Source organism: Flavobacterium pectinovorum, assembly GCF_022802975.1.
GTDB classification, from domain to species: Bacteria; Bacteroidota; Bacteroidia; order Flavobacteriales; family Flavobacteriaceae; genus Flavobacterium; species Flavobacterium pectinovorum_B.
The window spans coordinates 1-115,343 of record NZ_JAFEVZ010000002.1 but is presented as its reverse complement, the minus strand read 5'-3'; the positions used below and the strand labels follow the sequence as shown (position 1 = coordinate 115,343).

68 protein-coding genes and 1 pseudogene (1 of these 69 running past the window's edge) are annotated in these 115,343 nt (G+C 36.9%); 15 read left to right on the top strand and 54 right to left on the bottom strand.

All coding sequences use genetic code 11. The features are described 5' to 3' along the window. From FLV_RS02995 to FLV_RS02960, 8 genes are all read right to left on the bottom strand, one after another. On the bottom strand, positions 1-201 hold the 5' portion of the coding sequence (locus FLV_RS02995) for a hypothetical protein (protein WP_243230641.1). It extends 183 nt beyond the left edge of the window; only the first 201 of its 384 coding nucleotides appear in the window; the start codon lies at positions 199-201; its stop codon lies off the left edge, out of view. A gap of 37 nt (positions 202-238) precedes the next feature. Next, positions 239-874, bottom strand: coding sequence for a hypothetical protein (locus FLV_RS02990; RefSeq protein ID WP_243230640.1), 636 nt, complete (start codon positions 872-874; stop codon positions 239-241). A gap of 154 nt (positions 875-1,028) precedes the next feature. Next, positions 1,029-1,562, bottom strand: coding sequence for a hypothetical protein (locus FLV_RS02985; protein ID WP_243230639.1), 534 nt, complete (start codon positions 1,560-1,562; stop codon positions 1,029-1,031). Between the two features lie 570 nt (positions 1,563-2,132). After that, positions 2,133-3,416, bottom strand: coding sequence for a bile acid:sodium symporter family protein (locus FLV_RS02980; protein WP_243230637.1), 1,284 nt, complete (start codon positions 3,414-3,416; stop codon positions 2,133-2,135). A gap of 148 nt (positions 3,417-3,564) precedes the next feature. Then, positions 3,565-4,227 (bottom strand): aspartate/glutamate racemase family protein, encoded by a 663-nt coding sequence (locus FLV_RS02975; protein ID WP_243230635.1) that lies wholly within the window; start codon positions 4,225-4,227, stop codon positions 3,565-3,567. Continuing rightward, entirely contained in the window at positions 4,224-5,603 is a 1,380-nt protein-coding gene (locus tag FLV_RS02970) for a four-carbon acid sugar kinase family protein (protein WP_243230633.1), read from the bottom strand. Before FLV_RS02970 ends, FLV_RS02975 begins: the two co-directional genes overlap by 4 nt. Beyond that, positions 5,603-6,844, bottom strand: coding sequence for a ribulose-bisphosphate carboxylase large subunit family protein (locus FLV_RS02965; RefSeq protein WP_243230632.1), 1,242 nt, complete (start codon positions 6,842-6,844; stop codon positions 5,603-5,605). The genes FLV_RS02970 and FLV_RS02965 overlap by 1 nt, the downstream gene beginning before the upstream one ends. 131 nt (positions 6,845-6,975) lie before the next feature. Further along, entirely contained in the window at positions 6,976-7,338 is a 363-nt protein-coding gene (locus FLV_RS02960; protein ID WP_243230631.1) for a DUF2200 domain-containing protein, read from the bottom strand. A 155-nt stretch (positions 7,339-7,493) separates the two neighbouring features. On the opposite strand from FLV_RS02960, the gene FLV_RS02955 reads away from it, so the two are divergent. Beyond that, positions 7,494-8,756 (top strand): MFS transporter, encoded by a 1,263-nt coding sequence (locus FLV_RS02955; protein ID WP_243230630.1) that lies wholly within the window; start codon positions 7,494-7,496, stop codon positions 8,754-8,756. A gap of 68 nt (positions 8,757-8,824) precedes the next feature. Here the strand turns inward: FLV_RS02955 and FLV_RS02950 are convergent, their stop codons facing one another. From FLV_RS02950 to FLV_RS02785, 34 genes are all read right to left on the bottom strand, one after another. Continuing rightward, positions 8,825-9,916, bottom strand: a complete 1,092-nt coding sequence (locus tag FLV_RS02950; protein ID WP_243230628.1) for a HigA family addiction module antitoxin — start codon at positions 9,914-9,916, stop codon at positions 8,825-8,827. 17 nt (positions 9,917-9,933) lie between these two features. Beyond that, positions 9,934-10,254 carry a type II toxin-antitoxin system RelE/ParE family toxin gene (locus FLV_RS02945; RefSeq protein WP_243230626.1) on the bottom strand — a complete coding sequence of 107 codons (321 nt, stop codon included), beginning with the start codon at positions 10,252-10,254 and terminating at the stop codon, positions 9,934-9,936. Between the two features lie 226 nt (positions 10,255-10,480). Beyond that, positions 10,481-12,850 (bottom strand): AAA family ATPase, encoded by a 2,370-nt coding sequence (locus FLV_RS02940; RefSeq protein WP_243230623.1) that lies wholly within the window; start codon positions 12,848-12,850, stop codon positions 10,481-10,483. A 186-nt stretch (positions 12,851-13,036) separates the two neighbouring features. Then, positions 13,037-15,472, bottom strand: a complete 2,436-nt coding sequence (locus FLV_RS02935; protein ID WP_243230621.1) for a sugar-binding domain-containing protein — start codon at positions 15,470-15,472, stop codon at positions 13,037-13,039. A 133-nt stretch (positions 15,473-15,605) separates the two neighbouring features. Continuing rightward, positions 15,606-19,100 carry a malectin domain-containing carbohydrate-binding protein gene (locus tag FLV_RS02930; RefSeq protein WP_243230620.1) on the bottom strand — a complete coding sequence of 1,165 codons (3,495 nt, stop codon included), beginning with the start codon at positions 19,098-19,100 and terminating at the stop codon, positions 15,606-15,608. Positions 19,101-19,567: 467 nt separating this feature from the next. Then, positions 19,568-22,294: a glycoside hydrolase family 20 zincin-like fold domain-containing protein gene (locus FLV_RS02925; protein ID WP_243230618.1), complete on the bottom strand. Its 2,727-nt coding sequence runs from the start codon at positions 22,292-22,294 to the stop codon at positions 19,568-19,570. Positions 22,295-22,418: 124 nt separating this feature from the next. Continuing rightward, positions 22,419-23,591: a glycoside hydrolase family 105 protein gene (locus tag FLV_RS02920; RefSeq protein ID WP_243230616.1), complete on the bottom strand. Its 1,173-nt coding sequence runs from the start codon at positions 23,589-23,591 to the stop codon at positions 22,419-22,421. Between the two features lie 109 nt (positions 23,592-23,700). Further along, positions 23,701-24,591 (bottom strand): sugar phosphate isomerase/epimerase family protein, encoded by an 891-nt coding sequence (locus FLV_RS02915; protein WP_243230614.1) that lies wholly within the window; start codon positions 24,589-24,591, stop codon positions 23,701-23,703. Positions 24,592-24,740: 149 nt separating this feature from the next. Then, positions 24,741-25,889 (bottom strand): sialidase family protein, encoded by a 1,149-nt coding sequence (locus FLV_RS02910; RefSeq protein ID WP_243230613.1) that lies wholly within the window; start codon positions 25,887-25,889, stop codon positions 24,741-24,743. Positions 25,890-26,035: 146 nt separating this feature from the next. Further along, positions 26,036-28,789 carry a glycoside hydrolase family 78 protein gene (locus FLV_RS02905; protein ID WP_243230612.1) on the bottom strand — a complete coding sequence of 918 codons (2,754 nt, stop codon included), beginning with the start codon at positions 28,787-28,789 and terminating at the stop codon, positions 26,036-26,038. Positions 28,790-28,909: 120 nt separating this feature from the next. Further along, a complete protein-coding gene (locus tag FLV_RS02900; protein ID WP_243230611.1) occupies positions 28,910-30,478 on the bottom strand; it encodes an MGH1-like glycoside hydrolase domain-containing protein in 1,569 nt (522 codons plus the stop codon). Between the two features lie 294 nt (positions 30,479-30,772). Then, entirely contained in the window at positions 30,773-33,244 is a 2,472-nt protein-coding gene (locus FLV_RS02895) for a glycosyl hydrolase family 95 catalytic domain-containing protein (RefSeq protein ID WP_243230610.1), read from the bottom strand. Positions 33,245-33,449: 205 nt separating this feature from the next. Continuing rightward, positions 33,450-34,874, bottom strand: a complete 1,425-nt coding sequence (locus FLV_RS02890; protein WP_243230609.1) for an acetylxylan esterase — start codon at positions 34,872-34,874, stop codon at positions 33,450-33,452. Between the two features lie 163 nt (positions 34,875-35,037). After that, positions 35,038-37,788 carry a glycoside hydrolase family 78 protein gene (locus FLV_RS02885; RefSeq protein WP_243230608.1) on the bottom strand — a complete coding sequence of 917 codons (2,751 nt, stop codon included), beginning with the start codon at positions 37,786-37,788 and terminating at the stop codon, positions 35,038-35,040. Positions 37,789-37,857: 69 nt separating this feature from the next. After that, complete coding sequence (locus FLV_RS02880) at positions 37,858-39,732, bottom strand: six-hairpin glycosidase (RefSeq protein WP_243230605.1); 1,875 nt, start codon at positions 39,730-39,732, stop codon at positions 37,858-37,860. A gap of 181 nt (positions 39,733-39,913) precedes the next feature. Further along, on the bottom strand, positions 39,914-40,831 hold the full coding sequence (locus tag FLV_RS02875; protein ID WP_243230603.1) for a glycoside hydrolase family 43 protein: 918 nt from the start codon (positions 40,829-40,831) through the stop codon (positions 39,914-39,916). A 201-nt stretch (positions 40,832-41,032) separates the two neighbouring features. Further along, positions 41,033-42,607 (bottom strand): glycoside hydrolase family 28 protein, encoded by a 1,575-nt coding sequence (locus FLV_RS02870; protein ID WP_243230601.1) that lies wholly within the window; start codon positions 42,605-42,607, stop codon positions 41,033-41,035. A gap of 162 nt (positions 42,608-42,769) precedes the next feature. Further along, positions 42,770-44,158, bottom strand: a complete 1,389-nt coding sequence (locus tag FLV_RS02865; RefSeq protein ID WP_243230599.1) for a glycoside hydrolase family 140 protein — start codon at positions 44,156-44,158, stop codon at positions 42,770-42,772. A gap of 177 nt (positions 44,159-44,335) precedes the next feature. After that, positions 44,336-47,485, bottom strand: coding sequence for a DUF6298 domain-containing protein (locus FLV_RS02860; protein ID WP_243230597.1), 3,150 nt, complete (start codon positions 47,483-47,485; stop codon positions 44,336-44,338). 189 nt (positions 47,486-47,674) lie between these two features. After that, positions 47,675-49,375: a polysaccharide lyase gene (locus FLV_RS02855; protein ID WP_243230595.1), complete on the bottom strand. Its 1,701-nt coding sequence runs from the start codon at positions 49,373-49,375 to the stop codon at positions 47,675-47,677. Positions 49,376-49,668: 293 nt separating this feature from the next. After that, positions 49,669-50,340 (bottom strand): DUF3826 domain-containing protein, encoded by a 672-nt coding sequence (locus tag FLV_RS02850; protein WP_243230592.1) that lies wholly within the window; start codon positions 50,338-50,340, stop codon positions 49,669-49,671. A 77-nt stretch (positions 50,341-50,417) separates the two neighbouring features. Then, a complete protein-coding gene (locus tag FLV_RS02845) occupies positions 50,418-52,127 on the bottom strand; it encodes a polysaccharide lyase family 1 protein (protein ID WP_243230589.1) in 1,710 nt (569 codons plus the stop codon). Positions 52,128-52,275: 148 nt separating this feature from the next. Beyond that, entirely contained in the window at positions 52,276-54,264 is a 1,989-nt protein-coding gene (locus tag FLV_RS02840; RefSeq protein ID WP_243230587.1) for a RagB/SusD family nutrient uptake outer membrane protein, read from the bottom strand. A gap of 17 nt (positions 54,265-54,281) precedes the next feature. Beyond that, a complete protein-coding gene (locus tag FLV_RS02835; RefSeq protein ID WP_243230585.1) occupies positions 54,282-57,641 on the bottom strand; it encodes a SusC/RagA family TonB-linked outer membrane protein in 3,360 nt (1,119 codons plus the stop codon). Between the two features lie 866 nt (positions 57,642-58,507). After that, positions 58,508-59,500 carry a pectinesterase family protein gene (locus FLV_RS02830; protein ID WP_243230582.1) on the bottom strand — a complete coding sequence of 331 codons (993 nt, stop codon included), beginning with the start codon at positions 59,498-59,500 and terminating at the stop codon, positions 58,508-58,510. 142 nt (positions 59,501-59,642) lie between these two features. Continuing rightward, on the bottom strand, positions 59,643-61,664 hold the full coding sequence (locus FLV_RS02825; protein WP_243230581.1) for a glycoside hydrolase family 127 protein: 2,022 nt from the start codon (positions 61,662-61,664) through the stop codon (positions 59,643-59,645). Positions 61,665-61,873: 209 nt separating this feature from the next. Further along, positions 61,874-64,324, bottom strand: coding sequence for a polysaccharide lyase family 1 protein (locus FLV_RS02820; protein ID WP_243230580.1), 2,451 nt, complete (start codon positions 64,322-64,324; stop codon positions 61,874-61,876). Positions 64,325-64,545: 221 nt separating this feature from the next. Further along, positions 64,546-66,849 carry a DUF5703 domain-containing protein gene (locus tag FLV_RS02815; protein ID WP_243230579.1) on the bottom strand — a complete coding sequence of 768 codons (2,304 nt, stop codon included), beginning with the start codon at positions 66,847-66,849 and terminating at the stop codon, positions 64,546-64,548. Between the two features lie 278 nt (positions 66,850-67,127). Next, on the bottom strand, positions 67,128-68,561 hold the full coding sequence (locus FLV_RS02810) for a sialate O-acetylesterase (RefSeq protein WP_243230577.1): 1,434 nt from the start codon (positions 68,559-68,561) through the stop codon (positions 67,128-67,130). Positions 68,562-69,076: 515 nt separating this feature from the next. Beyond that, positions 69,077-72,463 carry a glycosyl hydrolase gene (locus FLV_RS02805; protein ID WP_243230576.1) on the bottom strand — a complete coding sequence of 1,129 codons (3,387 nt, stop codon included), beginning with the start codon at positions 72,461-72,463 and terminating at the stop codon, positions 69,077-69,079. A gap of 291 nt (positions 72,464-72,754) precedes the next feature. After that, positions 72,755-76,087 (bottom strand): glycoside hydrolase family 2 TIM barrel-domain containing protein, encoded by a 3,333-nt coding sequence (locus FLV_RS02800; protein ID WP_243230575.1) that lies wholly within the window; start codon positions 76,085-76,087, stop codon positions 72,755-72,757. Between the two features lie 139 nt (positions 76,088-76,226). Beyond that, the gene (locus FLV_RS02795) at positions 76,227-77,357 is read right to left on the bottom strand and encodes a glycosylase (RefSeq protein WP_243230574.1); all 1,131 of its coding nucleotides are present in this window, start codon (positions 77,355-77,357) and stop codon (positions 76,227-76,229) included. A gap of 121 nt (positions 77,358-77,478) precedes the next feature. Continuing rightward, complete coding sequence (locus FLV_RS02790; protein ID WP_243230572.1) at positions 77,479-79,161, bottom strand: hypothetical protein; 1,683 nt, start codon at positions 79,159-79,161, stop codon at positions 77,479-77,481. 240 nt (positions 79,162-79,401) lie between these two features. After that, positions 79,402-81,585 carry an alpha-L-rhamnosidase C-terminal domain-containing protein gene (locus FLV_RS02785; RefSeq protein WP_243230570.1) on the bottom strand — a complete coding sequence of 728 codons (2,184 nt, stop codon included), beginning with the start codon at positions 81,583-81,585 and terminating at the stop codon, positions 79,402-79,404. A gap of 258 nt (positions 81,586-81,843) precedes the next feature. Between FLV_RS02785 and FLV_RS02780 the strand changes: the two genes are divergently transcribed. Next, a complete protein-coding gene (locus FLV_RS02780; protein WP_243230568.1) occupies positions 81,844-82,875 on the top strand; it encodes a hypothetical protein in 1,032 nt (343 codons plus the stop codon). A 35-nt stretch (positions 82,876-82,910) separates the two neighbouring features. Here FLV_RS02780 and FLV_RS02775 read toward each other — a convergent pair whose 3' ends face one another. Then, on the bottom strand, positions 82,911-83,705 hold the full coding sequence (locus tag FLV_RS02775; protein WP_243230566.1) for an AraC family transcriptional regulator: 795 nt from the start codon (positions 83,703-83,705) through the stop codon (positions 82,911-82,913). Positions 83,706-83,806: 101 nt separating this feature from the next. Between FLV_RS02775 and FLV_RS02770 the strand changes: the two genes are divergently transcribed. Continuing rightward, the gene (locus tag FLV_RS02770; RefSeq protein WP_243230565.1) at positions 83,807-85,015 is read left to right on the top strand and encodes an MFS transporter; all 1,209 of its coding nucleotides are present in this window, start codon (positions 83,807-83,809) and stop codon (positions 85,013-85,015) included. 335 nt (positions 85,016-85,350) lie between these two features. Beyond that, positions 85,351-86,721 (top strand): phosphatidylserine decarboxylase family protein, encoded by a 1,371-nt coding sequence (locus FLV_RS02765; RefSeq protein WP_243230564.1) that lies wholly within the window; start codon positions 85,351-85,353, stop codon positions 86,719-86,721. A 127-nt stretch (positions 86,722-86,848) separates the two neighbouring features. Here FLV_RS02765 and FLV_RS02760 read toward each other — a convergent pair whose 3' ends face one another. The 4 genes from FLV_RS02760 to FLV_RS02745 form a co-directional block, all read right to left on the bottom strand. Further along, positions 86,849-88,360: a right-handed parallel beta-helix repeat-containing protein gene (locus tag FLV_RS02760; protein ID WP_243230563.1), complete on the bottom strand. Its 1,512-nt coding sequence runs from the start codon at positions 88,358-88,360 to the stop codon at positions 86,849-86,851. Between the two features lie 152 nt (positions 88,361-88,512). Continuing rightward, on the bottom strand, positions 88,513-90,093 hold the full coding sequence (locus tag FLV_RS02755; RefSeq protein ID WP_243230562.1) for a sodium:solute symporter: 1,581 nt from the start codon (positions 90,091-90,093) through the stop codon (positions 88,513-88,515). Further along, complete coding sequence (locus FLV_RS02750) at positions 90,090-91,154, bottom strand: Gfo/Idh/MocA family protein (protein ID WP_243230561.1); 1,065 nt, start codon at positions 91,152-91,154, stop codon at positions 90,090-90,092. Before FLV_RS02750 ends, FLV_RS02755 begins: the two co-directional genes overlap by 4 nt. Positions 91,155-91,229: 75 nt before the next feature. Continuing rightward, on the bottom strand, positions 91,230-93,752 hold the full coding sequence (locus tag FLV_RS02745; protein WP_243230560.1) for an L-rhamnose mutarotase: 2,523 nt from the start codon (positions 93,750-93,752) through the stop codon (positions 91,230-91,232). A gap of 396 nt (positions 93,753-94,148) precedes the next feature. On the opposite strand from FLV_RS02745, the gene FLV_RS02740 reads away from it, so the two are divergent. Both FLV_RS02740 and pelA read left to right on the top strand, forming a co-directional pair. Further along, positions 94,149-95,837, top strand: a complete 1,689-nt coding sequence (locus FLV_RS02740) for a glycoside hydrolase family 28 protein (protein WP_243230559.1) — start codon at positions 94,149-94,151, stop codon at positions 95,835-95,837. Between the two features lie 70 nt (positions 95,838-95,907). After that, positions 95,908-97,110, top strand: a complete 1,203-nt coding sequence (gene pelA, locus FLV_RS02735; RefSeq protein WP_243230557.1) for a pectate lyase — start codon at positions 95,908-95,910, stop codon at positions 97,108-97,110. A 74-nt stretch (positions 97,111-97,184) separates the two neighbouring features. On the opposite strand, the gene FLV_RS02730 is transcribed toward pelA, so the two are convergent. The 6 genes from FLV_RS02730 to FLV_RS02705 all read right to left on the bottom strand — a co-directional run bounded on the left by FLV_RS02730 (position 97,185) and on the right by FLV_RS02705 (position 102,986). Then, positions 97,185-98,021 carry an amidohydrolase family protein gene (locus FLV_RS02730; protein WP_243230555.1) on the bottom strand — a complete coding sequence of 279 codons (837 nt, stop codon included), beginning with the start codon at positions 98,019-98,021 and terminating at the stop codon, positions 97,185-97,187. A gap of 5 nt (positions 98,022-98,026) precedes the next feature. Beyond that, positions 98,027-98,824 carry an SDR family oxidoreductase gene (locus tag FLV_RS02725; RefSeq protein ID WP_243230553.1) on the bottom strand — a complete coding sequence of 266 codons (798 nt, stop codon included), beginning with the start codon at positions 98,822-98,824 and terminating at the stop codon, positions 98,027-98,029. A 156-nt stretch (positions 98,825-98,980) separates the two neighbouring features. Next, positions 98,981-99,994, bottom strand: coding sequence for a zinc-binding alcohol dehydrogenase family protein (locus FLV_RS02720; RefSeq protein WP_243230551.1), 1,014 nt, complete (start codon positions 99,992-99,994; stop codon positions 98,981-98,983). A 51-nt stretch (positions 99,995-100,045) separates the two neighbouring features. Then, positions 100,046-100,900, bottom strand: a complete 855-nt coding sequence (locus tag FLV_RS02715) for a fumarylacetoacetate hydrolase family protein (RefSeq protein ID WP_243230550.1) — start codon at positions 100,898-100,900, stop codon at positions 100,046-100,048. Positions 100,901-101,015: 115 nt separating this feature from the next. Further along, positions 101,016-101,780: an SDR family NAD(P)-dependent oxidoreductase gene (locus FLV_RS02710; RefSeq protein ID WP_243230549.1), complete on the bottom strand. Its 765-nt coding sequence runs from the start codon at positions 101,778-101,780 to the stop codon at positions 101,016-101,018. 18 nt (positions 101,781-101,798) lie between these two features. Further along, positions 101,799-102,986 carry a glycoside hydrolase family 105 protein gene (locus FLV_RS02705; protein ID WP_243230548.1) on the bottom strand — a complete coding sequence of 396 codons (1,188 nt, stop codon included), beginning with the start codon at positions 102,984-102,986 and terminating at the stop codon, positions 101,799-101,801. 287 nt (positions 102,987-103,273) lie between these two features. On the opposite strand from FLV_RS02705, the gene FLV_RS02700 reads away from it, so the two are divergent. From FLV_RS02700 to FLV_RS02665, 8 genes are all read left to right on the top strand, one after another. Then, positions 103,274-104,413 carry an ABC transporter substrate-binding protein gene (locus FLV_RS02700; RefSeq protein ID WP_243230547.1) on the top strand — a complete coding sequence of 380 codons (1,140 nt, stop codon included), beginning with the start codon at positions 103,274-103,276 and terminating at the stop codon, positions 104,411-104,413. A gap of 4 nt (positions 104,414-104,417) precedes the next feature. Then, positions 104,418-105,560: a CaiB/BaiF CoA transferase family protein gene (locus FLV_RS02695; protein ID WP_243230546.1), complete on the top strand. Its 1,143-nt coding sequence runs from the start codon at positions 104,418-104,420 to the stop codon at positions 105,558-105,560. Between the two features lie 4 nt (positions 105,561-105,564). Continuing rightward, the gene (locus FLV_RS02690) at positions 105,565-106,704 is read left to right on the top strand and encodes a CaiB/BaiF CoA transferase family protein (RefSeq protein ID WP_243230544.1); all 1,140 of its coding nucleotides are present in this window, start codon (positions 105,565-105,567) and stop codon (positions 106,702-106,704) included. A gap of 111 nt (positions 106,705-106,815) precedes the next feature. Next, positions 106,816-108,039, top strand: a complete 1,224-nt coding sequence (locus tag FLV_RS02685; protein ID WP_243230541.1) for an extracellular solute-binding protein — start codon at positions 106,816-106,818, stop codon at positions 108,037-108,039. Between the two features lie 2 nt (positions 108,040-108,041). Continuing rightward, positions 108,042-109,106 (top strand): Gfo/Idh/MocA family protein, encoded by a 1,065-nt coding sequence (locus FLV_RS02680; protein WP_243230538.1) that lies wholly within the window; start codon positions 108,042-108,044, stop codon positions 109,104-109,106. Between the two features lie 193 nt (positions 109,107-109,299). Beyond that, positions 109,300-109,740: a MaoC/PaaZ C-terminal domain-containing protein gene (locus FLV_RS02675; RefSeq protein WP_243230537.1), complete on the top strand. Its 441-nt coding sequence runs from the start codon at positions 109,300-109,302 to the stop codon at positions 109,738-109,740. A gap of 117 nt (positions 109,741-109,857) precedes the next feature. After that, on the top strand, positions 109,858-111,162 hold the full coding sequence (gene fucP, locus FLV_RS02670) for an L-fucose:H+ symporter permease (RefSeq protein WP_243230536.1): 1,305 nt from the start codon (positions 109,858-109,860) through the stop codon (positions 111,160-111,162). A 91-nt stretch (positions 111,163-111,253) separates the two neighbouring features. Next, entirely contained in the window at positions 111,254-112,360 is a 1,107-nt protein-coding gene (locus FLV_RS02665; RefSeq protein WP_243230534.1) for a pectinesterase family protein, read from the top strand. 213 nt (positions 112,361-112,573) lie between these two features. Here FLV_RS02665 and FLV_RS02660 read toward each other — a convergent pair whose 3' ends face one another. Next, on the bottom strand, positions 112,574-114,661 hold the full coding sequence (locus FLV_RS02660; RefSeq protein ID WP_243230533.1) for an FN3 associated domain-containing protein: 2,088 nt from the start codon (positions 114,659-114,661) through the stop codon (positions 112,574-112,576). Positions 114,662-115,053: 392 nt separating this feature from the next. Here FLV_RS02660 and FLV_RS02655 point away from each other — a divergent pair. Beyond that, positions 115,054-115,343: pseudogene (locus FLV_RS02655) on the top strand (molecular chaperone HtpG); the annotation flags it as partial.

Below are 115,343 nucleotides of genomic sequence, written 5' to 3'. Positions count from 1 at the left end.
AACAGAATTCTGACTGTACTCAAATTTTTCTTTTTTGCCAGAATTGTTTCTAACCGTAAAATCTTTTGCATTAAAAAACAATTCAAATTTTTCGCCCTTGGCATCCGTAGCTTTCCATGAACCTCGATAGGTATCTGAACCACTGCATCCAACTAAAATTACTGCTAAAATCCCGAATAGGGCAATACTGATTTGTTTCATTTTTTATCTATTTAATTATGTTATACTTACGGACACCTTATGGTTCTTTTACAATTCTTCGAAAAGTAAAAAACAGCATAAGGATATAGGCAATAATTGACAAATAATATTTTTTGCCGATTTCTATTGTCTTTTGCCATATTGGTCCCCAAATATCTTCTTCAAAATCAGAATCAAAACCACCAGAACCACAAGTAATAATTCGCAAAGGCTCTGCATTTTTGTCAAATTTTACAGATTTTGGGGGCTTTGGATTTGTGAATAATATATCATTTTTATAACTAAAATAATTCCCTCCTTGTTCTATGTTTATAATATCCAAAACTCTAATATAAGTCCAGTATTGCGATTTTTGCCCAAAGTGAAATTTAATTCCACTAACCGAATCCTTTGATTTCACTAATACTTCGATGTTTTTTTGAGCTTCTTCTAATTTAATACTATCCGAAACAGTATTACCCGTTAAGGCAACAGTCGTAAATTTTTTAGTATTTAAAAAAGCTATATTATTTTTAAAGAATTCTGAATTTTCCTGTCCGTCCCAATTTTGAAAACTCATCGAATAGCTATTTCTAAATGGCTTACTGTTTTTGATATGAATTAAGCACAAAACAGGAAGCAGTATGATACTGATTAATCCTGCAGAGTAATATATTCTCTTTCGTTTCTTCATATTTTTAATTTGAAATTACAATAATATCTTACCGATTTCATCTCTTTTCAATCCTATCAACATCCTGTTTTTTTTATAAATTATCAGATTCGCTTTACTCATGAAACGTCAAAAGAAGAACTGGTAGCCAAAGAAGGTGCTTATTTTTTCATTTTTATCTCTCAATTAGATACGGATCTATACTTTTTATTCTGATTCCGGAAAAACAATCGTCCATGCATCCTTTAGGAACATAACCACAAGATGAAATCAATCCATTGTTTTTTGCTTCAAAATATACTGTTACATCTTTCCTTTTAATCAGCCATTCTTTTTCTGCTTTATTATAGATTTCATCTAATGTTAGTGCTGCCGCACCACTTTGATGGGTATTTATTTCATTTTCTCCTTCAGTCCATTCTAATGGTACATTATCAGGAATGCTTTCGGTATTTCCGGTATATTTAAAATACCTCTGAACTATTTTTCCGTTTGAAACTGTTATAGTTGTTTCCCAACCGTAGGCCAGAAAAACAGAACCACTCAATACAACATACTTATATGAGTTATTTGAAAATCCTTTGAAACCTAACCAGGTCGCCTTACTTTTTTCGAAATCACTTTGATAGTTTAATTCATCGTCTGATGAACAAGAAGATATTAAACTGCTTAATAATACTAATGCAATTAAGTAAAATTTGGTTTTCATAATTTTTTGATTTTATATTTCATCTATATAGATTGAAATCAAAGCATTTAGTTGCGTATCTATTAACAAACTTATCTTCTTAGAATCTATCTGCATCAATATATTTCTTTACGAATATAATATTCTTTTTATTACAAATTCTGAACGCTTAATTCAACCCAAATTTTCTATTGAAAACCAATTTGCATAAGGGATGGGAATGGCATCTCCCGATTTAGAAAAACAAGGCTTTTTTGCTGTAGTTTTTGTTAATCGGGAATATAATGTACAGCCTCCCAGTAGCTCAATGTCATTAAGTTAAGTAATTTTCAGTCGTCACTTCGAGTGATTTTTAATAATAATGCAATAGCTTTATGATTAAAAATTGTATCGAGAAGCTTTTTAATACTAAGGTTCTCGATACATTTTGTTTAAAAAAAAGCTATCGCATTTTTTAACAAAACACTCGAACTGACGATAATGTCCCTTAACTTAATGACATTACCCGAGTTATCGGGACAAGCTTATGCCCAAATTATAAAACTGAGTTTTATAAAAAAACTCCATCGGTGAAATGGAGTTGTGATTTTTCTAATGTGTACCAGGAGTAGTTTCATCTTCTGGATTACCTATTTTTCGCCAGTAATTAGCCAGCAAAGAACCCGAAACATTCATCCACGGGCTGAATACCGCTGAGGCCAGACCAACTGTTGCCAGCTTGCCCATCGCCCCTGCCAATCCGGAAGCCATTCCGCCGTTTTGAAGACCGACTTCGAAAGCAATAGTCTGACTGCTCTTTTTGTCTAGACCGCTTAATCTGCTGAGCCAATAGCCAAAAAAATAACCTGCTCCGTTGTGCAATACCGAAGCCAGGAAAAGCAAAAATCCAATCTGAATTAAATTATCTCTACCGGCAGCGGTAGTTACCAACGTAAAATAAATGATTCCGAACATCGAGAAATACGGCATGATTGCATCAATTTTTGGATATACCTTGTACAGCCAATGATACAATACACCTACGATAAAAGCTCCGCAGGTAAAATTGATGATTTCTAAGATGTGTGAAGCTGTCGTATCTTGGATAATTGCGAACGAATCTCCGAAGAAAACAACAACCGCCAGCCAAAGTATTGAAATCACAGTCAGAATATAGATTTTTCTTTTTGCTACACTTCCGTAAGTTTTTAAAATATCGTGAATCATGGCTGCTGCTAAAGGCACAAGGACAATTTTAATGATTTCCATCATCATATTGAAAAAATGTACCTCAACGAGCGTTCCTGCGAATATTTTCATCAAAAACGGCGTCATAATCGGTGCTGCCAGAGTTGACATTGCGGTTACGGTTACGGACAAAACCAGGTTTCCTTTGGCAATATAGGTCATCACATTCGAAGCCAGTCCGCTGCTGCAGGAACCTATCAGAATAATTCCGGCTGCGATTTCGGGTTCAAAAGCAAATGTTTTGGCAATTAAAAACCCCATAATCGGCATGATGGTAAAATGTCCCAATAAACCAATCAAAACTCCTTTGCCCGATTTTCGGATACCGGTAAAATCCTCGATACTCATCTGCGTCCCCATTCCGAACATTACCATCTGAATGATAATTAAAATGAGCCATTTGTTTCGCATATCGAAACTGCCTACGTGCAGGAAAAAATCAGGATAAATCAATCCGGCGCAGACTGCGGTAATAATCCAAAAGGTATATTGATAACCGCTCAATATTTTCACGTGTCCTGCTCCAATGGCAATACTCGAAAATCCAAAGATTAATCCCAATTTCCAAAGTATATCTATTTGCTGTAACCAGCCAAAACCGGCAACGATGAAAAATAGTGGGGCTGTCCAAAGAAAATATTTACGCATACTAAACATTATTAAAACATATTATTTTATTCAAAACTTTTCTTTAAACCATATAAGTTATATAAGTCAATATAAGTTGTTGCTTTTATACGTTTGGCTTAAATGAACTTATATAACTTATATGGTAAAAATTAATCTGTTATTGTTTTTAGAAATAAAGCTCGGCCAGTTTTTTCATGGCTATGGCGGGACTTGCTAAAATTGGAACTAATTTTTCTTCTGCACTTAAACCATCTACCACTCTTGCCATTGAAGCCTGTGCCAGAACAATTACATCTACTTCTTTCATTAATTCTTTCAGGGCTTTTGCTACCATTTCGTCATGTTTGGCTGCATCTCCACTCATTAACGCTTCAAAAGCGCCTTCGCATAATTTAGAAGTAATCGTTGCATTTTTACCTGCCAGTTCAGCTCTTCTTCGCACCAGATCGCTCGTTGGTTCAAGAGTCGTTGGCAAAGTGGCAATCACTCCAATTTTATTACTGATCTGTACGGCTTCATCCGCCATTGCCTGATCTACACGAATTACCGGAACGTTACTCAACGTCGCAGCGGTTTCAATCGCTACACCAATAGACGAGCACGTTACCAAAATTACATCGGCACCTGCAGATTCAGCAAGCTTAACATGACTTACTACTCTGGCAGCTGTGTTGGGCATTAATTTTCCTTTTTTGATTACGTCTTTGATCAGACTGTCATCGACTATATTGAAGGTTTCTGCTCCGTTTAAAAATTCATTGCTTAACTGCTGAAACAACGGAACCAATGTTGCCGATGTGTGTACAAAACCTAACGTTTTTGCGCTCATAATTTTTCTCCTTTTAATACTTTTATAAAATAATCGGCGGTACCTACTTGTCCGCCTTTAAAATTCATTTCTATTCCGTTTACCCATTCATTATCCGAAACTGCTTTGCAAAGCGGTGCTCCGGGAGCAATTGGCGCAATCATTTCCAATGCCAGAATATCCAGTTCTGATGCGGAATAACTTGAAGTATCACCGCCTGCAAAAAGGATTCTTTTTAGCGGAACGGCTTTTAGCACTTCATTTGTTATTTGTCCCAAAACGCTTCCGTAAACTGAACTGCATTGTTTCTGAATCTCATTTACTGAAAATCCTTTTGATTTAAAAAACAATTCTGTTTCGGCAATGCGCGGGTCGTTTGGACCTGTACTCGTGTGCAGAATTGTGCTTTTTCCCTGATTGAAATTGGCTATAATTTGAGAAACCGTTTCTTCTATAATTTGTTGCTGATACTGACTATCAACTGCTTTGCTTTCTAATGGAATTTCTAAAAATCCATTTTCTAATGCATATTCAATCTGGCTGGATGTTACAGGAGAACAGCTTCCCGATAAAACAAGTATAGGCGAAACTTCTCCTGCCGATTCAAATGCTGTTTCGTTTCCTATGACTTTTTTGTCTTTCCAGTCTAACCCCAACGCCATTTCGATTCCGGATGAACCTACTGAAAACAATGTTTTTTCAGTTGCCAATTGGTTAAAGACACTTCCGATAGTTTTCAGGTGATCTAAATTGAAACCGTCAAAAAACAGAATTTCTGCTTGATTATTTTCTACTACTTCCAGAACTTCTGATATGCCCTTTTCGATTGTCGTTAAATTGACAAGATTGATGGATTTCTCCGTTTGTTTTGCCAAATGCAAAGTCAAATCACCTTCTAAAGCGGGTGTAACGGGATGTTTGCTCATGGATGGATGACGATCGATACGGTAAATTTCACCGTTTCCGATAGTTCCCATTCGGGCAAAAAGATTTCCGAAAACACAAAATCGTCCCAAATGTGGTGCTGATGGTGAAACCAAAACTGTTTTTTGATTGAAAACTTCGCTTCCGATTTCGATTGCCTTCCCGATATTGCCAACGTGTGGTGCGGAATCAAAAGTGGAACAGACTTTATAATGAAAATGATTTGGGGCAAAACTTTTCAGATTTTCAAAGGCATTACAAAGTTCTGTTTCCATTTCTGAAGGCGACATCGATCTGCTTTTTCCTGCCAGACCAATGGCCTGAATTCCCGGAAAGCGATCTAAGTCTTTTTGATTCGGTTTTCGAAGAAAGAGAACTGTTTTCACTCCGGCCAATGTGAGAAATTCAAGAGCATCCGTAGAACCCGTGAAATCGTCGCCATAATAGGCCAAAAGCAATTTATCGCTCTTCATTATTTCGAAAATTTCTTTACCGATTCGGCAAATTCAGGATATTTCAAAGCAGTTTCTTCCACAGACAAACCGTCAACGGCTCCTGTCCAGGCTTGCTGTAATGCGTTTACTCCGGCTTTTGGTCCCATTGGATGTGCCAAAATTCCGCCACCTGCCATATACAACAAATCGGTGGTTTGAGTTCTTCGGTAGGTTTCTACGGCTTGCCCGCCCCATTGTCCCGAAGATACTACAGGCAATATTTCGTATCCGCCTAAAAAGGGTTTCAAACAGGATTTTATCGACGTCACCACCGAGTCATCCGATTCCCAAAATTTATTCTGGATTCCGTTAACGTGCAGCTGATCGACTCCTGCCAGACGCTGAATTTTTTGATAAGCCGGGAATTCAATTCCCAACAGCGGATGCCTGTTCAGCATTCCCCAGCCGTTTCTGTGACCGTGAATCACGAGTTCGCCCTGATCGCAGATTTTTTTTGTTCCCGACAAACCTACACTGTTGATGCTGATCATCGCACAGCTTCCTTCTTCCTTTTTAATCAAATCGTATTTTCGCTGCATTTCGTCAATTTCATCACTGATATTGAAGGCATACATTACTTTTTTACCTGTCTTTTGTTCGTTGTCACGAATGACTTTCATAATGGCTTTTACACGGTCATCAAAAAACGAATTCGCAGCTGATCCCATCAATTCATCATCTTTGATAAAATCGATTCCGGCATCAATCAGTGATTTGACCAAAGTAGCGGTTTCGTCAACGCTCATTCCGATGCTTGGTTTTATAATTGTACCAATCATTGGTCGGTCGCTCACTCCGCAGGATAATTTAGAGCCTTTGATTCCGAATTTTGGTCCTTTAAAATGAGTTGCGAAAGAATCCGGCACTTCAAAATCCATTAATTTTAAACCGGTAAATTGCGTGATTTCGTATAGATTTCCTTGTAAAGTGCTAATCAAAACCGGCAGATTATAGCCAAAGTTTTCTATCGACCAGCTTACTTTTACTCTTGCTTTCTGGTATTTTTTCCCTGGAATACTTCCTCCCGGAATGGATGGTTCGTCTGCCAAATCCAATAATTGAATATTCTCTACCCTTGCGGCAAAACGTTTTTTCAATTCTTCGGTTTCGCCCGGAACAGATACAAAGGTTCCTGATGACTGTTCACCCGCCAAAACTGCCGCTGCCTGTTCTACCTCATAAGGGGTTTCGATAAGATACTCCGCAAAAACTCTTTCCATTGTTCTTCATTTTTTTAAGAAATTCTAAATAAATGAATTTATAGGGAGTAAGTGTCCTGCTGTGTGCTGTATGGAAGAAGTTATTTTAACGAAATAAAAATTAATTTTCTTTTCTTTTGTGACAAAAAATATTAAACCCGTAAAATCTTTTCCATTTTTTTGCCTTTTGCCAGTTCATCTACCAATTTATCTAAGTAACGTACCTGACGCATCAACGGATTCTCGATTTCCTCAATGCGGTACCCGCAAATTACGCCCGTAATGAGCGAAGCATTAGGATTGAGACTGGCTTTTTCAAAAAAGTCTTTAAAGGTTGTTTTTTCATCAATCAGTTCTTGTAATTTCTTTTCGTCATATCCCGTCAGCCATTCTATTAACTGATGCAATTCAGCTATGGTTCTGCCTTTTTTCTCCACTTTAGCTACATAATGTGGATAAACCGACGCAAACGTCATTTGGGCTACACGTTCATTTTGTTTGTCGTTCGGTGTCATAGGCTTTTTAATTACGAATTAATCTGATTACCAATACGAATATAGGGTTTCCTTGTGAATGTTTATTTAGTAACATACTTTTTATACTGATGGAAAAACAATTCTTTGCTGTGCGTTTGAATTCGTATATTCGCCCATTATTTTGAAAAAGAAGAATGATTGCAAAATTGAATGAAAAAAAATCCTATCCATGGATTGTTGTTGGCTTGTTGTGGTTTGTCGCTTTATTGAATTATTTAGACCGACAAATGCTTTCCACTATGAAATCAGCAATGATGGATGACATTCCTGAATTGGCCAAAGCTGAGAATTTCGGTCTCTTAATGGCTATTTTCCTTTGGATATATGCACTTATGAGCCCAGTTTCCGGAATTATAGCGGATCGGTTTAACCGAAAAAGAATCATCATAGCAAGTCTTTTTATCTGGTCCGGGGTTACTATGGCGATGGGTTATGCCACAACTTTCAATCAGATTTATATTTTGCGTGGCATTATGGGTTTTAGTGAAGCTTTTTATATTCCGGCCGCATTATCATTAATTGCAGATTACCATCAGGAAAAAACACGCTCTTTTGCTATTGCCATTCATACCACCGGAATTTATTTAGGACAGGCGCTGGGTGGTTTTGGAGCCACTGTTTCTAAGCATTTCTCCTGGCATTTCAGCTTTCACTCCGTAGGTTTACTTGGTGTACTTTACAGTTTGGTACTAATCTTTTTTCTACAGGAAAAGAAAACGTATTTTTTTGATTCCACAAAAAAGTCATCTGTCAGCTACGAATTCAGGCAAATGTTCAAAGGATTGGGAATATTATTTGGCAATATTTCCTTTTGGGTTTTACTCTTTTATTTCGCTTCACCAAGTTTACCGGGCTGGGCGGCCAAAAACTGGTTACCGACCTTATTTACTGAAACCTTACATTTAGACATGTCGTTGGCGGGACCAATTGCAACGGTAACCATTTCGATGTCTTCCTTTTTTGGCGTTTTAATTGGTGGTGCCATTTCAGACCGATGGGTGATGAAACATCTTAAAGGAAGAATTTACACCAGTGCTATTGGATTGTTTCTTACCATTCCGGCATTATTTCTATTTGGCTACTGTTGTGATACTGTAGCTATTATTTTTGGTGCTATTCTTTTTGGCCTTGGATTCGGAATATACGACACCAACAATATGCCTATTCTTTGTCAGTTTGTTGCGCCTCGCTACCGTGCCACCGGATATGGAATTATGAATTTCGTAGGTATTTCGGCAGGTGCTGTTATCACCGAGTTTTTAGGAAAAGCTGCTGATAATGGAGGAATGAGACACGTTTTTGTACTGCTGTTATTTGTAGTGGTTACTGCTATCGTTTTACAACTTATTAGTCTGCATCCGAAAACTATAGATATGACGGAGGTGAATGAGGTTTAAAGGTTTTTTTGATTTGATAGTGTCAACGAGCGGAACGATTACGCTAGCTGAAGATTCATTAACTACTATTACTTCAACTTTTTATCAATTGAAGTATTCAAAGCATAATAACTCATTTCATAACAGGCTCGTCCTAAAATTATGGCTGGATGAATATTATATTTTTTAGAAATTTTCTCTATTTCATTATCATCAAGAGGAATATAATTCTGAACAATATCCTCCCAACATTTTTCAGAAATTAATTTTTTCTGAGCGAAATCATTAGCCTCAGTTTCATAATGATTAACTTCTTGATTAGTGAGATCTAAAAATTTTTGTTCTTTATTATTTTTTAAGTGCAATGCTATATGACCTATCTCGTGCATTATTGTGAAAGCAAAATTATCAATTCTACTATGTCTTAATGTAACTGCTATTGCCGGATTATTTTCTGACCAAAAAGAATATCCATCAACGGGAGTTTTTTCAAGTTTTTCTATAGTTGAAAATTTAACTCCATATTGATTTAATACTTTTTTTACTTTAAACAACGTATTGTCATTTTCGAAAAAAATATCATTTAAACTCTTGGTTAATGAATCAATATTATCAAAATTAAAAGTATTTATAGATTGATTTTTAGCTTCATATTCAGCTAGCGAATTCCAAGCAATCATATTCTTATCATCAATTTTTAATTTTTCAGATTTCTTGTAGAAAGCAAACTTTTTAGTTGCAAAAATATTTACCAAACCATCAATCGTAGTTATAGCGTATATTAATTTAATTTTATTGATATTTTCTTCAAGATTTTCAGTCAAATAACCTTGTTTCTTAAAATAATTAACCGGAACATACTCTTTAATTATATTCCATAATTCTATCAACTTTATTTTATTAATATTTTTTTCTTTAATCCTCGCACAATCAATCTCGTATTGTGATTGAAATTTCATCCAATAGTCGGCAGGTATCTCAAGTGTTTTTTCTAACAATATAGCTAAATCAGCAGTTATCGGTCTTTTTCCTTTGATGATTTCATTTAAAAATGAGGGTTTAACTCCCAATAATTCTGCTAAATCTTTTTGCTTTATATCATCTCTAACTTCTAATTCATCTTTTATTAATGTACCTGGATGAGTAGCTTCAAATGGGGTAATTTGGTTTATTGCTGTCATAATAATGTTAAGTTTTTTTATGAGTAATGATTACTCAAATCAATAATTGAACAAATTGTAATTGTATTATGTTCTTCACCTTCAACAGAACTAATAAATTCTATTCGATATTTTTTATCAACCCGAACAGATTCAATTCCTTTTTTATCTCCAATTAATTTTTCATAATTTAAACTTTTAATAGGATACAAATCCTCAATATTTTTAGCAACTCTTAATTTATCGATTGTTTGTTTGTATTTTTTGATTACATCTTTTTGAAACCTGTATTTTTTATTCTTGGCTTTACCTTCTTCATAAAGCTCTTTTAAGTAATCTTCGGTAAAAGTGATTTCCATAGGCTTCTGGTTTCATAGTGCAAAGATAGGAATGTTTTTAAAAAATTCACTTTTTTAGTGAATTTTTATCAAGTATTAAAAACAAGTATTTAATTGTCATAATATATTTAATGTAACTCTATAAAATTGAATTTACACAGCATACTAAATTTTTAAAAAGTTTAATTTTAAATGAATAGCTATGAATAGATAGATTTAATTTTAAACTAAAACTATAATTTGACATTTATTCTATTGTAACAGCTACACCTATGCTCAAAAGTAATGCTTCATACTGTTCATTATCCTTTTCTTTGATTTTATCTAATATGAATTTAGCTGTTTTTTTCATTTCAGGTATATCAATTGGCATCATACTTCTTTCAAAGAGACCTTCTAAATGTGACAATTCATTGTTAATTCTGTCTGTCATTGTTGACGCCTGTCTGTTCTCACCAAAAAATTTTGTAAGTTTTTCTATTTGATCATTAGCATTTGGGTATTTATAATAAAGAAATGCTTCTAAAAATTTACGAGTATTGTTTCCAAAATTGTAAAACAAATTATGTTGCTCTTCATTATCTGCGTCAGCAGTTGAACACATATAAATTTGATGAAATAGAAAATTAAACTCAGTTACATAATCCTTCAAATATCTTGGCATTATTCTAATTCTGCTTTTTTCTTTTTCTCTTGAAATTAAAAAATAACCGCATTGATTTTTATTTAAAGCATTCGGCAATCGCTTCAAATATTTTAAAAAATCAAGATTATGAGTAGAAATAAAAATTTGTTCAAACTCTTGTTTTGTAATTATTTCCGCATTGATAAGACTATAAATAAAAAAAATGTGATTGCTATCTAAACTTGAAATAGGGTCGTCAATCCAAATGATTGGTTTACTTCCTTTTGTTTCAACATCTTCAAGTTTCGCCATAAAATAACAAAATGCAATTAAGCTACATTCTCCTTCACTTAAATGATGGGCTTTTTGTCCGTTTCTTACTATTTCAAATCTTATCTTTTTGTCAGTTTCTTCTAACGCCTGCAAAGTAAGAAAATCGTGTCCGAAAAAGTTATTTAAATACTCATTTACTTTCGATGCCCCTTTTTCTTCATCTTTAATCAGACGTTCTTTTTCTTCAATCTGGATAATTTGTTGTTGAATTTTTTGATCTATTATTTGTTTTTTTCTCGCTTCGATATCATAAGTTCCTTTTAACATTTGAATTTTTGCCGTCACAGTGGTGTATTGAATTGTATCTACAAAATCACGAACTTCACGTAACCGCAATAACTTTTTTGCTTCGGTTTGTTCATTTCCTAATGAATTACTGTAGTCGTTGGCCTGAGTTCTGAAACTTTCAAATGTTATCCAACAATCTTCAAGTTGTTTACTGTTATCTATTATATCAACAAATATTTTAGAATTTAACAGGTCATTTTTCCGCTCTTGTAGACTTACTTTAATACGATTTAATTCGGATTTTATACTATCTATAGATTGTTGTCTTTGCAAAATCAAAGTATCTAAATTCGAATGAAACTTTGAATAGAAAGCATTTTTATTTATAGGCAATTGCGTATCAACATTCCGAATTGAATTTTCAATTCCAGAAATCAACATGTCTATTTCTTTTTCTAATTTTTCAGATTCTTCGTCAAAATGACTATCAAGTTCTATCCAACGTTCTTCTGAAATATCATTACCACAAAATGAACATATTTCAATTTTGTCTTTGTGTATTTGCCTTCCTTCTTTTACCCAACGATTAAGAATAGCATCTTTCAAAAGTTGTTCAATTTTATTAGAACTACTAATTGATTTTGTTACAAGTTCTTTTGCTTTCGCATTAAGTGTGTTTAAATCTAAACTGGGCTTTATAATCTCTGGAATATCTGCATTTGCTCTTTCATTAAGGAAATTAAGTTTTTGAGTCACTTCATCATCATTAAGTGGTTGAAATGAAGTCTCTAAAACAGTATTAACATCACTTTGGAGTTTGTTGATATTATAATTTTGATCTCCATATCTTTCAGATTTGTATTTAATTCCATTTGGATTATTAATTGCTTTAAAACTTAACTGTTGATTTAAACTACTATTTTCTGTTTGATATGCTTGAGACGCTATATTTGCGGTTGTCGAAGCATTTTTAAATTCAAGATAAAATCCACTTTCAATTCCATCTTCATTGCTTCCTAAATCATTTTTTAAGATTTGTATTTCTGCTTCAATGGTAGCATTACCTCCAATTATTGCAAATGGTGTAATGCTTTCATTAGAATTTACGATGAACCGAAGATTGTCTTTCACAAAATCTTCATTAAATACTCTGACTTTCTTTCCGTATGCAGTTAAATTACTCGGTGTACTATCTCCGAGGTCCTTAATGCTAACTTCAAATTGTGGGTTTTGGTATTTATCAGAAATATTACCTGTTTCCAATGCCCTAACTATTCGAGAAAGTGTTGTCTTCCCCGAATAATTACGTCCATAAAAAATGTTTATTGATTTAAATAAAACTACATTGTTTCTGTCATCACGTATAGCCGTGTCCCAATTAAAATTTTGAAAAACAGCTAGATTGTTTATGGATTTGAATTTTGTAATCATTATTCTATTTTATTAATTATATGAATTAGCAAAACGATTCCAATTTATTCAATTGGCCTAGCATTTTTATCATAAATGACATCAATATTTATTCCTGACAATATAGGAAAAATTATCACAAATCATAAAACAAAAAACTCCATTATCGCTAATGGAGTTTTGAATACAATTATTTCCTTAAAGTGGTTATTCAACTTTTACATCAATCGTTGCAGGTGCAATTCCGTTGGCTGTAGAAGCTTTTAACTGAATCTTTTCTTTCTTTCCGTTCGACTGGATGATGGCGATGCATTTTCCGTTATAAACTTTGCAGGAACTCGCTTTGAACGAATCCAAACCTGCCTGATAACCGTTGTCAACTCCAACTAATTTTCCTCCGCCTGTAACTTCAAAGTTAATCAGGTCATTGGCATTTGGTGATAGGTTTCCGTCTTTGTCCTGAATCGAAATGGTTACATAAACTAATTCGTAACCATCATTTTTAATGGCTGTTTTGTCGCTTTTTAAATCTATTTTGGAAGCCGGTCCAGCGGTGTGAATTTCTTTTTCCAAAACTACTTTTCCATCTTTTCTGGAAATGGCTTTTAAGGTTCCCTGTTCGAATTTTACACGCCAAAAAATATGCAGATCGTCGTTTTGTTTGGATTTTTTGCCTAATGATTTTCCGTTCAGGAACAATTCTACTTCATCGGCATTGTTGTAATACGCCCAAACATCGACTTCCTGGTCTTTTTGCCAGTTCCAGTGCGGAAAGATGTGCAAAACGGGTTTCTTTGCCCATTCGCTTTGGTACATATAATAGACATCTTTTGGAAGTCCGGCCAAATCGATGATTCCGAAATACGAACTGCGTGCCGGAAATGGATATGGATCGGGTTCACCTATATAATCAAGACCAGTCCAGACAAAAGTACCTGCAATGAAATCGGAATTTTTTATCGCTTTCCAGCTTTCTTCGTGCGTCGAACCCCAAAATGATTTTACATTATCGTAAGCCGAAACCGTCCAGTCTGCATTGCCATCAAATTTCTCTCCGTATTTAACGGGCCACGCTTTAACCACATCCGAAGGCTGGTCATAATGTCCGCGGGTTTCAAGAGCAGAAACAGTCTCAGAAGCAATTATTTTTTGCCCTTTGAAACGGGTTGGAAAGGTTGTGTAATCTTCATGCTTGTAATTGAATCCCAATAAATCCAAAGCACCTGATTGATAAATAAAATTTTTCTCCGGAACATTCTCTGTCAACGCACTTGTTATTGGACGAGTGGTATCCAGATTTTTTACGATTTGCGCCAATTCTCTGGTAATCGCAATTCCCGTGCTGTCGAATTGTTCACGGATTTCGTTTCCAATGCTCCACATCATCACCGACGGATTATTGCGGTCTCTCAAAATTAAATCTTCTAAATCTCTTTTGTACCAGGCATCCCATTCTTTGTGAGCATCATTCTTTACTTTTGGTTTTTTCCAAACATCAAATGCTTCGTCCTGGACAATGAAACCCATTTCATCACACAATTGCATCATCTCCAACGAATGCGGATTATGCGACATACGGATGGCATTGCAACCCATTTCTTTCAGTAAAGTCAGTTTTCTGCGGACGGCGTGAATGTTTTCTACAGACCCTAAAGCACCGTTGTCGTGATGCAGACAAACTCCATATATTTTGATTGGTTTTCCGTTTAAAGAGAATCCTTTTTCGGCATCAAAAGAGAAAAATCGAATTCCTAATGGTGTTTCATAAGTATCAACTAATTTTTTATTCTCGTAAATTTTGGTAAGCACCTTATACAAATACGGATTTTCGGTATCCCATAAATTTGGGTTTTTCACTTCCAAATTATGTGTTTTTTTAGAATTGGAATTGGCACCTATTTTTTCTGTTGACACCGCATTAGCTACTTCTTTATTTTTAGTATCTACAATGGAGGTGATGAATTTGAATTCTTTTTCAGTATTTGCTTTATTTTCTATGGTCGCCTCAAAATGTACCGATGCTTTTTCTTTGCTGATTTTGGGAGTGGTTACATACGTTCCCCAATGTGCTACGTGCAATTTTTCGACAGCCACCAAACGTACGTTTCTGTAAATTCCAGAACCGGTGTACCATCTGGAATTGGGCTGTGCATCGTTATCGACTTTTACGGCAATAATATTTTCTTGTTTTCCAAAATGCAAGTAAGGAGTCATTTCATAGGCAAAAGAAATGTACCCACTAGGTCGAATTCCCAACGAATGGCCGTTAATAAAAACTTCGCTGTTCTTGAAAACACCATCAAATTCTATCGAAATCGATTTGCTTTCCCAATCTTTTGACAAGACAAATGTTTTGCGATACCAGCCTTTTCCTGCCGGCAAAAATCCTTGCTTAGATCCTGTTGAAAAATCTTTATTGAATGCGCCTTCGATACTCCAATCGTGAGGCAGTTGTAAATTTTCCCAATCCGTAGTGCTGAAATCAACATTGGTTGCCTGTGGATGATCCCCTAATTTGAAATTCCAGTTTTTATTGAAATCTTCAATAATTCTGGCTTTTTTGGCTTGTGCGAAACCTGCTATTGAAAGCAGTATTGTTAAGGCTATTGCAATTTTTTGAAAAATGTTTTTATACATGTTCATAAACTTTATTTTTTTATTCTAATCTAAATTTTACACAAAGTTTGTCATTTTCGACGTAAGGAGAAATCACATCCAATATTCTACAACAGTGCGTGCTCACTTTATGTGATTGCTTCGTTCCTCGCAATGACGGTTATTGAAACTCGAAATTATCCAACATCAATCCTTTCAAATCATCAGATTCTATCGTGATTTTATAGGTTCCTGCGTTGATATATCCGCCGGAAGTTGTGTTTAAAACTTTCCATTTCTCGGTAGCAGATGGAAATTCAATAGAATCGTTTCGCATCATAATTCCGTAGGCATCTTCCATTTTGAATTTGACCTTCAACGGGGTTTCGTTTCGGTTCATAAATCGGAAACGCATCAGGTAAATTCCAGCAACTCCGGGTTTTACTTCAAACTGAATGCTGTTTTTTGTTTTTTCTTTGAATTCGATATAATCTGCTTTTTTGAAATTGCCTTTTTCGATTCCGGTTCCAGTGGTTTTGGCAGTTTCGGCTTCTAAAAGTACAACGGGTCTTGAATCGTCTTTTTCACCCATATCGTAGGTTGGAACAACTGCAATTGAATTTTCAAAAACTACTTTTTCTCCCTTTTTTACTTTTTTATGGAAAACTGAAAATTCAACTTTATCTGAATTTTTAACGGTTTCAGTCATTCTTTTGTAGCCTGAAATAGAATCTTTTGATGTACTAAAAAGATAAATTACTGAATCTTCTTTAGTTATAAATGAACCTGAAGGTTTTGCATTAGAAGATAATTGTAAATAATCAGCACCAAAAACTTCAGCAGGTAATTGCGTAAACACAACTTCCGAATCCAAATATTGTTTCGAATTAATATCCAGCCACGAACCAATTTTAGTTTCTGAATTAGATGTAGCGTTCTGAATATTTCTAGGCGAAGCCAAAGCTCCTTTTACCGACTTATCTTTGGTTGCAACAGCTATTGCTGAAATCATAGCCTGACTCGCTTTTACATTTGGGAAAGAAATCGTGATTTTACCATTTTTGCTTTTTACAACAAAGGTTTTCTTTAGCGCCGAATCGTGTCCCACTTCACTCCAAATATCCAAATCTTTCAAAACCACATTATCGTTGATAGCAATGTCAAACAAACGCCAGCCTTTGCAATCGAGTCCGCCACCGGTTCCGTACCAGGGTTCTGTGAAATATAATTCTACCAGATATTCTCCGTCAGGTGCTGGGAATTCGTAACGCAATTTGTCAATTCCGTATCTGAAACTCTGAAATAAACCCCAGTTTTTTGTACCCGAAATTGGGTCGAAAGTGCTTCGCTGGCTGGCATAAAAATCAGGTAATTGTTTGAAATTATCCGTCCACGACAAAGAACCCCAAGTGTTTTCTCCACTTTTATGAACGTCTGCCTGCCAAACATTTCCGTTAGAATCTTTGATTTCACTTCCTCCGGAATTGACTCTGTAAATATAATTGTAGCCTTTTTTAGGTTTTAATATTGTTTCGTTTTTCGTATCTAAAGTATTGAGATTCGGTGCTTTTGGCAAACCATTCAAAACGATATAATCTTTGGCAACTGCTTTTCCGTTTACATAACCAACGGCATACAAAACATTGTATTGAATGTTGACATTATTAAACTGAAAATGCTGTCCCAATCCCGGATTTTTTAGTTTTCCAAGTGATGCTTTATTGATGTCATTAAACAATTCCACCTCATCACAATTCGAATAGACATCGATTCCGTTTTTAATTCCCGGAGCATCCCAACGATTCGGCCAGGTGTGCGATACGATGTACACCATTGGGTTAGTTTTGTTCGAAACATAATTGGCACGGTACATATAATAGGCATCCAGAGGTTCGCCCCAAATGCTGAAAAGTCCTTTGTAATTGACTGGCCCAACCTTGTCTATATCCCTGAAACCTTCACCGTTTTGAGAACGTCCCGGATTTTCGTGCGAGGCAAAAAGCCAGTTGAACTGTCCTGCAATTTTATCTTTTACCGATTCGGCTTCACGGACTTTTATTTCCATTAATTGCGAGAAACGGTTTTCGCTTAAAATTCCTTTTTGGTCGAATTCGCCTTCGGTGTGGAGATCGTGTGAACGCCAGGCACCGTATTCGCCATTTAGCAATTGTTTACTCATTTCGACATCGTAATTAAACGGATCGCCACCATAGGTTCCTGACCAGTTTTGAACGACATTCCAATCGGTTCCTTCGCCTCCGTTGCAAGTGGTTACGATGCGTTGCGAAGCCGAAAGCGGATCCATTTCACGGATGATTTTAGTACATTCTTCGGCAAATGCTGCCGGAATGGTACTTTCGTTTTGCAGTCCCCACATCACAACCGAAGCATTGTTTCGGCGTTCTTTAATCCATTCTCGTAATAAGGTTTTAAAATTCTCTTTGAATTCGGGTGTATCATACCAGATATGTGCCGAAAACTGACTCCAGAATAGGATCCCGTTTTCATCCAGTTCTTTTTGATATTCTAAATTATGCGGTTGGTGTGCTTCGCGGAAAGCATTGAAACCGCCAGCTTTGATTTGCTCGATTCGGGAATGAATCTGATCATTTGAAAACGAATGGCTGTTCCCAATTAAATGTTCGTATTCGCAGGTTCCATTAATGAATAGAGGTTCGTCGTTTATGAAAAAACGATTGTCTTTACCGTCACGGCTCACGGGCCAGCTTACCCAACGGATTCCGTAAGGCGTTTTTAGCTCGTCTATTTTTTTTCCGTTTTCAAAAATGGTCGTTACCAATTGATATAAATACGGATTTGCTGGCGACCATAGTTTTGGGTTTGCAATTTCGGGAAGTGTTTGTGCTATTTGTTTTGTTTCTCCTGAAGTGTTTTTGATATCACTTTTTACGCTAACCACTTTCTTTCCGTTTTTATCAAAAAGGATGTTTTCGATAGTTAGGTTTCGGTTTGAAGTTCCGTAATTTTTGATTTCGGTCGTAATGTTCAGGATTGCTTTTTCTTTGGAAGTTGCTTTGTCATTCCAAATGTGAACGCCGAAAGGCTCTATTCGAACTTCATCGGTAACGACCAAAGTTACAGGTCTGAAAATCCCCATTGGCTGTGAGCCTTCTGAGAATCCCCACTCTCCTGAACAGCCTCCGCAAACCCAAGGCAAATCGGCAATAAATGATGGATGTGAGGCTTTAACTATTATGTCATTTGTTTTTTCGAAAGAAACGGCTTTTGTAATATCGACTGTAAAAGTGGTTCTTCCTCCTTTGTGTTCGCCTACTTTTTTGCCGTTTACCCAAACTGTAGCATAAGAACTCACTCCTTCGAAAAAGAGGAAAAGTCTTTTGGAATTGTCTTTTTTGTCTAATTGCAGTGTTTTGTGATACCAGGCAGTTCCGTGCAAATTGCCGTGTTTGGTTCTTAGAAAACCGTAATACTGATCCCAGTTGTGAGGTACATTTACTTTTTGCCATTGTGAATCTACTTTTGGATTTTGTACAAAAGTTTCTTCCTTTTCCGGAAGCTGATTCAACACAATAGTTTCCCAGGAGGCATTCAGCGAAACTTCTTTACGAAACTTCGCCGATTCCTTGCTACTTTGACTCCATACAAAGCAAGCACCTACAAAAAAACAAAAAATAAAAAAAACTATTTTCTTCATATTTCTTCAACCATATAAGTTATATAAGGTTATTTAAGTTGGATTCTTTTATGCTCCTTGTTTGTCATTTCGACGAAGGAGAAATCTCCATTAGTAACTCCGCAAAGAAATGTTGCCAATCTTTGTAGAGCATCTTGCGGAGACCCCTCGTTCCTCGGGATGACAAGATTGTGTTTATCATTCTTAACCTAAATCCTCTCCTTATGAGATTGCTTCGTTCCTCGCAATGACTCGTATTTGCGTGAGGGATAGCAGCGACATCCTTTTGGGGCGGGGTTCACCCCAAAAGATATAGCGGATAGCACGACCCGTAGTTTTTCACGGAGGGACACGCCCAAAATATAATCAAAATATTTTTTATTTCTCCCGCAGATTTGCTCCGCCTTTTCGCTATCGCTCGGGTGGCTGATTGAGCAGATTAAAAATAAAATCTGCAATATCTGTTAAATCTGCGGGAGATTTTTTCTTTAATAAAACAACCAGTCTACCGCACCTTTTTCGCCTGCATCGATGTAACCTACATCACGGGTTGTCATGGTTTGGTCGGCATCAATGAAGCCTAAAATCAGTACTCTTCCTTTGCCTAAATCGAGTTTGTTTTCACCCGGTTGAAAGGTGTAGGTGTGAATATTAATTCTTGGTAATTCCTTCAAATTCATCGCACTTGCCAAAATCACTTCGGCCTGTCCGTGTGCATTTCCGGCTGCATCTGTTTCCAGACTTGGCGGGAATAAAAATCTTTTCTGATCGGAATTAAAATAACCCACCACCAGTTTTACGGCTTTGGTGTTTTTGAATTTCAGGTGTGTTCCGTTTTCGTTTTGTGAGGCTTCATCGAATGTAATTCCTTTTAGGTTTTTCAGTTCAGGAGCTATTTTTGTCAGTTCCGAAATTGGCGTTCCGTACACTTTTGTTCCGTTTTTGACTGCGTAAGTTCCTTTGCTTTCACTTAATAAAGTTACTTCAGCTGTTTTCCACGGCTTACTTTCTTTGATTACAACTTTTCCATCTTTTGACGATTTTAGAAGTTCCAAATTTCGTTTGAAATTAGCTAATTCTCTTTCATAATGCGGCAATAATTCTGCCCAGGTTTTATTGTTTCCGTCATCGCCACCAATCGGAATTCGGCGTTGTGCGGTCTGCATGCTGTTGGCATACAAATAATGATCTTTGGTTAGATTCACCAATAATTCATAGTGTTTGATGCTTTCTTCAAGATGCGGAAGGGCTTTATCCAAATCCGCAATTTCGTTAGAATAGCTGTAACGCAATACCAAAATGGCCGCTTTTACTTTTTCCGAAAAGAAATCGGCGAAGGCTTTGTAAGCGTGCATATCGTTTTTCAGACGCAGGAATTCATCCTTGTCTTTCGTCACTTTTGACTCGGCTTTATCGATGGCTTCTACGGCTAATTTTCCGTGTTGCGTAATTTCGGCGATGATTTGTGTTGGCAATTCACCAACGTGCGGTTCTTTGTTCCATTCTTTTTTGGCGTATTCCAAAAGCAATTCTCCAACTGGTCCGCAAGATTCGTGGAATCCCGGATACACTCTCCATTTGGCTGGATTTACTAATTGACTTTCGAACATTCCTAACAATAAAGTTTGACGATTTCCTTCGGTAATTCCGAAACGTCTTAATGTTTTTGGGGCAATTTCTCCTGCTTCTTCGTAAGCTTTCAGAATATTATTGGCACCTTCGGCATCGGTTCCGAATTTATCTCCCAATTGCTTGTCCCAAAACTGAATTTCGGCTGTTCTGTCTCTGTTGCTTTCCCACGCATATCTCGCCCAGGCTTTGTACCAAATCCAGTCACGATCCATTTCCAGCAGTCGTTTATCGGTTTTATCAGCCGTGTAAGGCCAGTCCCAATACGATGCCTGCGGATATAAGTGAAGCGCATTGGCACCGTGTGCAGTGTGCATTGCCTGAACCGTTTTCTGAATAAAATCAGGAGATCCGTAACGGAAAGGCTCCAGATTTGCCAAAATATGTACGTTTGAAATATGAACTGAATTTAGCGAACTCAACTTTTTATGAATTTCTCCCCAAGGTCCGCGTGGCGTGTAAGTCGTCAGGGACTCGCCATTATATTTGTGCATCGTGTATAGATTTTTATACAACGGAAGCGATTTTTCCATTACCAGCGGTGCATCGGTGTCGTGAGCACGAAGGATGATTGGTGGTTCCTGTGTTTTTCCTAAAGCTTTCAGTCCGTCCTGAACTCCCGGAATAATTGTTTTGGTAAACCATTCAACGTCATCATCGATGGTGTTGATGGCTTCTCCCAAACAAACCAACAATCCTACGTTTGGATATTTTTCGATAAAAGCAGTGATTGATTTTTTGGTATAATCCGCAATTTCAGGCGTAATTGGGCGTGAACGATCTTGGGTTTTAATATTGTAATGCTCTGCAAAAGGTTTGGAAACAATGATATTATAAAACATCTGAATCACCCAGATTCCTCTTTTGTTGGCTTCTACGGTCAGGTAGTTATAAATTTCTTCGTTCTTTTTGAAATCTTCTTCGCTTACTTCCAAAGCAAACGGATAATCTTTTAGTTTTACCAATGAAGCAAACGGATGTCCGTTCCATAAATACAGGGAATTTAGTCGGTTGTCGACCATCATATCCAAGTATTTTGTCCATAGTTTTTTGTCGTAAAACCAAGGGAACGATTCGGGCGTGTATGGATATTCGTAAACGTCCCTGCCCGGAAGATAAACCGGTTTTTGCACTCCGATACAAGATCCTCTCAAAACCATTTCGGGACTGTCTTCTATATTAATTTCAGAAGGAATTTCACCTGAAGTTTTGATTCGGTCCGCCAATTCCAAAACTCCGTACAAAGCTCCGGTTGCATCGGCTCCTTCAATGTAAATAATATTTTTTTGTGTGCGGATTTGAAAGCCTTCTTTCTTGGTTAATTGGCTGTCGTCGATTTTGGCCGTTTTAGTATTTTGTTTCCAAAAATCGGTTCCTTTTTCGCCAATGACGATTACTTTGTCTTTTAATTTTTTAGGTGCTTTGTCAGCAAAAACTACTTTGAATCCTTTTGCTGCTGCGGTTTCGGATAATTTTTCAGCTCCATATTGTGCTCTTGGTGCTTTGGCATCACGAACGATGGTAATGTTTTGCGCCGATACAAAAGTGGAAATTAATCCCAAAAAGAGTAAACTTAAATATTTCATTGTTTTTTTATTTTTTGACCACAAATTGCGCACACGAGCGACAGCGAACTGACGAAGTAAATTTTCGCAAATTATAATCGTGATTTTTGCCACAGATTTTGACAGATTAAAAAAGTTAGATAAATTATTTTTCCAAAACTGATGCAGCCATTAATACCGCACAATATCCATGAGGTTGATTTTTAAACGTTGGCGATGGACAATCAACCGGGCGAACAGCTAAATATTCTTTGATGCTATCTTTAATACCCATTCCAGGACAAAAAGATTTAATTTGTGGTTTTCCATCAGTGTAAACTGCAATATATTTTTTGAAACCGTTCCAGCCATTTTCAACAATAATATTATAAGAAGCATCTAACCAGTTATTATTTAGTCCTTTTTTTAAGGCATAAAGTATCATTCCTGAACCACTTGTTTCTGTATAGTTTTCTGCTAGTTTGTTGTAACTTATCAATTGACACCACAGACCATCGGTAGTATTTTGAGTTTTTTTTATGCCAATGGCTAATTGTTGGTACAAATACAATAGCCTTTTGTAGTCTTTGTGAGTAGCAGGAAGTGCTTCTAACATATCTGCTAATGCCATCGAAAACCAACCTACATTTCTACTCCAAACAAAAGAAGCTGTTCCTGTAATAGAATTTGCCCAAATTTCTGTTTTTTTATAATCATAACCGTGATAAGGCAAATGTGTTTCAATATTAAACATTTTTGAGGCGGCTAAAAAAGTTTGAAACAATGCAATGTCAATACTTTCAGTATCGTTAAATAATATGCCATACTTTAAAAGAAATGGGTTCGCCATATAGACGCCATCTATAGTCATTACCTCATCATAATGCCCGTTATTTTTGTGCCAATACCCACCGTCTGGAGTTTTATGAAATAGAGATGGAGTCGTACTTGTTCCAACTAAATATTTTTTGAGTTGAGTAGCTGCAATTTTGTATTTTTCTTCTTTCGTGTATTCATACAAAGACAAACACAAAATACCCGGATGTATCGCATCAAGTTCAGGTTTCAGTTCTTTAATATTTCCTTTTTCATCAACAAACGAATCTACAAAATCTTTAACATATTTAAGATATGCTTGATTTTTGGTCTTTGAATATGTTTTTTCTATTCCGTACAGAACAATACTATTGGTATGATCCCAGCCTTTATTTGCAAAAACATCAATAGTAGGCTGATACCTTTTGATAATAGCATCCGAGAATTGAACCCCAAAATTGGAGTTTTGTGCCGATGCAAAAGTGGCATATAGTCCTAAAAAGAATAAACTTAGATATTTCATTGTGTTGTAATTTTTATTCTTAGCGAATGATAAAAATCTGCCAAATCTGCTTAAATTAATTTAAATCTGCGTGCTAATTTTTCACGCAGACTTGGCAGATTTTTTGATATTAATTCTGGAAAATGCGCTTTAAATAAGCTACGTTGGCTCCGTAATTGGCTTTCACGTTATGTACCTGCGTTACGTCGCGGGAACGTTCTACAATAAGCCAGCCACTCCATTTCATTTCGTCCAGCGTTTTTTTGATTTTTGGCATATCGACATTTTTATCGTTTTCAAGCCAGACAGTATCTGTGGTTGAAGCGTGAATTTGTGCCAGGTGTTTTTTGCCTAAAATCTTTAATTCGGTTGCGATGTCTCTTCCGTTATCGACTGCGTTTGCAAAATTAAAAGAACTTTTAATGTGTTTACAGCCAATTTCTTCTAATAGCTTTTTTTCTTCTGTAGCGTTTAGTGAAGTTTCAATGGCAATTACCCCACCAATTTTACCGACTTGTTTTCCTGCCCATTTTAATCTTTCGATGATGATCGGACGCAGTTCAGGATTTTTAGTCAAATCGCTTTCCGTACCCAATGGAAGATAAGCGACTTTCACCTTCATATTTTTCATGGTTGCCACACAATCGTTAATCATCAAGTTAATGGAATCTCTTTTGGCAAAGGATTGTGCATAAAACCCTGACATTGCGATTGAACTGATTCCAACACCTGTTTCTTTGGACTTATCCAGAAACTTTTGTCTTTCGATTGGATCGCCCAGTTTGCTGTCGAATGTTGGTCTTTTTCCCAAACCGCCCATATCGAGTTCGATTCCGTCTGCTTTTATTTCGCTAGCCAAACCAAAGGCTCCAAGTTTTTGTCTTTTTAAAATCATCCAGTCGCAAACAGCTACTTTGTATTTTTGCTTTTTGTTGGATTGTGCAGAAACTTCGCTGTTGAATGCTCCTGCCAAAACAAGGAGAATTACAATAATTAAGTTTTTTCTATTATTAAATTTCATTTTATTGAGTTTTTTTGCCAAAGATTAAGAATTTGAATTGATTAAAAAATCTGCCAGATCTGCTAAATCTGCGTGAAAAAATTAACTCTCGCAGATTTAGCAGATTATGGAGATTAAAATTCTTCTACTGATACTCTGTTGTAAATATTTTATTCCTCTTCCGCTTTCACAGCCTTCACTTCAACGCCTTCCTGTCCTGGCCAGATTCCGTTTTTGATTGGAAGTGCTATCAGTTTTCTAGGATCGATTTTTACATATTTCAGTTTTTCTCTTCTCCAGGTGTACACAATATGCACCATTCCGTCTGAACTCTGAATGATGGACGGATAGGAGTATTGGCTGATTTTTGAATCTTCCAAAACTAATGTCGCTTTCCAATTGATACCGTCATCAGAAATAGAAAGATTTAAAGGTGTTCTTGGCCCTTTGGCTTCTTTTCCCGGAGGCAGAACGTGGTTGTAAACTAATAAGTGTTTTCCGTTTTTCAATGTTACCGCATCAGTTCCGGAGTTGTTGTTTGGCAATCCGATTAGTTCTACATCCGACCAGGTTTTTCCGTTGTCTTTAGAAAACGTGCTAAAAATTGCTCTGTTTTTCGTTCTTCCAATTGCCTGAATGCTTCCGTCTTTATGAAACAAAATACTTGGCTGAATAGCATTTATTTTTTGTTTGCCTCTTGAAATTGTATCGCCCATCACCCAGGTTTTTCCGAAATCAGGAGTGGATTCCATACGCAGATGCCAGCCATTTCCTTCGGTACTTGAAGGAAGCAACAATGTTCCGTTACTTAATAAAACCGGTTTGTTTTTGATTGGTCCCAAGAAATCTTTACTTGGCATATCAATTTTATCAGACCAGGTTTTTCCACCATCAGAAGACGTTCTGTAAACGCCCCACCACTCAGATGGTTTTGGTCCTATTTTATAAAACAGCATTAAATCGCCTCCCGGAGTTTGGTACAAAACAGGATTCCAGGTTGGAAATCTTGTTCCGTCTTTCATCACACCATCAGCTACCTTAATGGGTTCACCCCATTTGTCGCTTCCTTTTGGTTTTATGGCCGAATAAATACAAACATCCGGATGTCTTTCGTGTGATCCTCCAAACCAGGCCGAAACTAAATCTCCATTGGTTGCTTCCACAATCGTTACGGAATGGCAGGACGGATAAGGCGCTTTTTCGTAAATGAATTCATCTACTAAAATTCCTTCTTTCCATGTCTTTTTTTCCAAAGCCGATTTACAGCTTCCCAAAAGCAGCAGTCCAAAAAAGGCAATCGTTATGTGTTTCAGTTTCATCAATTTATTCTTTAAATATTTATTATGTTTATTTTCAATGCATTATACAAAAATAAGCCTGCAAAAATTTATTAAGTGTAAAAATAACACTAAATAAATGATTTTGCAACCTGTACAGTCCTGAATTAGGAAAAATTTAGGTGTTTTTATTTTACATTCAAAACATAAGAACCAGATTCTAAAGTCAGGACTATGTTATTGTTTTCTGTTTTATAAGAAGATGAAAATTGAGCCAGTTTTTGCTTATTTACCGTTACTGATGAAGCATTCCCTGTTGGCAAATACACCACAGCCGATGAATTGGCCGGAATGGTAATTTTCCATTCTAAAGTGTTTTTGTTTTTCTTCCAGTCACTTTTAATCAAGCCATAAATTGATTCGTAAGATGCATTTACAAAAGTCAGCCCTGCATTGAAATCTGGTTTCATAATGATTTGTTTGAAACCCGGAGTTTCAGGATTGCTTTTGATACCCGCCATATTTTCGTAGTACCAAATCAGTAAATCACCCAAAAGCATCACGTGGTTTTGCGAATTCATTGATGGGTCTGCAGTGTTTCCGTTCCATAATTCCCAAATGGTTGTGGCACCGTTTTCGACCATAAAACCCCAACTCGGGTAGGTTTTGTTGGAAGCCAGTTTGAAAGCCAAATCTCCTCTTCCTAAGTTTGTCAGCGTTCGCATCAAAAATTGTGTTCCAATTACACCTGTGCTGATATGACCGTTTTTCGTTACCTCAACTTCGTGAACCATATTTTGGAAAACTTTGTCTATTAAATTTTCAGGAACCATCCCAAAAGCCAATGGCAACACATTTGCCGTAACGGTATTATTATCGTAGTAATTTTTGTCAGTATTTAAAAATTTGTCGTTGAATGCTTTTTTGATTCTTGTTGTCAAATCATCATAGTGAGCAATATCAGATTCTGCATTTGCGATTTTGGCAAACTTTTTCATAATGCCCAAAAGCTGATAATAAAATGCACTCGACAATAATTGTCCATCGGTTAAACGCGTAGGATCTTTGGAACGAATCAACTCTAATGATTCCGGCGGAACGCACCAATCACCGTATTTGTCCTTGTCCATTAAATCATTTTGAAGATAATTTTCTTCCATATACACCATCCATTTTTTCATCGACGGATATTGTTTTTTGATCACTTCTTTATCACCAAATTGTTGATACAACATATCACCCACCGTGATGTAGGTTCCCGGCCAGGTCACATTATCGCCGTAATAACGCCAAAAAGCCGGTGCCACATCTGGCAATCCTCCATCCTGTGTTTGGGAGTATTTAATATCATCAAGCCATTTGGCATACAAAGTCTGATTGTCGAATAAAAAACTTTCTCCATAAGCACCCGTCGTACGATCTCCCAACCAAGGCTGACGCTCGTTTCGCTGTGGACAGTCTATTGGCATTCCTTTGTAATTTCCGCTGATTCCCCACCAGGCATTTTTGAAAATCTGGTTCATCGTAGCATCCGAAGATTCGAAAGTTCCGGTGGTTTTGATATCGTCATACACCACTTTTCCAACGAAATTATCCAAAGTTGGTTTGGTTGGGAAACCTGAAATTTCGACAAATCGAAAACCGTGAAATATAAATCGTGGTTCCCAGATTTCTTCGCCTTCGCCCTTCAGTATATACACATCAGTTGTTTTCGCATCACGCAAATTGGCAATGTACAACGAACCATCAGCTTGCAAAGACTCGGCAAATTTCATTGTGATTTGGTCACCACTTTTTCCTTTTACTTTAAGTTGCAGCCAGCCCACCATATTCTGACCCATATCCAAAATATAAGTTCCTTTTGAAGTCGCTTTTATGGAAATTGGTTTTACCTCGCCCATAATTTTCATATTCGGCGACATTTGTGCTTCATAAAAACCGCCCGGTTCCTGAACGTATCTGGCATTTATCCAATTTTTATCGTCAAAATTGGTCGTTGCCCAGCCTTTCATTTCCTTTCGGGCATCATATTCTTCTCCGTCGTATTCGTTGTTGGACAAAATCGGTCCGTCAGTGGTTAGTTTCCAGGTGTCGTCAGTTCGGATGATGTCTTTGGTTCCATCGGTATATTCGACAAACAACTGCAAAGCCATTTTCGGGAAACCAAATGATTTTATTTTATACGGTTTGTAGTCCTGACGCATCGCAAAAAAACGTCCGTTTCCTAAAATGGTTCCCAGCATATTTTTGCCTTCTTTTAATTGCGAAGTCACATCAAAAACATTGTATTTTACGTTTTTGGTATAATCCGTCGGAACGGGTGCCAAAACCTGATCGCCAATTTTATTTCCGTTAATGTACAGCTCATACAAGCCCATTCCCATGATATACACCTTGGCACTTTTCACCTGTTTTTTTAGGTTGATTTCTTTTCGAAGATAACGTGCTGATAATCTCGAATACTGCGAAACACTGTCATCCTTCGACAATTTTTCATAGCCAATCCAACGAGTCGATTTCCAGTCGGCATAGGTTAAAATTCCGATGCTGAAATGAGCACTTTCTACCGATTTAATTTCGCCTTTATTCGTAAAAACAGTTACTTTCCAAAATGCATTTTGTCGGTCTCCCAGCTTTTTTCCATTGTAGATAATATTAACCGATTCATTGCTTGTTACTTTTCCGCTATCCCACAAATCAGCTTTGTTCCCATTCAGATTTTCTAAAGTCGAAGCAACCATAATTTGATAGGCCGTTTGTTTTACATCATTCACATCCGACTTTATCTGCCAGCTCAAACGGGGTTTGAGTACATCGATTCCTTCGGGATTGTTCAGCATTTCGCATTGCAGATTGGTTACACTGATCTTATTTTGGGCTTGCGCCAAAGAAAAACAGAGCGATGCAATGAGGATGAAGGTATATAGAAATGATTTTTTCATAAGTTGTAATTTTTATTTCACGCAGATTTCACAGATTTAGGCAGATTTTATTTGAGTAAGATTGAGATAAAAATCTGCGTTTATCTGCTTAAATCCGTTCAAATCTGCGTGCAATTCTTTTTATTCCGATACTAATTTCTCCAATTTTTCTGAAACAGCAATTTCCTTACCATTCTTAAAAATCCTAAACCCTTTTCCTTTATGATACTTCTCTCCTGTTTTATCCCAAAGAATCGTAATTATATTTCCGTGATAAAGTACATTATCCAAACAAAACCAATCCCATTTTTCCTGTGGAATCAATGGATTTACTTCAATCTTTTCATCCGCTCTCGGGCGTAAACCAACTAATCCCGTAATCATCAAATCGTTAAAAGTTGAGTGATTGTAATAACGGCTACGTTCTTTGTCTCCCATTAACCAATACCCAGTAGTTTCGTCAAGATATTCTCCAATGTATGGCTTTCCGCGGTAATATTGCGACTGCACATACAAATCCATTTGCTTGAAATAATCAGTTTTCGCAACGAAATTCTGATTGTAATTGTTCAGAACATTCGCCAAAGCTGTCAAAGTCTGTGAACTCGCAAAAGGCCAAATTGCACCGTCCCATTCGCAGGTTCCGGTTCCGTGGGTTCTGAAACGCAGACTTCTGCGCTCTGCCGTTGTCAATCCAAAAGGCGCTGAAAACCCTTTTTCATCCTTAATCTGTTCCCAGGCTTTTTCAAAACCTTTGTCTTTTTGTGGCAGATTAAAATACCACGGAATAAATCCTATCGCTTCTCTTACTTGTGCCAGCGTATCTTTTTCGGTAAACGTTTCAAAGAATTCACTTTTCGGATTCCATAATTTCGTTTCCACCAATTGTTGCAAAACATCGGCTTTGGCTTTAAATTTTGCCTCCACTTCTTTGTCGCCTTTCATCGATGCCATTTTCGAAATCGCCACCGCATTCCCATACATATAACTGTTAATCGTTGGTCTTGCATTTTGTACTTTTCGCCCGCCACTCAACGATTCTTCCATACCGTCCTTTACATCGTGTTGCCAAAACAAACCATCCTTGCGCTGACGGTCTTTTTCCCAAACCGCATAATCCGTAACCATATCCGGATACATATCCAATAAGAATTTTTCATCCTTATTCACCAAATACCGATTGTACAGTGCATCGGCCGTCCAACTGCTGAATTTATACAATTTGTTCATCGGTTTTCCCTCATTGCCACGGTACCAAATTTTGACATCCTGCTCAATGTACTGCGGATCATGCACCCAGCGAAATTCATTGATATGATGCCCCACTGCACACGCAATCAAATTGTATTTATCGGCATACGAACGATCCACTAAAAACTCCGTAATTCCGAAACCAAGTGGAGTTTTCTTGATGTGTTTTCGAGCCGTCCACCAACGATAATAATAAATCTCCTCAAAATTTTGCTGTGGACATTCAAACAACGGAACATTCTTTTCCATCCACGCCCACGCGCTGTCATTTGGAATCGCAAATTTCAGATTCTCGTCTTCCATCGTGTTGAAATAATCCACATAATGCTTAAAATTATCCGCTTTCAAAACCACAGAAGTTCCTTTCTTAGAATGCCCCGCAACCGATTTACAACCGCTGTTCAAAGCCGAAATCAGAATGACAATCGCCATTATTTTATATTTAAATTGGTGTAACATATTCTATTTATTTTAATTTTTTGGGCGTGACCCTTCGTGAAAAACTTCGGGTCGTGCTGTACGTTCCCGCTTTTTTTTGTTCGGCTGAAAAAGCCTCTCAAAAAAAGAGCTCCACTGCCATCACTCACGCGGTCTAATAATCACGTTTATTTAATTTCTACTCGTGCAAGGTTTTCATTCTGTTTTTTCTCACAGTTTTGTCATTTCGACGGAGGAGAAATCACATCCAATATTCCACAACAGTGAGTGCTCTACTTGTGTGATTTCTCCTTACGTCGAAATGACAAACAAGACTTAATTCGCAGAAAAACTATACGTCTGCCCAGCTTTCATCTCCACATCATATTCATTATACTTCGGCAATTTGACTTTAGGCAATTTTGCTTCTTTAGCAATAATTGGTTTCTTTACTTCCACATCATAAAATAATGGATTTGGGTTTTTCCCTTTTGCTTTTTTAAGTGTAATTCCTTTATCTGCTTTCAACGTGTTTTCCAATTTCAATCGACAGTTTCCTCCTAATTTTGAGTACACTTTCAAAGTCGAAATTTTATTGTTTTTCCAGGTCATATCGATTACAAATCCGCCTCGGGTTACCAAACCTTTGATGCTTCCGTCTTTCCAGACTGTTGGCAACGCAGGCAATAAATGAATCGCATCTTCCTGACTCTGCATCAGCATTTCGGCGATTCCGGCAGTACAGCCAAAGTTACCGTCAATCTGAAACGGCTGATGTGCATCCAGCATATTTGGATAGGTTCCACCGCCTTTTCTTTGGTCAGCGGTTACCAAATGCAATTGATCCTGAATCAGTTTGTAAGCGTGATTTCCGTCTAATAATCTGGCCCACAAATTCACTTTCCAGCCCATTGACCAGCCTGTTGATTCGTCTGTTCTGTAAATTAAGGATTGTTTGGCCCCTTCAAATAATTCCGGTGTTTTGATTGGCGAAATCTGATTACTCGGAAACAAGCCGTACAAATGGGAAACGTGTCGGTGATTGTCTTTTGGATTATCCCAATCGTCCTGCCATTCCTGTAACTGACTGTGTTTTCCGATTTTCATCGGAGGCATTTTTGCCAAAGCTTCACTTAACTTTTTTGTGTAATTTTCATCCGGTGCAACTAGTTTCGAAGCTTTAATCACATTCGAAAACAAATCAAAAACTAACTGATTGTCCATCGTTGTTCCGGAAGCAATAGTCGATTTTCCGGTTCCGCCAGCGTGTGTGTTTTCAGGCGAACTTGACGGCACCACAACCAAATAACCTGTGTTGGGATCGGAAATCATAAAATCCAAAAAGAAATCTGCTGCTCCTTTAATCACAGGATAAATTTCTTTTAAATAATTGATGTCGCCTGTGTATAAATAGCGTTCCCACAAATCCTGCGAAACCCAGGCACCGCCTGTCATCCACATTCCCGAAGTTGCAGAATCCACCGGAGCGGTTACGCGCCAGATATCGGTGTTGTGGTGCAAGACCCAGCCGTTCGCATTGTACATTGTTTTTGCTGTTACTGCTCCCGTCGCGCTCAATTCTTTTGCCATTTGGATAAAAGGCTCGTGCATTTCGGAAAGATTGGTTACTTCTGCCGGCCAATAATTCATCTCGGCATTTATATTGGTTGTGTATTTACTGTCCCAGGGCGGAGTTACCATATCATTCCAAATTCCCTGTAAATTAGCAGGCTGACCGCCCGGCTGTGAACTCGAAATCAATAAATAACGTCCAAACTGAAAATATAAACTCGTCAATTGCGGATCGAATTGATTTTTGAAATCACGGATTCTTTCGTTTGTTGGTTTTTTGATGGCATCGTTTGAACCTAAATCCAAAGCCACTCTGTTGAAGAATTTTTGATAATAGGCTACGTGTGCTTTTTTGATTTCATCAAAACTTTTCGGTAAAGCTTTTTCTAAAAACGATTTGCTTTTCGCTACTTCGTCTTCGGTAATGTCCTGATAGTTTTTGAAATTGGTCGCTATCGAAATGTAAAGAGTTACCTCATCAGCTTTGTTTATGATTAGAATTCCGTTGCTTGCTGAAACTTCTCCACCTTTATTTTTGGCTTCGATTCGTCCCTGAAATTTCACTTTTCCTTTTACGTTTTCGAAATTAGTTCCAACTCCCGAAAGCAGAATTTGATTCCCTTCAGTCGACGGAACGGTTTTGTCAATCGGGCTGTTCATAAAAACATTCGCCGTAATCTGTCCGGGCTGACTTGCCGATAATTTCACGACAATCACCTGATCTGAAAACGAGGTCAAAATTTCTCTGGTAAATTCTACTCCGTTTACGGTGTATTTCACTTTTGCCGTAGCGTTTTCGATATCCAAATCACGGTAATAATTGGTATATTTTTGATGCCCCGGAAACGAAATATATGCGCTTCCAAAAGTCTGATACGGCATTCCGTCATTGGTTTGCGACATAATATCCTGTGTCGCCAAAGCCTGTGCTTCGTCAAATTTCCCTTCGAAAACCAGCTGTCTTACTTTTGGCAAAGCCTCAATTGATTTGGTATGCGCATTGCTGTTTGGCGAACCCGCCCAAATGGTTTCTTCGTTCAATTGCAAACGCTCCACCGCGGGATCTCCAAAAACCATTGCACCCAAACGGCCGTTACCCAAAGGCAAAGCTTCGTTCCAGATTGTTGCGGGTTTGTCGTACCACAATTTTAGTTGGCTGTTGGTTTGCGCTGTTGTATTTTGTAAAACAAATAACGAAACTCCTAGAAAAGCAATTATTTTATTTTTAAACTTCATATTTTATACTTTTTGGGCAAATGCCCTAATTATTTTTTAACCACAAATTGCACAAATTATCACAAATTTTTCAAGTTATGAGAGTGCGTGAGGGATAGAAGCTGGCTACCGAAGTAGCGCGGATAGCCCGACCCGATTTGGGAAAGGGGGCGACTGAACGGTTTCGAGAGTTGCCCCCTTTTTCAAATTGGGTCACGCCCAACTATTACTTCTTAACTTCATATACTTTCAGATTTTTTTCTCCGAACATTTCATATAATTTGTTGATGTCTTTTATTGCGTTTTTAGGCAGATTTTCGGCTTTGTTGCCAAAAACATATAATTTATCATAAGGTTCAATCACACAACTTGACTCGTCGATTTCGCCTTTTTCGTTCTTCACTTTGTTGAGATCCAGACCTAAATATTTCGCCATAAATGGGTACAGCGCCATACGCTTTGAAACGCCAAAATCGTGCCCTTCCTTGGCAAAATGGGCATTTTCTACCAAATCTTTTTTGCCGTACAAATCGTAAGTTCTTTGGATGAAAGGGAATTCTAATTCGGGAACTGCGAGTGTCCAGTCTTTTCCGTCGGACACAATCAACTGTGGTTTTGGCGCCATCATTGCGGAGATTTCGGCATTGTTGGTTCCATTACCGCAAAGGTGGATTCCGCGACCGCTCTCGCACGGACAACCTCCCGAAAAATGCGAGGAAACCATCACCACGGGAGCCGAAACCGTGATTCGATCATCTAAAGCGGCCAAAAACATCGTGTGCGAACCTCCGCCAGAACCGCCCGTAACGCCAACTCTTGAAACATCGGCATTTTTTATGGTGGCCAAATAATCCAATAATCGGATTCCGCTCAAGACCTGAACGGTTGAAGCAATGCTGTTTCGGTGCGTTTCTTCGGGAAATTGCAATAGGGATTCGCCCCAGGCAAACAGGTCGTAACTTACTACGATTGCTCCCATTTTGGCCATTATGGCGCAACGGTATTGTTCGTCTTTTCGGTATCTTCCATCGCCGAAATGTCCATCTGGCGTTAAGATAATCGGTGATTTTTTGTTTAAAGGATACGGTTTGTAAATCGATCCTGTTGTGTAAACGCCCGGAAGAATTTCCAACGCAATGTTCTCAACGCTGTAATCTTTATAAATTCTTTTTGGTGTTAAGATTGGTTTTGATTTGGGTGTTGGCGGTGCTTTGTCCAAACCAAAAGACGTGATCATACAGGCTTTTATTTCTTTTTTGCGTGCTTCCCAATCAGAAACATTAGAATATAAAGTAGTTAAATAATCCAAACGCTCTTTTCCTTTATCAATGGAAACTTTATGGTTTTCATATTTTCGGATTTGATATTTTCCGTCCGGCTGTTTGAAATACGTCAACTCAAAAGGGACTAAAACATTTGCCAGAGACACTTCTAAATTTCCTTGCTCAATTCGCCAATCAGCGTAATCGAGTTCTTTTCCTTTCAATAAACCACGGTCGTCAATTATGGTGATTTTGAAAATGGTTTCAATGTTTTTTATCGTTTCTGAAACCGGTTTTCTAAAATTCGTATCGGATGTGCATTGCGCGTTTGCAAACGTCAATGCGAAGATTGAGATTATTACTGTATATATGTGTTTTACTTTCATCATTATTGTTTATTAACTAACTTAAAATTGAAGGCGGATGACACGGATTCGCTAAAGCGAAGACGCGGATTAAAAACGGATTTTATTTATTTTAAAATTAAAAAATCCGTTTTTATCAGCGTTTTTACGAAGTAAATCCGTGTCATCTGCGTTCTATATTTTCGTTCTATATTTTGCATTCTATTGTATATTTTCCTGAACCTAATTTCAAATTTTTAGTCGGTTTTCCGTTGACTTTTATTTCTGAATTATTGGTGATTGGCAATTTTATGGTCGCTGATGTATTCACAGGAATGGCAACTTTCAGGATTAATTTTCCGTCTTTCTTTTCCCAGGCCGATGCAATATTTCCGTAAATAGATTGGTACGTTGCTCTTACAAAAGTCATATCGCCCACGATTTCCGGCTGAATAAAGAAATGTTTGAATCCTGGATTTTGATTATCGGGAATGATTCCGGCCAGACTTTGGTAAAACCATTCTTCGATTTGTCCCATCATAAAGTGATTCCACGAGTTTCCTTTTCGCGGATCCCATTGTTCCGTCAGAGTGGTCAGGCCAAATTTAATCTGAAAACCATAACCCGGCGCATCGTAATGATTGTTCATTTTGTACATCGTTTCGTTTTCGCCGTTTCGTGCCAAAGCCTGAAATAAATAACGGTTTCCAACATCGCCTGTGGTTAATCGGTCACCTTTGGCTTTGATATCGGCTAATAAATTCTGCATTACTGCCGATTTATGTTGCGGTTCTACGATATCCATAAAAATTGGAACGGCATTGCTAAACTGACTGCTGGTTCCGTATTGCTTTGTTTCTGTATTAAAAAATTCCTTGTTGAAAGCGTTTTTAATATCCGAAGTCAAAGTTTCATATTTCGTAATATCTTCCGTTTTATTCAATAGTTTTGCCGCTTTTGCAACTAAATTCGCTCCATAAAAATAATGAGAAGTTGCCGAAAGCGCAATCGGGCTGTTTTTGGAATAACCCGCCGAATGGGTTCCGTAATCGTACCAATCGCCCAATCCGTGGGAAACGATATGATTGGTGGCTTTGGTTCCTAAATAATCGACATATCTTTTCATTACGGGATAATATTTCTCGATTAATGAAGCATCGCCATAATATTCGTAATACATCCACGGCAAAATTACACCTGTAGCTCCCCATTCCGGAGAATCGGTGAAATCGCCTCCAAAAACTACATATTCGGGAACAATGGTTGGAATTAAACCGTTATCTCTTTGCGAATCCGAGATGTTTTGCATCGTTGCTGGAATAAAACTTTCGAGATTATAATTGAACAATAATCCCGGTCCATTTAAGTGAATTTCTTCGAGCCAGCCTAATTTTTCGCGTTGCGGACAATCGGTAAAAACACTTTGGAAATTACTTTTTATAGCGTTGTTAATCAGTAAATGTGTTTTATTGAAAATATCATTTGAAGATTCGAAAGTCCCTGCTTCACCTGCCGAATTGTAAATAAAATTTGATTTTAAGTCTAACAAAGTCGGAAGATTTTCGTCCTTGATTTTCTTGTAATTGATGTTTTCAATCTGAACGTACTGATAACCGTAATAACTGAATTTCGGTTGCCATTCTTCAATGCCTTCGCCTTTCAAAGTATAATCGTAATAATACGGTTTTCCGGTTTTTCCCTGTCCGACCGTTCCGTCTTCATTTAAACTTTCCCCTACCCAAACACGAACGGTCTGTCCTTTTTTTCCTTTGACTTTTATGGTGGTAAATCCCGAAAGATTTTGGCCCATATTGAAAATATAAAAGTTAGGTTTCAGTTCTTTTGCTTCCTTAACTCCATATTGTTTTTGAACTGTAATTGGTGTTGTAATCTGTGGTCTCAAAATACCTTTTGGAGCCTCCTGAACAACTACTTTTTTCCAGGTCGAATCATTAAAATCTTTATTGTTCCAGCCTTTTTGTTCCAGATTCGCGTTGTAATCTTCTCCTCCAAAAATACTATTGTAAGTAATCGGACTTTTGCTGTATTTCCAGCTTTCATCGGATTTTATGATTTCCTCCGCGCCGTCTTTATAAATCACTTTCATTTTGAAAAATAAAGTCGGTGGACCAAAACTTACATAAAATTTCGAATAGCGTTCGGCAAGCGTGTTGTACATTCCGTTGCCTAATAGAACGCCAATTACATTTTCTCCGATTTGCAGTTCCTTCGCGTTCAATTCATACGTATTAAAATTAACGGTTTTGTCGTAATCTGTCCATAAAGGAGCAAACTCACTATTGCCGATTTTCTTTCCGTTAATCGTCAGTTCATAATGTCCTAAACCTGAAATGTAAACTACCGCTTCCTTGATTTCTTTTTTTACTTCGAAAGGCTTACGCAACATAATACTTCTGCACGACAATGAATCCGAAGCATTGATCAAAGCATCTTTTTTCTGTCTGTTGAAAGTGGCTGTATGGTAATTTCTACCTTCCGGTAAATGGCTGTTGGCTTTTGTAATCGCACCAATCCAGACTGGATTCAAATCTGATGCTAAAGGTGACATTCTGAACAAAGCTGTTTTGCTCCAATTGGATGCCTTGCCTTTTTGATTCCACACTTTGACTTTCCAAAAATATTTGGTTTCGCTTTTTAGCGGAGTTCCGCTGTAAGTAATTTGAAGATTTTTCTCTGAATTTACTCTTCCGCTGTTCCAGATATCGCCGTTGTCCTTTTTTAGATTTTCTTCCGAAGAGGAAACCAAAATCTGATAACCTATTTGTGAGGCATAAAATTCTTTTGAAACCAACTGCCAGCTTAATCTTGGCTGATTTTGAATTACTGCCAATGGGTTTTCTGTCATTTCGCATCTTAAATGCTCAGCAGAAATTTGTCCATTCGAGATGAAAGTTATCAGAAGACAAAAGAGGAATACTATTTTTTTGAAATTCTTCATTTTTTATTTTTTGCACGCAGATTCAGCAGATTGGGCAGATTTATTTTTTAATCTTTAAATATTTCAATCTTATAATTTCTTTGTGACCAATGATTTAATATTAAAAACTGCTTCTGGAATTAATTTCCCTGTATCTGGTAAATCTGTAAAATCTGGTGTATCAGGTTCTGTGTCGGCATTTGGTGTGTAACGCTGATTGCCTGTGCGGAACATAATGCGTGAAATACCATCAACCGGAGCATAGAATATTTTGTTGGTTTCTTTGCCGTCATTCACTTTTACGGTGTAGGAACGGGAAGTTACATCTAATTTAACTGTAATTGTATAGTCTTTTCCGGCTTCGTATTTTCCAATTCCGCCGTGACGGGCACCGTGTTTTACTTTTATTTCTCCATCCGAATCGAAAATGATGCGAATCGCAGGCAGTCCTTGTTTGTTTTGGAATTCCACCTGCAGTAAACCGTGATTATTTTGTTCCGGTTTTACGGTGAAAGTCGCTTCCATTTTTTGTGCAAACGGAATCACACGCTCGGCACGGGAATAGTCAAAAAAGTCCTGATCTCGTAAAGTCAGCCATTTTTTACCGTCTGTTTTCTTTTCGATTTTGGTGGATGCCCAGGATAAATCGTAGGTATTCCATAATTTTAATTCTTCTCCGTTTGGCAAATCGTTGAAAACATCATTGGCGTTTTCTTTTACTTCGCTGGTCACAGGAACCGGAACAGAAGCCACCCAGATATCTTCTTTGTTGACACTGTAACTTACCCAAAGTTTTCCATCCGGCGGAGTTCCGTCTCCTTCATTTATTCCGCGAACGTATTGTGGCCCCGCCGATTTGTAGTTTCCGCCATAACGCATCGGACTTACTTCACCGTGAACCAATAATAAATCTTTGTAATTCAGTCCGTCGTCGCTGGTGGATATTGCCAATGGCCAACGGTATTCTGACGGATTATAAACAGTTGCATAACGGTTATCAGACGTTTTTTGTCCCCAGATTTTAGCGTTGCTGTTTACAAATCCAGGTGCTCTTAATGGAGTGTATTCCCATGTTTTTCCGTTGTCTTTACTTAAGGAGGTCAAAGCAAATTTCCATAAACCAACTACGTTTCCGTTTGGTAAATGGTAATAATTGAATGCTTTGTATTGTTTTTTTAATGGAATCAAAGCGTCATCGCGATCAGCTTCTTCAACCCATTGTTGCATCAGTAAAGGTTTTGACATCAGCTCATCGCAGGCTTTGATGAATTTTTTGTCTTTGCTTTTGGTGTAAAATGGAAAAGTCGTTGGCAACGGATTTCCGGTTTTATTGTATCGGATAAAATATATTGGTCCATAAGTTCCGTCTTTGTAAATCTCTCTGATTACACGACCAATTCCTTTTCCGTCATTCGGGTCGTCTTTTTTGTCTAAGGCAACTCCGTAATAACCGGTTGCCAGTAATCTGTTGTCGGAGGAAACATAGAAACCCATTCGCTGATGCATAATCGCATCGATATTTTTCGCTACGCCTTCTACTCCTTCTTTTTTGAATCCGTCAGGAACGTGATAAATTGGAAAAAGTACTGCTGGTTTTGTCCAGTTTACTCCGTCTTTGGAAGTCATCATAAAAGTCTGGCTCGGCGGAATGTGTTCTCCAGACGGGTCGCTTAAATAATGCAGGTAAAAAGTATTATTCCAATACGCCATCATCGACTGGTGGTTGTAAGTCCAGCCAAAACCGTCTGCTTTTTCAGGATGTTCACGGCTGGCGCGCATAATCTGCGTTGCGTGAACACCCACTGCCGGACTCAATTGCCCGTGGTGGTAATCGATATTGGAAAGTGTTTTGCCTGTATATCGAATCGTGTCATTTTGTGCCAATGCAGAAGTTACTGCTCCGCAAGTCAAAAGAACTGCTGACGCGGTTGCGATATTGGTTTTTATGTTTTTAAATGCAATCATTGTCTTTAATATTTTGTTTCACGCAGATTTTACAGATTTTGGCTGATTAAAGCAGATTTATATTTTAAAAAATCTGCCTAATCTGCTTTAATCTCTTTAAAATCTGCGTGAAAAAATTACTCTCGCACATTGCTTCGCCTGTTCGCTTTCGCTCGGGTCTGCAGATTTAGCAGATTATTTTTTATTTTCTTTCTATCAATCCTTTTAAAACGGCTGACGAAATTGTTGTAATCGTTCCGTGTTTATGTCCTTCGGGCAATTTTATTTTTGAGGAAACATCTTCAAAATTTACAAAATCTGATGTGCTTAAGGCTTTGTAATTTTTGGATCCGTAGTTGTCATAATACAGCAACCAGTTTTTACCGACTTTCACAACTGTTGGGCCTTCTGATAAATATTCCGTCAAGGGTTTTGATCTTTTTTCGAATGGTCCTAAAGGCGATTTACCGAAAGCAACTTCTATGTTTCGCATGGGTCTCGTGTTATCTTTTAAAACCAAAACGTAATCCTTTTTGCCTTTTTTCACAATCACACAATCGATGACGCTGAAACCGGGATCATAGTATAATTTGGTATCCGAAAAGGTTTTGAAATCCTTGGTGGTTACGTAATACATACGGTGATTGTTTTTCTCGTCTTCTACTCCTTTTTCGAATCGGAATGGAATTGTCGAAGCCCAGATAATGATGTATTCATTTTTGACATCATCATAAAAAATCTCGGGCGCCCACACGTTTACGACTTCAGGTTCGTGTTTCATTACTGGAATATATTCTTGTTTTGACCAATGGATCAAATCTTTGGAACTGGCATAGCCGAAACCATTTCCGCCTTTCCAGTCGGTTGTCCACACCATATGATAGGTTCCGTCTGCACCTTTTGTAATGGAGGGATCACGCATAATTTTGCTGGCTCCGATTTCGGGTTTTAGGAATGATCCTTCCAAACCTTTCCAGTTGTAGCCGTCTTCGCTGTAGGCGAGATACAAACCTTCGGTAGCGGGTTCCCTGAAAGAGCTGAAAAGGAAAATTTCTTTCTTTTTCTGGGAATAGCTTACTGCGAAAAGTGAAAGCGTTAGTATGATGAATATTTTTTTCATGTTTTCTTATTAAACACAGATTTCACTAATTATCACAGATTCTACTTTATTCATTTAACTAACCCAAAACTTTACCGCAAAGATTCGCAAAGGTTTACGCAAAGAAGCGCTAAGCTTTGTATTCCTCATATTTTAGTGTCATTTTTTATTTGTATCAATTAATTTGTGCTAATCTGTGAAATCTGTGTTATATTATTTAATCTATTCTGTAATTGCTTTTTTATCCAGGTCTTTTCCTTTTTTCACAACTGTGGTCACATTGTTGAACACATTGTTTTTTAGGAAGATATTTTTCGTGTCTTTTCCGTTTGCTTCGATGAAAATATCGGTGGCGTTGAATGGAAAATTGTTGTTGATCATAATGTTCGAGGCGTTGTCGATTTTGATAACCGGAACTCCTTTTATCGGTGTCGATGAACCTACATTGTCCAGAATCAGGTTTTTGGAATCGCTGATTTTGAAAGAAGAACCCACGGTTGCGTTGACTTTTACGTCGTGAAATTCTACATCGGTCGCCGTGTTTATGGTGAAGCCTTCCTTGCCATCCATATTGATGTTGGAGAACGTGATGTTCTGGATTGGCATTTCAACGATTCCGCGAACGAATCCGGCTTTGTTGACATTTCCGCCCGTAACGTTGCTGATGTGGATGTTTCTGAAAATCGGCGTGCGCTCGGAAACGGGCTCTACGGGATTGTCTTTGTCGTAGAAAAGATCGAGAATAATGGCTTCTTCTTTGATGTTTTTCATTACGATATTGTCGACGCGAATGTCCTCGACCACTCCGCCACGACCACGAGCGGCTTTGATACGGATTCCACGATCGGTTCCGTCAAAAACACAGTTGGATATCGTGATTTTTTTGATTCCGCCTGACATTTCGCTTCCGATTACGACACCACCGTGACCGCTTAACATCGTACAATTGGTGATCGTCACATTTTCGGTTGCTTTTCCGTATTTACGGCCGTCTGCATCGCGACCCGATTTGATGGTGATACAATCGTCGCCCACGCTGATGTGGCAGTTTGAAATGTGTACGTTGGTGCAGGACGAAGGGTTGATTCCGTCTGTGTTTGGGGAATGCGGATTGTTAATTGTGATTCCGGTTACAGTTACATTGTCGCAAAATTCAGGATTTATGGTCCAGAAAGGCGAGTTTTTGAAGGTTACGCCTTCGATTAAAATATTTTTGCAATTGTAGGCCTGGAAAAAAGAAGGTCTGAAAAAGTGTTTGTCAATCGTTCTTTTATAGTAAGGTTCGTAAACGATTCCTTTGTTTTGCTCCGTCCACATTTTTTGGTATTTGGTTTCCGGAATCGGACCTTTTGCAGTTTCGATTCGGTACACTTCATTCCACCACGCTTTTCCTTGTCCGTCGATTACGCCTCTTCCTTTGATAGTGATATTTTCGACATCTTTGGCATAAAATAATGGGGAGAACGACTGCATCACGATGCCTTCGTAACGCATTTCTACATACGGAAGATAGTCGTCAAAATTCTCTGAAAATTTCAAAAGAGCGCCTGAATCCAAATGGATGGTGATGTTGCTTTTTAGTTTTAAAGCGCCTGTTAGGTATTCCCCGGCTGGAAAAAATATGGTTCCGCCTCCGTTTTTAGATGCTTTTTCTATGGCATTCTGAATGGCTTCGGTGCATTTTATTCCTTTGTTGTTTCCGCCTTCGTTTAGGATGTTTAGCCAGCCGTCATTGGCGAAAGCGGTGTTTAGTCCTGTGATGAAGAAGAGTACTATTATGATGTTTTTTATTTTCATAGTGTTGCTATTTTTGGCTCTCGCAGATTTAGCAGATTGTGCGGGATTTTTTATCTGCTTGATCTGCTAAATCTGCGAGAGATATTTATTCTCATTTTTGTCATTTTTATCGAATTTCGTTTGTGATTTCTCCTTCGTCGAAATGACAAGATTGTGTTTACATTACTTTGAACTTAAAATCAAAACCCAGTCGTTTCCGTCTTCTTTTTTGCCGGAAGGCTGGAATTCCTTTTTTCCTTTATTATCAAAAATTCCAATCTGTGTTTTTTCTCCATTCCTTGGGTTGTACCAGGTTGCGGTTACTTTATCTCCTGAAATTTTACCCATATTCACGGTAATCTTTCTTCCTGTATAGGTGTAAATCAAAGCATAATCATTTCCTCTTGTTGCCACCTGATAATCGTATTTTTGACCTTGATTGACCACTAATGACTGATCCGGAACTCTTTCTAAATACGGAAATTCCAACATCAGATTTTTAATATGTATCATTTGTCCTGCTCCCGGCGCATTGATAGCGTCATTCCACAATTCTTTGTTTCCGTAGGCCGGATTGTCACCTTTTCTGAACATTTGCATTACGGCATTGTGTCCGTAGGTGTAACCCGCTCCTCCTGCGAAAACCGACCAGTATCCGTAACGACGTACATCATTGGCAGTCCATTTTGGCTGTAAGGTATCGTGCAGACCGTGTGGAATTCCTTCATACGATGGTTCTCCGTCTAAGGTTGGTTTTGTTGGTTTTAAATCCCAGTCTCTTTGAACGAATTTATAATTGTCTTCTTTGAATGAATTTTTCAAAGTATCCTGATCGTATCTTCTGTGTCCTGATTGGAACATATTGAAATCCAGCCAGCTTGCATTATGATAATTCTCTGATGAATCGGTTCTTCCGAATGGATGAAATGTTACTAATTGATCCGGATTACTGGTTTTTAAAACACTTCCGAGTGCGTTCCAGATGTCCTGAAATTTATCTCCGTAGGTATCGCCACCGTTCAGCCAGATTATATTGGTTCTTTTTTTATATCGGTCTGCTAAAAACTTGGCGTATTTTTCAACATCCGCTTTCGTTACTTTGCTTTTAGCACTGCTAATATTAGTTCCCCAAACCGGAACCATTGCCAGATAGATTCCGTTTTTTTGTGCTACTTCCAAAGTATAATCTATATGGTCCCAGTAATCGTATTCGGGAGCATTGTTTGGGTCGTTGCCCGGTGACGTAATTTGATGTGACAAATTATCATTCATTAATGCCTGATCGCCATACGCATTTACAGCATTCACATTATGCAAAACCATCACCTGAACGACATTGAACCCTTTTGCTTTTCTGTCTTCCAAATATTTAACAACACCTTCTCTGTCCAATTTTCCGAATGTCAGCCAGCCTGTATCGCCTAACCAGAAAAAAGGTTTTCCGTCTTCGGTAACAAAATAGTGCTGATTTGGGGAAACTTTAAGTCTAGGCAGGTTTTTGGATTGCGAAAAACCGGTTTGTGCTGTCAACATCAGGCTTATGCTCAGGGCGAATAGGTATTTCAGGTTCATTTTATTTTTATTTTGAATTATGTTTTTGTTTTTTTATTTTTTTGCCACAGATTAGAAGGATTAAAATGATTTCTTTCTGGTCTGGGTATTTATTTTTTCTCGCAGATCTTGCAGATAAAGCAGATTTAATTCTTAATTCTTGAATAATAAATCTGTGTTAATCTTTGTAATCTGTGGCTAACTTTTTTTCACTACGAATAATACTTTTTCTTTGATTTCAGCTTGCGGAATTACGACTTGTTTCCCTCCGCTGATATTTGCTTTTTTGGTGATATTCCCATTGGAAGCATTGATTGTATATACTTCGAAAGTTCCTTTGTAATTTGATAAATCGATCGAAACATCCTGATCGTTTTTCAGATAAAAAAGATAGGCATTCCCTTTATTTTCAAGCTTCCAAAGCTTGTCTGAAAAAGTAGTTCCTTCTGCAAACTTCATACCAGTAAGAGCGGAATGAAAGGCAGAAAGTTCAATTTTTGGAACATTCGCCAAAGAGGCTCCTGCCATTAAAGCCGGCCAGCCAAACCGTGGTGCTCCCATTGTGGAATACAACACTGCTTTTTCCGGATATTTTTCACGGTATTCACGAACTGCTCTGTAAACCTGATCGTCTGTTTCTTTTCCGGTTTTGATTTTACGTGCGTGCTGACGCGGTGCTAAATTTTTTCCGCCTTCCGGAGCATACAGCGTTCCGTCTTCTTTGTAATACCAATATCTGATATCAATTACGTCAACAGTTTTGGATCTTACTTCGTCATTTAGAATAGCATCCTGAACATCTTTTGTGGCACTCAAAGCGATTTTGGATTCATTTTGATGTGTTTTTTCATAATTAGCTATCACATCAATCCAAAATTGCATGAATGCTAAAGGACCTGTGTATTCAGCACTTGTGAGTTGCAAAACATTAGCATTGTCTTTGAAATTTTCGATGTTTTTTTCAATGAATGCTACGTGTAACTTTCGTATATCAGCATTTTTTACATCATAAAACTGCTCGGCAAGAAAAATTCTTTTGTCTCCTGCATAAGGCGGTGGTTCCGGTAATCCTGTCGTATTGATATTATTGGCTGGACGCCAAGGGGAACTTGCCCAATGTGCTCCGGCTTCTAAAATATTATGTTGAAAATAGGCTTCGTTTAGCAACAGCTTATTTTTTTGACCTGCTAATTCGGCAAAGGTTTTCAATCGGTTCCAATACCAGGCATTGTATCGGGTCAAATCGTACTTGCTCAGATGATCCCAGGCAATTTCCTGTCCGCTTCTGTCGAAAGGCTGTTCGTAGAAAGGCGCCCAAACATCGGCATCCATTCTTCTGATTCGTTCGTGGTCTGCCATTCTTTGCTCGTACCACAATCCGTAATTATGGTCGATCGCCGATTTATTATTTTCGACTAAATAGTTTACGGTTTCTTCCAAGTTATCTGTATAACCTAATCCGTAATGTCCCGGAACAAATCTTGTAATATGCGGTCTTGATTTTGCAATTTCAGATTCACGCAAACTTCCTCTCCACCACGGTACGTCTACAACTTCTCCAGTAATTACTCCTTTTGAAGTGGTTAATAATCCATTGGTTAAAGTAATTTTATCGGTATTGATATTCGTAACTGCATCGGCTTTTACTTCGTCGATACGTTTTGCTTTGGCATAATCAACTCCAATAGGATTTCTTATTGATGCTTTAGTAATAAATTCTTTTAAGGTTTCGTTTAATTTGTAAGCTTCGGCTGTTAAGGCTGTGGCTTGTTCAATTGTTGGACTTGAAGAAGGTTCTGAACCTAAGTCCATAATTTGAGCCTCCATAGGTAATTTGCCCAGACGCTGTTCCAACAATGCATAAAATAAACTTCTTGGACTAATGTAATTGTTTACATCTTTCCAGTGTCCGTTTCCTGCCCATTGCGCCCATACTCCAAAAGCCCAGTTGTTGGCTGTTGGCGGACTATAATTTTCTATTTTGGATGCAGAAGTTTCCCAGATAACGCTATTGGCAACATTCCAGCCTAAACCTCTTCCGTCTTGTTCTTTGTTTTTGAAACTGATGGCGTTTCCGTCAATTAAAGAAACATCAAAAAGGATTCCGGTTGCCCAGCTTCCGACAGAACCGCTGAAACTGTATGGCAGATGTGATTCGCATTGCAAAAAGACATTGGGTCCTGCTGTAGCGTAACCTCCAACTACAAAATCATTGTATCCGAATTCAGAATAGCATCTTTGAAATAAAGTCTGCTGTCCTTCTGTATAAAACGTATTTCTTCTGTGTGCTGCTATTTCCGAAATTGGATTCAGAGAAAGACAATCTTCAACTGTAATTCTTTTGGCTGTTTTTAAAACCGAAACAGCTCCGCCTGCAAATTGTTCAAAATTGACTTGTCGTACCCAAACATCTTCAGCGTTTTCAACAGAAATTCCTGTCCAACGGTGCTGCTCATCTTTGGGATTTGTTGTATCATATTCTGATTTCAAAGTCAGGTTCTCTACACCTACATTACTAATTCGGCCTGACCAAATATAATTTACTACAGTTGATTTTGACAATTCTTCGTCTAAAGCATTCGTTAAAGGTGCATCAATCGTAATTTTATTTCCCTCAACATTTGTAATTTCCCTGTCTGCACGAATCACGAAATCATCGGATTTCCAGCCAATCCAGCCACTTTCTCCACCAAAATCATTCATGGATAAAAGGTCAATCCATTTTTTTGTGATTGGTGTATTGATTACTATATGATCTCCTTTTTTGAGATTAGTTGCATTTTTTAGGATTAAAATAGTTGCTCCTAATGGCGTGTAATTTGCATCTAATTGGAATGTTTCCTTTAAAAGCTGATTATTAATTCCGCTAATATTGACAATTGCTTTTCTGTTAGTTGTGGTTCCTAAAAGTATTGTTCCGTTGCTTCCCGAACCACTTCCTCTTAGTACAATTCCGCTTTCCTTAATATTAATTTCACCCGATACTTTGAAGGTTCCTTTGTCTAAAAGTACGGTCCCTTTAAAACCGTTTTTATCTGCTTTTAATTTGGCAACATAATCAATTGCTGATTGAATTATTTTTGTGGCATCACCATCAATATGGGGTACAAAAACTTTAATCGCAATATTAGGAATCACAACAGCAGAAGCTTTATACCCCGCATACGAAAAATCAGGAATCTGGTTTCCTTTTGCGTCAGCGGTGCGTTCCAGTTTTCCTTCTTTGGATTTTGTAATATCCGGAAATGTGGTTTGTGCTTTAATATTGACACTAAAGAAAATAACAAAGCAGGATAAAACGAGTAAATCCTGTTTTGTTATGATATTTTTGAGTTGAATAAAATTCATTTAATTTTAGATTTCTAGAATTTATATTTTCTACAATTCTGTCATTTCGACGAAGGAGACCCGAGCGATTGCGAACTGGCGAAGCAAATCGCATCCCATATTCCACAACGGTGCGTTTCCTGCTAGTGTGATTTCTCCTTCGTCGAAATGACAAACTTTGAACTTATTTTATTATCGAAATTTAAAACTTTACTGCAATAGAACTTTCGATAAAGTATCCTTATTATTTTCAGGTTTTGTCCAGTCTGTTTTAGTGTTTGGATCAATTCCGTTAAAATATTTCTCTAAGTTAGTATATCCGTCTCCGTTTGCATCTTTGTTCGCATCGGAAGCATCTTTTGGATCCAGACCAAATTTCTTTTCCCAGGCATCCGGAATACCATCATTATCAGAATCTTTATAGGCTTTTCCTTTGTATTCCGGATAACCTCCCACCTGATTCGGATGTGTAATAATTCCTTTTTTGTATGAATCCGCAGGTAATCTTCTTTTTATAAATTCCTTACCAATTGTATTTTCCAAACCGTCTTTTACTTCAATTTTTCCGGTACGAACCTGTTTAACGATTCGTTCATCAACAGCATCACGTTTCGGCAAAGTCGCTCCTGCATTTTCCAACACAAAATTATAAGCCAGTTCTGCTTTCATAATGGTAATTGGTGGCGTTGCGAAAGCCTTATTTTGTTTAATTTGTGCCAAAAAGTCTTTGGTTATTTCAGGTGACAAATCTTCTAATTGTACTCCTCCGTTCCAGTTATCAGCCGTTACTTCAGGAGAACCCACTATATAATTTCCATCAACAAAGGCTTTTCCGTACTGTTTTGGACTAATATAACCTGATTCCGGTTTGATGATTCTATAGCGAATCGGCTGATCGGTTGGCGTGATTGGTCCTGGTTTGAAATAATTATTGATAATATTGTATTGTGAACGATAATCACCACCATCCAGAGTACGGTTCCACCAATTGAAAACGACATTATTCACAAAGTTAAAACTTCCGTACATTCCAACCGAGGCATTTCTCGAAATATTATCGGCCCATAAATTGCGGATAAACATACTATTTAAACCGCCGATAGTACTTCCGAAAGCGTGATTGTAAGTATCCAGACCTTCTGACGAAATGGTATTCTGAATGGTCACATTAACGGCCGGCAGTTTCTCTAATTTTGATTTTTCATTTACCTGAAACTGATGACGGTATAACGAAATATTTTCGTCTAATCCCCAGCTCATGGAGCAATGATCGATAATTACGTTTCCGATTACATTTCCTCCCAAAGCATCGTCACGACGGGTCACTTCGGTTTCTCCGCGGCGAAAACGCATATAACGGATGATAATGTCATGGGTATCTAATAAAACAGATTCTCCTGCAACGCAAATTCCGTCACCCGGAGCAGTTTGTCCCGCAATTGTGATGTAAGGCGCACGAACGGTAATTGGTTTTTGAAGGCGAATGATTCCCGAAACGTTAAATACTACAGTACGAGCTCCTACGGCTTCCAGCGCTTCACGAAACGTTCCTTTTCCGCTGTCTTCTAAACTTGTAACAACAAATATTTTACCGCCACGACCTCCCGGCGTTTGTGCTCCTCCACCCATTGCACCCGGAAAAGCAGGAATATCAGCGTTTACCAAATCTGTTGGCAATGAAGCCCAAGGCACATAAGGACGTCCTTGCAAAGATTCGGCTTTGATGATGTGTTCATTAGCTTTCCAAATCTGATCCAAACGCTCACTTTCGGCTTTCATCATAAGATCAGTTTTTTCCTGAAGCGGTTTTGGAATATCAGGATACTGAGCATAAGCTGATGAAAAAACAGAACAAAAGGAAGCTGCTATGATTGTTCTTCTAAGGACGGTCTTTTGGAAATTGTTTTGCATGAGTGTTTGGTATGAAATTATAAGTTAGAAAACCCGTTGGGTGTAATTAGTTTTTAATGATAATTTTTCGTCAGTTCGAGTGAACCCGATTTTTCATCGGGATTGTATCGAGAACAGAAAATTAGTATTAAAAACGGTTCTCGATACATTTTTTGTTCCGTTTCTCTACACAAAAAACACTCGAACTGACGTTTTTAATAATTACACCCAACGGGTTAGAAAAGTTTGACACTGTAATTTACAAAAGGTTTAATTTAAAAATGTTAAAATTACACTTATAAAAAAAGTCATGACTATTCCTTCTTTTTATTTTTCTCTCTTTCTGCAATACGTTTATTCCAGCCTTCACGTTCTTTGGTCAAATCATAACCTCGTTTAGAAAGGTAATTGTTTATTCTTCCTTTGTATTTACCAAACCAGGCATGCTTTTCTTTGGATGAACCACCATCCATAGCAAGTTCACGGGCTTCAACCAATGCTTTATAGATATATTCTTTTTCCTCTTTGGTCAAAGTAGGTATCATGTCGTTATAGGCGGTCACCGTTACAGGAAGCACCCCATAAGTCATTCCGTCTTTTACTTCAGTTATTTTGGCTTCGTTTAACTGTGTTCCTAATTTTTTCAGATAGGATTTGTGCAGTTTGTCAATTGATTTGTCAGCATTAGTTTTTAGTTTATCAATTTTCTTGTTTTGCTTTTCTTTGGCTAAACTGCTATCGTCTTTTACTTTTTTGATTTCAGTATCTCTAGCGTCCTGAATTTTGCTCAAATCACGAAACTGCTCTGCAATAATATTGGTTACAGCGGTTTCTTTTTGTTTGTTATTCAAGGCTAATTTTTCGACAATTTTACTTGCTCTTTCATTGCTAACCTTTATATATTCCGGGACTGCATATTGTTGTGCGCTTAATTTGCAAAAAGCAAAAAGTAAAAACAATACACCTAATTTCTTAATTGAATTCATTTTATTTATTTTTTAGTCTAAAGTCAAAGGTCATAAAGTCGAAAGTTTATCTCAAACTTTATGACCTAACTTTACTTTTATTTTAAATCTAACAAAGGTCTAACCAATGTTTCTTTGTTATTGGCTAAATCTGTCCAGTCTACTTTGATTGCCGGATTTACACCGTTGATGTAGTCTTCGATATTAGAATAACCGTCCCCATTTAAATCCTTTTTAGCATCGGATGGGTCTTTTGGATCCAAACCGTATTTTTTCTCCCATGCATCCGGCATACCGTCTTTGTCTGTATCAACATAAGCTTTTCCTTTGTATTCAGGATATCCGCCAACTTGTGAGATATCCGTGATGATTCCCTGCTTGTATGAATCCATCGGTAAACGACGGTGTTCAAATTGGTAGAATGTTTTTTTCTCTAATCCTTTTGCGTATTCCGGAACTCCTGTTTTTACAGTTCTAACGATTCTTTCGTCCACTTTGTCTCTGATTGGCAAAGTCGCCCCTGCATTTTTCAAAACGTATTCATAAGCTTCATCGGCTTTCATGATCTTAGAAAACCATGGCATTGGAAAAGGCCTGTCGCTTTTCATTTTATCGAAATAAGTTTTAGCCTCATCATAGCCCATTAATTCGCCTTTTTTGTTTTCGATCTGAATACCGCCATCCCAATTGTCTTTGGTTACTTTTTCGTTATTGTTAACGATGTTTCCTGTTACGTACGCTCTACCGAAAACCATATAAGGCAATTTGCTTCTTCCTGATTCCGGTTTTAAGATTCTGTAGCTGATTGGCTGAGACAAATCAGTTACTGGACCCGGTTTGTAAAAATTGTTAATGATGTTGTAATTAGCGGTATAATCACCTCCGTCTGTTGATCTGTTGTACCAATTGTACACGACATTATTTACAAAGTTGAAGATTCCATTCCAGCCAATTGAAGGATTTCGGCCGGCATTGCTAGCCCACATATTTTTCATGAAAGAGCAATTCTCTCCACCTAAAGTACTTCCGAAAGCATGGTTATAAGTATCCAAAGCTTCTCCGAACAAACTGTTTTGAATAGTGATGTTTACCGTTGGTTTTTTTTCATCCGGATAACCTGCACCCGGACTGTACATGTGTCGGTACATAGACATATTTTCATCTAATCCCCAGGTTGCAGAAACGTGGTCAATCATGATATTTCCAACTGGGTTTCCTCCAATGGCATCATCACGACGTCCTACGAAAGTTTCTCCTCTGCGGAAACGCATGTGCCTTATAATAACATCATGTGTATCAATCCATACAGATTCTCCGGCTACGCAAATTCCGTCTCCAGGAGCAGTTTGTCCTGCAATAGTAATGTAAGGTGCGCGAATAATTAACGGACTCTTGATTTTGATAATTCCCGATACATTAAACACAACGATTCTGGCTCCACCCTGCTCACAAGCTTCACGTAAAGTTCCCGGTCCACGGTCTTCTAAGCTTGTTACCACATACACATTTCCGCCACGACCTCCAAAAGTGTACATACCTCCTCCTTCAGCTCCTGGAAAAGCAGGTATAGACGCCTGTGGTAAATCGTTCGGTCTTGATGCCCATGGAATGTATGGCTTACCGTGTTTCGCTTCTTCTTCAATTACAACTAATGCTTTTTCCCAGGCTGCATCCGAAAGCTTATTGGCTTCTTCTTTAATTGCTTTTTCCTGTGCCTGTACTTCGGGACTTATTTTTGGGTATTGGGCGAAACATTTCATGCTTCCCAAAAGCAAAAGAGGCAATACAAATAATGCTGAATTTTTCATGTTAATTTTAATTTGGTAATTCTTTTTAAACAAATCACCTGTATCTTTTTGACAGAATACAGGTGAAAAGTCTAAATTTAATGTTAACGTTTTATTAAGATATTAATAAAAATGCCTGAAAATAATCAGGCATTTTTAGTTTGTAAATTTATTCTTGATAATTGAAAGTCCCTGCTGAAGCAGTAGCGCCGTTCCAACCAATAGTTTGTTCCAACCAAGGGTTTGTTGCTAATACATCCTGTCTAAGTCCCATTATGTAATAATTTGTCTTAAAATCTATTTTGACTGGTTGATTATTTACGTGATCTAATGGAGTTAACGGAGGCAACAACTCTGTTTTTACTAAGTTATTTCTGTAAAAAGCTTCTAATTGTACCATTTGAGTACTAAAATCAGGAGCATCAGGATCAACTGAAATACCTGCACGTGCATTTATAAGTGGATCTGCAGATGAAGTTGTTTTAGTTTTATAATCTAAATAATACCCTGTACGTTGTGTTCCGTTCAAAGGAGTTAAACCTAATTTACTACAAGTATTAGCTACAATTCCATTAGGCGCATCATTACTATACAACATCCAGCGTTGAATATCCCAATAACGTTTTCCTTCATAAGCAAGTTCTACCCGGCGTTCATACAAACAAGCCTCTATCGCAGCATACTTACTGCTTAAAGTTCCTATACCGTAATTATTTGCTGATGTAATACCAACTCTTTGTCTAATTTTAGTTAAATAAGATAAGCAATTTGCAATTTCACCTTTAGCAGCATAACATTCTGCAATATTTAATAATAATTCCGCATAACGATATTCAAAAATATCAGTTCCAGAGAATGCGAATGACGATGCATTACTTTCTGCAGGATTAGACATTTTTCGAACAAAAGCAGGGCTATTTTCATTATTATTTCCACTAAAATAAACTCTATTACTATTGTCTACCCAACGATAAGCCCAAACAGTAGGTTGTGCTGCGGTAAGTAAAGAATTAGTATAAGGCCAGTTACTTCCCGAAAAAGCAAAAGTTCGGTAAAAACGAGGATCTCTTCCTTTAAAGAACACAAACTCATCATATCCATTAGCAGTTGTAGGTCTTGAGCCATTTGCCATTGGAAACAAATCAATCATTTCTTTAGGTGCTTCTATAGCTCCACGCCCACCCTGACTTGTCAAGCGTATGCTGCCTTCCCATCCGTTATTAATGTTAACTGCACTACTTGTACTCGCTAACAACTGAACTACAATAGCTTCTTTACAAAATGAATTATTGACTAAAAACATCTCCGACCATTGTTTAGCATTTGTACCAAACAATCCAAATCCATCAGCTGTCAGCTGAGTTTCCGCAGCAAGACCGGCTGCCAAAGCGGCATCCCAACGCTCTGTAGAATTATCCCAGTTTTTATTGAATAAAGGGCTGGCAAATGTCAACAATACTCTGGATTTTTGAGCCAATGCTGCACCTTTTGTAAAACGGCCATAATTAGCTGCATTCCATGTAGGAGGCAATAAAGCAGCTGCAGCATCTAAATCTGCGATAATTTGAGCTACAACTTCAGATACTTTTGCCCGTGGTAATTTAATAGACGGATCTTCTATTGACGGCGTTTGGACAGTAGTAATAATTGGAACACCACCATAAACACGCATCAAATCAAAATACTGAATCGCTCTTAAATAATATACCTGCCCTTTAGCCTCATCACGAAATTTTGCATCTAAACTTGCTCCTTTAACATCTATGTTTTCCAGAAGAGTATTACAGTCACGAATACGCGTATATGGATTATTAGTTATTTTATCTTCCAGCCTTGCTCCATAATAAGCATCTCCATCAGAAGCGTTAACATAAGAAATCGTTGGATTTATTAAACTTTGCATTCCACCAATTTCTTCCGTCAAACGGGAACGGGTATCATTATACAATCCGACAACTGACTTCAATGGTGAATTATAGGCTCTAAAATAATCATTGTATAAGTTATCTACGTACCAGGAAACACGCCCTGGTTGCTCATAGAAAGTTTCATCATCAAGGCCATAGACCCTTTTTTCTTCTAAAAAATTATCACTACACGAAAAACTTACAATCAACACGGATACCAGTGCTAAAATTGAATTTATTTTAATTTTCATAATTACTCTAGTTAAAATTAGAATGAGACATTAAAGTTAATAGCCCAAGTTCTTAATGTTGGATAAGGGACAGAAGAATTATCATACATATTTCTGTACTTATCCGGGTATGGATTATATAAATCCCATAAATTATTTCCTGTTACTCCAATAGTCAAACTTGAAATATTTAAGCTTTTTAATAAATCAGACGGCAAACCATATCCTACAGTTAAATTTCTAACTGTGCAACGGAATGTATCTAACATCCAGAAATCAGAAGGTTTACCATTGTTCTCAAGAAAAGCTGCGCTTGGATACTTTCCATCAACGTTATCTTCTGCATACATATCATTCCAAAAAGTTTCACGAGCCCACATGTTATGCGTTGTACCTGTATTCTGATTAACCATATCAACCAAACGAATTCCTCCCCACGACGTAGCTATTTGTGTACGGGCATAAAACCCTTTGTATTTTACACCTAGGTTAGTTGTAAAACCATAAGTTCTGCTTGAATTAGCCAATTTAGCATAATCCAGACCATCTCGGTCAATTATCCCGTCAGGGCCTGCCTGAGTTCCTGTTGCTGAACTAAACTGACCTCCTAAATCCTGGTAAGCTAACATACCTTTACGCATACCCGACATTTGGTTTATATTCATATAACTAGGGGCTCCTCCAACCGCAGTAGCTCGTTCAGTCAAATAATTCCAATAGTTTAGAATATCTGCATCAGTTCTTAAAATACCATCTCCAGTAGAAGTTCCTTTCCATGTTCTGAACCCCCATTCAGGGAAGAAAAGCGACCTGCCTGCAATCTCCTGATTACTAGATGGATGAGCCAATGCCAATTCAGGGTATCTCTTCACCTCATTATTAGAAAAACCAAAATTCACACCAACATTATACTGAAAATTGTCTTTAATTTTATCACTCCAATTAAGGCTTACTTCCGTTCCCCATGCATCAACAGCAGCATAATTTTCTTCAGCAAATCCACCTCCTACTGAGATTGGAACTCCAACAGTCTCCGTAATTTTAGTTAACATATCCGTAGTTCTGTCATAGTAAAAATCAAAGTTCATCTGCAATCTGTTTTTCAATACATTTACATCAAAACCTAAATTGTGTTTAATCGTTGTATCCCATCCAACATTACGATTAGGATCCACTCTCGGTGTAAGACCTGATCCAAGAGATCCTCCAGCTGGTCCAAATTGCCAGCCTTGATCTGTTTTAATATCATATAATTTTAACCATCTCCACGGATTTATGTTATCTTTTCCGGTTTTTCCGATCGAATATCTAATTTTAAAGAAGTCAACACCAGGAAGTGCTTCCGTAAACCAATCTTCTTTTGATGTAACCCATCCGAATTGTGCAGAAGGGAAAAATCCCCAATAATTTTCAGGTGCAAACTTAGTAGAAGCATCAGTTCTAAAAAGCAATGTCATCAAATATTTAGATTTGTATGCATAATTTACACGTCCCAAATATGACATTGTACCATTTTCTCCTCTTGTAGAGTAAGAATGTGCAGGTGTTAATGTTCCGGCTGTATGATGCGTTCCTGCATAATCAGCTCCGGTGTTTTCATAATACAAACGAGTATTTTTGGATTCATTTTCTGAACGCTCAACAGAAAACATCGCTCCAATCTCATGATTGTCAAATGTTCTGTCATAATTAGCAAAAAAGTTAGTCTGTACGCTACTACTCATATTATTATCATAAAGTACTCTGGCATTACGGATATTCGTATCAATAGAATAAGTAGCATTTGCTCCTACACTTGTTCCTGGTCTCACCAAGTGATTACCCTGAGTATAATAATTTGTACTTCGGGCTAAAGTATATGGCAATTGTACTTGTTCAGCATTCTCGGAATATTGTACCCTGGCATAAGAACCTTTTACTGATAATCCTTTTACAAAAGGAACTTTATAATTCAATGACAAATTCACATTGTATGAAAAGTCTTCATTAACAGATTTAGACCCATTGTCTAATGTGGCAAAATAATTCCATCCGGCTATATTATTATTTATATTCGCACTCCCCATATTACGGTCTGTACGCGGAATTGGAGACATATAATAATTTTGTCCATTTACGGTAGTTTCCCATGGAATATACTGTGGCATATGCAATAACACACCGTAATCTAATCTTTCACCACCAGCTTGTGAACCATAACTTCCATCATTTAAAGTAACTGATTTTACATATGATTTTTCCACACTTGTAGTGTTAGCCGATACAGTTGCAGCAAAATCTAATGAACTGGAAATTTTAGCCGTAATACCAGTACGGAAAGTCCATTTATTATAATCCTGGTTACCTAAATTAGCACCCTGATCCAAATAAGTAGCACCAGCAAAGTAGGTTGCCTTTTCTGTACCTCCAGACACATTCAATGCATGTTTTATCTGGGTAGCCGGTTTCCATGCTTTATCCAACCAATTATAATTTAAACCTTTCATTTCATTTAATTCCGCTTCTGAATAAAGGTTTGCGCCTGCATTTGTTAAATTTTTATCTGTCATGAAACGATTAGCAAAAACACCAAATTCATGAGCATTCATCACTTTACTGTGGCTAATAGCATCATTTACAGCAAATTGCTGTTGGTATGAAAATTTTGCCTGTCCAACCTTACCTCTTTTGGTTTTTACTACAATTGCTCCCTGAGAAGCACGAGAACCATAAATAGCAGCAGAAGCATCTTTCAAAATCGTAATACTTTCGACTTCAGTAGGGTCCAAAAGATTAAATGTTTCCATCGTAGGCTTCCCGGTTTCAGGGTCGACCTGAACCATATCATCTATAACAACCAAGGGATGCGTATAACCTCCATCTTTAGAGAAACTAAAAGTTTGACGAATTTGTATACTAGCTAGATCTCCAGGTCTTCTGCCCCCATCAAGAACTGCTACACCTGGAACTAAACCTCTTAGAGACTCAGATAAACTAGTAGTAGGTAAATCCTGAACATCCTCTGGTTTAATAGTTGCTATCGCACCCGTTATTCTATCTTTCTTCTGAGATCCATAACCCACAACTACAATTTCATTCAATACATTAGAATCTTCCTGTAGTTTAGCGTTAAGATTAGTACGCCCGTTTAAAGGAATTTCCATTTTCTTCATCCCAATAAAAGAAAAAACTAATGTTGCACCAGGCTTTACATTAATTTCATACCTACCACTAAAATCTGTACTTACAGAGTTTTTGGTAGATTTTTCAGTTACGTTTACTCCAGGTATAAGTAAACCTGTGGGATCAGTAACAGTACCTGTGATCTTAATTTGACTGTTTGCAGTTTGAGCATAAGTGACAATGCTCATCAATGCAAACAAAATAAAACTACATCTTTTTATAAGTGCTTGTTTCATAAATCTTTGATTTAGTTAGATTAATAGTTAGGTTAGTTTAGTTATAAAAAACGTATTCTATTTTTTTAAAGAAAAAGCTGCATTTTTTGGGCTGTTAAATGCCTGCAGAATTTTAAACGTTAAAAATACATTTATTACTCGATTTCAAAAATATAATGATTGAAAACCACAACTGTCCTGTAGTGTCCTGCTCCAAAATTATCGTTAAAAAAAAACCAATAAAAAAACTATATCAGCAAAAAAATGTAAGACAAAATAATGTTATACCAAAAAAAAGGGGCAAATTTTGAATATAACAAGATACGAACAAAATAAGTAAGAAAAAATGCCTAAAAATCAGGTGGTTTAATAAAACAGACTGGAAAAAAAGTAATAATGTGCAACTTTTTCAGATCAAAACAATGTAGGAAATCGATTTCTTTCAGTTAAAAATCTTACAAAAAATGATGTTTTGGACAACTGAAAAAAAAATTAAAAAAAATTAAAAAAATTGAAACAAAATAACTTTAAATAAGTAAATTCTTATTAAATATTAATGCATTTTATTTCCATTTTCGAATTTATAAGAGTAGAATTCTTCATAAACCAATTATATTCAGGCACAAGATTGGCTTTTGCTATTTTTTCATTGTGTTAAAACCTGTCTTTACTTATCCTTATCTTTAAGCAGTCTGAAATGAGTACCACTTAATGTAAGTTTTAAAAGGTTTGGTAAAAATCTGTATCAAAGATCCATAAGTAATTTTGAGATATACTTCTGATCTTTACAGGTACAAAAAAACCTTTGGAAGTCGTTAGGACTCCTTAGATTTAAAACTAATAATGAGCTTAAAAACTACCGGTCAAAAAAACAATTGCTGCAGATGTTATAATTTAGGATTCCAGCCATTCAATACTTTATCCTGGCTGTATTTTTTAAGATCGGATTTTTTTAACTGGTGCGACCATGAAACTCTTTTAGACAAATCTTTTGCTCCTTCTCCTTTACTGCCTAATTCTGCATAATAAACTGTTTTTTCTTTATCCGGGAAATTTTTATCGCCTTTCCACGGATTCCAGCCTTCGGGAACAATATGCGAACCTAATTCTGTATTGATAAAAACCGTTTGCGCATAAGGCCGCCACGGACGTCCAAGAAAAACCTGATTTACAGCAGTGTCTTTTGCAGTAAGTTTACAATCTACAAATACAAATCCATATTTATCTTGTTGATACGTTGATGCTGCCGTTACATACGAATTACTTAAACTTTCAATCGTACAATTGTAAAAATAAGCGGTTGCTGCTCCAAAAATAAAATCTACAGTACCATTAATATGACAGTTTTCAAAATAATTTCGGGTTCCTCCTTTGGCCAAATACAACGTATCCTGATTTCCTAAAATGGAACAGTTTTTTACTGAAATCCGATCGCCTTCGGTATGCAAAGCCACTGCCTGACCTACTCTTCCGGATGTATTTTCTACAGTCAGATTTTCTACAGAACAATCGTTTCCCTGAACCAATAAAGTATAAGAGGTATAGGTACTGAATTTAGCATCTCCGGTAACATCGATTCCACGAAAAAGTTTCCCGGAATAATCATTATATGAAATAACCGTTTTTTCTCTATCCAAACCTTTTAAAGTTATGTTTCTTTTAAAAGAAGGAATGACCACTTTTTCATTATAAATACCAGACTTGATGGTAATAATCACTCGCTTTTCAGCATGATCTCTCACTTTATTAATCGCCTCCTGAATGGTTTTAAAATCTCCGGAACCGTCCTGTGCAACGGTTAATTCAAAACGATTGTCGGTAGTTTGAGCTGATACTATAATAAAATTAAAAGCCAGTAAAAGAGTTAAGATGTATTTCATAGATTTTTATTTTTCAACATATAAGTCATATAAGATTCTCTTTTACTATTTTGATTAAAATAAAGTAAAAATAAGTTCATTTAAGTTTTTAGACATTATACAATAGAAACTTATATGACTTATATGGTAAATTAACATGATTTTAATGCGATAACCACACAGACATTTCGCCTTTTCCGTGATTTCCCCACGCAAAATAAGGAATTAATTTGATACTGTATTGTTTGTTGTCTTTTGTCGAAATAGGTTTGTACAATTTTTTATCCCAGGAATTATCCGGAGTACTTGACGAACTGGCAGTTATACTTAATAATTCTCTGTTATCAATTTTAATAAAATCTGTAGTGAATTTAGAATTCAAATCCAAAATAACATCATTCACTTTCACATTCTCCGGAAGTTCATTCGATTCCAGGCAATATACAATTGGACCTCTTTTTACAGCCACCTGATTTTTTACTTCTTCTACCAATGGATTCGCCTGCATCAATTCGACCGGCATTGGGATATTCAATTCGATAACATCTCCTTTTGTCCATTTTCGGATAATTTTATAATAAGTTCCAGAGGCAATTGAATCATCAACTTTTTTACCATTAATTGTAATTTTAGTTCCCTGGCTCCAGCCCGGAATTCTCAATAAAAAAGAATAAATATCTTTCGGTGCTTTTACAATTTTCAAAGTGACTTTTCCATCCCAAGGATAATTGGTTTGTTGTTCGATCTCAATTTTTTCTCCTGAAAGCGTAGTTGAATTCAGACTATTGCTTCCGTATAAATTCACATACAATCCTTCTTTTGAGAAATTATAAGCGTAATTACTTACCTCAGCAATGGTTCTGGTTACGTTGGGTGCACAACAATTTGACAAGGCGATATAGCCTTCACGTTCTTTGCTCCATCTTTGTTTAAAAGGCAAATCTTTCGAAACATTCAATGGATTGTTATAAAAGAATTCCCTTCCTTCTAAACTAATTCCTGATAACACACTATTGTACAATGCCAATTCTACAATATCCGCATATTTCGCATCACCTGTAATCTGAAGCATTCTCCAGTTCCACAACACATTTCCAATATTGGCACAAGTTTCAGTGTGAGCCGTAGCATTTGGTAATTGAAAAGGTCTTCCGTATGCCTGATGAATTTTTTGAACATCGGTTGGATTGTATGAAGTCCCATCCGGCGAAACACCGTCATACAAAGAACCACAAGCACCTGTAATGTACATTTTTCTATACGTTACATCATCCCAAATTGATTCCAGATTATCCAGTAATTTTTTCTCTCCTGTTTCGGCATACAAATCGGCTACTCCGGCATAAAGGTAATTCGCTCTTACAGCGTGACCCATTGCAGTGGTTTGCTGCCTGAACGGAATCCTGTCCTGATTGTCATCGGTTCCATCATCGGTGGTTCCTCTAATATCGATTAGATTATTGGCTAATTCCAGGTATTTTGAATTTTTAGTCGTTCGGTACATTTCGACAATTCCCATATAATGTGACGGACAAATAGCGTTTCGGGCTAATTCTGGTGATGCTTTTTTGTAGAAATCATACAAGAAATCTGCAACTCCTTTTCCAATATTCAAAAAATTCGTTTTTCCTGTCGCACGATAATGAATACAGGCTGCCGTCATCAAATGTCCCATATTGTATTTCTCGAAACCCAATTGTTTCTTTACTTCTTCAGGGCCCAAAGTTCCCCAGCGTTCATCAATTAAAACTGGCGTGTGCAAATAACCGTCCTTGCGTTGTGTTTTGGCAAAAAGCGCAATAGCTTTGTCCATTTCGGCATCGAGTTTCTTGTCTTTGGTTACGGCATAGGTCGCAGCCATTCCTTCAAAAATCTTATAAAAATCTCCATCGTGAAAAGATGGGCCTTTAAAAGTTCCTTTACTTTCTCCCGCTGCAATTTCGAAGTTTTTATAAGCGTGCGAAACCTCGTCGTTATGATACAAATCCCACATATACGGCAATGTGTTTTTGGTTTCTACATCAAATTGTTCTTTCCAGAAACCGTTTGTCCATTTTACATCCTGCAAGCCTACGCTCTGTAATTTAGAATAAGGGCTTTCAGAATTGGCAATCAAACCTTTGTTCTGAGCCACAAAAGCTGTTGAAAAAAGTACTGCTGATAATAGAATGATGTTCTTTTTCATTTTATATTTTTTTTAATTCAAATAGTTTGAATGGAACGCAGATTATACGGATTGCTATCGCAAGACACGGATAAAACGGATTTTTTAATAAGTTTGCTAGTTTTTCACGCAGATTTAGACAGATTAGAGCAGATTTATTTTTGATTCTAACTATTAAAAAATCTGTACAGATCTGCTTGAATCTGTTTGAATCTGCGTGAAACCCTTTTTTATTTTACGAAGAAATTAATTGTACGGCTCATTGAATCTCCATCAGCATCTTTTACGGTTACGATGAAAGATGCGAATCCTTTTTCGCCTGCCGTAAACTGAATTTCTTTACCTTTCAAAACAACTTTACCATTTTTAACTTCCGAAAAAGTATAAACCGGTTTTTTCTCATATCCTTTGAAAAAATCTGCTACAGTCAAACTTGTTTTTTTACCAGAATTTACAAAATAATGAGGCTGTGCCAACCAGTCTAAATAATTATCCAACTGCGTAAATCCATCTTTATCGGTATCTTGATTCGCATCTGAAAAATCTCCGACCTTCGAATTTTCGTTTAAGCCAAACGCTTTTTCCCACCAATTTGGTAATCCATCATGATCCGTATCCCAATCGGCAGGACGGGTTTCATTAGCAAAATCCGGGAAACCTCCTGCATCTTGCTCGTTATCGATTAGCCCTGCTAAACCACTTTTACTTCCTTTAAAAGTATAAGTTCCTTTTAAAGTTTCATCTACAATTCTCTTATCATGTTTATCGAAGAATGGTTGATTCGCTCCTATATCCGAAAGTACATTTTTATAAGCTGCAGTAGCCGATTGTGTGTTTACAAAAGATTCGAAAAATGGTTTTGGCAAAAACACCTCATAATCCGCAGTTGCCTTATTAGATAAGGTGAATTTTCTGCCTTTATCCTGATTTTTTTCATCAAAATAACCCGGCATTACGTTTCCATCAAAATAATACTGTTGCTTTCCTTTTCCAACACCTTCAATTTGAGCATTCAAAGCCACAAAAATTTTAGTTGAGGCTCCTGGTTTGTAATAATTATTGACAAAATTAACTTCACTCGCTCCTCCGTCTGTAGCACGATGTCCCCAATTGTAAACGACATTATTACGGATATCTACTTTTCCTGAATAATAGCCATCTCCATTTAAACCTCCACCGATACTCCAGTTTCTCCCTTCGTTGTGAGCCAGTAAATTGTGATGAAAACTTCCAATATCGCCACCAATAGTTGCCGCATATCCGTGCATTTTCCCTTCTGCATATTTATGATGGCCTGCCACATTTAATGCTTCAGAAATCAAGGTACGCTGTAACGTAATATGATGTGCGCCACGAGAACTAAAGGATTCATCAATAGTCCAACTAATCGAACAATGATCAATAATACTGTAATTAGCGCCCGTCAATCCCATACCGTCAAAGGTTCTACCTCCTCCAATTCGCACTTTCAAAAAACGGACAATTCCATCATTTCCAGTCAATCCTATTGGTGCTCTACTTATGGTAATTCCTTCGCCAGGTGCTGTTTGACCCGCAATAGTTATATTCGGTTGATTCGCAACCAATCTTGATTCTAGTTTGATATTACCCGATACATTAAAAACAATGGTTCTCGGTCCAATTTCCTGATTGATAGCATCACGCAAACTTCCCGGGCCGTCATCGTTCAAATTGGTTACTTCAACTACTTTTCCGCCACGACCTCCAATGGCATATCGCCCATATCCTTCCGCCCCAACGAATGCCAATTGTGCAGGTCTAAAAGACCAAACATTACCCGGAGTTACCGTTCCTTTATTGTCAATAGCATCTACTCTCCAATAATAGGTAGAACCACTGTATAAATTCGAAACTTCAAATTTATTTTGAGTCAATTTTCCTTTGTATGCTGTAGCATTTTCATTTGCTTTCGCCACATCATTTTCGTCTTCACCAAAATACAATTGATGTGCCACTGCATTTTTTGAGGCGTCCCAGGTTAACTCCAATTTTTTATTCACTTCAACATGTTCGTCTCTGTTTTCCGGTTTTGGTGTACGTGCCTGATTCATCAAATTTGGTGTATCAATTTCAAAACCATTGATGACAATTTGTTTGACAACATCAGGATTTGTGGTTGGATCTATTTCAAAACGAACAATTACGTCTTTTCCTTTTTCGGCAGTAAAATTAATATACACCATCGAAGCATCGATTTTCGCATTGGCTCTCTGGCTTGCGTTTACGGTTTCTTCCAGTTTTCCATTAACATAGATTTTGATTGGAGAAAAAGTCTTTCCGGTAATCACATCAAAAGCATTATGAAAAGTCAAAAGCGTATGTTTTCCTTCTTTTAATCCGATGATTTTCAATTCCAAATTTTCAGCCGTAACCAAACCATCGCTTGCCAATCTGCTATAGAAAGGTGCACTCATTCCTAGCTTGTACCATTTTGAATTAAAATTTCCTTTTAATTTAAAGTTTAATCCGTTAAATGATTTATCGGCTTCTTTTTGTTCACTAATTACCCAAGATTCATAATTAGGGTCATGCACTTCATCAAGTCTTCTTCCTGCAAAATCAAAATCGACTTTTACAATCTGTTTTTCGGTATTCTGTGCCTGCCCATTTGCTGTCAAAAGCATTGCCAAAGCATAAACGCCCGCTAATTTCTTTATCATTTTTCTTTTAATTTAATTTCCCTTAATTATTTTTTGCCACAGATTAAAAAGATTTTTAAACAACTTATAATCTGCGATGATCTTCTCAAATCTGCGTGCTATTTTTTTCACGCAGATTTAAAATAATTTAAGCAGATTTTTACTTTTTTTGATATTTTCCAATCTGTGAAAATCCTTTAATCTGTGGCTAACTTTATTAGTCTTCTTTGATAAGATTATTTCTAATTACTGAGCATATTCACAATATCTTTTTTCCTTTCTTCCGGAATTACTTTTAGAACTTTCATCTCACCATTTATGAGTTGAGCTTCAACTGTAGTATTATGTTTGGCATGTAATTTAAAATGCACATTCCAGTCTTTTGGCCAGGCCGGAAAAAGATAGATTTTCCCATCGGCTTCCTGCAAAAGCATTTCCTGCATGCCAATCATTCCGGAACCTCCCCAGTTATGATCCGGAACCCAGTCAAATCCCGGTCCCCAAAAGGCAGGGAATCTTCTATCCGAATTGGACATTTTTAGCAAATTGTATTTTGCTGCTTCTTCCGTTAAACCCAAACGAGCCGAAAAAATATTGTCCTGTTTCCATCCAATATGACTTCTGAATTTAATAGCATCTGTATCATATTCCCAGGTATTCAAAGCGGTTTGAAAATCAGGTTTTCCAATGCCGTAAATTCCCCACGGATACACGGGATACAATTGCGGGGCTTCGGAATTATTGATACGCTCCCAGGTTTTTGCCGGAGCCAATGTCTGATGTCCGTCAAAAATTCTAAAATTCAAAGGCGGAATTCGTTTTTGAAAACCTTCTAAATATTCAGTATCTTCTTTGGACAATTCTTTCACCGAAAGGTTTAAAAGCTGTTCAGTAATTACCGTCAAAGCCGAAATCGTACTGTTGGCATTGTTCGCCATTTTGTAAGTTTCAGCACCAGAACCCGGATAAAGTATCAAGTGTCCGTTGCCATCTAATGCTTTTCTTCCTCGTTGCTTTGCAAGATATTGATAATGTTCGTCAAAAAAACGAAGACAGCTGATGATAAACGGATTGTATTTCTGAATGTCTTCGCCGGCAAATTCTTTCTGTTGCAGCATCATTTGACAAAACTCAAAAACCGTGTCCCATTCGTATTCCAGCCAGGCATTGTATTCCATTCCCGGATCATAATCGGCTGGGCGTTTCCATTCGTATTCTGCAGGATTGGGCAGTCCGAAATTTTCCAATTGCTCTGTAAAAGAAGCTCCACCGTGTTTCCAATAAACCTGCGAACGCAATTCGGCATTTTTTTGAAGACTCAAATAATAATCCAATTGCGATTTCATCATATCAAAATCACCACTTTTTACCATCGGAAAATAAACCAATCGCTGGTTTTGAGCGGTCATGGTTCCGCCTCCCCAATTCCTGAAATCGGGGGTAAAATTCAGATCTTTATTAGTAAAAACAGGATCAACTGTAAACAATCCGCCATTAAATTTGGTTGGATATTTTCCGTAGGCATTGCATCCTAGCATGTATCTGAATAGCTGATAATTCTGCCCGATTTGATACACCGAATCCTTTTCAATAGATTGATTTTTTTGCGTATAAATAAAACTGCGATTCCAGAAATTATTCCACCATTTTATCGTGTTTTTTTCGGCTTGTCTGGCTGTGTTTTTATTTTCAGCAATCAAACTTTTTAATCCGCTATCCCAAGTTTCAACATCAGATTGATTAGTGTTTAAATAAATTTCTAATGAATGTTTTTTTGAAGGTTTAATACTTGATAACGTAAAACCTTTAAAATCGGCAGACTGGTATTTTCCAAGATAATTCCCGTCCGGTTTTAGATTCTCGCCTTTCATAAATCCGCCAAAAGTTAAATTGGCAATCGGATTCAGCATTTGATCTTTAACCGATTCCATTTTCTGCTGTTTTACCGCCACCTCAAAAACGGTTTGTTGGCGATTTCTGTGATAGAATTTAATTCCGTTATTCTCAAAAGCAATCGAATCTTTAAAATTGATAAGGTCTCCCTGAGGTGCCCATTTATAAGAATTGGCATTGTTTTCTTTTCCTTTTGAAATACGGTTTTGATGACGCCAGCTTTCATAAGAAGCTGTCATTTGTAACGAATTTTTACTTTCTAAATCGACATGGATAATCGGTTTAAAAACATCTACCCAAAGTTTGATTTTGGTATTATTTTGTCCAACCAAAACGTAACCGTCTTTCAATTTTAATTCCTGATAAAAACCTGCTGCACCCTCAAACGGATTCGGAGTTAAAGTCACTTTTACACGACCTAATTTCAATAATGTATTATGTTCATCGAAAGTTCCGCTTCGCGAAAAATAAAAATACAAATCGCCTTTCTCTACCCAAACATTCATACCAATATCCCCACCTCCCAAAGGCATTGATTCGGATGAATTGTTACTTTGAGTTGTCCAGATTTGATTATAATTATTGAGCACAGGTATTTGCGCTTTGATGCAAAACGTAGTGAAGAGAAGTATTAATAGTATATTATTTTTCATCGTTTTCTTTCCTGCAAGGTTTTCAAAACCTTGTAGATATCTATTTTTAATTTTCTCTCGCAGATTTTGCTGATTAAGCAGATTTATTTTTATCTCCTAAATCTGTCAAATCTGCGAGATTTATAAATTAAGCGTCCCAAACAATCATCATGCCAGGTTCAAATCTTTGTCGAGTTACTCGCGAAGATTTCTCCTTCGTCGAAATGAAACTAGACGTTAAACTCATACTACAACCCACACCTACAAGGTTTTGAAAACCTTGCAGGAGATACCGTGTATTACCACTCATCAGTTCTAAACGAAGAAACCGGCAAACCGCCTCCACTAAACAATTCTGCTTTTACAAAATCTTTAAACAAATAGCGAATCGCTACAGGTTTGGCAACTTTATCCGAAGTCAGAACTACTGATTTTCTTCTCACAACCGTTTTAGCTGGATAGAAAATTTTATCTTCTCCCGCCAATTCAAAGCCGGTAACTTCTTTGTCGTAAGCCGTTATTCCGTTTTCAACATTATCAAAAGAAACGGTAACTGAACCGTCTTTTATTTCCATCGATTTGTATTTTGGGCTTTCAAATTCAAAGCCTTCGATTCCGTAGGTTCTGGCCAATGCCTGAAAAGCCAGTCGGTTTCCTCCTTTTTCTTTGTCCATTGGGTGAATGTTATTTTCTTCCCCAACATCCATTAAAACTGCCATTCCTGAATTCGGAATTACTGCCGAAGCTTTGAGTTGCGCTTCTCTCAAATAAGCCGAATTGTATTTTTCTAAATAATCTTTCGGGTGAAATGAAGCATAATTAAACGGTGCGATTTGCGCATAGTAAAAAGGGAAATCTCCCTGTTTCCACAAAGCTCTCCAACTGCTGACCATTTTTTTCATCAAAGCCGTATATTCCGAAGCTCTTTCATAATTTGATTCTCCCTGATACCAGATACAGCCTTTGATTCCGTAACCAATAACCGGCGAAAGCATTCCGTTGAACAAAGTCGTTGGAACACGATTCGGATCTTTGGCCAATTCTTCTTTTGTGGTCGGAATTTTAGCACTTGCAAAATCTTTAAGCATTTCCTGATTCATCCACGCTTCCATACTTGAACCACCATACGAAACATGAATCAATCCAACAGGAACATCTAAAACTTCCTGTAGAAGCGAACCAAAATACCAGGCTGTTGCGCTAAAATTTGAAGTTGATTTAGGCGATGCAACTTCCCATTTTCCTTCAAAATCTTCTTTTGGTTCTAAAACTGTGGCTCTCGGAATCGTAATTAATCGAATGTTTTTATTCGTGGATCTTACAATAATTTCATTTCCGTTTTTTACAGGCTGTCCCTGAAATCCTTTCAAAGGCATTTCCATATTAGATTGTCCTGAACAAAGCCAGACTTCACCAATTAAAACGTTTTTGATGGTTACTTTTTCGTTTACTTCACTCACTTCAATTGTAAATGGCCCGCCAAATGATGGTGTTTGTAATTCTGTTTTCCATTTACCGGAAGCATCAGCTTTTACTTTGTAGATTTTAGAATTCCATGATGTTTTGATGGTAACATTTGCGTTCTTTTCTGCCCAGCCCCAAATTGGTGCGTTCGATTTTTGCTGTAACATCATGTTATCAGTAAACAATGCCGGTAGTTTGATTTTTGCATTCATTTCAAAACTTCCTAAAATCAAAAGAAGCACAATAATTGATTTTCTAAAATGTCTCATTTTATATTTGTTTTTTGCCACAGATTAAAAAATTAAAAAGGATTATTAATCACTTGAAATTCTTTAATCTATTGATGTTTTTGTTTTCAATTGCCTCCAGCTTTAGCTGGAAGTCATAAAGTATTTTCATTTTTAGGGCTTTAGCCAAATAATTAGTTTGGCTAAAGCCCAATTTTTATCTTCTTCTAAACCTCCAGCTAAAGCTGGAGGCAATTGATCTAACTTTTCTTTTATCACGAATTTTCATCGATCATTTCTTTTGATAATTCTTAAACTTGTAGTTAATATTCATTGAATAATTTTAATCTTTGGCTATTTTTTTTCAATTGCCTCCAGCTTTAGCTGGAGGTTATAATTTTTCAACTTCTTAGGCTTTAGCCAAACTAACTCTTTGGCTAAAGCCCTTATCTTATTATCTTTTGAAACCTCCAGCTAAAGCTGGAGGCAATTGATTTTTCTTTTCTTTTATCACAGATTAAGTAATCATTTTTAATCCTTTAATCTGTGGCTAGCTTTTATTTTTCTTTTACAATACTTACCGGACCTAATAATCCCGCTTTCAATAACGGATTTCCTTCTAATCTAAATGGTGCTGTTGTCCAGGTTAGTCTTTCTTCTTTTGGCAGTTTTTGATCGCCTATTAAACGGTTTGCCCAGGTATTTGTCACTTTTATTATGATTGTGTTTTTTCCTTTTTGTAACACCTGTGAAATATCAGTTTTAAAAGGAAAAGTCCAAAGCGTTCCGCAGTCTTTTCCGTTAATTGAAACTTCGGCCATATTTACAATTTCGCCTAAATCAAGCCATATTTTACTGGTATCTTTCCCTTTCCAAATAAACTCTTTTTTGTAAACCACAGTTCCCGAATAATATTTAATCTGATCATTTTCAGAAGTGCTCCAGTCAAAAAGTTTGTTCGTTTTTACCACTTCTTTCGGACCTTTGAATTCAGGATCAAATTGTAGATCCCAGTTTTCATCTAAAACCTGAAGTTTTTCAAATTCAGAAGATTTTCCTTGAGCTAAAACATCTTTCGTTTCTTCTTTAAAAATCACAAAACCGGATTCGTTGGCATCTAAAGTTAAAGAAACAATTGTTCTTCCGTTTTCTATTTTCCAATTGGCTAATACCGAAGTTTGATTTGTAACCGGATTATACCATTGCGGAACTTTTCCTGAAATTCTAAACGATGCTTCAAAAGAACGTTTTTCTCCTTTTTGATTGGACAGAAAATAAACATCTTCAGTGTCAGATTTTCGGTGCGCCCACGCAATCGCTTCTGAATCGGCTCTGCTTAAATTTGGAAAATAAATGTCTTGTGTAATTCCAATTTCTGCAAAATCATTCTCTAAATAAGGTAATTTTACAACTGTTCCTTTTCCGATTTTCCATGTGGAGGAATTGGTGTTATTCCAGATTTCATCAATTACATTCTGCCATTTCTTCTGATCGGCTTCTGACTGAATTCCCGGCTGAATGTTTGGTTTTTCATCTACAAAAATGGTCGCTCCGTCTTTTAGCAATTGCAATATTTTTTCGGCAGAAGCCAAAGACAAAATTTTATTTGGTGCCATTTTATGACTTCCCGGAAAGAATAAAGCGCCGTACTCGATTCCGCCCTCAAAAGTTACTTTTCCGTTTTGAACTTTTGCTCTGTTGATTAAAACATCGGCATTGAATGAATCATACTGATACCCATTTAGAGGATTAATCCATTGCGATAAATCGGTGATATTTTTAGAATAGGTAACTTCTTTCGGCATTTTCGCAGTCGGCTGACCTTCATTTTCCAAACGGATTTTCTCGCTTTCGAGTCTTTCTTTTCCAAATACATTCGGAATAAAAGGCACCAATCGATCGGGAACAAAAGAACGTGAAGGGAAATCTTCTCCAATAAAAACCGCCAAATCAATTACCGGTTTTCCTTTTTGCAATTGAAACTGAACTCTTTGACAATAATCAAACCAAGCTTTTCCGGGTTTCCACCAGGTTTGGTCTCTTTGGAAAAAAGTTCCGATATCGTCTAAAGTCATTCCCGGTTTTCTGTCTGTCCACGGATTATGTACAAAAACGTGGTAAAATAAACGGTTAATTCCTAAAGCATAATTTCGGTCTGCTGTCGTTTTTAGATTTCCCGGATGTTCGTCCCAATCCATTCGCAAAGCGGTAAATGATTCTGCCTGAATAATATCTTTTCCATAAATATGTCCACCCGAAATGGCATCTACCATATCAAAAGGTTTGTCATGAGTTGGGCTTTTCAGCCAAAATTCACCGCCCGGATAATCGACATATTTATAATGCAGCAAACCATCACTCATCATGGTTGGCGCAACGTTTTCTGAACTTAACTTAACGTTGTATTCTTTGGCAATTTCAGCGACAGTTCCGTAGAAATTATCGGCTACTAAATCGGCAATTGTTTTTCGAACATCGTATAAAACTTTCTCTGAAAAATCGGCACTTTCTATCGGAATTCCGGCCATAACTGGAAGATAATCTACAAGATCGTAGCCACGTCTCTTTTTAAATTCAGCCTGAAAAACCGAAGACCAGTTTTGGCTTCCGCATTCCCAACTGTCAAAATGCAGGATTTCAAGAACTTTCGAAGCCAGTTCAGGCCCAGCAGAACGAACCGCTTCTCCGAACCAATGATCCAATTGAAAACGAATCAATTCCGGATTAAATTTATCTACTTCCAATCCTTTTCCGGCTCCTCCTGTTGCATTTTCATGTCCGGTAGAAGTATGTCCCATTCGGATAATTTTCCATTTTCCTTTTGGTGCTTTCCAGTTCAGGTTTCCATCAGTATCAACAAAACTCGAAATATTAATGATTTCTGATTTTTTGAATGCATCAGTATTTGGTATTTGTTTTTCTGTAGTCTGTGGAGTCAAACGCCAAATTGCGCCTGATTTTCCTTCGTAATTATTAATCAAAGACTGATTCGAAAGTGTAATTTTACTCACTTTCAGGTTTTGTTTCCATTTTGCAAAATCCAAATCTTCTGCACCTGGTTCTGTTCCCTTTGGATCATAAACAAACCTGAAATATTTTGCCGTAACAGGCACAATGGTATGCGTGTTTGGGAAATCCATATCCTGCCAGCCGTGACGAGGCGCGATCAGTCTTTCGTGGAATTTAAAATGAACTCCGTCATCACTCACTTCCACAATTAAACGCTGTGCTTGATAATCTCTCCCTTTGGTTTCAACTACAATCGATTTGCAGGTAAAAGGCTGAGCAAATTCGTACTGAATCCAGCCTGCATCGGCAAATTTAAAGTTCTCGTCTTTTTTAGGATCTGCCAAAAACGAAGCATCTGAATTATTTGATGTTGTAACTTTTGGCAATTGAATTTGTGATGTTGTTTGATATTCTTTTATCAGAATAGCAAAAGTCGCAATGTCTTTATAATAGTCTTTGTAATGTTCCGGAACGGGAAGTTTTGAAGCTGCTTTTTTTCCTCCTAAAATTTCAGTTGTCGACCAAACCACTTTCTGCATTGACATTTCAGGCGTAATCCACGGACCTCCTGCAACAGCAAAACCGTCTGCACCGTGAAAAGCCAGTTTCAAACCTAAACGATCTGCTTCTTTAAAAGCCCAATGGATCATATCCCAAAATTCGGGAGTCAATTGTAAAACCGGCGGATCAAGTAATGGTGGATTTGCCGGACCTTTGATGGTCATTAAATACGCACCTGCAATTCCAGCTTGTTTCATTGCTTCTAAATCATCTGTGATTCCTGCTTTGGAATAGGCCGATTTCATCCAATACCAATACACCCACGATTTGGAGGATTCTAATGTTGGCTGAAAAGTTTCTTTTTTATGGACTTCTTGTGCAGAGACGAAGCTCGCCAAAAGGAGGATAAAAAAGAGGTGTTTTTTTTGAAACATTATTGTTTGTTTTTTGATGATCTGCTTTATCTGCAAAATCTGTGGGAAAAATTTACTCTCGCAGATTTAGCAGATTTGGCAGATTATTTTTTTAGTTTTTGATATTTCTTTTTTTGTCATTTCGACTTAAGGAGAAATCACACTAGAAACTCCACAACGTATTTCTCCAATCTTTGTCGATATACGTGTGTGATTTCTCCTCACGTCGAAATGACAAACTGTATCTTTTAATTTTAGTTCTTAATTTTAAAATTATCAATTATCAATTATCAATTATCAATTATCAATTATCTAATATTTAAACTTCTTCAAACTACTTTCCAATTCATTTTTTGAACCGCTGAAAGGCGTCAAATAAAAACTATATTGATAGTCTCCTGACTTTATCTGATATTGCTCAATTGGCTGAGCTACTAATGTCCAGCTGTCGTTTCCTCCGACTCCCATTTGAATTAAATCAATATTCACTGTCAAAAATCCAGGGTCTTTCAATTCATATGTATGAGTAGCTGTACTTAGATTTTCCTGAGTATACGGCCACGCACTCATACTTAAAACTTTGGTATCATTTACCACCAAAAATCCATTGCTTTTTTGTGGAGAACTTAATGCCATCCATCGTACTTCGGTTCTGTTTCCGTTTTCCTGTGGCTTTGGATAATGCTCGATGAAATCATGTATTGGAAGTGAATATTTACCAACAAACGAGCCAAAACTTCTGTCGTTGTAATTTTCCAGTTCTCCTTTTCCGTACCACGAAATCTGATCGAATTTTCTTTGAACTCCCATCTGCATTCCGATTTTTGGAATGTTTGGTAACTTATTTGATGCTTTTAAACTATAATCTACTTTGATTGTTCCGTCAGGGCTGATGTTGTACACTACATTTACGCTCGCACTGTCTTTTATAATTTCGTAATCGCTTGTGATTTTGATTTCAGAAGCTGATTTATCGATTTTCACGTTAACCAATTTTGGTTTGGCTTTGTACCATTGTTTCAAAAGCTTTTGCGATTTCCATCCTCTTTTGTCATTGTCTGTCAAAGGTCTAACGAAATTGGGAAGCAATGGTGCTAAAACCTGTTCTTCTCCATTAAAAACATACGAACTCAAAGCTCCGTTTGCTTTGTTGATTTTGATGTCGAAAGCTTTTCCTTTGATGTTAAAATCTGAATCTGATTCGGAAACATTTAGATTTCCTTTTTTGGATTCTAAAACAACTGCTGCCTTTTTCAGCAGAAACTGATCTTCCGCAACAGCGTACCCTTTTGATGCCCAAAGTTCATCTTTCGAAAGCTGAAATTCGATATTCAAAATGTACTCTGCATCTGCTTTCATCTTCGGCAGATACTGAGTCACATTTAATGTTGTGGATTGTCCTGCCTCTAAATTGAAAGGTTTTAAAATCTGCGTTTTGATTACGTTTCCGTTTTCTAATATTTTCAGAACTGGAATATAATCTGCCAAAGATTTTACAGCACTGCGATTTTTTATTTCTAATTGATTTCCGTTTAAAGTTGAAACCGCTGGCTGATACACCCATTTATTCTCAAAAATCGAACCTTTTGGTTTTCCATTAGAATCTACAATCCCTTTGGTGTTGAAATTTCCATCGTGGTATTTTTCGCCAAAATCTCCTCCGTGAGCAAAATAGTTCTGACCAGATCTGGAATCGAATTTTACCAGTCCCTGATCTTTAAATTCCCAAATGCAGCCTCCGATAACTCTTGGAAGCGAACGAAATTCATCCCACAATTCTTTTAAATTTCCAACTGAATTCCCCATGGCATGAGAATATTCAACGAAAATAATTGGTCGGGTATCTTTCTTTTGGTCAACTAAAAATTTCGGTGTGAAAACGCCTGGATAAAAACGGCTGACCATATCAACATACGAATCATCCTGCGGATTTTCGAATCGATAGGCATGATCGATTGTTTTTGGATATCCGGGATCCAGCGGATCGATATATCCATCTAACTTCGCATTTCCTTGTGCCGGCTCATAATGTACCGGACGCGTAATGTCGAAATCGTGAACCCAGCCTGACATTGCTGCGTGGTTTGGACCTTTTCCGCCTTCGTTACCTAAACTCCACATTACTACTGACGGGTGATTTTTATCTCTTTCGACCATTCGGGTCATACGCTCCAAATAGGCGTTTGTCCATTTTGGATCGTTGCTCAATTTACCTCCAATTCCGTGCGTTTCCTGATTGGCTTCGTCCATTACCATGATTCCGTATTGATCGCATAATTCATAAAAATACGGATCGTTTGGATAGTGACTTGTTCGTATAAAGTTGAAATTAAACTTTTTAATGGTTGTAATATCTTGTTTGATATCTTCTCTCGTAACGGCTTTCCCGCGGATTGGATTATGATCGTGACGGTTCACGCCATAAACATAAGTCTCTTTTCCGTTGATGAGCATTTTGCCGTTTTCTTTGGAGAATTCTATCGAACGGAAACCTACTTTACAACTTTTCGCTTCGGTAATATTTCCGTTTTTATCTTTTATAGAAATGACCATCGTGTATAAATTCGGCTCCTCGGAACTCCATTTTTTTGGATTTTTAATCGTTTCCTGAAAGAATCCGAAACGCACATTATCCAGACGTGGGTAACTTTCGTTGATCAAATCAATCACCGGTCTTTGAAGCGGTTCTTTGAACATAGCCGTATTATTGGCATCATACAACTGAACATTCATGGTATAATCTTTAACTTTGACTCTTTCACCAGTTAAATTCTCTACTTTCGGACGCAATTTAAAAATCGCATCTGTGTATTGTTTGTCTAATTTGGTTTGCACAAAGAAATCCTGAATGCGTAGTTTTGGCTCAGCCATAATAAAAACTTCACGCTGGATCCCGCTCATACGCCAATGGTCTTGATCTTCCAGATAGGAACCATCTGCCCAGCGAATCACTCGAACCGAAACTATATTTTCACCAGCCTTCAAATAAGGTGAAATATCAAACTCGGATGGCAGGAAACTATCTTCTCCATATCCCAAAAATTCTCCGTTTAACCACACTTCAAAACCGGAACTTACCGCCCCGAAATGTAAAGTCACTGTCATATCTTTCCAGTTTTCAGGAACGGTAAAACTGCGTTGGTAGGAACCAACTCCATTATAATCTTTAGGAATATAAGGTGGATTTATGGGTCTAAACGGATAAACGGCACTTTTGTAAATCGGATTATCATATCCTTTCATTTCCCAGTTGGAAGGGACTTCAATTTTATCCCAGCCTGAAACGGTGGTTTTATAGAAATCTTTATTAGCTTCTTTTAAGTTAACCGCATATTTAAAATCCCAGTCGCCGTTCAGCATTTGGATTCGGCTTTTAGTTCTGTCGCCTTGTAATGCGTCTTCAACAGTTGTGTAGGAATATGCAGTTGCTCTCGACGGTTGTCTGTTGATGCTTGTTATTGTTGGATCTTCCCACGGTGCAAATTCGTACTTTTTATGAAGTTCCGGAACTCCGGCCGGTTCTCCTGTTACGGATTGCGCCTGTGTTGTGTAGGATGTTAGAAGTAAAATGTAAAATGTAAATACTGATTTAGGTATCGAAAATCGAAACCTAGAAAAGTTATCTGTTTGAAATGGTTTGAACATTATTTTATTTTTAGTGTTTTTGTCATTCCGACGAAGGAGGAATCTCCGTGCGATATTCTACAAACATTGGTAGCCTTTCTGTTTGGAGCTACTTGTGGAGATTTCTCCTTCGTCGAAATGACAAACTGTGTCTTAATATTTAATTCTTCTTCTTATCCTTTTTTTCAGGAGGTGCAACAAAATTCAACTGGCTTTTTCCTAAATCCTTCGAAGTTGCTACTGCAATTCCCCTTTGTTCTGCTTTATTCACTGCGCAATAAAAATGATAGACAACGCCATCATGTTTTACAACAAATGATTTATGAGCAAACATATCATCGTACGGTTCTGATGACTGTATTAAATTGTCGCCTTTCCAATCGGTCCAGTTTACTAAATCATTCGAAACGGCAAAACGGTTAAAAGCGCCCTGATCCCAACCTGTCCAAAAAGCACCGAAATAAAACATTACCCAGGTATCGTTGATTCTCTGAATGAAAGCATCGCCTGTTATTCCTCTATGATTGTTCAATACCGGATTTTTCCCGAAACGTTTCCAGGTTTTCATATCGTCAGAAACCGCCATTCCAATTCTTTCTGCTCCTTTTGCCGGATTTATACTATCACCACGGGCATTGTAATACATGATAAAATTATGTCCGGTCAATTTTTCTTTATCGCGAATCACACTGTTTTTATACATCGTACTGTTATCCCACCAGCTTACATCTTTATCTTTTGGTGTCAAAGCCGGATTTTCTAATCTCTTAAATTCGTGTGGCTTTGTCGGTGATGCTGTGGTATAAGCCATTCCAATCGACAAAACTCCTGCTTCGTAACCTTTACTGTCTCCGCCAAAATAACTCATCCAGTATTTATCATCGTATTTTTTCCATTCGTAACTTCCGCCCCAGGTTGGATCTTGCAACGAAATATATCCTGCTTTTTGGTTGACATCCCAGTGTTTCTCATTTTCTGAGAAAGACATTACTTTTCCTAAATGTTTCCAATCTAGTAAGTTCTCACTTTCTGCCAGCCAGGTTTCGTATCCTCTTCCGTCATAAATTAAATACGTCATGTACCATTTTCCATCTTTTCTAAATACACTCGGGCAATCCATTTTATAGGAGTTGTCCGTTGGCACCATCACCAAACCGTATTTGTAAGGTGTTTTTACTTCATTGTAAATTTCCTGCATTACGGTTTCGTTGATTTCTCTTTTTTTGTATTTGGTTGCACAACTAACTATTGTAAGTGCTGAAATGGTTATGATCAGATATTTAATTTTCATTTTATGTTTTTTTTGCCACGAGGGTGCTAAGGCTCTAAGTTTTTTATTTTTCTCTCGCAGATTTTGCTGATTAAGCGGATTTTTTATCTGCTTTATCTGCCAAATCTGCGAGAACTTTAATTTATTTTTTCAATTCTTTCAATTTAGACTCCATCACATCTTTGTTCAATTTCACTTTCACCATTCCGGTTGGATGAAATCTTTTTTTCAAATCGATTGTATTGTAGATAATCGTGTACACATCATTGCCTTCAGGAATTAAACATAATGGCGTTCTCATAATATCCCAGGTTTTATCTACTTTGGTTTCTATTGGCAAATAGCGCGCTTCCCCCCAATTGATTCCGTCTTTTGAAAGTGTGTATCCAATCATATTTGGTAAATGATGTCCCCAACCTTCCGGGCCTCCGTCAAAAACAGCGATGTACAATCCGTTTGGTAATTGACTCACAATCGGATTTTCGACAAATTGCGGATGTATCGTTTTTATCGGTTCCAAACCTTTGTTTAATCTTGTCCAGGGTCCTTCTAAACTTTTGGATTCTGCCAAAGCCACAAACCAACCTTTTCCTGATTTCTTCGGATAATCTGCCCAGGAGGCAAATGGATAAGCTCCGCTGTAAAATCCGAAATATTTGTCGCCGACTTTATACGGAAAAAAAGAAGCTACTCCCTGACGGCCTTCCCAAGGTTGAGAATCCAATCCTGGTTCCATGATAATTCCCATATCTTTATAAGGACCACCAATTCCGTTGATCCCCTCTACAGTAGATTCACAACGCCAAATTCTTCCGAAAGAATGGTTTGGTTCTATCTCTTTACTAACCGTATAAGCCAAATAATAGCCGTACCATTTGTTTGCCTTTTCGTTAAAAACCGGCATATACGACCAAATGGCAGCACGACGATCATTCATTGGGTTATCATCTTCGGTTACGGCATAAACTCCGCTGGCTTGATAGATTGTTGATTCTCTTTTCCAGTGAATGGCGTCTTTACTTGTCCAGTGACCAATTTTGGTTTTTACACGGTCATAATAATATTCCACTCCTTTTTCTCCTGCTCTTTCAGTTGGAAACATGTGATAAGTATCGCCGACTTTTACGACTCTTCCTCCTTCAAAACCTCCCTGAATTCCTTCGGTTCCGGGCATTCCTTCGTCGATCACGGCTTTGTTTTCTCCGCCAATGATTTCGAATAATGGTTTTTCATCGGAGAATCCTTCGATGATATAAGTTGGATTCCAAAGCTTTCCGTCTAATAATTCGGCGTTTCGGGAAACCAATTGCTGACTGCTTTTTATTACTCCCAAAATGGCAAACAATCCTTTTTGGTTTGGGAAAATTGTGTGTGTTCCTTTTGCGTAAGCGATGGCATACACATTTACAGGAGCTAAACCTGTGATTGTAACCCCATTTTCAAGAATCAATTTGCCGTTCTCTATCGCATTCGTCTGAAGATATTCCTTATTATTTGTTTCCTGAAAAAGACCAATCAAAAGCTGAACCGGTTCTTTGAATTTTAACTGCAAAGGCGAGTTTGTCCCGTTTTTATATTTATCCAAAGGAAGTTCAATTCCTGTCAGCCCTTGTAATTCCGGAGCCAGACCCACTATATTGTGTTTACTTCCTGAAAATACATGAGCGTATTGCGTTGTTTTGAATGTTTTATAATTGGATTTTACAATTTCAAATGATGCTGGCTTCCATGCGGTGGTTTGTGCTGTAACTTGAATGCAGATTACAAACAGCATTAGGAAAGCAGTTTTTAACTTGAAATTGTATTTTATATTTTTTGAAAACATGGGTTTTTATTTTTTATTGACTTCTGAATTTCTTCAATCTTGTCATTTCGAGGAACGAGAAATCTTCGTTTGCTGAGCACGCTTTGCAGATCAATCTTTGTGGAGCTACTTGCGAAGATTTCTCCTCTGTCGAAATGACAAAACTGGCGTTGTAATCTTTGTGGTTACGAGTGTGATTCCTCCTTCGTCGGAATGACAAACTGTATGTTAAAAACTATGAGCTAATAACTAAATAATTACTCACAAAGCTTTATAACTCACTTTATACTCTACATTTGGTTTTACGATCAACTGATATTTATTTTTTGCTAATTCTGTAATGGTTCCTGAACTCGCTTTTGGTTTGCCTGCACTTTCAAAAATCAATTTTCCTTCTCCTTCGCCTGCTTTTACTTTGATTTCTTTGGTACTGCAATAGACAGTAACTTCTCCATTTGGTGTCGGCACTTTTCCTTCCATCCATTTTAAACCGCCAAGATTTGGTTTGATTTCGTATTGGGAATAGCCCGGAGCGGTTGGTTTTACACCTAAATAATATTTTCCTAATAAGTAAATCGGACTTGCGCCCCAGGCATGGCAAAGGCTTTTTCCGTAAGGGCGTCCGTACATCGCTAAATGTTCTGTTCCTTTTTTCGTTGGATTGTATTCTTCCCAGAAAGAGGTTGCGCCTTCTTTTAGCATTCCGCCCCAATAGTCTTTCATTTCTTTCAGCACATAATTTTGTTCGCCCATCGCACACAACGCTTCTAACTCGTAAAAACGCATATAGGGCGTTGTGATTTGGAGTACCTCTTTATTGAGCAGTACTTTATTTTTTACGCTTTGTTTTTGTTCTTCATTAAAATAATTGAAGAAAATACCGAACATATTAGCGTATCTGGTTACAATATCCTGCATTTTTCCGTCGATACGCTGGTGCTTCATCACGTTTTCTTTTTTGTCCCAAAAGACATCAAATAATTTGGTTTTTAAATCATCTCCTAATTTCTGATATTGTTTTTGGTCTTCGCTTTTACCCGCAATTTCGGCACTCACAGCCATAGCTTCTAAACTTCTGGCTAAAAGCATCTGCTCAAAACTAACTTCGCCGGTTTTTGGTAATCCGTTCGCCCAGTCGATAAAAACCCAATCACCTTCTAATGGTTCCAGAAATCCGTTTTTGTTTCTTCTTTCCAAACAGAAATCCATAAGCGATTTCATTCTTGGGTAAAAAGTTTTGATGAATTTGGTATCGCCCGTGTGCAGATAGTAATCGTAAACACCCACAAACCAATACAGCGAATAATCCATAATGATATTTACATGAGCGGTTACAGGATCTTTTCCACGAAGAGCCAACAGCGTTCGTTCTACGGAAGCCGAATCAAAGAATAAATAATAATTCATTAAATAACTTTGATAAGCATCGCCCGACCAAACCCAGCGGTCGCGTTTGATTCCGTCTATAAAAAATTCACGGGAAGTTAAATGCATCGTGTAAGCCGACACATCCCAAATTTGATTCAATTGTTGGTCTGAAGATTTGAATGCGCCACGATAGTCTAATGGCAGATATTCATAAAGCATTGAAATCGAATCGTATTTTACCCCTGCATCTGCCTGTACCTGAACATAGCGAAATGCTTTCGATCCATTATGTGTGTAAGTTTCAGACTGTTTTCCATCAAAAGATAAATGATCTAAGGTTTCACATTTTGCAGTATCCAAAGCTTCTTCTCGAGATTCACCATAATAAAGTGCTACTTTGCCTTTTCCTTTTAAACCGTAAATTTTAATATAACCAAAAGTTTCTTTGCCAAAATCGATCAACTGACCAGCGCCTGTTTTTTCTGTTTTCTTGGAACTTAAAGGCTTGGTTGTTAGTTTAAATCCGGAAGGTTTATTTTCTGGCGAATCAAAATTCCAGGAACCAACAGGCACCCAAGGCGTACCGGATTGCTGTGCTTTTCCATTTTCGTCAATCCAAAGTTTATCTTCATTGGTCACCTGCCAAGAGGCATTAGACTTAACATATTGACCCGAAATATAAATAGCCGGCAACACTTCCTGATTGTAAACTTTAAAAGAAATTTTGTGTTTCCCGGCAGGAATTTTTATTGATTTTGGCTGTCCATAAATCTGAACGCCATCTAAAAGTAATTGAAAAGATCCTTCTGAGTAGATATTTACCTCATCCGGTTTTGGGATATCTACTTCGGTTTGAAAAGTTACCAGGGCATACGGACTGTAATATTGCCAAAGCGGTGGAAATACTGCTTCGCGTTCTGTACGCCTAACCTGCATTTTATTGCTTAACCAAATTTCAAAATCTCCCGGATACCAAATCCACGTCGCAGGCTTATTTTCCTGGGCAAATACCAAAACGGAAGAAAATAAAACTGTAAAAACAAATAATTTTTTAAAATTTAGAAATCGATTTCGCATAAAAAAGATATTTTGGGACTAAAGATAAGTGTTATTTTTACATTTCACAACCTGTAGTATCCTGCACCATCCTGAAATTAACAAAATATTTCTTTTTTGAAAGAATTTTAAAACACTATTAATTCAAATTCAGTGAAATTACCAAAACAGAATTCTATAAATTAAATACTCAAAAAATTGTTGTAATTTGTTTTAAATTTATAAACAATCAGAATTCTAAAGCTATTGATTTATACCTCTTAAAATATTAATCACAATATGAAAAAATACATCCTACTTTTTATATTTACTTTTCAGATAGTTTTTTCTCAAAAAGCGATAATAAAAGGAAATGTTCAAAATACCGGAACTTATTCAGACCGTACCGTTTCTATAATTGTAAATGATACCATCAACAAACTCATAAAATATAATGCCCTACAATATAAAACCGTAAAAGCAAATGCCATTAAAAACAAAACTGATTTTAAATATGATTATCATAAAACAGATGCAAACGTAAATCAGCTTCACTCAAATAAAAGCTATTCAACACAAACAGACAGTTTAGGCAACTTTGAGATCAGAGCCAATCTTACCGATAGTTTATTTTTCGAATCGTATGCTCACATTACCCAGAAATATGCAGTTGCAGATTTAGTAAAAAAGAAAAATCTCAATTTAAAACTAAAATTAGAACCTTGTGAAGTCTGGCCGGAACATCCTGAAAAGCCTACAAAATTATACGTCTTTGTTGGTAAAAAAATCAAAGCCTGGAACTCTCCACCCGGCCATTGCAATCTTCCTTCAGATAGCAGAACGCTCGCAAAATATGAAGTGGTAAAAAACATTTATGGCGATTATCCAAAAGATACTATTCAGTTTACCTCCTATGCGCATTCAGCTCCTTTACCGCAAAATTATTCGCCTTTTAAAAGTAGTTTTCTCGAATACGATTACAGCTTGCTTTATGTTTTACAATATAAAGACGAATTAATTCAGGTTAAATATTTGTTTGACGATGTTTACATGACAAAAGAAGGCCGATGGGCATCACCTTTAAAACCCAAAAATCTTTTTCACACAATCACTCCAGACTCTGTTAATCAGCCGGAACTGCTAAATTTTGTCGACCCCATTGAATTTACTTATGACGAAAGGTTTGAAAAACAAATAATAGAAAACTTTCCGGAACCCTATTTCAAAATAGATAATGGAAAAATCTTCGTTACTCATGGTTTTTATGTAGAAGATTTATTTAGAATTAGGAAAACTGGCAGACTCAAGGGATTTGATTATTTAATTAGATAACTATTAACTTCTTTAGTTAAAGTTTAGTAATATCCTCATTTCTGATCCTCCAAAATATAATTAGCAGGTGTCGTTCCCAAATGCTTTTTAAACATAAAAATAAAAGCACTCGCAGTTTCATAACCCAAATCGAGCGCTATTTCTTTTATGGATTGCTTTTCGCCTAATCGTTTTATGGCTTCCAGTAATTTCAATCGGGTACGCCAGTCGCTGAAATTCATTCCGAGTTCTTTGATGAATAAGCGGGATAAGGTTTTGCTGCTCATAAAAGATATGTCGGCATAATACTCAATCGTATTTTTACTAGCTACATCATTGAGCAAAAGCTGCACTACTTTTTGCAGTCTTTCATGGTTGGTTGTTGGCAGGAAAGTGGCACTTGGTTCGATTAAGGCCAATTCGTCCAGGAATACATCGATGATTCTTCTTTTGGGAGATGTGATATTTCCATCAGTTCCAAAAGAAATGATTTTAAAAACCAATTGTTTTAGAAATACCGAAATATCAAAAGAAAAACTGACTTTCGGCAACCCATCCATAAACGAAGGATCGACATAGACACTATATAAATTAACATCTTTCTGAAACGTTACCTGATGCTCGGTATGACCCGGAATCCAAAGTCCCTGCAGCGGATTTACAACCCAAATCTGATTATTGACTACGACATTCATAACACCGCTGGTAGCATAAATAAGCTGTGCCCGTGGATGCGAATGTGATATACAAACGGCATCAGTTACCATTTCGGTATAACCCACAACTGGTAAGTCAGGATTTATCTGAAATCCAAAATCAACTACTTTATATGTCCGAACATCGTTATTCATTGTCCAAATATAGTAATTAAGACACACTCATTTATTTTCACCTTTGTAAAAAAATTAATTGCAGATATCATTTCTAATCTGTCATAATCTAAAAATAACTCATGGAGACCATTAAAACCAATTCGGAAATACTCAAAAAAACTACCTATTCTATTCTTTTTATCATCAGTTTTTCGCATTTGATCAATGATCTTTTACAGGCTGTTGTTCCGTCCATTTATCCGTTACTGAAAGATAATTTCAATCTAAGTTTTTCTCAAATCGGGATTATCACTTTTACCTACCAGATTGTTGCTTCTATCCTTCAGCCTTTTGTGGGAATGTATACCGACAAAAAATCAAAACCTTATTCGTTGATTATCGGAATGTTATTTACAATGACCGGACTATTCCTTGTTTCAATTGCTTCGAGTTTTACGTATCTTTTATTATCTGTGAGCTTAATCGGAATCGGGTCTTCGATTTTCCATCCCGAATCTTCCCGGGTGGCGCATCTTGCTTCGGGAGGTAAAAAAGGGCTGGCGCAGTCCATCTTTCAATTAGGCGGAAATGCAGGAAGCGCTATCGGGCCTTTATTGGCCGCTTTTATTATCATTCCGCACGGACAAAGTTATGTGGCTTGGTTTTGTATTATTGCTTTGGTTGGGATTTTTGCTTTATATAAAATTGCCCTTTGGTACACAGCACATTTATCTGAAAGAATGGCTAATAAATCGGCTCTTAAAATCGAAACGCATCATTTGTCCAAAAACAGAGTGATTGCTTCGTTAGCAATTTTATTGGTTTTGATTTTCTCCAAATATTTCTACATGGCGAGTATTACGAGTTATTATACGTTCTTTTTGATTGATAAATTTCATATCTCGATTCAACAGTCTCAGGTTTATTTATTTTTATTTTCGGGAGCAGTTGCTGCAGGAACTTTGATTGGCGGACCAATTGGTGATCGTTTTGGAAGAAAATATGTCATCTGGATTTCTATATTGGGTGTTGCTCCTTTTACTATGATGCTGCCTTACGTTTCTTTATTCTGGGTTGGAATTTTATCTGTAATTATTGGACTGATTATTTCGTCTGCTTTCTCGGCAATTTTAGTTTACGCTACCGAATTACTGCCGGGAAAAGTGGGTTTGGTAGCCGGTCTTTTCTTCGGATTTGCTTTCGGAATGGGCGGTTTGGGTTCTGCGGTTTTAGGAAAAATTGCTGATGCGACCAGTATCGAATATGTTTTTAAGATTTGTGCCTTCCTGCCGTTGATTGGTGTTATTACCGGCTTTTTGCCGAATATTGAAGGTCGAAAAAAGGGCTGATTTTTTAATCTCGCAAAGATGCAAAGGTTTTCTTTTTTAGATTTTTAAAATAAACTTTGCGACTTTGCGAGCAAATTTCAGCATTCATTTAATCAAAAAACACATAGAGCTCTGTTGGAGACTATGTGTTTTTTTATACTTAAAAAGCAATACCAAGTTTTCATATTTTCAAGTTTCAATTCTTAATTTTAAAATTAACGTCTTCGCCAAAAATCTTTAATTTCCTACCAGCAATATGAGTTCTTTCATAACAAAAAAATAAGCTTCCATACCTAATTTAATTTTTTGAGTTATTTTCTAAAATATCTTAGTTATTAATTTAACCCAAAAAAACCATGGAAGCAACTACATTCAACAAAGCAAAACAATTATTGGGAAGCTGGTTACCTCAGGACCCGCAAATTATAGAAAACTGGACACTCAAAATCAAGGAATTTGTCAAAAAAAATCCAACACCGCTCATTCCTGAAATTGCCGAATTTCAAAATCTGGTGTACTCAGACCCTGTTTTATATGCCAATGTTCAGGGAATGTTTTCCGAAGCACATTTTTTAAAACAAAGAACTCCTTTACTTTGGGAACCGGAACCTGTGAATTTTGAAGATTTCCTTGTTTTACTCAACGGAATCATGCAAACCGCTCCCGAAGCTTATCAAACCGTAGCTCCCGGAAATCAAACCGCCGCAGGCATGATTGGATTTCCTATTAACGCTCTTTTAGCATGGCCAATGGCAACCAATTTTGGGTACGATGTTTTTTCAAACGCATTAGTCAATCAGCAGCTGAAAAAAATATTAAACTACTGGTCTAAATTTTTGGTTACAGAAGATTCCCGATATGTTTTGATCGAAAATGACCCTTCTGAAAACGTAATTGCATGGCTGAGCGATTTGGCACAATCTGAAATGATGGAAGTTGCCAAGGGTGCTTTAGGCTTAGAACCGAATCCGATTCCTGTCACTGCTACATTTTCTGATGTTTTTCAGTCGGATCCTTCAGATCCCTATTATGGATTCAAAAGCTGGGACGATTTTTTCACGAGATTGTTTTGCCCGGATGTGCGCCCTGTTACTGCTCCCGATGATGATTCGATTATTGTAAATGCTTGTGAGTCGGCACCTTTGCAAGTGGCTAAGAATGTGGCTTTGTCGGATCAGTTTTGGTTAAAAGGACAACCTTATTCGTTAGAAAACATGATGAATTTTGACTCATTAGCACCTCAATTTGAGGGTGGAACAGTTTATCAGGCCTTTTTGAGCGCTTTGAGCTACCACCGCTGGCACAGTCCTGTAAACGGTAGAATCGTAAAAACGGCTATTGTAAACGGTTCTTATTATTTAGAAAATCTATACCAGGGTTTCTACAATCCGGAGGGAGCCGATTCGAGTGCGCCTAACAATTCACAACCCTTTTTAACTGCAGTTGCCACCAGAGCGGTTATATTTATTGAGGCAGATAATCCGTCTATTGGATTGATGTGTGTAATGCCTGTGGGGATGGCAGAGGTTTCCAGCTGCGAAATAAAAGTACAAGCCGGAGACATTGTGAAAAAAGGCGACGAGCTGGGGATGTTTCATTTTGGAGGTTCAACACACTGCCTGATTTTTAGACCGGGTGTTAATTTAGAATTCAGCAATTATGAAACACCAGGCTTAGACGCTCCTAATAATATTCGTGTAAATACACAAATTGCAAAAGTGGTTTAGACTGAATGTCATCAAAAAATTATATAAAATAACCTTCAATTACTAACGCTAAAAGCCGCAAGTCTTATGATTTGCGGCTTTTGGATTTCTATGAGTTACTTTATGGATAATTATAAATTCTTCAGCTCTACTCTTTAATAATACGTTTACTAATTTTATTTCCATTAGTTGTTAAAGTCAAAATATAAGCTCCAGATGGAAGATTTTCTAAACTTAAGTTTTGTGTCTCTCCATTCACTACTTTATTGACAATCAATTTACCGGATAAATCAAACAATTGAATTACAGCTCCTTTTGTAATTTCATTGCCTTCTATTGTCAAAATGTTTTTTACCGGATTTGGATAGTAATTAAAAGTGAAATCAGAGTCAGTACCCTCTATTGTTTTCTCAACCTCATCAGTATTTATTTTTTTAGCGGTTGTAAAGTTACTTTCGGAATAACCCAAATCAGGATTACTGCCCGAGTAAGAAAGACCAACATTTGTTCCTTTGTCAATTAAATCGCTTCCCTGAGCTAATTTGAAAGGCAAGTTAGTCGGAAGATCCCCATTTGACTGTCGGGCTCCGATGGCAAGTGAAGTACTGCTACTTGTAAAATCGGAGGTATTTACAGTGACACTTAGATTCCACGAGTTGTTTTGCTGTGTAGCATTTGAAATAGAAATTGTTCCGGATAATGAAATATTATTTTTAAAAATATGTTTCTTTCCCGACTGCACCGGATTTCCAAAACCAAAGTTGATGTTGTTTCCGAATCCTGTACAATTATATAGTGTTATGCTTCCGGTATTGTTGTTCTGATCGAATCCTTTTTTGGGATGTCCTATTGCAACACATTTGGTCAGTACATTGTCAGCCGGAACAGAATTCCCTCCTACTTTAAAACCATTTCCGTTTCCGGTAAAGCCTCCGTAATTCCACACATCAACGCCGTTTCTGATTGCCCAGCAATTTTCGAAAGTTACTTTTTGGGTACTGTCAAAACAATCGTATCCGTCATCTGAATTTTCCCAGGCACGGCAGTTAATGAATTTATTTCCGGGTCCCTGTTCTTGTTTTGGACCAAAACCATCAGCCATGCTTCCCTTTTTTTTAGGGTCATAATTTCGGTAAGCATCGCAGTTTTTTACTATTGTATTCGAACCACCTTTGTTAATTTCCAGGCCGGTATTACGATTGTTATAAAAAGCACAATTTTCGAAAATAGTATTGGCACCTGTTACATATGCTCCCTGATAACCTGCTCTGGTAATGGCAATTCCTTTGAAACTCCAATAAGAACCTGTAATGCTAAAACCATACGAATCCTGTACCCATTCCTGATCCGGAAACGAAAAATCTATTACGGCTCTTCCATTGTTTACACATTCTACCTTAATAGGACTTGAAGAAGTGCCCGATTTTGTAAACGAAATAGTGTTTTTAGCACCGGCAGTATACGCTATTGTATACGTTCCGGCCTGTAATAAAATAACATCTCCTGCAACGGCTTTGCCCACAGCCGTTTTAAAATTCATAGCGTTAGTAAAACTCGAACCCGAATTAGAAGCATTTCCGGTTGGTGTCACATAATAAGTAGCTGCTGAAACTGATCCCGATACCAAAAGGGACAGCATTAAATAGTAGATTTTTTTCATAAGTTTTGTGTTAGTTTGAACAGCACAAGGTACTTATGGTTTTTTATAAAAATATTGAATTAATTCAATGGTTTTGAGGAAATTGGATTTAAAAATTGTTTCTTTTCATGTGCAATACTGTACATATCTACTTGTTATGCTTTCTTTAGCATCTAATTGAAATTGAAAACAAGATACAAAACCAAGATTGTCAACCCCAACAAACCAAATAATAGTTTCACCTTTTTACTAGTTTTAGGAATATCCCTTTCATCTGAAAAATTAACTTCCGGATTTTTATCCACTAAAGAAATTAGCACTGCCGCAATTAAAAGCACAGCAAAAATGTAAAACGAAATCAATAAAAAGTGTGGCCAAACCGGGTATTTATCTGCCGGGAAAATCCATAAATACAAAACTCCTACGAATAAACTAAAGGCTGAACCCCAGGACAAAGTAGCGTTTACAGCTTTTTTTGTGGTGCGTTTCCAGAAAACACTCAACAAAAACACCACAGATAATGAGGGTGCCAAAAAGCCCAAAACTGCCTGAAAGATGTTGAATAAATTCTGCCCCTTGATATTGTCAATCGCAATAGCAATCAGGATCGCAAATACACAACCTGCCCCAATGGTCAATCTTCCGATTTTGATCTGTTCTTTTATAGATGCCGTCGGATTCATTTTCTTTACATAAATATCATTCGTAAAAACGGTACTCAACGCATTCAGTGAGGAACCAATTGTGCCTACCAAAACGGCAATCATCACGCAAATTACCAAACCGTTCATTCCGCTTGGGAATAAATTCGTAACCATGGTCATATAAGCCAAATCGGAGTTTTTGCCCAATTCCGGAAACAAAACGGAACACAGAATTCCCGGTAAAATAAACAATGGCAAAGCCATTACTTTTAGCCAGCCTATGAAGTTCACCCCCAATTGTCCCTGCTCCAGATTCTTGGCTCCCAAAACACTCTGTACCATCGATTGGTCGGTACAAAAGAACGCTACTGCGGCCACCGGATAACCCAATAAAATAGCAGGCCACGGATAATTTGCATCGTCTGCAGGCTGTACCAGATTCCAGAAATTAGAAGGTGTTTTGGCAATTAAAGCTTCTATGCCGCCGACTTTCTGTAATCCTAAATACGATAAGGTTAGTGAAACGACAATCAATAAAATCATCTGAAAAACATTCACTTTGGCAATGGCTTTCAATCCTCCGGCGTAAGTAAAAATTCCGGAGAAAATCACCAAAACCGTCACACTCTGCCACATCGGAATTCCTAAAATCTGGCGTACCAAAATTCCACCGCTAAACAATCCCAACGACAGCCAGCTTACTAAAATTTTCACCATCGCATACCAGGCCAAAATCGTCTGGGTGCTGTCGCCATAACGTTTTCCCATATATTCGGGCATCGTGCTGACTTTACTGGCAATATATCTCGGTGCAAAAACGATAGCCAAAAGCAATAAAAATACAAAAGCATACCATTCGAAATTTCCGGCTACGATTCCGGTGGCATAACCAATACTGGCAAAAGCCAATAAGGATGAAGGTCCGACATTCGTCCCCCACATATTGAATCCGATGTTGTACCAGTTCAAGGAATTTCCCGCCATAAAAAGCGTTTCGTTCTTCTTGCTCTGCTTCACGCTCACCACATAACCAATAACCAATAAAGTCACCAGATAAATCGCTACAATGATAAAATCTAAAGTCGTTAACTTATCGTAGATGCTGTTCATAGTCCGTATTCGTTAAGAACATCAGCAATTTTTACTGGCATTCCGGTTTGTAATGATTTATCCATTGCCTGTAATAATGCCACGGTTCCGATGCCTTCTTCCATATTTGGATAGGCTTCAAAATTCTGTTCAATACTGTCCACAAAATATTCTAAATAATTTTGGTATTCTCCGCCATGATGGCTCTGCCCTTCAAAACGGAAATAATATTTTATAGTGCTGTCTCCCCAGGTGATCACTTTTTCTTCACCGGTTTTGTCCGTAACGGCATAACGCAATTCGTGATAATCGGCCTGACTCGCACCTTCTGTTGCTCTCAAAATTGTGCTCATTCCACTGTCTCTTTGAGCTGGCTGTGTTGGCGAAGTATAAACTCCGCTCACTCTGGCAATTCTTCCATCTGTAGCTTTGAAAATAAAATGCATCGTATCTTCGTTTTTTAAGCCTGCAACAGCTCCGTTACTGCTGATCATTCCATACCCCATTACTTCCTGAATATTTGGAAGATACCAACGAATGAAATCTACAGGATGGCTCAAACCTCCGTACAGCCATTTGAAAGACTGCAATAATGACCATTCTTTCTTTAAAAACCATCTGTGATCTGCGTGATATTGCGCTTCAATCGTAATTAAATCACCTATTAAGCCGGCTTCATAATCGGCTCTTTGTCTTTTGGCCGGTTCGAAGAATCTTGAACTTTGTCCGATGAAAACCTTTTTACCGGTTGTTTTACTTAGTTCCAATAGTTCTTTAGCATCCGAAAGATCATCGATAAACGGTTTGGTACACACTACGTGCTTTCCTGCCAGTAAAGCCTGCTTTACGTGTTGAGCGTGCAGATGGTCCGGCGTATAAATCGCGATGATGTCAATGGATTCATCGTTTAATAAATCGTCGTAATTAGTTGTGTATGAATGAAAATCGAATTCTTTTGCTCTTTGCTTGCAGATTTCTTCATTTCTGTCGCACACTTTTACAAGTTCTAATTTTGAACTTTCTAAAGCGGCCGACATCGTGCTACGTCCTTCTCCAAGTCCTAAGATTGCTATTTTTAACATGAGGTGTGGTTAATTAAGATTGTTAGTTTTATTTTTCACGCAGATTACGCAGATTGAGCAGATTTTTTCTTTATTCTACTTTTTCTCTTCTGCTTTAACTTTGTTCAGAAAAATCCAAACTTCTCCCGGCTTTGTGCCTTCGATTCCAGTTTGGTATTTTTTCATTAAGGCGTTCCAATCATCTACACGCGGATTGTTTTCGGTAGTTTTTGGATTCAGTTTATCCAGATTTTCTCCTTTCGGAATACTGATCACCAACATTAATTGTCTTCCGTTTTTGAAAACCTGCAATTGCTGAAAATCAGCGTTGCAGAAACCTTTGGCGATTTCCGGCCATTTTTCGAATTGGGTGGTATGATAATCCACGTATTCTTTTTGCAGTTTTTCGTCTTCAACTAAATTTGCAGTCAGAACGATATTCTCCCATTCAGAAGCTACTTTGGCATCTTTGCATCTTTGGAAATTCTGAAAATCATAAACCGGATTTTCGTAGATTTTTATTTCCACTGTTGGAAAAGCCAAAGCCAGTTTTCGTTTCGTTCTTTCCGGCTGATTCATCAATCCATAAATTACCAAATGATTTTCCCATTGGTACAATTCTTCGCCTACAATTCGGAAACCTTTTATCGTCGATTTAATTTTTTCGATATCCAGATCTTTTCCAATTAATTCTATGGCAACCGATTTTGGCATTTCCTGCAATCCCCAGGCTTCGTCAACGACAACTTCTTTCGCTAATAGGTTGTTGTATGGCGCACGAATTCCGGCATTTTCTTTGATTTTTGGATCTACAAAAGCATAATTGTCCTGCCAGATATTTCCTTTCGGGCCATTGTTGTTTTTCAGGATTTTCTGAATTGGAATCCAGTTGTTTTTAATCGTAAAGCCCTGACTTCCTTCATCGGTATACAAATACAGCCATAAAAATGGATCGTGTGCATACGGACTGTTGTACACTTTATCAATATAGTTCTCTTCAATTCGGCTGTCCGCCTGTGCTGAAAGTGTATAAATTCCGGCTACATCGTGTAAATGTTTGGCGTAATGATGAATTTTATTTCGCTGAATTTTATTGTTACGCATCACGTTTTCGGTGTGCGTCCAACCCCAACCCATCGAAATACCGCTATAGGCCACATCTGAAATTTCGTTATGTTCAATCGTCAGATTTCTTATAAAACCGGCAGCAATTCCCAGACATCCCCAATCTTCATTAGCCACATTGGTAATTAAGTTATCGGTAATCAATTCATCTGAACAAACTACTCTATCATCTTTTACGGTATAAGGTAAATGCGCTTCAAAAGATTCTTCGGAGAAAACACCCAAATTAATTCCGTTGCCGCCAATGTCTTTGAAAAGGTTTCCTTTGACAATATTATGATTCGTTCCTCGGTGCAAATCTAATCCTGTAGAAGACAGATGTTCAAAAGTACAAGATTCGAAAAGTGTATTATTCGCATAATTTACCTCAACAGCTGCTCTTGGTCTCCCAACCCAGCCCTGATTTTCTAAAGTCGCCTGATTCGGAGTTCCCGGAGTTTTCAGTTTGTAGGCATCGAGTAAATACATTCCTGCCTGCAACGGAACGTGTCCCTGATATGAAGGACGAAGCCAATTGCTGTACTGAAACGAAATTCCTTTGAAATTAAAATGATGTACCGGAGTATCCAGAGTTCCTTCAATTTTTACCAAATTTTCTAAAACCGGCGCAGTAACTTTAGCCGAATTCAGTTCTTCTCCTTTTCTTGGGATATAATAAATTTTAGCTTTTTTCCTATCCAGATACCATTCTCCAGGTTCGTTCAGCATCGAGATTCCGTTGTTTAAATAGAACGCTGAATTTCCGTTATTTTTAGAAATCCACGGAGCTGGCCAAGGATGTTCGCTCTGAATTTTGCTTTCCGGCTGTTCGAATGAAAGCCTTGCGCTGTCTTTAACTATTTCAATATTTTTGATTCGGAGATTAGCGATGGCCCACCATTGCACGATGTACATTTCCATTCCCGGTTCAAACTTAACTGATTTGTTTTTAAAAGGAATCCAGCAAGTTTCGGTTGCGGCATCCCAGGAAAGAATTCTCTCCATTTTGGTTCCGACTGTACTTTTGGCTCTTACGGCTTTTTTGCCATTCACCCATAACTGACGGTAATTGATGATTTCGCCCGCCTGCTGAGGTGCATCGGCTTCCCAAATTGTTCCTATTTTTAAACCGTTTATGGCAAGTGTTGATTTTTTCCAGTTTTTGATTTCGATTCCGCCGCTTAAAATAGGCTTGGCATTGACATCAGCTTCAATAGTCGTTGGACTTTCTGCCGTTCCGGAATCTTCAGGTCTTATGAATAATGGCTCGTTTAAATGATAGGTTCCGTTCATTACAATTATGCGAATTCCATCTTTTATGGATGGATCTTTCAGACGGCGTAGTTCTCTCGCTTTTCTCACAGCCATCTGAACGGTCGCCAACGGACTTGATTTTGTCCCAGGATTAATATCTTTTCCTTGTGGAGAAACCCAGATTTCAGCAGCATGTAATGAGCATGTGCAAATTGTTATCAAAAAGATAATGAAAACTTTAGTAAAAATATTTAAACGCATTTTTTTCTTTTTTAGGTAAAACCGTAAAGGTTTTATTTCTTGACAGTATTAGATTTACAAATAAATGTATTTTTTACACTTTTACCAAATAATGAATACAATTTAACAGAACATAAAAATATAAGTGTCCTGTTCCCTCCTGTATTCTTTTAAATGTGCTTAATGATAGTTTTTAATTTTTGACAAAAAAATATTAGACTTAAAGATGTTAGAATCCTATTTCACCTATTAAATATATTGTAAATATTTTTATTAAATTTGTGCAATCGATTACATTGTAGTATTTTCGTTTTTTTGGGGAACTTATTTTACTATTTATAAAAAAAGTTTTACCAATATAAACATATCGTACTATTTCGATATATAAAAAATCAAACTTTAACTAATTCAATACGAATGAAAACTAATCCAAAACAATTTTTCCGTATGCTATTGGCTGTTCTGACTATTGGCTGTTCAGGAAATGCGGTAGCTCAAAAGTCAAAATCCAATGGCACTTACGACAACATTGAATTTAAAATGGCAAAGGTCAATGAGCCAAAAATTCCCAAAAACACTGTCAATTTAAAGGATTTTGACGCTGTAAACGGAGGATATGTTTTAAACACAAAAGCTTTTGAAGATGCTATTAATGCGCTTTCAAAAAAAGGAGGCGGAAAATTAATTATTCCTCCGGGAATCTGGTTAACTGGTCCAATCATTCTAAAAAGCAAAATTGAGTTACATGCACAAACCGGTGCTTTAATCAAATTTTCTCCTGATAAAAGTTTATACCCAATTATCGAAACCAGTTTTGAAGGTTTAAATACCTGGCGTTGTATTTCTCCTCTTTACGGAAAAAACCTTGAAGATGTTGCCTTTACCGGAAATGGTGTTTGGGATGGTTCCGGTGAAGTTTGGAGACAGGTTAAAAAAGCTAAACTTACAGAAAGCCAATGGAAGAAATTTGTTGCTTCTGGCGGAGTTTTGAACGAAAGTAAAACAAGCTGGTATCCATCAGAAACCTTTATGAAAGCTTCTGTAGGTGCAGATCAGAATGTACGTCTGGATTTAAAAACCAAAGAAGATTTTGAAGCTATTCATGATTTCTTACGTCCGGTTTTGGTTAGTATTCAAAACAGTAAAAGAGTGTTATTTGACGGACCTGTATTTCAAAATTCTCCGGCATGGAACATTCATCCGTTACTGATTGAAGATTTAATTGTTCGAAATGTAACGGTTCGCAACCCTTGGTTTTCGCAAAACGGAGATGGTCTTGATGTAGAATCCTGTAAAAATGTTATCGTTGAAAATTCAAGTTTTGATGTTGGTGATGATGCGATTTGTATCAAATCAGGAAAAGATAAAGACGGGCGTGACCGAGGTGTTCCTTGTGAAAACATTATCGTAAAAAACAATATCGTCTATCATGGTCACGGAGGTGTAACGGTAGGAAGTGAAATGTCCGGAGGTGTAAAAAACCTGCACGTTTCTAATTGTTCTTTTATGGGAACAGATGTTGGATTGCGTTTTAAAAGTAACCGAGGACGCGGAGGTGTTGTCGAAAATATTTTTATCTCTGATATTTTCATGACTGATATTCCTTCTCAGGCCATTTCTTTTGATCTATATTATGGTGGAAAATCTATTGCAGAAACTTTGGCTGAAGGCGGAAACACCATCACTACCAAAAAAATGCCTGTTGATGAAAAAACACCTCAGTTTAAAAATATTTCGATAAAAAACATCACCATTGCAGGAGCACAACAAGCTGTATTTTTACAAGGATTACCAGAAATGAATCTTGAAAACATTGAAATTTCGAATTTAACGGCCAAAGCAGAAAAAGGATTTTCAATCATTGATGCTAACGGAATCAAAATCAGCAATGCTAAACTGGATATTAAAACACCAAACGTAATTAGTATTTATAACGGTAAAAATATGTCTTTTAAAAATATTGAATTTAATTCGACAGCATCTGATGCTATTACGATTAATGGAGAAGCTACTGAGAATGTTGAATTTGTTCCTTCTGTAAATTCAGATTTTGCTAAAAAAACCATCATCGGAGAAACTGTTCCGAAATCAGCTGTAAAACTATAGTTGATTAAACCATTTGGCTTCTGTTATGTCTAAGCAAAAAACACAACAGAAGCCAACTTAAAAATTTGCTATGAAAATCCTGCAAAAATTATCCAGAAACAAGAGCTTATTATTCGCTATCACAATCTCTTTTTCATTCCTTTATTCTGTCGCACAAACCGACAAAAATAATAAAGCAGTGATCAGCACAAAACTATTTGGCGACAGCACGAATCACTGGTACGGTATTACCGATAAAAACAATATTGTAAATCCGATACCAAATCAGCCGAGATACGAAGAATCTGAATACACTAAAATAGCGGATAATATCATCTATTTTCAACGTGATAACGGAGGGTGGCCAAAAAATTATGATATGCGTGCTATTTTGACGCTTGAACAAATAAATGATGTTGTAAGTTCAAAATCAATTTTACATACCACTTTTGATAACGCTACCACCTATACACATATCTATTACCTTGCACAGGTCTACACGCAGACTAAAATTGAAAAATACAAAACTGCCTGTCTAAAAGGAATCGATTTTATTCTGGAAGCACAATTTTCTAATGGAGGATGGCCACAATATTTTCCTTTAGAAAAAGGGTATAGCCGCCATATAACTTTTAATGATGGTGCTTACATGGGAATCATGAATTTGTTAGGAAAAATAGTTCAGAACGATTCTAATTTTAGTTTCATAGATACTGAAACAAAAAACAAAGTAAGTAAAGCTTACGAAAAAGGAATAGACTGTATCTTAAAAACACAAATTTCTGACCACGGAAAACTTAGTGCCTGGTGTCAGCAACATGACGAAGTAACATTACTTCCTGTATGGGCGAGAAAGTTTGAACCGCCAAGTGTCAGTAATGCAGAGAGTGTTGATATTGTTTTGTTTTTAATGAAGATTGACAACCCTAGCGAACAGGTTATCAGATCGATACAAAGCGCCGTTAAATGGTTTGAGGATTCTAAAATATACAATACCAGAATAGAAACTTTTGAAGCTCCTGAATTTGACTCAAAATTCAAGAAAGTTAAAGATGATCGTCGTGTTGTAACCGATTCTACAGCACCTCCAATCTGGACACGTTATTATGAATTAGGAACCGGAAGACCTTTATTTTGCGATAGAGATAGTGTGTACCTATATTCACTGGCCGAAGTAAGCCGTGAGCGTCGAAGCGGTTATGCGTGGTACACCTACAATCCTGAGAAAGTATTAAAAAAATATCCGGAGTGGCAGAAAAAATGGACTCCTGAAACTGATGTCTTAAAAAAATAAAAAGTCTGAACTAAATATAAAAAAAGCGTGAATTGTAGAAATTCACGCTTTTTTTATTAACTGAAATTATCATTTTAGTCATTCAAATTATAAAATGATTTCGCATTTTCAGACCAGATTTTATTCTGATCCTCTATTGAAAACTGAGACATATAATCTTCTAATGTTTTTACCAGTTGCTTATAATCTGAAGCCACATTACAAACTGGCCAATCCGAACCAAACATCAATTTGTCTGCAGAAAAGTTTTCAAAAATCACATCCAGATATGGTTTTAAATCAGATGATTTCCAATTATCCCAGTCGGCTTCTGTAACCATTCCGGAAATTTTACACCAAACATTTTCAAATTTAGAAATCTCTTCTATTCCTTTTTTCCATGATGCAATATCGCCCGATTTAATATCCGGTTTTGCAATATGATCAATGACAAATTTTTGTTCAGGAAATGATTTTACCAAATCTATTGCAGCCGGCAATTGACGATGAAAAATTAGAATATCATAAGTAAAATCAAATTCTTTTAAAGCTTCGATTCCGTTACGAAAAGCTGTCCTAAACATAAAATCATCCGGTTCTCCCTGCACGACATGCCTGAAACCTTTCAGTTTTTCATGTTTCGAAAAGTATTTTAATCGTTCTGAAATGTTATTAGCTCTCAAATCAATCCAGCCAACGACTCCTTTTATAAAATCATTTTTTGAAGCCAGATCCAATAAAAATTCGGTTTCTTCTTCAGACTGACTCGCCTGAACAGCCACACAGCCTGAAAATTGATTTTGGGAAAGCAATGGTCCTAAATCTTCGGGTAAAAAATCCCTTTGAATCTTTTGCATCGAATCATCAATCCAGCTGTCTCGAACCGGATCAAGTATCCAAAAATGCTGATGGGAGTCAATTCGGTTATTCATAAACACTAATTTACATCACTGATTAACGCACGATCCAGGTGTACATAACCACCATCAACAAAAACAAATTGTCCTGTCGTGTGAGAAGAACGCTCAGAAATAATAAAAAGTGCTGTATCTGCAATTTCTTCTGTTTTAGTCATTCTGGATTCAAACGGAATACTTTTATTGATTTTTTTCAAAACCGTTTCTCCATCCGGTAATGTCTTGATCCAGTCTTCGTATGCCGGAGTATAACTTTCTGCAATGATAATCGCATTCGAACGAATTCCGTACTGAATCAAATCTACTGCCCATTCTCTGGTCAGTCCAAGAACGCCCCCTTTTGCAGCAGCATAACCTGAAGTTCCACCTTGTCCTGTCAAAGCCACTTTTGACCCAATATTTAAAACATTCCCTTTTGATTCTTTTAGATACGGAAGTGCATATTTTACCATTAAAAAGTAACTTACCACATTCAGTTTTAAAGAATCCATAAATTCCTCATAACTTGAATCTAAGCTAACGCCGTCATTAACACCTACGTTATTGATTACGGCATCAATTCTGCCGTATTTGGCTATAATTTGTTTAACGGCATTTTCCATTTCTTCAGGATTGGTAACATCCGTCTGAACAAATAAGGCATCAATTCCTCTTTTCTGAAGTTCTTCTGCATACCCAACACCACGGCTGTTTCTGTCTACCAATGCCGGAATAGCTCCTTCATCTGCCAGTCTTTTAATTATGGTTTCTCCAATACTTCCTTCTTTTCCGGCTGAACCGGAAACTACTACAATTTTACCTTTTAGTCCTAAATCCATATCATTATTATGTTAGAAGTAATTTGTAAAATGTGAAATGTAGATTATGAAACGTAATTTTTGGAGATATAAAAGGAAAACTTATTCAGTTATATTTTTTCTAAATTTTCTCACAATGAAATTTATCGTATCACATTTTACATTTTACAAATAATTTTAGTTTATTTCGATCAACGCTTTGATAACGTTATTTTTCGGATCAATCCAATTTCCAAATTCATTTATCATTTCAGAAAAATCCGCTCTGTGCGTAATATACTTCTTAGGGTCTATTTTTCCTGCTTTCAGACATTTCATTACATATTCAAAATCTTCGATAGTCGCATTTCTGCTGCTCATTAAAGTAGATTCCCTTTTATGAAAATCAGGATGACTGAAACTCAATTCTCCTTTTTGAAGTCCAACCAAAACAAATCTTCCGCCATGCGAAATGTAATTAAAAGCACTATTCATGACTTTTTGGTTTCCCGTAGCATCAATCACTACGTTCGCCATATCGCCATTGGTTAATTCTTTTAATCTTTCGGCGACATCTTCATTTAATGGATTGATGGTTGCATCAGCATTCAGTTCATTTTTACAAAAACCTAATCTATAATCGTTAATATCCATTACAATCACTTTGGCTCCTGCAATTTTAGCAAACTGAATCAATCCTAATCCAATAGGTCCTGCACCCATTACTAAAACAGTGTCGGTTGCTTTTACAGCGGCTCTTCTTACTCCGTGTGCTGCAATTGCTAATGGTTCAACCAAAGCCAGTTCGTCATAATCCAAACCTTGTCCGTGCAATAAATATTGTTCCGGAATCGTAACATATTCTGCCATTCCCCCATCAATATGAACACCAAAAACTTTAATGTTCGCACAACAATTTGTCAGTCCGTTTCTGCAGGCAACACAAGTTCCACAATTGAAATAAGGTATAAAAGTTACTTTATCTCCCGGTTCAAAACCTTTTGCATTTCCTTTTATATATTCTGCCGCCAATTCATGTCCCAGAATTCTTGGATATTCAAAATAAGGCTGCGTTCCTCCAAAAGCATGAATATCGGTTCCGCAGACACCGATTCTTTTAATTTTCAAAAGCACTTCGCCTTCCTTTGGTTCCGGCATTGGTTTCTCTTTATATAGAAACTCTTGCGGCTTTTCACAAACAATATATTTCATTTAATTTGAATCTGTTTTATTTTCAGAAGTCCTGAAACTTCCAAATTTGTATTATTTACTGTAAGCTTTTGCTACCTGTTTACTTGAACCTAAACCGTCCATACCCAATTCGATAACATCTCCCGCTTTGATGTAAATTGGATCCGGCTTAATTCCTAATCCAACTCCCGGAGGCGTTCCTGTACTGATGATATCGCCAGGAAGCAAGGTCATAAACTGACTTAGGTAATGCACTAAAAATGGAATTTTGAAAACCAGATTTGAAGTATTACTGTTTTGGAATTTCTTTCCGTTAACTGTCAGCCACATTGGCAAATTATTTACATCAGCAATTTCATCCTGTGTAGCCAAGAATGGCCCAAGAGGTGCGAAAGTATCACAACCTTTTCCTTTTGCCCATTGTCCGCCCATTTCGATTTGAAAAGCTCTTTCGCTATAATCATTCAATAAAGCATAACCGGCAACATAATCCAAAGCTTCAGCCTCTTCAACATAGCTTGCTTTTTTACCTACTACAAATGCCAGCTCAATTTCCCAATCTGTTTTTTCACTGTTTTTTGGAATAATCAAATCATCATTCGGACCACATAAAGAAGTAGTTGATTTGAAAAAGATAATTGGTTCTGCCGGAATTGGAGCACCGGTTTCATGACAATGATCTACATAATTCAATCCGATACAGATTATTTTTGAAGGTCTTGCAACCGGAGAACCTAAACGGACATCTGCTCCTACTTCCGGTAAAACAGGATTGCTCTCTAATGCTTTCTTTAATTTCTCTAAACCATTGTCTTCGAAAAAAGCTTCGTTAAAATCAGTCACAATTGAAGAAACATCATATCTTTTTTCTCCGATTATAACTCCCGGTTTTTCTTGTCCAGCTGCACCAAAACGTATTAATTTCATTTCCTTTATTTTTTTTAAGTTACTTTTTCTTAAGCTATTAAGGTGCTAAGACACTAAGCTTCTGAGATTTTTTTTAGCTTAGTGGCTTAGAAACTTAGCAGCTCAGAACCTTTTTCTAATTATTTAATTTTATAAACCCTCCATCAATTGGATAATCACTTCCTGTAATAAATCCTGCTTCGTCACTGCATAAATACAGAGCCAGAGCAGCAATTTCATCTGGTTGCCCCATACGCCCAATCGGTTGTGACTTTGACAGTTTTTCAAAAATTTCAGCTTCTTTACCCGGATAATTTTTATTGATAAATCCGTCTACAAAAGGAGTATGAACCCTTGCAGGAGAAATTGAATTGCATCGAATCCCTTCATCAATGTAATCTCTAGCAACTGATAAAGTCATTGCCATTACAGCCCCTTTAGCCGTTGAATAAGCGAAACGATCCTGAATTCCAACCCATGAAGCTATTGACGCCATATTTAAAATGACACCTCCATTAGACAATCGAAATTGCGGAATCGCAGCATACAAACAGTTGTAAACTCCTTTCACGTTTACATCCATCACCCTTTGGAAATCGATTTCCAAAGTTGTGCCTACTTTTCCCACATGGGCAATACCGGCATTATTGATTAAAATATGGATATTTCCAATTTTTTCAAAGGTCGCAACAACCTCTTTTTGATCTGTTACATTACATGCGTATGAAAATACTTTTCCGCCCAATTGCTCTATATCAGAAACAGCATCCTGAGCACTTTCTTTTGTTAAATCAATGATATGAATTTCTGCACCTTGTTTTGCGAACAGAGTTGCAATGGCCCTTCCTATTCCGCTGCCACCACCGGTAATAACTGCTTTTTTATTTTGTAATGAAAACATATATGTTTAGTTTTTTAATTATCGATTTAATTCTAAAGCTGCCAAAATAAAGGGTCCGGTTACTTTAGGGTCATTATCTTTCCTTTTTTCATTAATATAATATTCGTAAGATCCGTCTCGATAAGGTTTTCCTCCCAAACCTGCTACTGCGCAGGCATTGGTGATTTCAATTTCTCCATTAGGATATACTTTAACAAATTTTGAAGTTATACCATCAAAGGCTTTTTCAGCAATTTTTTTGAATTTTTTAGGCAAATATCCCTTTTTAGCTCCCTTTGCAAAGGCATAAGCAAACATCGCCGTACCCGAAGTTTCTAAATAATTACCGTCTCTGGTTCCCATATCTGTAACCTGATACCATAATCCTGATGGATCCTGAAATTTAACTAAGGCATTCGAAATATTGTTTAAATATAAAATCAGTTCTTTACGCTTTGGGTGATCTTTAGGGAAATAATCCAGAACATCTACCAATCCCATCACATACCAGCCCATAGATCGGGACCAGAAATTAGGAGAAACGCCGGTCTCTTTGTTTGCCCAAGGCATTTCTTTGCTTTCATCCCAGGCATGGTATAACAACCCTGTTTTTGCATCGGTTGCCTTTTTCTGAATCAATTCAAATTCATGTGCAATATCATCCAGTTTAGCACCTTTTTCAAAAGTAACGGTATATTCTGCATAAAATGGTTCACCCATATACAAACCATCCAGCCACATTTGGTTAGGATATATTTTTTTATGCCAAAAACCACCACTTGCGGTACGAGGCTGCTCTTCTAATTGTTTACGCAAAGTTTGCATGGCAATTAAATAGCGTTTGTCTTTGGTTTGCTCATAGATATCAAACAAAATTCGGCCCGTAGGTATATTATCGATATTAAAAGACTCATATTTATATGTTTTAATATTTCCATCAGCATCAATCAATTCATCAGCATACTGTTTCGCATAAGCAGCGTATTTTTCATTATTTTTTTGCTTGCTTAATTCCTGAAAAGCATAAGTAACCAAACCATGAACATAACTGATATGCGCTACTTTGGCATCATCAATCATATACGATTGCGGATGTCGCTGCATCAGGGTTAAAGCCATTCGTTCAGACCATTTCAGTTGATTCGAAATTGTATTTTGAGCATTTGAAATTGTCGTTACAAAAATCAGTAACACAATTATTTTAAGAAGAAAAGAAGTTTTAAGCATAACTGCTACTTTAAAAATTGTATTTTATGTAATTTAAATGTAGAAATAAATGTGATTTTTACATTTACAAATATAAAACTTAATATTAATCCCTGCCATTTATTTTAAAAATCAATCAAAAAAATAGATATAATTAAAAACAATATCACATTTTATATGTAATTTGTATAAAATATAAAAAAAGACTGTAGTATCTGGGAAAAAATAAATCATATAATCATAGCAATTGAATCTAATTTCTATATTTGTAAATGTGAAAATCACATTTATTAAATCAGACTATCAAAATGAAAAAACTAAAAGGGATTACGTGGAATCACACCAGAGGTTTATTGCCAATGGTTGCCACAGCTCAACGTTTTACAGAGTTGAATCCGGATATAGAAATCAGCTGGGAAAAAAGAAGTTTACAGGAATTTGCAGATGCTTCGATTGAAGACTTAGCCAAAAGATTTGACCTTTTGGTTATCGATCATCCATGGACTGGTTTTGGTGCCGATACCAAAACAATATTGCCTTTATCAGATTATCTTTCTGCCGAATATATCAAAGATCAGGAAATCAATACCGTGGGTAAATCTTACGGAAGTTATGTCTTTCACAATAAATTATGGGCTTTGCCAATTGATGCGGCAACTCCGGTAGCAGCTGCCCGATTGGATATTTTAGAAAAACAAGGATTAAAAGTCCCACAGACCTATGATGCTTTATTGGCTTTAGCGAAAAAAGGATTAGTTGCCTTTGCAGGAATTCCGGTAGATTCCTTAATGACATTTTACTCTTTTTGCTGTAGTTTAGGCGAAGACCCTTTTCAATCACAGGAAAAAGTAATTTCTGTGGAAACAGGAAAAAAAGCTTTACAGATGCATCGTGAACTTGCTCAATTAATGGATCCGGCAAATTTTAACCGAAATCCGATTCAGGTATATGAAGCTATGGTCAATACAGATGAAATTGCCTACTGCCCTTTCGCTTACGGCTATTCCAATTATTCAAGAATTGGTTACAGTAAAAACCTGCTTCACTTTTATGATTTAGTTAAATTGAACGACAAACCAATGATCAGCTCTTTGGGTGGAACCGGTTTAGCAGTTTCTTCCTTTAGCCAGCATATTCCCGAAGCTATAAAATATGCTGAATTCACAGGTTCATCACACGTACAACAGAATATTTTTTCAGATAATGGAGGACAGCCTGGTCATTTACAAGCCTGGAAAAATGAACGAATCAACGGAATCACTCATGATTATTTCAAAAATACATTACCTGCTTTAGAAAGAGCTTTTTTAAGACCAAGATATTCCGGACATATGTATTTTCAGGATCATGCAGGTGATGTGGTTCGTGATTATTTAATGAATGGCGGTGATGAAGAATCTGTTTTGGAAGTAATGAATGGACTATACATAAAGTCTTTAAACTTATAACAGTATGAGACCATTAGAAGGATTAGTTGTGTTGGAGTTTTGCCAGTTTTTGGCAGGACCTTCTGCGGGTTTAAAATTAGCCGATTTAGGTGCCAGGGTTATTAAAATCGAGCGTCCTGTAAAAGGTGAAGCCTGTCGACAATTAAGCATAAAAGATCTTTTTGTTGACGACAGCAGTTTACTTTTTCATACCATCAACAGAAATAAAGAATCGTTTGCCGCCGATTTAAAAAATCCGGAAGATTTAATTTTAGTAAAAAAACTGATTGCCAAGGCAGATATTATGACGCATAATTTCAGGCCTGGTGTAATGGATAAAATTGGTTTGACCTTTAACAATGTTTTAAAAATCAATCCAAAAATAATCTACGGAACGATTACGGGTTACGGAGACAAAGGTCCCTGGGCAAACAAGCCGGGACAAGATTTATTGCTACAATCCCTTTCCGGATTAAGCTGGTTAAGCGGTCGAAAAAGTCAGGGACCAGTTCCGTTTGGTCTGGCTGTAGCCGATTTGATGTGCGGCAACCATTTCGTTCAGGGAATCTTAGCAGCTTTACTTAAAAGAGCTAAAACCGGAAAAGGTGTTTTAGTTGAAGTCAGCTTGCTGGAATCGGTTTTGGATGTGCAGTTTGAAGCAATAACTTCTTACTTGAATGATGGAGGACAACAGCCACAAAGAAGCGATGTCAAAGGAAGTGCTCATGCTTTTCTAAGCGCACCTTACGGAATTTATCAAACTAAAAACGGATATATTTCTCTTGCAATGGGCGATTTGCTTTTTATTGGAAGTGTTTTAGAAATCGATTTCCAAAAATACACTGATAAACACCAATGGTTTTCTCAAAGAGATGAAATCAGGGAAATATTAGCCGAAAAATTATTGACTCAAAAAGTAGATTATTGGATTGAATTACTTCAAAAAGAAGGAATCTGGTGTGGAAAAGTCCTTAATTATGAGGAATTAGACAGCCAGCCTTTTGTAAACGAATTGCAATTGAAACAAACCGTACAAAATTCGGCAGGCGAAATATTAGTTACTACGAGAAGCCCAATTCAACTGGATGGTGAAATTTTAACCAGTACCAAAGCAGCGCCTAAAGTGGGTGAAGACAATTTAACAATACACGAACAATTTTTAAACTAGCAGGATGAAACCATTAGAAGATTATTTAATAGTAGATTTTAGCCAGTTTCTTTCCGGTCCCTCAGCCAGTTTGCGTTTGGCAGATCTGGGTGCCCGTGTGATAAAAATTGAGAAACCGGGAACAGGCGATATCTGCCGAACCTTATATACTTCTGATTTGATTATGAATGGAGAATCATCTGTTTTTCATACCATCAACAGAAATAAAGAATCATTCGCTATTGATTTCAAACAACCGTCAGAACTTGAAAAATTAAAAAAATTATTGGCCAAAGCCGATGTTGTAATGCATAACTTCAGACCAGGAGTGATGGAACGCGTAGGTTTGAGTTATGACGAAGTCGCAGCAATCAATCCAAATATAATCTATGCCGAAATTTCGGGCTACGGTACCAAATCAGATTTAAAAGATTTACCCGGACAGGATTTATTACTACAATCGCTGACAGCCTTAACGTGGCTAAGTGGCAATCAGGAAGATGGTCCGGTTCCGATGGGATTATCGATTGTAGACATGTTGGCGGGAGCGCATTTGGCACAAGGGATTTTAGCGGCTTTGTACAGAAAAGCAACCCATAATATCGGGGCGAAAGTTCAGGTAAGCATGCTGGAATCGGCTTTTGATTTTCAGTTTGAAACGATTACCACCTTTTTTAATGATGGCGGTGAATTGCCTGTACGAACAAAATCCAATAATGCCCATCCTTATTTAGGTGCGCCTTACGGTATTTACAAAACTCAAAATGGCTATTTAGCTTTGGCTATGGGATCAATTCCGGTTTTGGCTTCTCTTTTAAAATGTGATGAATTGCTGCAGTTTCCTGAAAATAAATTTGAATTAAGAGATGACATCAAGAATATTTTAGCCGAACATTTGCAAACTCAGGAAACCCAATTTTGGCTGGATATTTTAGAACCGGCTGATATTTGGTGTGCCAAAGTCCTGAACTACAAACAGCTTTTTGCCGAAGAAGGATTTCAGGTTTTAGATTTCATACAAAGAGTAGAAATGCTGGACAGCTACAATTATAAAACCACACGATGTCCTATTAGAATAGACGGAGAAATTTTCACTTCAGGTAAAGGTTCACCCAAATTAGGACAGGACAATGAGCAGATTATTAAAGAATTTATAAGTAACTAATTACACAAAATCGTGCTAGGTTTTAAAAAAACCTAGCACGTATTGAAACATAAATATACCTACAAGGTCAAAAAAAGACCTTGCAGGAAAAACATTAAATATAAATTAGTAATGACCAAACTAAGAATCGCTGTCAGGAAATTTGATCCTTTTGAAAGCACACTGCAAAAGCTGTGGGATTTGTTCTGCCTAAAAAACAACATCAGCATTGAAGCCGAAATGATTCCATTGGAATTACACGATTTGTATGAAGAAACCATTACAAAAAAAGGATTAATAAACGGAAACTGGGACATCGCACACATCAATACTGATTGGATTTTTGATGCTGCGAATGAAAAAGCGGTTCTTGATTTGACCTCATTGATTGCAGAGAATCCTCCTCAAAATTATCCTGAAGGCTGGCATCAATCCTTATTGCATTTACAACAAATCAATAATGGGACCTACGGACTGCCTTTTCACGATGGACCGGAATGTTTGATTTATAGAAAAGATTTATTTGAAGATTCGTTAGAAAAAGAAAATTTCAAGAAACAATTTGGGTACGAATTAAATCCTCCAAAAACGTGGGAACAATTTACTCAAATTGCCGAATTTTTCAATCGCCCTGAGCAAAATTTATACGGCTCTGTTTTTGCCCATTACCCTGACGGTCACAATATGGTTTTTGATTTTTGCCTGCAATTATGGACAAGAGGCGGCTCTTTATTAAACTCCCAAAATCAAATCGATATTAACCACACCGCTGCAATTGAAGCTTTGAATTTTTACAGAACGATTGCCAACAATAAAAAAGCCATTCATCCGCAATCAAAAGATTTTGGTTCTGTTGAAGCCGGTATGGCTTTCGCCAAAGGAGAAGCAGCAATGGCAATCAACTGGTTTGGATTTGCCTCGATGTGCGAAGTGATTGAAGAATCAAAAGTGAAAGGAAAAATTGATATCACTTCAATCCCATCGGATCCCAATCATAAAACGGCTTCTTTGAATGTGTATTGGTTGTATAGCATTGGATCAGGAAGTAAACATAAAAAACTGGCTTATGATTTTTTACGTTTTGCAACTACTTCTGAAAGTGACAAATTATTAACAAAAGAAGGCGGAATCGGCTGCAGAAAATCTACCTGGAATGATACTGATATTAATAAAATAATTCCGTTTTATCATAAATTGGAAACCTTACACGAAAACGCTTTAACCCTACCACAAACTCCGGTGTGGCCAAAAGTAGCCGAGCTTATTGACAAGATGGTTTTAAAATCATTAGAAAGCAACATTCCATCCGAAAAATTATTAGAAGAAACACAGAATACTATTCTGCAAATTATATAGTTATGAATATTCCATATAAACCTTTATTACCAGAAACAACGCAACCGATTATTATCATTGGCGCGAGCGGTATCGTAAAAGATGCTCATCTTCCAGCTTATAAAATGGCTGGCATGAGTGTTTTTGGTATTACCAACAGAACGCTCTCTAAAGCACAGGATATGGCAAAACAATTTGGCATTCCGAATGTTTTTGAAAATGTAGCCGAAGCTGTAAAAAAGGCTCCATCGAATGCCGTTTATGACATTACCGTATTACCCGATCAATACATCGAAATACTGGAACAGCTTCCTGATGGCGCTGCCGTGCTGATTCAAAAACCGATGGGAAATGATTTGGCTCAGGCCAGAGAAATTGTGGCGGTATGCGAAAGAAAAAAATTAGTTGCTGCAATCAATTTCCAATTGCGATTTGCCTCTTTTGTTAGTGCTGCGAGGCATCTTATTAAAGAAGGAATCATTGGTGATTTGTATGATTTAGAATTCAAAGTAACGGTAAACACACCTTGGGAATTGTTTCCGCTGATTAAGGAACATCCCAGGTTGGAAATTCTTTTTCACAGCGTACATTATATTGATTGTATTCGTTCGTTTTTAGGAAATCCAAAAGGAGTTTATGCGAAAACAACCAATCATCCTTTGAAAAAATTATCTTCCTGCCGTTCTTCAATTATTTTGGATTATGGAAATTCAATGCGTGTGGTGATCAATACCAATCACGATCATCATTTTGGACCAAAACATGAAGAAAGCTATATCAAATGGGAAGGAACAAAAGGCGCCATTAAAGCCAAAATGGGCTTATTGATGAATTACCCTGATGGTATGCCCGACGAATTTGAAGTGGCGATAGAAAAAGATGGTACCTACGAATGGGAAAAAATCAATTTAGAAGGTTCCTGGTTTCCGGAGGCTTTCATTGGTACCATGTCGAACCTAATGCGTTTTAAAGAAGGGTCTGATGCTAAATTATTAGCAAGTGTTCAGGATGTTCTAGACACGATGAAAGTTGTTGAAGCCTGTTACATCAGTAATCAAAAAGGAGGAATTCTATTAAATGACTTATAACAACGATTGCCCGCGTTAACGATTGAAGCGGCATCCTTTTTTGGCTTTTTTCGGCCAAAAAAGATATAGCGGAAAGCGTGTTTAAACGCCAAAAAAAATTATATAAATATAGTGATTAGTGAAAAGTCATTAGTAATTAGCAACTGAGCTAGTCACTAACGACTAATTACTAAGGACTAAAAAAACTAAAAATATGTATTTCAAATCCACATTTTTCGAAGACTATCAGCTTAATGATAAAAGAGTTACATTAGGCAGAACCATTACCGAAACTGATTTTGTCGTTCACGCAGGGCATACCGGCGATTTTTTTCCGCATCACATGGATGAGGAGTGGTGTAAGACACAACCTTTCGGACAGCGAATTGCCCACGGAACAATGGTTTTCAGCATCGGTATCGGATTGACAGCATCCGAAATTAATCCGGAAGCATTTTCTAAAGGTTATGACCGAATGCGATTTGTAAAACCGGTTCATATTGGGGACACAATTCATTCTGAAATTACCATTTCTGAAAAAGGAGAAGCGAAAAAGCCTGACATGGGAACGGTAACAGAACATGTTGAAATCATTAACCAAAAGGGCGAAGTCGTTTTAGTATGTGACCACCTTTTATTAGTAAAAAAGAAATAATTCTTTTGCAGTACAAAGGTTCAAAGTAACAAAGAGACAAAGGTTTCTTTACTTGAACCCAAAACCTTTGCAACTTTGAGCCTTTGAGGCTTTGAACCTTTAAAAAAAAATCTAACTATGCAAGTAACCAACCAAACAGGCGACCAACACGAAGTACCAACAGAAAACGGAAAAGGGAATCAATATCTTTTGCCTTTTATTTTAATTACCAGTTTATTTTTCCTTTGGGGAATGGCGCACGGGCTTGACGGTATTTTGATTCCGCACTTAAAAAAGGCTTGCCAGCTTAATAACAGTCAATCTACCTTAATTGACACGGCTATCTTTTTTGCTTATTTTATAATGGCAATTCCTGCGGGAATGATTATAAAAAAAATAGGTTATAAAAATAGCATCATTACCGGTTTATTAGTTTTTGCCATAGGAGCATTTCTTTTTGTTCCGGCAGCAAATACCAGAACTTATGAACTTTTCCTGTTTGCTTTATTTGTTATTGGTTGTGGATTAACCATTTTAGAAACGAGTGCTAATCCGTATGCCGCTATTTTAGGTCCTCCGGAATCATCTTCAACCAGATTGAATTTGGCTGCTTCTTTTAATGGTTTAGCGGTAACTGTCGCCCCGCTTTTGGGAGGTGTATTCATACTTTCTGGTGTCAATCATACACCTGAACAATTAGCAGCAATGTCAGATACCACAAGAGCAGCTTATTTATTAGAAGAAGCTTCATCAGTAAAACTGCCTTATATCATTTTAGGGAGTATATTGGTTTTAGTAGCCATTGTATTTTATTTTATGCATTTACCATCAATGAAATCAAAACAAACAGAAAACGAAGTTAAACCCGGGTTTTTCTCTGTTTTGAAATTCGCTCACTTAAGTTGGGCAGTTGTAGCACAATTCTTTTATGTAGGTGCACAGGTTTGCATTACCAGTTTTTTTATCAGAATAGCTCAAAAAGAAGCCGGATTAGATGAAAAAACGGCGGCTTATTACTTAACAGCATACGGCTTTTTATTTATGGTGGGCAGATTTAGTGGAACTTTCTTTTTAAAATTCGTCAAAGATTATATGCTTCTTTCTATCTATTGTGTAATCAGCATTTGTCTTTGTTTAGTTGCCATATATGGATCTGGAATTGCTATTATTTATGCACTTGGCGGAATTGGATTTTTCATGTCAATCATGTTTCCAACTATTTTCTCTTTAGGGTTAGTAGGTTTAAAATCCAATACAGAAACGGGGTCATCATGGCTGGTAATGTCTATTGTGGGTGGTGCAATTCTTCCCTACGCAATGGGAACTTTAATTGACATGAAACATGACGATATTCAGGCTGGATATATAATTCCTTTAGTTTGTTTTGCAATTATCCTTTATTTTGGAATTTTCGGACACAAAGTAAAAAATATTATTTCTTAGTTTAATTTCAATTATTTTTATAAAATTTTCCAAGGGGCAATAGTGTTCCTTGGAAATTTTATTTTTAAACTTTATCATTCATAAATCTAACATGAAAAAAACTTTACTTACTTTTTATTTCTTACTTATTAGTTTCAGCGCGGTTTTACACGCCCAGAAAAATAAAACTGCTTATGATATTGTCGTAGCAGCTGATGGAAGCGGGAATTACACTAAAGTTCAGGACGCTTTTAATGCTGTACCTGATCATAATTCTAAACGTACCATTATTTTTGTAAAACCAGGTACTTATAAAGAGAAATTAAAATTAGCCGCATCAAAGAAAAATGTAACGTTAATTGGCGAATCTTATAAAAACACGATTCTTACTTATGATGATTATGCTGAAATTGCCGGAGGAACAAGCAAATCATTTAGTGTATTAATTGAAGCCAATGATTTTTTTGCAGAAAACATAACTTTTGAAAATACAATTAGTAGTGAGTTGCCTCAGTATAAAAAAGGCGGTCAGGCAGTAGCTTTAATGGTAAACGGTGACAGAGCAATTTTTCATAATTGCAAAATGAGCGGTTTTCAGGATACATTTTACCTTAAAGCCAATAAAAGAACATATATCAAAGACTGCATCATTGATGGAACAACAGACTTTATTTTTGGAGCAGGAATAGCGTTGTTTGAAAATTGTTTTATCCAATGCAGAAAAGACTCTTACATCACTGCGGGAAACCATGAAGCAGGAAAAAGTAAATATGGTTTTGTATTCAAAGATTGTGTCATAATGAAATATCCTAAAGCAGCCGTTTCAAAAGTGTCTCTAGGAAGACCATGGGGAGCAGGTGCAAATACCGTTTTTATTAATTCTTATGAAGAATCCGTTATAATCCCGGAGGGTTGGTCGATATGGTCTAAAGATCCGGAAAATAAAGCCTATGACAATTGGAAAACTTCTTTCTATGCAGAATATGATTGTTTTGGACCGGGTTCGAAATCTGACAATCGAATATCATGGTCTAAACAGTTAAATAAAACCGAAGCAGCAGAATATACCAAAGAAAAAATATTTGCAGCCAATACAACAACGGCAAGTAATCTTGAAGGGGATTGGAATCCGGTAATTGAAAAAGATAAATGCGATTCTGTCTTACCTTCGAAAAAAGCAAAAAATGCTGAATCAGTTTTTGAAAAGTACACCAAGTAAACTTACTTAGGTTGTAAAAAAGCTGTTTTTGATTGAACATACATTAGATTCAAGAAAGAGATAATTATATCTCCAAAAACACTGAAAAGAATTGAATATTATATGAAGTTTTTTACTCGTAAAGAAAATCCTTCAATACAATAAAAGTCTTCTCAAAATAGGAAGAGGCTGTCTTTATTTTTAGATAGACAGCCTCTTTTTTATTTTCAAGAATTATTTTTTGACAATCGGCAATGTTGATCTTTTTCCATCAATAGTTTTCGTTGACACAAAATACATCCCATTAACTAAATTAGTAATTTCAAAACTTGCATCCTTATCAAAAGAACCTTTGAATTCTTTTACAATTCTACCAGAAATATCATAGATGTAAACTTCTGATACTTCAACATTAATCTTAAAAGAACTTAAAACAGGATTTGGATAAAGTATCACTTTCGAAGATTCAATATCAATTTGTCCTACGCCTAAATTAGCACAAGTTTCTTCAACCAAAGTTCCTGTTGACATATTGTAACAAGTACTTTTATTTACCCCTATAATATCAGCGGTTTGAGGAGTCCCGGTTCCTCTATTGAAAATAATATTAGTACTTGCAATATTAGTAAACGTATAGGTATAATATCCTGATGAATTAGGCCCAGTCATTACTTTACCAGGCCATGCTGCATCGGCTAAATTTGCTTTAGGAACGGCATTCCAATGATAAATATTAATTGGTGCTGTCCAACTCGAAGGAGGCAAAAATTGGATTGTTATATTACCTAATGGTAAAAAAGTATATGTTTGAGATACAACGCCTGACAATAAACCATCCACATCTTTTGCAATTGCTTTTACAGTAGCATTTGACTTAATACTAATAGCAGCTGTATAAACAGGAGAACTAATTGTTGGAGTAGAACCATCTGTAGTATAATAAATAACCGAACCTACTTTATCATCAGTAGCAGCGATCGTAACTGAAACCGTTGAACCTTCTACAAAAGAACCTCCAGCTGGGGTAATCGCAACCACAGGAGCAGTATTGGCTACTGTTTTAGACCAAACTTTATAGTCAGTACCTGAAGCAGCTTCATTCCAACCAGTACCAGATGGTGTCCATGACCCAGCCCCAATTCTTACAGCTACTTTATCATCTATAGTAGCAGAATAAAAACTTCCGGAATTTGAAACCACTACACTACTATTTGCGTTAATCCCATTTGCTTTACGGATAGCCATTAATTTATTAATAGCTGATTCATTAGCAGAATAAGTTCTTGTAACACCATCTTTTGTATAAGTCCCACCATAATAATGAGGAAAAAAGACACATGGAATTCCTGGATGAGTTAAAATATATGCATAGCCTTTCATAATATTTACCCCACCTATCCATTCGGTTTTAACAAAAGTATCATGATTATCTACAAAAGTTACTGCCAAACTAGCATACCCAAATTGACCGGCTAAACCAGGATTAGCAGCTATTTGACTATAATTACCATTTAAAGCAGCACTTAATTTATAATACAATGCAAAATCAAAGGCTGTCGATCTCTTTCCTGTACCATCTACCCAGGATTTTAGTTTACTAACATCACCGTCCCAATACTCTCCTACAGAAGCGTATGGTGCTGAAGCTGCTATATAGTCTCCAAAATAATTAGCCGAAAATCCTTTCGCTACATCCCATCTCCAGCTATCAAATCCTAAAGCCTTCAATCTTGATAAATACTCTTTCACTCCTGTTTGCACTTGAGCATTGGTATGATCTAAATCTCTTGCCGCTCCAAAATCTTCTCCAGTATCAGGATTTCCACAAGGCCTAACACCCGTAATTGCAACAGTATTTGCCTCATCTGTACTGGTAATTGAATGACAATCCCAGGTTGGATTTGTAAAATCTGTCCAATTAGTCGATCCTCCTCTATGATTTACAACAATATCTGCCATTGGATGAATTTTTGGCGTACTCCCATTTAATGTATTTAAAAGAGTAGTTAATTGCAACTCTGAACCATAAACTGTTTGACTAAAGTTAAATAATTCAGTTGGAATATACCCAACCCCTCCTGTTGATTTGCTTGGAGGTGGCATCCAAAGCACTGTAAAACCAGCCGCAGCATAACCCGAAGCTCTCGCATTAAGATAATTATACAATCCTCCTTCTGCACTAACAGAAGATTGCGTATGTACATCCCATCCAAAAGCTTGAAACATAATATCATCTTTAAATGTTTGTGCTTTTGCAATGGAAGAAAATGAGAGGTAAACAAACAGACCTAAAAATAAAGTCTTTTTTAAAAGTAATTTCATATTCATAAATTTGAGGTTAAAAAAATTTAATTTTTAAAACAAAATAAAAAAATGCCACTTTAATTAAAATTTGAGATTAAGAAGTTAATTTATCAATTAATCCCTATTTATTTTAGATAAAAATTTCATTTAATTAAATTTCATTTTCAATAACTGCGTTAAATTTATGCAACTTTTTATACTTTTAACATTATCTCAATTTAATAACTTCACGAAAACGTAGTAGTGTTAAAAACTTTATACTACATCTTTTTTAATAAGCTATTTACAACTACAATCAAAGATTTTAAAAATAGTTTTCGATCCATTTTTCAAAATTCCTAGAATTGTTTTTATAACTGATAAGTCAAGATTAAAACATTACTATTTTTAATCTGAATCACACTCTTATTATAAATTCTGATCATATTGATAACCTAATCAAAAAAGATGAAAACACAATTTCAAAATTATCAGATCAAGAAAAAGAAACACTTAAAACATCATTAGAAGCTTATATCCCAAAAGCATATTCTGTACAATTAGAAGCTATGGACAGCCAGGCAGCTCCTTTCATCATCACACAGCCAGAATTTATGCGTAGAATGAAAGAAATGAGTCAATCAGGCGGCGGCGGAATGTTCGGAATGGGTAATATGCCGGAAATGTACAATTTAGTGGTAAATACTAACTCTGATTTAGC

Excerpts from the sequence above, each read along its gene's own strand:
- FLV_RS02990 (WP_243230640.1), bottom strand. The coding sequence starts at position 874 with ATGAAGAAACGAAAGAGAATATATTACTCTGCAGGATTAATCAGTATC.
- FLV_RS02985 (WP_243230639.1), bottom strand. The coding sequence starts at position 1,562 with ATGAAAACCAAATTTTACTTAATTGCATTAGTATTATTAAGCAGTTTA.
- FLV_RS02980 (WP_243230637.1), bottom strand. The coding sequence starts at position 3,416 with ATGCGTAAATATTTTCTTTGGACAGCCCCACTATTTTTCATCGTTGCC.
- FLV_RS02975 (WP_243230635.1), bottom strand. The coding sequence starts at position 4,227 with ATGAGCGCAAAAACGTTAGGTTTTGTACACACATCGGCAACATTGGTT.
- FLV_RS02970 (WP_243230633.1), bottom strand. The coding sequence starts at position 5,603 with ATGAAGAGCGATAAATTGCTTTTGGCCTATTATGGCGACGATTTCACG.
- FLV_RS02965 (WP_243230632.1), bottom strand. The coding sequence starts at position 6,844 with ATGGAAAGAGTTTTTGCGGAGTATCTTATCGAAACCCCTTATGAGGTA.
- FLV_RS02960 (WP_243230631.1), bottom strand. The coding sequence starts at position 7,338 with ATGACACCGAACGACAAACAAAATGAACGTGTAGCCCAAATGACGTTT.
- FLV_RS02955 (WP_243230630.1), top strand. The coding sequence starts at position 7,494 with ATGATTGCAAAATTGAATGAAAAAAAATCCTATCCATGGATTGTTGTT.
- FLV_RS02950 (WP_243230628.1), bottom strand. The coding sequence starts at position 9,916 with ATGACAGCAATAAACCAAATTACCCCATTTGAAGCTACTCATCCAGGT.
- FLV_RS02945 (WP_243230626.1), bottom strand. The coding sequence starts at position 10,254 with ATGGAAATCACTTTTACCGAAGATTACTTAAAAGAGCTTTATGAAGAA.
- FLV_RS02940 (WP_243230623.1), bottom strand. The coding sequence starts at position 12,850 with ATGATTACAAAATTCAAATCCATAAACAATCTAGCTGTTTTTCAAAAT.
- FLV_RS02935 (WP_243230621.1), bottom strand. The coding sequence starts at position 15,472 with ATGAACATGTATAAAAACATTTTTCAAAAAATTGCAATAGCCTTAACA.
- FLV_RS02930 (WP_243230620.1), bottom strand. The coding sequence starts at position 19,100 with ATGAAGAAAATAGTTTTTTTTATTTTTTGTTTTTTTGTAGGTGCTTGC.
- FLV_RS02925 (WP_243230618.1), bottom strand. The coding sequence starts at position 22,294 with ATGAAATATTTAAGTTTACTCTTTTTGGGATTAATTTCCACTTTTGTA.
- FLV_RS02920 (WP_243230616.1), bottom strand. The coding sequence starts at position 23,591 with ATGAAATATCTAAGTTTATTCTTTTTAGGACTATATGCCACTTTTGCA.
- FLV_RS02915 (WP_243230614.1), bottom strand. The coding sequence starts at position 24,591 with ATGAAATTTAATAATAGAAAAAACTTAATTATTGTAATTCTCCTTGTT.
- FLV_RS02910 (WP_243230613.1), bottom strand. The coding sequence starts at position 25,889 with ATGAAACTGAAACACATAACGATTGCCTTTTTTGGACTGCTGCTTTTG.
- FLV_RS02905 (WP_243230612.1), bottom strand. The coding sequence starts at position 28,789 with ATGAAAAAATCATTTCTATATACCTTCATCCTCATTGCATCGCTCTGT.
- FLV_RS02900 (WP_243230611.1), bottom strand. The coding sequence starts at position 30,478 with ATGTTACACCAATTTAAATATAAAATAATGGCGATTGTCATTCTGATT.
- FLV_RS02895 (WP_243230610.1), bottom strand. The coding sequence starts at position 33,244 with ATGAAGTTTAAAAATAAAATAATTGCTTTTCTAGGAGTTTCGTTATTT.
- FLV_RS02890 (WP_243230609.1), bottom strand. The coding sequence starts at position 34,874 with ATGATGAAAGTAAAACACATATATACAGTAATAATCTCAATCTTCGCA.
- FLV_RS02885 (WP_243230608.1), bottom strand. The coding sequence starts at position 37,788 with ATGAAGAATTTCAAAAAAATAGTATTCCTCTTTTGTCTTCTGATAACT.
- FLV_RS02880 (WP_243230605.1), bottom strand. The coding sequence starts at position 39,732 with ATGATTGCATTTAAAAACATAAAAACCAATATCGCAACCGCGTCAGCA.
- FLV_RS02875 (WP_243230603.1), bottom strand. The coding sequence starts at position 40,831 with ATGAAAAAAATATTCATCATACTAACGCTTTCACTTTTCGCAGTAAGC.
- FLV_RS02870 (WP_243230601.1), bottom strand. The coding sequence starts at position 42,607 with ATGAAAATAAAAAACATCATAATAGTACTCTTCTTCATCACAGGACTA.
- FLV_RS02865 (WP_243230599.1), bottom strand. The coding sequence starts at position 44,158 with ATGAACCTGAAATACCTATTCGCCCTGAGCATAAGCCTGATGTTGACA.
- FLV_RS02860 (WP_243230597.1), bottom strand. The coding sequence starts at position 47,485 with ATGAATTTTATTCAACTCAAAAATATCATAACAAAACAGGATTTACTC.
- FLV_RS02855 (WP_243230595.1), bottom strand. The coding sequence starts at position 49,375 with ATGCAAAACAATTTCCAAAAGACCGTCCTTAGAAGAACAATCATAGCA.
- FLV_RS02850 (WP_243230592.1), bottom strand. The coding sequence starts at position 50,340 with ATGAATTCAATTAAGAAATTAGGTGTATTGTTTTTACTTTTTGCTTTT.
- FLV_RS02845 (WP_243230589.1), bottom strand. The coding sequence starts at position 52,127 with ATGAAAAATTCAGCATTATTTGTATTGCCTCTTTTGCTTTTGGGAAGC.
- FLV_RS02840 (WP_243230587.1), bottom strand. The coding sequence starts at position 54,264 with ATGAAAATTAAAATAAATTCAATTTTAGCACTGGTATCCGTGTTGATT.
- FLV_RS02835 (WP_243230585.1), bottom strand. The coding sequence starts at position 57,641 with ATGAAACAAGCACTTATAAAAAGATGTAGTTTTATTTTGTTTGCATTG.
- FLV_RS02830 (WP_243230582.1), bottom strand. The coding sequence starts at position 59,500 with ATGAAATACATCTTAACTCTTTTACTGGCTTTTAATTTTATTATAGTA.
- FLV_RS02825 (WP_243230581.1), bottom strand. The coding sequence starts at position 61,664 with ATGAAAAAGAACATCATTCTATTATCAGCAGTACTTTTTTCAACAGCT.
- FLV_RS02820 (WP_243230580.1), bottom strand. The coding sequence starts at position 64,324 with ATGATAAAGAAATTAGCGGGCGTTTATGCTTTGGCAATGCTTTTGACA.
- FLV_RS02815 (WP_243230579.1), bottom strand. The coding sequence starts at position 66,849 with ATGAAAAATAATATACTATTAATACTTCTCTTCACTACGTTTTGCATC.
- FLV_RS02810 (WP_243230577.1), bottom strand. The coding sequence starts at position 68,561 with ATGAGACATTTTAGAAAATCAATTATTGTGCTTCTTTTGATTTTAGGA.
- FLV_RS02805 (WP_243230576.1), bottom strand. The coding sequence starts at position 72,463 with ATGTTTCAAAAAAAACACCTCTTTTTTATCCTCCTTTTGGCGAGCTTC.
- FLV_RS02800 (WP_243230575.1), bottom strand. The coding sequence starts at position 76,087 with ATGTTCAAACCATTTCAAACAGATAACTTTTCTAGGTTTCGATTTTCG.
- FLV_RS02795 (WP_243230574.1), bottom strand. The coding sequence starts at position 77,357 with ATGAAAATTAAATATCTGATCATAACCATTTCAGCACTTACAATAGTT.
- FLV_RS02790 (WP_243230572.1), bottom strand. The coding sequence starts at position 79,161 with ATGTTTTCAAAAAATATAAAATACAATTTCAAGTTAAAAACTGCTTTC.
- FLV_RS02785 (WP_243230570.1), bottom strand. The coding sequence starts at position 81,585 with ATGCGAAATCGATTTCTAAATTTTAAAAAATTATTTGTTTTTACAGTT.
- FLV_RS02780 (WP_243230568.1), top strand. The coding sequence starts at position 81,844 with ATGAAAAAATACATCCTACTTTTTATATTTACTTTTCAGATAGTTTTT.
- FLV_RS02775 (WP_243230566.1), bottom strand. The coding sequence starts at position 83,705 with ATGAATAACGATGTTCGGACATATAAAGTAGTTGATTTTGGATTTCAG.
- FLV_RS02770 (WP_243230565.1), top strand. The coding sequence starts at position 83,807 with ATGGAGACCATTAAAACCAATTCGGAAATACTCAAAAAAACTACCTAT.
- FLV_RS02765 (WP_243230564.1), top strand. The coding sequence starts at position 85,351 with ATGGAAGCAACTACATTCAACAAAGCAAAACAATTATTGGGAAGCTGG.
- FLV_RS02760 (WP_243230563.1), bottom strand. The coding sequence starts at position 88,360 with ATGAAAAAAATCTACTATTTAATGCTGTCCCTTTTGGTATCGGGATCA.
- FLV_RS02755 (WP_243230562.1), bottom strand. The coding sequence starts at position 90,093 with ATGAACAGCATCTACGATAAGTTAACGACTTTAGATTTTATCATTGTA.
- FLV_RS02750 (WP_243230561.1), bottom strand. The coding sequence starts at position 91,154 with ATGTTAAAAATAGCAATCTTAGGACTTGGAGAAGGACGTAGCACGATG.
- FLV_RS02745 (WP_243230560.1), bottom strand. The coding sequence starts at position 93,752 with ATGCGTTTAAATATTTTTACTAAAGTTTTCATTATCTTTTTGATAACA.
- FLV_RS02740 (WP_243230559.1), top strand. The coding sequence starts at position 94,149 with ATGAAAACTAATCCAAAACAATTTTTCCGTATGCTATTGGCTGTTCTG.
- pelA (WP_243230557.1), top strand. The coding sequence starts at position 95,908 with ATGAAAATCCTGCAAAAATTATCCAGAAACAAGAGCTTATTATTCGCT.
- FLV_RS02730 (WP_243230555.1), bottom strand. The coding sequence starts at position 98,021 with ATGAATAACCGAATTGACTCCCATCAGCATTTTTGGATACTTGATCCG.
- FLV_RS02725 (WP_243230553.1), bottom strand. The coding sequence starts at position 98,824 with ATGGATTTAGGACTAAAAGGTAAAATTGTAGTAGTTTCCGGTTCAGCC.
- FLV_RS02720 (WP_243230551.1), bottom strand. The coding sequence starts at position 99,994 with ATGAAATATATTGTTTGTGAAAAGCCGCAAGAGTTTCTATATAAAGAG.
- FLV_RS02715 (WP_243230550.1), bottom strand. The coding sequence starts at position 100,900 with ATGAAATTAATACGTTTTGGTGCAGCTGGACAAGAAAAACCGGGAGTT.
- FLV_RS02710 (WP_243230549.1), bottom strand. The coding sequence starts at position 101,780 with ATGTTTTCATTACAAAATAAAAAAGCAGTTATTACCGGTGGTGGCAGC.
- FLV_RS02705 (WP_243230548.1), bottom strand. The coding sequence starts at position 102,986 with ATGCTTAAAACTTCTTTTCTTCTTAAAATAATTGTGTTACTGATTTTT.
- FLV_RS02700 (WP_243230547.1), top strand. The coding sequence starts at position 103,274 with ATGAAAAAACTAAAAGGGATTACGTGGAATCACACCAGAGGTTTATTG.
- FLV_RS02695 (WP_243230546.1), top strand. The coding sequence starts at position 104,418 with ATGAGACCATTAGAAGGATTAGTTGTGTTGGAGTTTTGCCAGTTTTTG.
- FLV_RS02690 (WP_243230544.1), top strand. The coding sequence starts at position 105,565 with ATGAAACCATTAGAAGATTATTTAATAGTAGATTTTAGCCAGTTTCTT.
- FLV_RS02685 (WP_243230541.1), top strand. The coding sequence starts at position 106,816 with ATGACCAAACTAAGAATCGCTGTCAGGAAATTTGATCCTTTTGAAAGC.
- FLV_RS02680 (WP_243230538.1), top strand. The coding sequence starts at position 108,042 with ATGAATATTCCATATAAACCTTTATTACCAGAAACAACGCAACCGATT.
- FLV_RS02675 (WP_243230537.1), top strand. The coding sequence starts at position 109,300 with ATGTATTTCAAATCCACATTTTTCGAAGACTATCAGCTTAATGATAAA.
- fucP (WP_243230536.1), top strand. The coding sequence starts at position 109,858 with ATGCAAGTAACCAACCAAACAGGCGACCAACACGAAGTACCAACAGAA.
- FLV_RS02665 (WP_243230534.1), top strand. The coding sequence starts at position 111,254 with ATGAAAAAAACTTTACTTACTTTTTATTTCTTACTTATTAGTTTCAGC.
- FLV_RS02660 (WP_243230533.1), bottom strand. The coding sequence starts at position 114,661 with ATGAAATTACTTTTAAAAAAGACTTTATTTTTAGGTCTGTTTGTTTAC.